Annotated in this window: 105 protein-coding genes, 1 tRNA gene, 4 pseudogenes and 1 riboswitch (2 of these 111 cut by a window edge); of the genes and pseudogenes, 55 read left to right on the forward strand and 55 right to left on the reverse strand. The window is 38.4% G+C overall.

The genetic code is table 11. The features are described from left to right. Positions 1-205: the 3' portion of a helix-turn-helix transcriptional regulator gene (locus VB715_RS11790; protein ID WP_323301410.1), read on the forward strand. 209 nt of this gene lie to the left of the window's left edge; 205 of the gene's 414 nt are visible here — the last part of the coding sequence; its start codon lies beyond the left edge, outside the window; the stop codon is at positions 203-205. Further along, positions 192-827 carry an ImmA/IrrE family metallo-endopeptidase gene (locus VB715_RS11795; protein ID WP_323301411.1) on the forward strand — a complete coding sequence of 212 codons (636 nt, stop codon included), beginning with the start codon at positions 192-194 and terminating at the stop codon, positions 825-827. Before VB715_RS11790 ends, VB715_RS11795 begins: the two co-directional genes overlap by 14 nt. Positions 828-837: 10 nt before the next feature. On the opposite strand, the gene VB715_RS11800 is transcribed toward VB715_RS11795, so the two are convergent. The 3 genes from VB715_RS11800 to VB715_RS11810 form a co-directional block, all read right to left on the reverse strand. Beyond that, complete coding sequence (locus tag VB715_RS11800; protein WP_323301412.1) at positions 838-1,764, reverse strand: type II restriction endonuclease; 927 nt, start codon at positions 1,762-1,764, stop codon at positions 838-840. A 6-nt stretch (positions 1,765-1,770) separates the two neighbouring features. Then, positions 1,771-2,745 carry a Dam family site-specific DNA-(adenine-N6)-methyltransferase gene (locus tag VB715_RS11805; RefSeq protein WP_323301413.1) on the reverse strand — a complete coding sequence of 325 codons (975 nt, stop codon included), beginning with the start codon at positions 2,743-2,745 and terminating at the stop codon, positions 1,771-1,773. A 62-nt stretch (positions 2,746-2,807) separates the two neighbouring features. Next, positions 2,808-3,437, reverse strand: a complete 630-nt coding sequence (locus VB715_RS11810; protein WP_323301414.1) for an ABC transporter ATP-binding protein — start codon at positions 3,435-3,437, stop codon at positions 2,808-2,810. A 193-nt stretch (positions 3,438-3,630) separates the two neighbouring features. On the opposite strand from VB715_RS11810, the gene VB715_RS11815 reads away from it, so the two are divergent. Next, positions 3,631-4,557 (forward strand): Sll0314/Alr1548 family TPR repeat-containing protein, encoded by a 927-nt coding sequence (locus VB715_RS11815; protein WP_323301415.1) that lies wholly within the window; start codon positions 3,631-3,633, stop codon positions 4,555-4,557. A 41-nt stretch (positions 4,558-4,598) separates the two neighbouring features. Here VB715_RS11815 and VB715_RS11820 read toward each other — a convergent pair whose 3' ends face one another. Continuing rightward, the gene (locus tag VB715_RS11820) at positions 4,599-5,414 is read right to left on the reverse strand and encodes a glycosyltransferase family 2 protein (RefSeq protein ID WP_323301416.1); all 816 of its coding nucleotides are present in this window, start codon (positions 5,412-5,414) and stop codon (positions 4,599-4,601) included. 391 nt (positions 5,415-5,805) lie between these two features. Between VB715_RS11820 and VB715_RS11825 the strand changes: the two genes are divergently transcribed. The 4 genes and pseudogenes from VB715_RS11825 (at position 5,806) to VB715_RS11840 (ending at position 9,743) form a co-directional block, all read left to right on the forward strand. Continuing rightward, entirely contained in the window at positions 5,806-6,627 is an 822-nt protein-coding gene (locus VB715_RS11825) for a hypothetical protein (protein WP_323301417.1), read from the forward strand. Between the two features lie 46 nt (positions 6,628-6,673). Then, positions 6,674-7,717: pseudogene (locus tag VB715_RS11830) on the forward strand (DNA cytosine methyltransferase); the annotation flags it as partial. Positions 7,718-7,744: 27 nt separating this feature from the next. Next, a pseudogene (locus VB715_RS11835) lies at positions 7,745-8,779 on the forward strand (HaeII family restriction endonuclease); the annotation flags it as partial. A gap of 67 nt (positions 8,780-8,846) precedes the next feature. Next, a complete protein-coding gene (locus VB715_RS11840; RefSeq protein WP_323301418.1) occupies positions 8,847-9,743 on the forward strand; it encodes a DMT family transporter in 897 nt (298 codons plus the stop codon). On the opposite strand, the gene VB715_RS11845 is transcribed toward VB715_RS11840, so the two are convergent. Beyond that, positions 9,736-11,193 carry a hypothetical protein gene (locus tag VB715_RS11845; RefSeq protein WP_323301419.1) on the reverse strand — a complete coding sequence of 486 codons (1,458 nt, stop codon included), beginning with the start codon at positions 11,191-11,193 and terminating at the stop codon, positions 9,736-9,738. The genes VB715_RS11840 and VB715_RS11845 overlap by 8 nt on opposite strands. A gap of 135 nt (positions 11,194-11,328) precedes the next feature. Between VB715_RS11845 and VB715_RS11850 the strand changes: the two genes are divergently transcribed. The 12 genes from VB715_RS11850 to VB715_RS11905 all read left to right on the forward strand — a co-directional run bounded on the left by VB715_RS11850 (position 11,329) and on the right by VB715_RS11905 (position 20,298). Continuing rightward, positions 11,329-12,408 carry an esterase-like activity of phytase family protein gene (locus tag VB715_RS11850; protein ID WP_323301420.1) on the forward strand — a complete coding sequence of 360 codons (1,080 nt, stop codon included), beginning with the start codon at positions 11,329-11,331 and terminating at the stop codon, positions 12,406-12,408. A 162-nt stretch (positions 12,409-12,570) separates the two neighbouring features. Further along, complete coding sequence (locus tag VB715_RS11855; protein ID WP_323301421.1) at positions 12,571-13,323, forward strand: metallophosphoesterase family protein; 753 nt, start codon at positions 12,571-12,573, stop codon at positions 13,321-13,323. A 185-nt stretch (positions 13,324-13,508) separates the two neighbouring features. Further along, positions 13,509-14,282, forward strand: a complete 774-nt coding sequence (locus VB715_RS11860; RefSeq protein ID WP_323301422.1) for a DUF1350 family protein — start codon at positions 13,509-13,511, stop codon at positions 14,280-14,282. 22 nt (positions 14,283-14,304) lie between these two features. Next, positions 14,305-14,562 carry a glutaredoxin family protein gene (locus VB715_RS11865; protein WP_323301423.1) on the forward strand — a complete coding sequence of 86 codons (258 nt, stop codon included), beginning with the start codon at positions 14,305-14,307 and terminating at the stop codon, positions 14,560-14,562. 92 nt (positions 14,563-14,654) lie between these two features. Further along, entirely contained in the window at positions 14,655-15,836 is a 1,182-nt protein-coding gene (locus VB715_RS11870; protein ID WP_323301424.1) for a PP2C family protein-serine/threonine phosphatase, read from the forward strand. A 19-nt stretch (positions 15,837-15,855) separates the two neighbouring features. Further along, complete coding sequence (locus VB715_RS11875; protein ID WP_323301425.1) at positions 15,856-16,905, forward strand: chemotaxis response regulator protein-glutamate methylesterase; 1,050 nt, start codon at positions 15,856-15,858, stop codon at positions 16,903-16,905. Positions 16,906-16,922: 17 nt separating this feature from the next. Continuing rightward, positions 16,923-17,510 carry a DUF6272 family protein gene (locus VB715_RS11880; RefSeq protein ID WP_323301426.1) on the forward strand — a complete coding sequence of 196 codons (588 nt, stop codon included), beginning with the start codon at positions 16,923-16,925 and terminating at the stop codon, positions 17,508-17,510. Positions 17,511-17,557: 47 nt separating this feature from the next. Continuing rightward, positions 17,558-17,902 carry a SiaC family regulatory phosphoprotein gene (locus tag VB715_RS11885; protein WP_323301427.1) on the forward strand — a complete coding sequence of 115 codons (345 nt, stop codon included), beginning with the start codon at positions 17,558-17,560 and terminating at the stop codon, positions 17,900-17,902. Between the two features lie 6 nt (positions 17,903-17,908). After that, on the forward strand, positions 17,909-18,394 hold the full coding sequence (locus tag VB715_RS11890; protein ID WP_323301428.1) for a histidine kinase: 486 nt from the start codon (positions 17,909-17,911) through the stop codon (positions 18,392-18,394). Positions 18,395-18,528: 134 nt separating this feature from the next. After that, a complete protein-coding gene (locus tag VB715_RS11895; RefSeq protein ID WP_323301429.1) occupies positions 18,529-19,254 on the forward strand; it encodes a hypothetical protein in 726 nt (241 codons plus the stop codon). A gap of 389 nt (positions 19,255-19,643) precedes the next feature. After that, entirely contained in the window at positions 19,644-19,994 is a 351-nt protein-coding gene (locus tag VB715_RS11900) for a hypothetical protein (RefSeq protein WP_323301430.1), read from the forward strand. Continuing rightward, positions 19,963-20,298: a hypothetical protein gene (locus VB715_RS11905; RefSeq protein WP_323301431.1), complete on the forward strand. Its 336-nt coding sequence runs from the start codon at positions 19,963-19,965 to the stop codon at positions 20,296-20,298. The genes VB715_RS11900 and VB715_RS11905 overlap by 32 nt, the downstream gene beginning before the upstream one ends. 78 nt (positions 20,299-20,376) lie before the next feature. On the opposite strand, the gene VB715_RS11910 is transcribed toward VB715_RS11905, so the two are convergent. After that, the gene (locus VB715_RS11910; RefSeq protein WP_323301432.1) at positions 20,377-20,655 is read right to left on the reverse strand and encodes a hypothetical protein; all 279 of its coding nucleotides are present in this window, start codon (positions 20,653-20,655) and stop codon (positions 20,377-20,379) included. An 81-nt stretch (positions 20,656-20,736) separates the two neighbouring features. Between VB715_RS11910 and VB715_RS11915 the strand changes: the two genes are divergently transcribed. Further along, a complete protein-coding gene (locus tag VB715_RS11915; RefSeq protein WP_323301433.1) occupies positions 20,737-20,982 on the forward strand; it encodes a hypothetical protein in 246 nt (81 codons plus the stop codon). Here the strand turns inward: VB715_RS11915 and VB715_RS11920 are convergent. Both VB715_RS11920 and VB715_RS11925 read right to left on the reverse strand, forming a co-directional pair. After that, the gene (locus tag VB715_RS11920) at positions 20,947-21,312 is read right to left on the reverse strand and encodes a hypothetical protein (RefSeq protein WP_323301434.1); all 366 of its coding nucleotides are present in this window, start codon (positions 21,310-21,312) and stop codon (positions 20,947-20,949) included. The two genes, VB715_RS11915 and VB715_RS11920, sit on opposite strands and share 36 nt — an antisense overlap. 133 nt (positions 21,313-21,445) lie before the next feature. Beyond that, positions 21,446-21,518: transfer RNA gene (locus tag VB715_RS11925), tRNA-Phe, on the reverse strand. A gap of 124 nt (positions 21,519-21,642) precedes the next feature. Beyond that, positions 21,643-21,738, forward strand: a riboswitch (TPP riboswitch). 7 nt (positions 21,739-21,745) lie between these two features. Between VB715_RS11925 and thiC the strand changes: the two genes are divergently transcribed. Genes thiC through VB715_RS11945 form a run of 4 tightly spaced genes read left to right on the forward strand, consistent with a single transcriptional unit; the run spans position 21,746 to position 24,288 of the window. After that, entirely contained in the window at positions 21,746-23,125 is a 1,380-nt protein-coding gene (thiC, locus tag VB715_RS11930) for a phosphomethylpyrimidine synthase (RefSeq protein ID WP_323301435.1), read from the forward strand. A gap of 55 nt (positions 23,126-23,180) precedes the next feature. Beyond that, a complete protein-coding gene (locus VB715_RS11935; RefSeq protein ID WP_323301436.1) occupies positions 23,181-23,768 on the forward strand; it encodes a Uma2 family endonuclease in 588 nt (195 codons plus the stop codon). Positions 23,769-23,800: 32 nt separating this feature from the next. Beyond that, the gene (locus VB715_RS11940) at positions 23,801-24,016 is read left to right on the forward strand and encodes a hypothetical protein (RefSeq protein WP_323301437.1); all 216 of its coding nucleotides are present in this window, start codon (positions 23,801-23,803) and stop codon (positions 24,014-24,016) included. Further along, on the forward strand, positions 24,013-24,288 hold the full coding sequence (locus tag VB715_RS11945; protein WP_323301438.1) for a type II toxin-antitoxin system mRNA interferase toxin, RelE/StbE family: 276 nt from the start codon (positions 24,013-24,015) through the stop codon (positions 24,286-24,288). Before VB715_RS11940 ends, VB715_RS11945 begins: the two co-directional genes overlap by 4 nt. A 13-nt stretch (positions 24,289-24,301) precedes the next feature. On the opposite strand, the gene VB715_RS11950 is transcribed toward VB715_RS11945, so the two are convergent. The 5 genes from VB715_RS11950 to VB715_RS11970 all read right to left on the reverse strand — a co-directional run bounded on the left by VB715_RS11950 (position 24,302) and on the right by VB715_RS11970 (position 29,995). Beyond that, complete coding sequence (locus VB715_RS11950; RefSeq protein ID WP_323301439.1) at positions 24,302-26,362, reverse strand: prolyl oligopeptidase family serine peptidase; 2,061 nt, start codon at positions 26,360-26,362, stop codon at positions 24,302-24,304. 134 nt (positions 26,363-26,496) lie between these two features. After that, positions 26,497-27,417 carry a copper resistance protein B gene (locus tag VB715_RS11955; RefSeq protein WP_323301440.1) on the reverse strand — a complete coding sequence of 307 codons (921 nt, stop codon included), beginning with the start codon at positions 27,415-27,417 and terminating at the stop codon, positions 26,497-26,499. Then, the gene (locus VB715_RS11960; protein WP_323301441.1) at positions 27,418-29,184 is read right to left on the reverse strand and encodes a copper resistance system multicopper oxidase; all 1,767 of its coding nucleotides are present in this window, start codon (positions 29,182-29,184) and stop codon (positions 27,418-27,420) included. It lies immediately after the preceding gene. Positions 29,185-29,337: 153 nt separating this feature from the next. Further along, the gene (locus VB715_RS11965) at positions 29,338-29,541 is read right to left on the reverse strand and encodes a hypothetical protein (protein ID WP_323301442.1); all 204 of its coding nucleotides are present in this window, start codon (positions 29,539-29,541) and stop codon (positions 29,338-29,340) included. Positions 29,542-29,629: 88 nt separating this feature from the next. Then, positions 29,630-29,995, reverse strand: coding sequence for a hypothetical protein (locus VB715_RS11970; RefSeq protein ID WP_323301443.1), 366 nt, complete (start codon positions 29,993-29,995; stop codon positions 29,630-29,632). Positions 29,996-30,150: 155 nt separating this feature from the next. On the opposite strand from VB715_RS11970, the gene rppA reads away from it, so the two are divergent. After that, complete coding sequence (gene rppA / locus VB715_RS11975; RefSeq protein WP_323301444.1) at positions 30,151-30,852, forward strand: two-component system response regulator RppA; 702 nt, start codon at positions 30,151-30,153, stop codon at positions 30,850-30,852. 10 nt (positions 30,853-30,862) lie between these two features. Beyond that, positions 30,863-32,224, forward strand: coding sequence for a two-component system sensor histidine kinase RppB (gene rppB / locus VB715_RS11980; protein ID WP_323301445.1), 1,362 nt, complete (start codon positions 30,863-30,865; stop codon positions 32,222-32,224). 43 nt (positions 32,225-32,267) lie between these two features. Here rppB and VB715_RS11985 read toward each other — a convergent pair whose 3' ends face one another. Further along, complete coding sequence (locus VB715_RS11985) at positions 32,268-33,725, reverse strand: carotenoid oxygenase family protein (protein ID WP_323301446.1); 1,458 nt, start codon at positions 33,723-33,725, stop codon at positions 32,268-32,270. Positions 33,726-33,736: 11 nt separating this feature from the next. Further along, the gene (locus VB715_RS11990; RefSeq protein ID WP_323301447.1) at positions 33,737-34,237 is read right to left on the reverse strand and encodes an alpha/beta hydrolase; all 501 of its coding nucleotides are present in this window, start codon (positions 34,235-34,237) and stop codon (positions 33,737-33,739) included. 212 nt (positions 34,238-34,449) lie between these two features. Here VB715_RS11990 and VB715_RS11995 point away from each other — a divergent pair, with 212 nt between their 5' ends. Genes VB715_RS11995 through VB715_RS12005 form a run of 3 tightly spaced genes read left to right on the forward strand, consistent with a single transcriptional unit; the run spans position 34,450 to position 35,394 of the window. Next, positions 34,450-34,740, forward strand: a complete 291-nt coding sequence (locus VB715_RS11995; RefSeq protein ID WP_323301448.1) for a cupin domain-containing protein — start codon at positions 34,450-34,452, stop codon at positions 34,738-34,740. Between the two features lie 48 nt (positions 34,741-34,788). Further along, positions 34,789-35,160: a DUF2237 domain-containing protein gene (locus VB715_RS12000; RefSeq protein WP_323301449.1), complete on the forward strand. Its 372-nt coding sequence runs from the start codon at positions 34,789-34,791 to the stop codon at positions 35,158-35,160. A gap of 15 nt (positions 35,161-35,175) precedes the next feature. Further along, on the forward strand, positions 35,176-35,394 hold the full coding sequence (locus VB715_RS12005) for a hypothetical protein (RefSeq protein ID WP_323301450.1): 219 nt from the start codon (positions 35,176-35,178) through the stop codon (positions 35,392-35,394). Positions 35,395-35,621: 227 nt separating this feature from the next. Here VB715_RS12005 and ilvN read toward each other — a convergent pair whose 3' ends face one another. Then, positions 35,622-36,143 (reverse strand): acetolactate synthase small subunit, encoded by a 522-nt coding sequence (gene ilvN, locus VB715_RS12010; RefSeq protein ID WP_323301451.1) that lies wholly within the window; start codon positions 36,141-36,143, stop codon positions 35,622-35,624. Positions 36,144-36,283: 140 nt separating this feature from the next. Continuing rightward, positions 36,284-37,042 (reverse strand): response regulator transcription factor, encoded by a 759-nt coding sequence (locus VB715_RS12015; protein ID WP_323301452.1) that lies wholly within the window; start codon positions 37,040-37,042, stop codon positions 36,284-36,286. A gap of 96 nt (positions 37,043-37,138) precedes the next feature. On the opposite strand from VB715_RS12015, the gene VB715_RS12020 reads away from it, so the two are divergent. Next, a complete protein-coding gene (locus VB715_RS12020; RefSeq protein ID WP_323301453.1) occupies positions 37,139-37,885 on the forward strand; it encodes a creatininase family protein in 747 nt (248 codons plus the stop codon). Positions 37,886-38,070: 185 nt separating this feature from the next. Here VB715_RS12020 and VB715_RS12025 read toward each other — a convergent pair whose 3' ends face one another. Beyond that, on the reverse strand, positions 38,071-39,840 hold the full coding sequence (locus VB715_RS12025) for an ABC transporter substrate-binding protein (protein ID WP_323301454.1): 1,770 nt from the start codon (positions 39,838-39,840) through the stop codon (positions 38,071-38,073). Between the two features lie 149 nt (positions 39,841-39,989). Between VB715_RS12025 and VB715_RS12030 the strand changes: the two genes are divergently transcribed. Next, positions 39,990-40,217, forward strand: coding sequence for a hypothetical protein (locus VB715_RS12030; RefSeq protein ID WP_323301455.1), 228 nt, complete (start codon positions 39,990-39,992; stop codon positions 40,215-40,217). Positions 40,218-40,230: 13 nt separating this feature from the next. On the opposite strand, the gene VB715_RS12035 is transcribed toward VB715_RS12030, so the two are convergent. Beyond that, complete coding sequence (locus tag VB715_RS12035; protein ID WP_323301456.1) at positions 40,231-41,256, reverse strand: ABC transporter permease; 1,026 nt, start codon at positions 41,254-41,256, stop codon at positions 40,231-40,233. Positions 41,257-41,292: 36 nt separating this feature from the next. Continuing rightward, positions 41,293-41,571 carry a citramalate synthase gene (locus VB715_RS12040; RefSeq protein WP_323301457.1) on the reverse strand — a complete coding sequence of 93 codons (279 nt, stop codon included), beginning with the start codon at positions 41,569-41,571 and terminating at the stop codon, positions 41,293-41,295. 215 nt (positions 41,572-41,786) lie between these two features. On the opposite strand from VB715_RS12040, the gene VB715_RS12045 reads away from it, so the two are divergent. Continuing rightward, positions 41,787-42,239: a hypothetical protein gene (locus VB715_RS12045; RefSeq protein WP_323301458.1), complete on the forward strand. Its 453-nt coding sequence runs from the start codon at positions 41,787-41,789 to the stop codon at positions 42,237-42,239. Between the two features lie 78 nt (positions 42,240-42,317). Here the strand turns inward: VB715_RS12045 and VB715_RS12050 are convergent, their stop codons facing one another. The 11 genes from VB715_RS12050 to ribD all read right to left on the reverse strand — a co-directional run bounded on the left by VB715_RS12050 (position 42,318) and on the right by ribD (position 56,115). Next, on the reverse strand, positions 42,318-42,932 hold the full coding sequence (locus VB715_RS12050; protein WP_323301459.1) for a DUF938 domain-containing protein: 615 nt from the start codon (positions 42,930-42,932) through the stop codon (positions 42,318-42,320). A gap of 3 nt (positions 42,933-42,935) precedes the next feature. Next, complete coding sequence (locus tag VB715_RS12055; protein ID WP_323301460.1) at positions 42,936-43,472, reverse strand: hypothetical protein; 537 nt, start codon at positions 43,470-43,472, stop codon at positions 42,936-42,938. Then, positions 43,469-44,161, reverse strand: coding sequence for an orotidine-5'-phosphate decarboxylase (pyrF, locus tag VB715_RS12060; RefSeq protein ID WP_323301461.1), 693 nt, complete (start codon positions 44,159-44,161; stop codon positions 43,469-43,471). The genes VB715_RS12055 and pyrF overlap by 4 nt, the downstream gene beginning before the upstream one ends. 116 nt (positions 44,162-44,277) lie before the next feature. Next, complete coding sequence (locus tag VB715_RS12065; RefSeq protein WP_323301462.1) at positions 44,278-44,397, reverse strand: photosystem II protein Y; 120 nt, start codon at positions 44,395-44,397, stop codon at positions 44,278-44,280. 99 nt (positions 44,398-44,496) lie between these two features. Then, positions 44,497-45,747 (reverse strand): competence/damage-inducible protein A, encoded by a 1,251-nt coding sequence (locus VB715_RS12070; RefSeq protein WP_323301463.1) that lies wholly within the window; start codon positions 45,745-45,747, stop codon positions 44,497-44,499. A gap of 14 nt (positions 45,748-45,761) precedes the next feature. After that, complete coding sequence (pyrR, locus tag VB715_RS12075) at positions 45,762-46,289, reverse strand: bifunctional pyr operon transcriptional regulator/uracil phosphoribosyltransferase PyrR (protein ID WP_323301464.1); 528 nt, start codon at positions 46,287-46,289, stop codon at positions 45,762-45,764. Positions 46,290-46,318: 29 nt separating this feature from the next. After that, on the reverse strand, positions 46,319-48,310 hold the full coding sequence (locus VB715_RS12080; RefSeq protein ID WP_323301465.1) for a potassium channel family protein: 1,992 nt from the start codon (positions 48,308-48,310) through the stop codon (positions 46,319-46,321). A gap of 242 nt (positions 48,311-48,552) precedes the next feature. Then, complete coding sequence (gene mfd, locus VB715_RS12085) at positions 48,553-52,032, reverse strand: transcription-repair coupling factor (protein ID WP_323301466.1); 3,480 nt, start codon at positions 52,030-52,032, stop codon at positions 48,553-48,555. Between the two features lie 215 nt (positions 52,033-52,247). Continuing rightward, positions 52,248-53,615, reverse strand: a complete 1,368-nt coding sequence (locus tag VB715_RS12090; RefSeq protein ID WP_323301467.1) for a (Fe-S)-binding protein — start codon at positions 53,613-53,615, stop codon at positions 52,248-52,250. A gap of 34 nt (positions 53,616-53,649) precedes the next feature. Continuing rightward, positions 53,650-54,957: an FAD-binding oxidoreductase gene (locus VB715_RS12095; RefSeq protein ID WP_323301468.1), complete on the reverse strand. Its 1,308-nt coding sequence runs from the start codon at positions 54,955-54,957 to the stop codon at positions 53,650-53,652. Positions 54,958-55,023: 66 nt separating this feature from the next. After that, entirely contained in the window at positions 55,024-56,115 is a 1,092-nt protein-coding gene (ribD, locus tag VB715_RS12100; RefSeq protein WP_323301469.1) for a bifunctional diaminohydroxyphosphoribosylaminopyrimidine deaminase/5-amino-6-(5-phosphoribosylamino)uracil reductase RibD, read from the reverse strand. A 235-nt stretch (positions 56,116-56,350) separates the two neighbouring features. Here ribD and VB715_RS12105 point away from each other — a divergent pair, with 235 nt between their 5' ends. From VB715_RS12105 to VB715_RS12130, 6 genes are all read left to right on the forward strand, one after another. Beyond that, positions 56,351-57,871, forward strand: coding sequence for an ammonium transporter (locus VB715_RS12105; protein ID WP_323301470.1), 1,521 nt, complete (start codon positions 56,351-56,353; stop codon positions 57,869-57,871). Between the two features lie 118 nt (positions 57,872-57,989). After that, positions 57,990-59,198 carry a 4-hydroxy-3-methylbut-2-enyl diphosphate reductase gene (locus VB715_RS12110; protein WP_323301471.1) on the forward strand — a complete coding sequence of 403 codons (1,209 nt, stop codon included), beginning with the start codon at positions 57,990-57,992 and terminating at the stop codon, positions 59,196-59,198. Positions 59,199-59,820: 622 nt separating this feature from the next. Continuing rightward, positions 59,821-60,033: a DUF2555 domain-containing protein gene (locus VB715_RS12115; protein WP_323301472.1), complete on the forward strand. Its 213-nt coding sequence runs from the start codon at positions 59,821-59,823 to the stop codon at positions 60,031-60,033. A 5-nt stretch (positions 60,034-60,038) separates the two neighbouring features. Then, positions 60,039-61,247, forward strand: coding sequence for a bifunctional phosphopantothenoylcysteine decarboxylase/phosphopantothenate--cysteine ligase CoaBC (gene coaBC, locus VB715_RS12120; protein ID WP_323301473.1), 1,209 nt, complete (start codon positions 60,039-60,041; stop codon positions 61,245-61,247). A 148-nt stretch (positions 61,248-61,395) separates the two neighbouring features. After that, positions 61,396-62,208 (forward strand): Uma2 family endonuclease, encoded by an 813-nt coding sequence (locus VB715_RS12125; RefSeq protein ID WP_323301474.1) that lies wholly within the window; start codon positions 61,396-61,398, stop codon positions 62,206-62,208. 228 nt (positions 62,209-62,436) lie between these two features. Next, the gene (locus tag VB715_RS12130; RefSeq protein WP_323301475.1) at positions 62,437-63,675 is read left to right on the forward strand and encodes a PEP-CTERM sorting domain-containing protein; all 1,239 of its coding nucleotides are present in this window, start codon (positions 62,437-62,439) and stop codon (positions 63,673-63,675) included. Positions 63,676-63,950: 275 nt separating this feature from the next. Here VB715_RS12130 and VB715_RS12135 read toward each other — a convergent pair whose 3' ends face one another. After that, positions 63,951-65,423, reverse strand: coding sequence for an FAD-dependent oxidoreductase (locus tag VB715_RS12135; protein ID WP_323301476.1), 1,473 nt, complete (start codon positions 65,421-65,423; stop codon positions 63,951-63,953). Between the two features lie 218 nt (positions 65,424-65,641). Between VB715_RS12135 and VB715_RS12140 the strand changes: the two genes are divergently transcribed. Further along, a complete protein-coding gene (locus VB715_RS12140; protein WP_323301477.1) occupies positions 65,642-67,375 on the forward strand; it encodes an Rqc2 family fibronectin-binding protein in 1,734 nt (577 codons plus the stop codon). 232 nt (positions 67,376-67,607) lie between these two features. Here the strand turns inward: VB715_RS12140 and VB715_RS12145 are convergent, their stop codons facing one another. Together VB715_RS12145 and VB715_RS12150 are read right to left on the reverse strand one after the other, a co-directional pair. Then, positions 67,608-68,582: a 3'(2'),5'-bisphosphate nucleotidase gene (locus VB715_RS12145; RefSeq protein WP_323301478.1), complete on the reverse strand. Its 975-nt coding sequence runs from the start codon at positions 68,580-68,582 to the stop codon at positions 67,608-67,610. A 35-nt stretch (positions 68,583-68,617) separates the two neighbouring features. After that, on the reverse strand, positions 68,618-69,967 hold the full coding sequence (locus tag VB715_RS12150; protein WP_323301479.1) for a UDP-N-acetylmuramoyl-tripeptide--D-alanyl-D-alanine ligase: 1,350 nt from the start codon (positions 69,965-69,967) through the stop codon (positions 68,618-68,620). 413 nt (positions 69,968-70,380) lie between these two features. On the opposite strand from VB715_RS12150, the gene VB715_RS12155 reads away from it, so the two are divergent. The 3 genes from VB715_RS12155 to VB715_RS12165 are packed head-to-tail and all read left to right on the forward strand — an operon-like array spanning position 70,381 to position 74,310. Beyond that, positions 70,381-71,667 (forward strand): hypothetical protein, encoded by a 1,287-nt coding sequence (locus tag VB715_RS12155; protein WP_323301480.1) that lies wholly within the window; start codon positions 70,381-70,383, stop codon positions 71,665-71,667. A 20-nt stretch (positions 71,668-71,687) separates the two neighbouring features. Then, positions 71,688-73,007, forward strand: a complete 1,320-nt coding sequence (locus VB715_RS12160) for a HAMP domain-containing sensor histidine kinase (RefSeq protein WP_323301481.1) — start codon at positions 71,688-71,690, stop codon at positions 73,005-73,007. A gap of 7 nt (positions 73,008-73,014) precedes the next feature. After that, on the forward strand, positions 73,015-74,310 hold the full coding sequence (locus VB715_RS12165) for a glutamate ligase domain-containing protein (protein ID WP_323301482.1): 1,296 nt from the start codon (positions 73,015-73,017) through the stop codon (positions 74,308-74,310). A 55-nt stretch (positions 74,311-74,365) separates the two neighbouring features. Here the strand turns inward: VB715_RS12165 and VB715_RS12170 are convergent, their stop codons facing one another. The 6 genes from VB715_RS12170 to VB715_RS12195 all read right to left on the reverse strand — a co-directional run bounded on the left by VB715_RS12170 (position 74,366) and on the right by VB715_RS12195 (position 79,011). After that, positions 74,366-75,598 (reverse strand): NAD(P)/FAD-dependent oxidoreductase, encoded by a 1,233-nt coding sequence (locus tag VB715_RS12170; protein ID WP_323301546.1) that lies wholly within the window; start codon positions 75,596-75,598, stop codon positions 74,366-74,368. A 293-nt stretch (positions 75,599-75,891) separates the two neighbouring features. Next, positions 75,892-76,200 carry a HigA family addiction module antitoxin gene (locus VB715_RS12175; protein WP_323301483.1) on the reverse strand — a complete coding sequence of 103 codons (309 nt, stop codon included), beginning with the start codon at positions 76,198-76,200 and terminating at the stop codon, positions 75,892-75,894. Between the two features lie 9 nt (positions 76,201-76,209). After that, on the reverse strand, positions 76,210-76,491 hold the full coding sequence (locus tag VB715_RS12180; protein ID WP_323301547.1) for a type II toxin-antitoxin system RelE/ParE family toxin: 282 nt from the start codon (positions 76,489-76,491) through the stop codon (positions 76,210-76,212). 259 nt (positions 76,492-76,750) lie between these two features. After that, positions 76,751-78,280: a YifB family Mg chelatase-like AAA ATPase gene (locus VB715_RS12185; protein WP_323301484.1), complete on the reverse strand. Its 1,530-nt coding sequence runs from the start codon at positions 78,278-78,280 to the stop codon at positions 76,751-76,753. 90 nt (positions 78,281-78,370) lie between these two features. After that, positions 78,371-78,736, reverse strand: coding sequence for a type II toxin-antitoxin system PemK/MazF family toxin (locus VB715_RS12190; protein WP_323301485.1), 366 nt, complete (start codon positions 78,734-78,736; stop codon positions 78,371-78,373). Continuing rightward, the gene (locus VB715_RS12195) at positions 78,733-79,011 is read right to left on the reverse strand and encodes a ribbon-helix-helix domain-containing protein (RefSeq protein ID WP_323301486.1); all 279 of its coding nucleotides are present in this window, start codon (positions 79,009-79,011) and stop codon (positions 78,733-78,735) included. The genes VB715_RS12190 and VB715_RS12195 overlap by 4 nt, the downstream gene beginning before the upstream one ends. Before the next feature lie 148 nt (positions 79,012-79,159). Here VB715_RS12195 and VB715_RS12200 point away from each other — a divergent pair. Beyond that, a pseudogene (locus VB715_RS12200) lies at positions 79,160-79,399 on the forward strand (hypothetical protein); the annotation flags it as partial. A gap of 62 nt (positions 79,400-79,461) precedes the next feature. On the opposite strand, the pseudogene VB715_RS12205 reads toward VB715_RS12200, so the two are convergent. Beyond that, positions 79,462-80,121 (reverse strand): annotated as a pseudogene (locus VB715_RS12205) (magnesium chelatase domain-containing protein); the annotation flags it as partial. A 260-nt stretch (positions 80,122-80,381) separates the two neighbouring features. Between VB715_RS12205 and VB715_RS12210 the strand changes: the two are divergent. Beyond that, on the forward strand, positions 80,382-82,490 hold the full coding sequence (locus VB715_RS12210) for a protein kinase domain-containing protein (RefSeq protein ID WP_323301487.1): 2,109 nt from the start codon (positions 80,382-80,384) through the stop codon (positions 82,488-82,490). 113 nt (positions 82,491-82,603) lie between these two features. On the opposite strand, the gene VB715_RS12215 is transcribed toward VB715_RS12210, so the two are convergent. After that, complete coding sequence (locus VB715_RS12215; RefSeq protein ID WP_323301488.1) at positions 82,604-83,650, reverse strand: fatty acid desaturase; 1,047 nt, start codon at positions 83,648-83,650, stop codon at positions 82,604-82,606. Positions 83,651-84,033: 383 nt separating this feature from the next. On the opposite strand from VB715_RS12215, the gene yidC reads away from it, so the two are divergent. Both yidC and VB715_RS12225 read left to right on the forward strand, forming a co-directional pair. Further along, the gene (gene yidC, locus VB715_RS12220) at positions 84,034-85,170 is read left to right on the forward strand and encodes a membrane protein insertase YidC (RefSeq protein WP_323301489.1); all 1,137 of its coding nucleotides are present in this window, start codon (positions 84,034-84,036) and stop codon (positions 85,168-85,170) included. A 33-nt stretch (positions 85,171-85,203) separates the two neighbouring features. After that, complete coding sequence (locus VB715_RS12225) at positions 85,204-85,692, forward strand: protein jag (RefSeq protein WP_323301490.1); 489 nt, start codon at positions 85,204-85,206, stop codon at positions 85,690-85,692. Positions 85,693-85,768: 76 nt separating this feature from the next. On the opposite strand, the gene VB715_RS12230 is transcribed toward VB715_RS12225, so the two are convergent. Next, a complete protein-coding gene (locus tag VB715_RS12230) occupies positions 85,769-86,359 on the reverse strand; it encodes a tetratricopeptide repeat protein (RefSeq protein WP_323301491.1) in 591 nt (196 codons plus the stop codon). A gap of 227 nt (positions 86,360-86,586) precedes the next feature. Here VB715_RS12230 and VB715_RS12235 point away from each other — a divergent pair, with 227 nt between their 5' ends. Next, a complete protein-coding gene (locus VB715_RS12235) occupies positions 86,587-87,111 on the forward strand; it encodes a cytochrome (protein ID WP_323301492.1) in 525 nt (174 codons plus the stop codon). A gap of 88 nt (positions 87,112-87,199) precedes the next feature. On the opposite strand, the gene VB715_RS12240 is transcribed toward VB715_RS12235, so the two are convergent. Continuing rightward, the gene (locus tag VB715_RS12240) at positions 87,200-87,619 is read right to left on the reverse strand and encodes a hypothetical protein (protein ID WP_323301493.1); all 420 of its coding nucleotides are present in this window, start codon (positions 87,617-87,619) and stop codon (positions 87,200-87,202) included. Between the two features lie 821 nt (positions 87,620-88,440). Between VB715_RS12240 and VB715_RS12245 the strand changes: the two genes are divergently transcribed. From VB715_RS12245 to VB715_RS12270, 6 genes are all read left to right on the forward strand, one after another. Then, entirely contained in the window at positions 88,441-88,725 is a 285-nt protein-coding gene (locus VB715_RS12245; protein WP_323301494.1) for a hypothetical protein, read from the forward strand. Between the two features lie 95 nt (positions 88,726-88,820). Further along, positions 88,821-89,816 (forward strand): phosphatidylinositol-specific phospholipase C/glycerophosphodiester phosphodiesterase family protein, encoded by a 996-nt coding sequence (locus VB715_RS12250; RefSeq protein WP_323301495.1) that lies wholly within the window; start codon positions 88,821-88,823, stop codon positions 89,814-89,816. A gap of 136 nt (positions 89,817-89,952) precedes the next feature. Beyond that, positions 89,953-91,293, forward strand: a complete 1,341-nt coding sequence (locus tag VB715_RS12255) for a PEP-CTERM sorting domain-containing protein (RefSeq protein ID WP_323301496.1) — start codon at positions 89,953-89,955, stop codon at positions 91,291-91,293. Positions 91,294-91,336: 43 nt separating this feature from the next. Next, positions 91,337-93,301, forward strand: a complete 1,965-nt coding sequence (locus tag VB715_RS12260; RefSeq protein ID WP_323301497.1) for an alkaline phosphatase — start codon at positions 91,337-91,339, stop codon at positions 93,299-93,301. A 411-nt stretch (positions 93,302-93,712) separates the two neighbouring features. Then, positions 93,713-95,209, forward strand: a complete 1,497-nt coding sequence (locus tag VB715_RS12265) for an esterase-like activity of phytase family protein (RefSeq protein WP_323301498.1) — start codon at positions 93,713-93,715, stop codon at positions 95,207-95,209. 137 nt (positions 95,210-95,346) lie between these two features. Continuing rightward, positions 95,347-96,594, forward strand: a complete 1,248-nt coding sequence (locus VB715_RS12270) for an esterase-like activity of phytase family protein (protein WP_323301499.1) — start codon at positions 95,347-95,349, stop codon at positions 96,592-96,594. 93 nt (positions 96,595-96,687) lie between these two features. Here VB715_RS12270 and VB715_RS12275 read toward each other — a convergent pair whose 3' ends face one another. From VB715_RS12275 to VB715_RS12290, 4 genes are all read right to left on the reverse strand, one after another. Next, positions 96,688-99,099 (reverse strand): phosphoketolase family protein, encoded by a 2,412-nt coding sequence (locus VB715_RS12275; protein WP_323301500.1) that lies wholly within the window; start codon positions 99,097-99,099, stop codon positions 96,688-96,690. Between the two features lie 231 nt (positions 99,100-99,330). After that, the gene (locus tag VB715_RS12280; protein ID WP_323301501.1) at positions 99,331-100,272 is read right to left on the reverse strand and encodes a sulfotransferase; all 942 of its coding nucleotides are present in this window, start codon (positions 100,270-100,272) and stop codon (positions 99,331-99,333) included. Positions 100,273-100,315: 43 nt separating this feature from the next. After that, the gene (locus tag VB715_RS12285; RefSeq protein ID WP_323301502.1) at positions 100,316-101,818 is read right to left on the reverse strand and encodes a hypothetical protein; all 1,503 of its coding nucleotides are present in this window, start codon (positions 101,816-101,818) and stop codon (positions 100,316-100,318) included. Positions 101,819-101,941: 123 nt separating this feature from the next. Next, positions 101,942-103,444: a hypothetical protein gene (locus VB715_RS12290; RefSeq protein ID WP_323301503.1), complete on the reverse strand. Its 1,503-nt coding sequence runs from the start codon at positions 103,442-103,444 to the stop codon at positions 101,942-101,944. 134 nt (positions 103,445-103,578) lie between these two features. Between VB715_RS12290 and VB715_RS12295 the strand changes: the two genes are divergently transcribed. Then, the gene (locus VB715_RS12295) at positions 103,579-104,694 is read left to right on the forward strand and encodes a glycosyltransferase (RefSeq protein ID WP_323301504.1); all 1,116 of its coding nucleotides are present in this window, start codon (positions 103,579-103,581) and stop codon (positions 104,692-104,694) included. Between the two features lie 10 nt (positions 104,695-104,704). Here the strand turns inward: VB715_RS12295 and VB715_RS12300 are convergent, their stop codons facing one another. The 7 genes from VB715_RS12300 to VB715_RS12330 all read right to left on the reverse strand — a co-directional run bounded on the left by VB715_RS12300 (position 104,705) and on the right by VB715_RS12330 (position 114,858). Then, positions 104,705-106,477, reverse strand: a complete 1,773-nt coding sequence (locus VB715_RS12300; protein ID WP_323301505.1) for an ABC transporter ATP-binding protein — start codon at positions 106,475-106,477, stop codon at positions 104,705-104,707. Further along, a complete protein-coding gene (locus VB715_RS12305) occupies positions 106,453-108,954 on the reverse strand; it encodes a condensation domain-containing protein (RefSeq protein ID WP_323301506.1) in 2,502 nt (833 codons plus the stop codon). Before VB715_RS12305 ends, VB715_RS12300 begins: the two co-directional genes overlap by 25 nt. Before the next feature lie 49 nt (positions 108,955-109,003). Next, positions 109,004-110,026 carry a hypothetical protein gene (locus tag VB715_RS12310; protein WP_323301507.1) on the reverse strand — a complete coding sequence of 341 codons (1,023 nt, stop codon included), beginning with the start codon at positions 110,024-110,026 and terminating at the stop codon, positions 109,004-109,006. Between the two features lie 147 nt (positions 110,027-110,173). After that, positions 110,174-111,181: a sulfite exporter TauE/SafE family protein gene (locus VB715_RS12315; protein WP_323301508.1), complete on the reverse strand. Its 1,008-nt coding sequence runs from the start codon at positions 111,179-111,181 to the stop codon at positions 110,174-110,176. 186 nt (positions 111,182-111,367) lie between these two features. Beyond that, positions 111,368-112,690 carry an NAD(P)/FAD-dependent oxidoreductase gene (locus VB715_RS12320; RefSeq protein ID WP_323301509.1) on the reverse strand — a complete coding sequence of 441 codons (1,323 nt, stop codon included), beginning with the start codon at positions 112,688-112,690 and terminating at the stop codon, positions 111,368-111,370. Positions 112,691-112,759: 69 nt separating this feature from the next. Further along, the gene (locus VB715_RS12325) at positions 112,760-113,035 is read right to left on the reverse strand and encodes an acyl carrier protein (RefSeq protein ID WP_323301510.1); all 276 of its coding nucleotides are present in this window, start codon (positions 113,033-113,035) and stop codon (positions 112,760-112,762) included. A 218-nt stretch (positions 113,036-113,253) separates the two neighbouring features. Beyond that, a complete protein-coding gene (locus VB715_RS12330; protein WP_323301511.1) occupies positions 113,254-114,858 on the reverse strand; it encodes an amino acid adenylation domain-containing protein in 1,605 nt (534 codons plus the stop codon). Positions 114,859-114,956: 98 nt separating this feature from the next. Between VB715_RS12330 and VB715_RS12335 the strand changes: the two genes are divergently transcribed. Next, positions 114,957-115,343 carry the 5' end (the start) of a DUF1972 domain-containing protein gene (locus tag VB715_RS12335; RefSeq protein ID WP_323301512.1) on the forward strand. 711 nt of this gene lie beyond the right edge of the window, so 387 of the gene's 1,098 nt are visible here — the first part of the coding sequence; it begins with the start codon at positions 114,957-114,959; the stop codon falls past the right edge of the window.

Raw genomic sequence — 115,343 nt, forward strand, 5'->3', positions numbered from 1 at the left:
GTTAGCCTCCCATCTAGAATTAGAAGCAGAGGAGTTAATTTTTCTCTCAGGGAGACTACCAGAGGGAGAGGAAGACTTTGTCAAACAACACTATAAAACCATGCCTACGTTGTTTCGGAGAATGAGAGAAAACCCTAAATTTGCTCAAAAAATCTTTCAAGAAGCCATCAAAGAAGAAAAGAGAGGTAAAAGTGCAGATTTTTAAGCCTTTTTGCTTTATTCCCAAAAAAAGAATTGAAAAAGAAGCAACAGAAATTTTGCAACGAATGGCAAAGACTCCCAACTATCAATTAAAATTTCCCTTAGATACGAGTCGGGTGGCAGAATTTTTAGGCTTAGATGTGGTTTGGGATAGTATTCCTGATGACGAAAAAGGGATGATAGCAGCACGAATTTTGCCTTTAGAAAAGTTAATTGAAATCAATGAAATGATTCCCGAATTAAGGGGAGGTTTTGGAGAATCAACTATTGCCCATGAAGTGGGACATTGGGTATTACATATTAATCAAAGTATGGTAGAAAAATATTCAAAGTTGCCTGGAAAAAAGAAAAAAACACTTAACGTTGAACCATTGTTATGTCGAAATGAACTTAATTTAAGTGGAATTGAATGGCAAGCTCAATATTTTGCCAGTTGTTTATTAATGCCCCAATTTAAGTTAAAAGAAGTGTGTCAAGGACGGAATTTAAAACAATGGCGAGAACTTTATCATATTGCCTCAGAATTAGGGGTGACAATTTCTAACTTAGTTCATCGCTTAAAAGATGTAGGATGGATTGAATTAACGGAAAATTCCCGTGAAATTGAAATTAAGAGTTTAAGTTGAATGCTTATTTCTAATATCCATCTAAAATTAATGCTTCTAAAACTCCTACTTGAACCATGCTAAGATTCAGAATATAATCAATTTTATTGAACGCATCCTGCAATGGTTTTTTAGCTGTTAACCAACCGACTCCATCTGTTACCCAAATAAATTGATGACCATCATTTTGCCATTGAGTAAAGATATCACTATATTCCCCTGCTGTTGCTTTTAGCTTTGACCCCCCTCCTCTATAAAAATTAGTTTCAATTAAAAATAACCGATGAGGTGTATTGATAACAAAATCAATCTTTTTGGATGAGTTTTTAACGGTTAGATGCTTATTGAATTTTTTCTTTATTTTATCAGTATTTGCTTGAGAAATATATTGGAAATTATGACGCTGACAAAGTGAATTAATAAAATATTCTATAATTTCCTCCATTGCTGTTCCACTGCGATTTTTTCTACCATTAGTATCAAGACCTACTTCTACTCCTAAAAAATAGTCAGTTAGTGACTTTATTTTTTGAGAAGATATTTGTTGTAAAAATCCTGTTTCTTTCAGAAAAAATACTACTTTTTCAATGACTTCATCAGTTATTTTCTCTTTTTTATCAAAGTAAAACTCTTGATACTGAAATTGTTCAAATTTATACTCCGTTAAAATTTTTACAGATTTATCTCGATAAGCAATTAAAGAAGGAACAATATAAACTAAATCATGATGTTTTTTGAATAAATATTTAGCTTCTTGTTCTACATTTTCTTTGCCAATTAAATAGTTCAAAAGATTGAGACTAATTTCTATATCACGAAAATTACAATTGACTTTTTCCCAATTGACAAAATAATCCCACTTTAAGATAGATTCCTTTAGGTTATTGACCAGATAATCAAATACTTGCTCAGAACTACCACACTTGATTATCTCAGAAAAGATAGAATTATATTTCATATATTTTTAATAGTTTGTGACAAGAATTTCTCTAATTTTACCTCGATTATTGCCTTTAGAATTAATCATCCGTGAAGCAGTGATGCGAGTAAGATTAAACCCTTGATATAATTCATCAAAAAAAGGATCATCAACATAATTTGTCGGATCTGAATTACTAAGCATTTGTAACGCCCCTTTATTTGAAGCTGCAACAAATACATCTCTTAAGCGTCGTTGCTCATCATCATTAAAATCTGAAGAACTATAAGCGTTAAAACTCGCAGTTTGACTAATAGGACGATAGGGAGGATCATAATAAATAAACGTATATTGATTGGCATATTCAACAACTTCAGAGAAATCTTTGTGATAAATTTCAGCAATTTTAAAGGCTTGATTGACTGTTCTGAGATTATTTTCATGAAGTATTCTCGGATTTTTATAACGACCCATTGGCACATTAAAATGACCCTTACTATTAACTCTATATAAACCATTAAAACAAGTTTTATTAAGAAAAATTGTATGGGCAGCCCTTTCTACCCAATCTTGACCATAATTATTGGCATCAGTCTGTTTATCAAAAGTATTATAAAATTCTCTAATCTTATAATAAAAATCGCTTCTTTTTTCAGGCGTTAAACCTAGATAATCTTGTTCTAAAATCGATAACTTATTGATTAAATTATCAAGATCATTTTGAATTACCTTATAAAGAATGATTAATTCTGGATTTTTATCAAATAGGTAAGCTTTGTCAAACTTAAACTTAGAATAAACATCAAAAAACACAGCACCACCTCCGAAAAATGGTTCTAGATAAGTCGTAATTTTTCCCTGTTTAAGTTGCTGAGGATATTGTTGCTGAATTTCTGCTAATAATTGGGTTTTACCCCCTGCCCATTTTAAAACAGGAGATGCTGGGATAACTTTTGGATTATACAAACCAGGAAAGAGAGATAATTGCTTGCTCTTGAGAGAATTGTCGGGATTGGACATCGATAAAAATAGTCAAGAAGAAGAAGAATAAGAATAGATAAAACCGCAATCAAACCATTGAATTACGAAACTAATTCTAACTTTCCGTGATCAATTTTCCAACAGCGATCAGCGATCGCCAATAATTCATCAGGATCATGAGAAACAATTAACAAAGTCCAATGTTGTTTCAATTTAGATAACAATTTAGCCAACTGAAGACGCATTGACCAATCTAAACCCGCCGTAGGTTCATCTAATAATAATAAATTCGGTTGACGAATTAATTGAACGGCTAAAGCTAAGCGTCTTTGTTGTCCTCCACTTAAGCGGTGAGGAGAAGTATTAAGGGGAATATCTTGTAACCCCACTTCTTCTAAAGCTATTTTAATCCGTTCTGTAGTAATTTCAGGATGACCTAAGCGCAATTCCTCTAAAATATTGCCACCACAAAAATGTCGTTCCGGGAACTGAAACACCAAACCCCCTAATTGTTGTAACTCCAAAGATGTGAGTTCTTGATCTCGCCAAAAAATCTTACCTTTTGTTTGTTCGGCCAACCCCGCGAGAATTTCTAATAAGGTGGTTTTTCCTGAACCACTAGGGCCCACCACCAAACCCAACTCTTGGGAACCCAATTCTAAGGTTGTCCCGCTTAAAATAGGGGTTTCTGTTGCGGGGGGATGATACATGACATCTTTGAGATAAAGCATTAATCATTAATTAAGAAATGTTCTTTCATTTTAAGAGATTTTTGCTAACATCAAGATCAACATAGTCAGTTAGGAGAATGAGGGACTGTTTGGGGAAACCTAAAACCCTATTCCTAGCGTCTAAAATCTAACATTTATCTTCGTTATTTTCTGAAGAATCAATGTTTTATCTAAATATTGCTTGGAGAAAGCCATGATTGACCGGTTGATTAAATCTCAACGAGTTTCTCTCTCTTTGTCTGTGGTGTGTACGGTGGCCTTGAGTATGTGGGGAAATCCCTCATGGGCCGGCGATCCTTTCCGCAGCAGTAACCCTCGTCCCATTGGAGATAAAACAGAAGCTGCTTTTGAGACAATTTTTCATCAAGGCAACTATGTAAAAGCAGAAAGCTATTTACAAGAAGCGATCGCAACGGAAGGGGATGAACCCTTAGCCCATGCGATGAAAGCGTCTTTGGCCTATGCTGACAGTGATTTTGAAACTATGAGAGTCTATGCAGAAAAAACCCTATCTGCGGCGGAAAAACTGACCCCAAAAGATCCCTTGCGCGGTAATCTTTATCAAGCGGTGGGTCATTTTTTAGAGGGGGCTTATACTTTTAAGACAAAAGGGCCTTTGGGGGCCGTTGATAAATTACAAAAAGTCTTTGATTATCTGGAATTAGCCGAAAAAGTTTCACCGAGTGATCCCGAACTCAATTTATTAAAAGGTTATTTAGACTTAATTTTATCGGTCAATTTACCGTTTTCAAGTCCAGAAGATGCGATTTCTCGGTTTGAGAAATATGCAGGCCCAGATTATATGGTCAACCGCGCTTTAGCTGCTGCTTATCGAGATTTAAAACAGTATGATACTGCTATAAAATACATTGACCAGGCCTTGAAAGATACTCCTGACAATCCTGAAATACAGTATCTTAAAGGGCAAATCCTCCGTAAAAAAGGCAGAACCAAAGACGGCAAACCCCAAGATCTGGTCTTACTTAAAGAGGCTTATACTTACTTTGAGAAAGCCATGATTAAGGTTGATCAATTGCCTGAAGGCCTTCAAATACCGTTACGTCATGATCATCGGGTTGTTCAAGATGAAATTGCCCAATTAGCAGCCAATCCTCGTTAATTGTCGGGGTCAACGGCCCTTGACCCCGACGGCCAAACAGTTTAACCTCTCAACCAAAACCAAACAATGTATCCGAGGGCCTTTACCCCGTCTTTCCAGTTGATTTTTTTGCCTTCTGCATAGGTTCTTCCGTAATAGGAAACCCCAGTTTCATAAACTCGCCAACGACGACGAGATTTGGTTACTTTAACCGTAAATTCTACTTCAAACCCAAAGTCATTACAGGTTAGGGTTATGCCGTCTAAGACTTCCCGGCGAAACATTTTATAACAAACTTCAATATCTGTCAGGGTGGTATTACAGAGGAGATTAATTAAGTTAGAAATCACCTGATTTCCTAAGAGGTGATGGAAATATAAAACCCGATGAGGTTCCCCATAGAAACGGGAACCATAAACCACATCAGCGTGACCTTCATGAATCAGTCGCCACATACGTTTCCAGTCTTGGGGATCATATTCTAAATCGGCATCTTGGATGACAAACACATCTCCTGTCGCTGCTTTAAACCCTGTTCTTAAGGCGGCCCCTTTTCCCTGGTTTCGCTGATGAAAAACGACGTTAACGGCCATGGGTAGGGTTTCTGATACTGCTACGTCTAAACGTTCTCGCTGTCGTTGATATTTTAGGCCTTCGTCTACGGTTACGCGGCGATCGCTATTTAGTTTTACCCCAACGGGGTGGCCGTTTACTTCTCCAAAGGTCTGCAATAACCATTCCCTGGTTCCATCCGTTGACCCATCATCCACCAGGATAATCTCTTTGCTAACTTCTGGCAATGTTTGGGCCACTTTCGTCAAAACACTGTCTATGGTGTGGATTTCATTGTAGACGGGAATAATAATCGACAGCTTCATGGGATGTCTCGAAAATAGGTAAGTTTATAAGATAGCGTAACTCCCTAATTTTTGTCATCAGGGAACCTTTTCGTCTTTAGCACAAGTCTTGTCCTTGAATCTTGTTGACTCTCCCTCAAGTTTTTGGTTCCATCATCACAGTTTCTGATCTCAAGGAATCAAAATTTGCCATGAACCAGTCAAAGCTGAACAGCCTGTTCTCAATTCTTCTGTTTTCTGGCGATTATCTATCGATCGCTATTATGATAGACTAAACGTCTAAAATGCTCAAACTCTGTCCGATGGTCTGTGATTAATTTAAAGGTTTAATAAATAATTAATAGAAACAGGACTTGCAGACCAGGGACAATTGAGCATAGTAGCAACAATTAGTGAGTAATCATTAGGTACTGTGAAAAATTTTCTTTTATTAGCATCTTTAGCAATCACTCAGGTATTAGGCGATATCCTGCTGAGTCGTGGAATGAAGGACTTTGTAGGGTTTGATTTTTCGAGTCCAACGATTATTTTGTATTTAATTACTTACATTCTAACGAATTATTGGATCTTGATGGGACTCTGTGTCCTGGTGATTTCTTTAAGTCTTTATCTAACGGCAATTTCTAAGTTGGATTTAAGTTATGTTTTGCCTATTCATGCCTCAAGTTATGTTCTCAATGGGTTATTCGCTTGGGTGTTTTTAGGAGAACAAATCTCAGGAATGCGATGGGTTAGCACGTTTATTATTGCCTTTGGAGTGTTATGTGTTGGCCTAAGTGATAGCCAAACTTCCCAGATTTCGGGGACATATCGAGGGAATATTAAGTCTCGGAATGTGCCTTTGTTTCTCCTGCCCTTAAGTATAGCTGTTTCTAAGACTTGGTTGGCGATCTTTATCAGTTCTATTTCTGATGGCGGTGGAGATTTATTGTTAGCTTTGGGGATGAAAAAAATTGGCCAAGTTGACAAAATGAACGGGCGCAACCTGTTTAAGATGGTGGTTAAAATTGTGACAAATCCGATGATTATTAGTGGCATTGTTTGTCAGGGAATTGCCTTTTTTAGTTTTATTTCCGTGTTAAGTTGGGCTGATATTAGTTTTGTTCGCCCCGCAACAGCGTTAACTTATATTATCAGTATGTCAGGAGCTAAATTTATCCTTAAAGAAAATATTAGAGAACAAAAATTATTGGGAATTGTTTTAATTGGGGTTGGGGTATTTATGCACCGTTAATTGCTCATCAGTTAACTAAGAGTCTCAATGTTAGATTTTTTTTAATATGTTTTTAGAAAATGATTTGCACGGTAATAATCATGAGATTACTTTAAACTATGTTGACTTATTTTGTGGAATTGGGGGGTTTCGGATCGGGTTGGAGAAGGTTTGTAATCAATACAAAATCAATCGAAAACAATTAAATCCTATTTGTGTTTTTTCATCAGATGTTGATGTTGATGCTCAAAAAAATTATGAGGCTAATTTTGGAGAAAAACCTCAAGGTGATATTACCAAAATACCAGCAGATTTAATTCCTAAACATGATCTTTTATTGGCTGGTTTTCCTTGTCAACCCTTTAGTATTTGTGGCAAACTCCAGGGATTTGAAGATACTAGAGGAACGTTATTTTTTGATATTGCTCGGATTGTTGATTATCATAAACCCTATGCTTTGATTTTAGAAAATGTCAAACAATTATTAGGACATAATCAAGGGAAAACATTAAATACTATCTTAGGAATTTTATCTGATTTAGGGTATTATTCAGAGTATAAAATTTTAAATGCTTTAGAGTTTGGTTTACCTCAAAAACGAGAAAGAATATTTATTGTTGGCTTTCGTGAAGCACTTCAATTTACATGGGAAAAGCCCAATATAATGATGAAATCCTTAGCAGAAATTATTGAAAAATCTGTTCCTAAATCTTATTATGCTTCTGAACAAATACAAATAAATCGTTTAACCAAATATCAAGGAAATCATCATCATGAACTGACAATTTGGCATGAAAATAAAGGGGGACATATTAGTGCTTATCCTTATTCTTGTGCGATGAGAGCAGGTGCATCATATAATTATTTATTAGTCAATGGAAAGCGACGTTTAACCGAACGTGAGATGTTGCGTCTACAAGGATTTCCTGATTCTTTTAACTTAATAGGTTCTTATGCTACGGCTAGAAAATTAGTCGGAAATTCGGTGGCAGTTCCTTGTGTTGTCTCTATTCTTAATTCTTTGTTTGATGCAGTTATAAAAAATCAATTTAAGGCTAATATAATTAAGGAAATATTTACACAAACAACACTTTTTGATAATAGGATGAATATGGATATTCAGCAAGCGAAAGAAAAGTTAGATAAAATCATCCAAAAGTCTCGAACCCGTTTTTATAAACCTATTCAAATTGCTGAAGTTCTTTATCATTCTCGTATTGATAAGAATATTGATACTGGTAATAAAGAAGATTATAGAATTAAGTCTAAGTTGTGGCGAGATCAAATTACAGATAAGCTATTAAAACAATCATCTACATCATCCAGTAGATTCCAAGATGATGTCTGGAATGATAATGCTATGCCTCCAGAAATATTAAAAGTTCTTGATGATTTTAATCAAAAAAATGCTGGCGTAGTTGAACGATATATTTATTATAAATTTAAAGAGAGACTAGGAGTAGTTTCTTCTATCATGGAAGTAGTTATCTCAGGAACGTTATCTCCAGCTAATTTCCAACTTAAAACCTTATTATCTTTCTTTAGAAAAGAGGCAGGTATTAAACGAAGTATTGATAAATGTTATGAAATTATTACTTATAGTTTGTTTGAAACAGTCGTAAGTCAATTAGAAGCAGAAATCACTGTAAAAATACCAAGAAAAAATCAGGAATTACTTCAGGAGTTTTCTGATTTATCAGAAGTGCTTTTAAATATTAACCCTGATCAATTAGAATGGACTGAACTTGCTCATATTTATAGAGTTGGTGTAACAAATGCAGCAGATAGGGGACTAGATATGTGGGCAAATTTTGGTCCGGTAATTCAAGTTAAGCATCTTACTTTAAATTCAGCACAAGTAGAAACTATTGTTGAACAAGTAGAAAGCGATCATATTGTGATTGTTTGTCGTGATACTGATGCTTCAGTAATTTCTATTTTAATGAAACAAATTGGATGGGGAAAAAGAGTAAGAGCAATTGTTAAAGAAAGTCAATTAATTGAATGGTATGATCGCTGTTTACATGGCAATTTTTCTAATAAATTAGCTCATCCCTTAATGAATTTACTACATCGAGGATTTGAGGAAGAATTTCCTGAATTAACAGGGATTTTAGAATTTTGTAAAGAACGAAAATACATAGATATTGATCCATCTGAAATGTGGCAATAAAATCATAAATTATCTGCTAAAATATATAACAAACAAGAAAATTAAAATTTGATGATTCTTTATTATTGTGACAACCAACAATCAATTTATTGGAGAATTTGCGGCATTAGGGGCAGCCTTCTTATGGGCAGCTTCATCCATTGTTTATGCTGTCCTTGGTCAAAAAATTCCCCCCTTACAACTTAACTTACTTAAAGGAATTGTTGCCACATTCTTAATTATTCTAACTTTACTATTAACTCAGAATTCTCTCCCGATATTAACCCCTTTACCCGTTACCATATTATTAATTAGTGGAGCCATTGGTATTGGTTTAGGGGATACAGCTTATTTTGCCACATTAAACCATTTAGGGGCAAGACGTACCCTATTAATGGAAACTTTAGCCACTCCTATGTCTGCTATTTTTGCCCTGATTTTTTTATCAGAAACTCTTACTTTACAGTCCTGTTTTGGTATTATTTTAACCTTATTGGGGGTCGCTTGGGTTATTACAGAACGAACGTTCGGTTCAGTGGTGAGTCATCCCCACCCCATGAGAGGGATATGGTGGGGAATTCTAGCGGCATTTTCTCAAGCGACGGGGGTTGTTTTAGCCCGTTTTGCCCTAGTTAATTCTAATTTATCCTCTTTAGAAAGTACCCTATTACGGTTAATTGGTGGGATGATAATTATTGGCATTTTATTATTAATTCCCCGAAACCAAGAAACAAACATTTCGTTTAAATTATCTTTACGAGTGATAGGAATTATTAGTCTTGCTGCCTTTGGTAGTACCTATTTAGGGATTTGGTTACAACAAACTTCCCTAAAATTTTCCCCCGCAGGAATTGCCCAAACTCTATTAGCAACCAGTCCTTTATTTGTGTTACCCTTTGCCTTAGCCATGGGCCAGAAAATTAGTTGGAGAGCGTTTTTAGGGGTTTTAGTCGCTTTAGGGGGAATTGCCCTATTATTTAGTTAGTCTCCTTATTTTGATTAAGCTCATTGGGAATATTGTTCAAATTATTGTCTAATAACCGATTATCCCGATTAAATTGTTCCTCAATATTATTCCAATCATCTGCAGGCAAAATATTGTCTCGATTGAATTGCTCCTCAATATTATTATTATTAATAATATCTGGTATTTTAGTATTTGTAGGAGGAGTTAAAGGGTTTTCGACAGGAGTTTCATTTTGATCACGAACCAGTTTTCCTTGCATTCCTTCATCTACTTTTTGCAGTTGAGCCAAAAAATGTTCCTGTTTATAATTAATAGAACGAGCTAAAATCAAGCCTTGTTGAAATGCTTGTAATGCTTTTTGATATTGCTGTTTTCCCAAGTAAATTTCCCCAATTTTATCATAGGTTTTCATTAACCCATAATAATTATAAGATAATTGTTCAACCTGAATTAATCTTTGATAAATTTGTAGAGCATAATCTTTTTGTTCATAGGTTTCATAAAGATCTCCCAGTCTAGTTAAAGCATCAGATGCTGCTCCTAATAATTGTAATGACCAAGCTAAAGAATAAGCCTCTTGATAACTTTGACTGGCTAATTCTGGCTTATCCATTGATTGATAATCTTGACCCATATCAATTTTTAAAGGAGGAATAAATTCAATTTTTTTAGTTCTTAAGTAATTATCAACTAATCTTTGTTTAATGTTTGCTGCATTTTCTGGTTGTAAAGATGCTGTATAAATCTCTGCTAATACTTGTAAATAAAGCCCTTCTTCATAGACATTTCTTTGTGCTTGTGCTTGATCTAATAATTCCTCATAAACTAAGGCAGAATTAGGATAATCAAATTTAGCTAAATAGAGTTTTCCTAATCCTTGTAAGGATTGTTTTTCTGTCAATGGCGTTTGGCTGTTACGAGCATTAGCTAACACCTTTTTATAGATAATTATTGAATTATCTAGACTATGTAATTTAGCATAAGCATCAGCCAAAGCCATTAATAATTCTGGACTCAAAGGATCTTCTTGTTCCGATAATTGTTGTAACGTAAAAATTCGCTTACCAATAATTTGAACATCTTCTTTACGGGTTCGGTTCCAAGCAATTTCTCCAACCCTTCCTAATGCGGCTAATTCCTCAATTCTTCCTAATACTCTTCTTAGTCTTAATTCTCGATACCAAATTTGAAAAGCAACATCAATATTACCACCATCTAATTGCTCTTGTGCTTGGTTATTTAAGTTATCAAGTTCTTTCCTTAATTTCTTTTGTTCCAGGGGGGTAAGAGGGCGAGGAATCGGGGGAATTAAAGGATCAACTAAAGGAATTTCTAACGGATTTAATTCAGGTGCTGGTATGGGGGCAGCCCAGGTTTTATTATTCACTAAGCAAGAGGTACTTCCTAAAATAATCGTCAAAATAAGCAAGAAATAAGTTCTCTGATTAATTCTCAAAACATTTAGCATGATAATATAAAGTTAATTAGTCCAAATTAAGATAACATTGATTATAAGATAACGATTGAGGAGTTGGCAGTGAGGAGAAGGATTAAAGTTGTCCTAAGTGTGATATTAAGCATCCTGTTGACAGCTTGTAATAATATGCCACAAGTGCGGGCAGAGCAACGATTATTTCCCAGTCTTTCCCTAGAATTTTTGGGAGAATATCAATTACCTAAGCAAATCTTCCAAGAAACTGCTGTGGGTGGCCTATCTGCCATCACATATAATCGCCAAATAGATCGCTTTTATGCCCTCTCTGACGATCGCTCTCAAAAGGCCCCCGCAAGATTTTATACCCTCAAGATAGATATTGCTCCCACCGATGACAAGCCAGGGAAAATTCAAGCTGTTACGGTGGAAGACGTGACTTTCCTCAAGTCCCCATCAGAAAAAACTTACGCCCCCCAAACCATCGACCCCGAAGGCATTGCCTTGTCTCCGAGAGGGACAGTCTTTATTTCCAGCGAAGGAGCTATCAACAAAGATATTGCTCCCTTGATTGGGGAATTTGATCTAAAGACGGGACAAATTCAACAACAAGTTCCCCTTCCTCAGAAATATTTACCCGCTAAACAACCCGATGAAAGTCCTCGCGGTGTGGAAAATAACCTAGGGTTTGAACCCCTAACCATTAGTGCTACCAGTACCCTTAAAGATGACCCCTTTCGCCTCTTTACTGCCACTGAAGCCTCTTTAAAACAAGATACCGCAGACACGCCTCCTGTTAACATTCCGGTGCGTCTCCTCCATTATGTCATTAGTCCTATTGGGCCACCTGTGTTAATTGCCGAACACTTATACTTACTCGATGAAACCCCCAAAGGTGCATTAGCCAATGGGTTAACGGAATTATTAGCCCTACCCCAAGAAGGAACTTTGTTAAGTCTGGAACGAACGTTCGGTTTATTTGGTCATGGGGCGAAATTGTTTCAGGTGGTGAATAGTAGTGCTTCTGAGACATCCAATATTGAGAGTTTTAAGGAAGGAATAGCAGGAATTAAACCCTTAAAGAAAAAATTATTACTCGATTTGCAAGAGTTAGGGATTGAGTTAGATAATTTAGAAGGAATGACCCTAGGGCCGAGATTAAAGGATGGCAGTCAAACATTAATCCTCATCAGTGATGACAATTTCAGTCCTGAGCAAGTCACGCAATTGCTGTTATTTCAACTAAGATGAGAATAAAGGGCAACAGGAAAGATCCCCCGTCAAACTTTTTGTTATGATTTCAGTATTTTAGGCAAAATATGGGAATACTAATAATACATATACTTGAAACCCCACGGAATTTTTTCCCAGGAGTCACGGTGTTAAACTTCCACCCACAATTATAAAATAGCCATGCCCCATCGCCAAATCGTTATAGGTGACGTTCATGGTCACTACGATACCCTAATCAGTTTACTCGATGCGATCGCTCCCGACAGCGACGACCAAGTTTATTTTCTTGGAGATTTAATTGATCGCGGCCCCCAAAGCGCACAAGTCGTTGATTATGTGATGAAACATGGCTATAAATGTCTGTTAGGCAACCATGAACATATGTTACTGGGAACGGTTGGTAAAGGGGGCATTGATAGTCATCAACTCCAAGGATGGTTATATGGAGGTGGTTATCCTACCTTAGTCAGTTACGATCATCATATCCCTCAAGAACATATTGAATGGATGAAAAAACTGCCCACCTATATAGATTTAGGGGATGTATGGTTAGTGCATGGGGGTGTTAACCCAACAATGCCTTTAGAGGAGCAAACCGCCGAACAATTTTGTTGGGTACGGGATGAATTTCATGCTATGACTGAGCCTTATTTTAAAGATAAAGTGATTATTACGGGTCATACTATTACTTTTACATTTCCAGGGGTAGCACCGGGTAAATTAGCAGCAGGTGCGGGATGGTTAGATATTGATACGGGAGCCTATCATCCTAATAGTGGTTGGTTAACAGGGTTAGATTTAACCAATGAAATAGTTTATCAAGTACATCGCAAACATAAAACAAAACGGACTTTACCTTTAGCAGAAGCAGTAGTTTCTATTGACCCCTCGACAGTAATTTCTAAACGGGCCAAACGCCCTTCTGTTGTGTAAAAAGATAAGTTTCTTATACATTTTGGGTGCAGATTCCATAGGGCCCCACATTGGGAAAATGGCAACCTTTGTAGGGGCGCAATGCTTGCGCCCTCATGCTTAATCTATAAAGAGGCAGTGCATCGGCTTATAAAGTTAGTTAGAGAATTAGTTTATAATCAAGTGTGATTGTTTTAGGATAAGTTATGGAATGGCAAGAAATCTCAGGTAGTTCGGTATTAATTCCCAGACATCCTATGGCTGTGATTCATTTTTTGGGGGGTGCATTTGTGGGAACTGCCCCTAACTTTACCTATCGTTGGTTACTCGAACAACTAGGTAAAGAAGGATATGCAGTAATTGCTACACCCTTTATTAATACCTTAGATCATTTAGCGATCGCCCGCAATGTCCTCAACCGCTTTGAGAGTATATTAGACCGTTTACAAGTCAATAATTCCTTAGGACAAAGATATCTTCCTACTTATGGAATTGGTCATAGTATGGGGTGCAAACTGCATTTATTAATTGGCAGTCTTTTTTCCGTAGAAAGGGCAGGTAATATCTTGATTTCTTTCAATAATTATCCAGTAAAAAAGGCTATTCCTTTCTTAGAACAAATTGATATTGATAATTCCTTAAACTTAGAATTTACCCCTTCTCCTGAAGAAACAAGGTTAATTATTGCCAAAAGCTATGAAATTCGTCGTAACTTACTGATTAAATTTAGTAAAGACAACATCGATGAAACCCTGATTTTAAATCCGGTGTTACAAGAAAGATTCCCAAATTTGATCGCCTTACAGACATTATCAGGTAATCATTTAACCCCATTAGGACAAGAAATAAACTGGCAAGCTGGGGAAGTTTTTACCCCATTAGATGCCGTAGGACAATGGGTTAAACAAAGTTTTGCCCGTGATTTATATAATCTCAGAAGTGAGATTTTAAGGTGGTTAAATCCTGCTAAAATTATTTAATCATTAGCCATCATCCCTATTTATGCAACTCATTCTTTATAGCAAACCAGGCTGTCATTTATGCGAAGGACTACAAACCAAACTGCAACAGATGGAAACCCTGAAATTTGACCTAGAAATAAGGGATATTACCACCCGTGAAGATTGGTTTGAAGCTTATCAATATGAAGTCCCCATCTTGCGTCAACAATTACCCGAAGGAGAAAAAACCATTCCTCGGCCGTCCCCTCGCGTCTCCGTCGCCAAATTAGAGCAAATCTTACAAAAATATCTCAGCTAAAACCCTGGGATTTTCAAGATGCTCAGCGATAGTCTGTACAATAGTTAAGAAAGGATTTGATCGCGGTCTGAATTGTTCTTACTAACCCTTTAATGCTTGACTCCTTCATTAGTGTCCTCCTTATTGACGATCAGCCTACTATCGGTGAAGCCATTCGCCGTATGTTAGCGACGGAAACAGATATTATCTTTCATTATTGCCGCGATCCAACTCAAGTATTTCAACGGGTTCAAGAAGTCAAACCAATGGTTATTTTACAAGACTTAGTGATGCCTGATATAGAGGGTTTAATGTTAGTGCGGTTTTTGCGGGCCAAAGACGCTCCTACCCATGATGTTCCCTTAATTGTCCTTTCTAGCAAAGAAGAACCCCTGATCAAAGCAGAAGCCTTTAAATTAGGAGCCAATGATTATTTAGTCAAATTACCGGATAAAGTCGAATTAATTGCCCGCATTCGCTACCATTCCACTGCTTATATTAACCTGCTCAAACGTAAAGAAGCCGAAGAAAAACTTAAAGAAGAAAATCTCCGTCTCAGTGCAGAAATTGAAATCACTCGCCGACTACAACAGATGATTTTACCTAAAGCCGAAGAATTAGAAAAAATTGAGGGCTTAGATATTGCGGGATTTATGGAACCGGCCACAGATGTCGGTGGGGACTATTATGATGTTTTGAACTACAATGGACGGGTTAAAATAGGCATTGGGGATGTAACGGGTCATGGCCTAGAAAGTGGTGTGGTGATGATTATGGTGCAAACCGCCATTCGTACCTTAATGACCCATAATGAAACTGATCCCTTTGTATTTTTATCCGTGATTAATCGCACCATTTTTGATAATGTAGAGCGCATTAATTCTGACAAAAACTTAACCCTTTCTTTACTCGATTACGAAAATAATTGTCTACGCTTAAGTGGTCAACATGAATCTTTAATTCTGGTCAGGAAAGGGGGAGAAGTGGAAATCGTTGATACCATTGATTTAGGATTTCCTGTGGGGTTAGAAGAAGATATTAGTGATTTTCTCGGAGAAACGGAAATTTGGCTCAATGCTGGGGATGTAGTCGTCCTCTATACCGATGGTATCACCGAAGCAGAAAATCCCTCTGGAGAATTATATGGGTTGGATCGCTTATGTGAAATTATCAGTCAAAATTGGGAATACTCAGCCCAGGGGATTAAAGAGGCCGTGATTAAAGATGTTCGGCAACACATCGATTATCAAACCGTCTATGATGACATCACGTTATTGGTAATTAAACAAAAATAGTGCTGATTAAATAGCCCTGATGAGGATCGCAATTGTTAATGATACGGTGATGGCAGTAGAAATGCTGCGGCGAGTGGTAACTTCTGTCCCTGGCTATGAAGTCGCTTGGGTAGCCCGCAATGGCAGTCAAGCGATCGCTAAATGCGCTATTGATACTCCTGATCTCATTTTAATGGATATGATAATGCCAGATCTGGATGGGGCAGAAGTAACGAAAGTGATCATGAAACAATCTCCTTGTGCGATTCTCATTGTGACAGCCGACGTTCAAAAAAACTCCTCAAAAATCTTTGAAGCCATGGGTTATGGGGCCTTGGATGTAGTGAGTACCCCCACCTTGGGGCGATCGGGAGAACCGACTTTGGCCCAAACCTTACTCAATAAAATGGCGACCTTGGGTATTTTAATTGGTAAACTCAATCACAAACACCCAACTGCCCATGAGTCCTTTTTAGCCCCAAGCAAGGCTTCAGCTAAATTATCTTATCCTCCCCTCAGTTTACCACCGTTGATTGTGATTGGGGCTTCAACGGGAGGCCCTAACGCATTAGGGACTGTATTATCTGAGTTTCCCTCCAATTTTGCCGCCGCCATTGTGATTATTCAACACGTGGATGCTCAATTTTCTTCGGGGTTAGCTAAATGGCTGAATGAACAAACCCCCTTATCGGTTATTTTAGCCCCTGATGGTGGTTGTCTCGAAGGGGGAAGGGTTTTTTTGGCGGGAACTAACGATCATTTAGTTTTACGCCCCAATTTAACGCTAACATACACTAAGAAGCCTCAAGATTATCCTTATCGTCCCTCCGTGGATGTGTTTTGTGAGAGTGTGGCTCAATATTGGAGTCGGAAGGGTATTGCTGTGTTATTAACAGGCATGGGACGAGACGGGGCGATCGGGCTACAAGTGTTGCGTTTAAGGGGATGGCATACGATTGCCCAAGATCGACAAAGTTCTGTGGTTTATGGAATGCCCAAAGCGGCGGTAGAAATGGGGGCCGCGGTTGAAGTGCTTCCCTTGTCTGCGATCGCAGCAACCTTGATTAAACGAGTTATGCTTATTTCTTAGATTATGGCAAATTACCCATGAAAAGTTACGAGATATATGGAGACTTTTTGGAAGAATTACCAGCTAGTGATCAATTTTTGGTGATTAGCTTTTCTCCGTCATCAATTCCCTTAAAACAACGTTGGCGCAATAATGGATTATCAGCGGATTTTGTGGCGGATTATTTAACGACATTTTTTCCGGCGGATGAAGATGATTTAAGTACAGTTGAACGCCAAAAAGAACTTAAAGGTGCAGTTAGTTATATTGCCAATGAACTATTAGAAAATGCCATGAAGTTTCATGATGAAAGTGTTCATAACACGATTCAATTTGGGATTCATTTGTTTGATGAAACTGTGGTTCTCTTTTCAAAAAACTGTATTCCTTCCGCTAACTGGCCTCGGTTTAAACCGATCATTGAAGACCTGATTACTTCTGATCCTCAAGAATTATATATCAATCAGATGGAAAAATTAGCTGAAGAGGATGATAATCATGGCTCTGGCTTAGGATTAATTACAATTTGTTGTGATTATGGGGCGAGTTTGGGTTGGAAAATTGATAGTCAGGAAGAGAACCTGGGGATCTTGACCATCAATACTATGGTACAATTACAGGTATAATGAGGGCGAATTATGACTGATTTATGGGACAAAAGGAGTTATTAACAATGGAAGTTAAAGCTGATAGCTATCGAGTTGATTATAATGCAGAAACCATAACCATTAGTTTTCAAGGTTCATTACGATTAAGTGGCGTTGAAGAATATGAACCTATTGTTAACTTATTAAATCAGGTTGCTGAGCAGAATCATGAAACGATTACCCTCGATTTAAAAGCACTAGAATTTCTCAATAGTTCTGGGATTAGTATGCTTTCTAAATTTGTTATTAATATTCGTAAACAAAAGACCAGTAATATTTTTGTGAAAGGATCTCAAGCCATTCCTTGGCAGGGAAAATCTTTAAAAAATCTTCAGCGATTAATGCCAACTTTGACCCTAGAATTTGAATAGATATTAATGATGCTTGACGATCAACTATCTCAAGAACAACTGGTAAATCAGATTAAAACACTTCACAAACAAATTGAAGAGTTTAAAAATGATAAAGAAGATCTGGAAATTCTCTTAGAAACGATTACGGAACATTCAACAGATTTAGAGAACGAAATTTACGAAAAAAATCAGATCATGCTGAAGTATTTGCAGCAAGTTAAATTAGTAACAGAAGCAGCAGCAGCAGTTGAAAGTGAGTCTTTTACCATTGATAGTCTGAATGACGTAGCAGCAAGGGAAGACGAATTAGGACAACTCGCTCGCGTCTTTCAAAATATGGCGAAACAAGTGGAAATCAGAGAAACTAAATTACGTCAGCAAGTGCAAGAATTACGGATTGAAATTGATAAAGGTAAGCAAGCAAAACAAGTTGCTGATATTGTTCAAACCGATTCTTTTAAAAACTTAAAGCAAAAATTAAAACGAATAAAAGATTCACGTAAATCTTAAAATTTTAGGATAATAATAATCAGAGTTTGGATAAAATAGTAATTATATTTATTTTAGCGATTGAGAATAACTCTCAATGAAGCGTCGTTAATTCTAATTATCTTTGAATTAATTCTGTTTCTATTAAAGATAATTTGCTTTTAGCTGGATGGACAATTCCCGTTAATAATATCAATAATACTACGACCAATAATTATTTTATTGGCAAAGGTGACAACGGGTTAACTCAATGTTGGGCTAAGGTTTCAGCTAACGCCACTGATATTATTGTTCAAGGAGATTGGGGCGGAAATAATACGATTTTATCTTCTGAATGGTCGATAGGAAAATATACAGAAGGACAAGAAAACAGGCTTTATTTATGTTGGTATTCAGGCCAAATTAATAGTATGGGGTGTGTTTATGCAGAAGTGGCCCGTAATTGGGCAAATACTGATTACTGGGTTTCTTGGGAAGATGTCGGTTTTAATAATGTAACTGATTGGAATACAACATCATCAAATAGTTATCCAAGTCAAGGAACTTTTGATCGTTTTACCACAGCTTTAAAACCTTACTCAACTTATTCGTCTAACGTTGGCAGTAGAAACGCAAGCAGTTATGCACAAAATGGCTCTTTAAATGCTGTTGATCAATTGGCAGTTTTAGTCCCTATGTATTTTGTTGAAGGCTTAACTTCAAGTTTATCTTATCCCACCTTAACTTATCAAGGTGATAGTATTCCGTCTTCTTTACCTATTAGGGGCTTATATACTAGGCTGATGCAAATGTGGAAATTTGCCCCAAAATCGTTCGCTCTACTTTTGTCTTTTGTAAAACGGCTTTTAAAGCCGTTTTACAAAAGACAAGGACTTTTTTAGCGATCGCAAAAAGTGTAAGAATTCTTCCCAAAGATTTAACCCCTAGAAATGTTAACACTTGTTTTGTAGTCAATGACTCAGAAGTCAATAGAAACCTGATAAACCCCTATCATAGCGGTGATTCAAACCATAATCTATTGATTAAACAAGTTAGAGATAATTTTAACTTTGTTACTTTTGGGATTCAAGGGGAAACCTGGAACTCTAATATTGAAGGCATTCTAACATGAGTTTTAAAGTTATTTTTGATGGTCAATTAACCCCTAATCAAGAAAACTTAACCGTTCTAGGGTTTTAACTTTATCTTCGGACTTTCCAATTGAAAGCTTATTTTTGATTAGTAAAGATTGTTGTTTAACCACTAAAACCTTATCCTATGGGTCTTAATTATGTTTTTTCCAACAAACAATAAGGGTGTTTTTTCTGACAAAGAAAATAGAAAAGTTAGTTTTTTCCCTTTTATTAAACGATTAAAACTAGAAGGTCACTATGTTATCTTACATTGGAATAAAATAGCCCAGAAATGGGGGTTCTTTGAAGGAAATGTTAATAGATACTATCTAGCAGATGCTAAAGTTATAGCTCCTATTACCTGTAAACATGAGTTAATTGATGTTTTCGCGGGTTCTCTGCCATCCTGTGTAATTCTCTATCGAAACTGTTCAATTGTTGTAAAAAATCAAATTCTTACTATTCGAGAGGTGAATCATGAGACGATTTCAAGCCAAGCAAGACACTAAAATAAAACTTAAAGAAGTTGATAGCAGTCAACTGAAAAAGGGTGAATTATTCGATGTCGAGAAAGACACAATTATTGAAACAGACGATTACATCAAACAAGCTATTGATGGCAAACATTTATTAATTACTCAAGTTTCACGAATATTCGGCGATCACTGGGAAGAAATTAAACCAGAATTAAGAGTTTTCATTCTGGCATCTTCGATCTCACCATATCAATCAAATCGTCAAGGGTTTTTAAAACTTTTTCAGGGGTTCTACTTAAGTCTTCAAAACTCTTTTCTGTTGGCTTATCTTCCTTGAATCCATAGATTTCCTCAATTAAGTCTCTTTGAGTGATTAACTGGTTTACTTCTTTAAATTCTAGGTTTTCATTAATTATTAGGGATTACCAGTAAAAAAGAATCTAGCCCCTGCTGTAGCAATCGCTCCGAACAATAAAACGATTAACGCCCAAACTTGACTATTTTGGGTTGTTTCTACTTTTTCTAGTCGCTTGTCCATACCCTCGACTTTCTCGGTTAGGGTTGCTACGCCTACCTTTAAATCCGTTACATCTTTCTGGATAGTGTCCAGTTTCTCCTCTATCTTCTTGAATTTGTCCTCTATGCCCTTAAGGACTTCTGCAATGGAATAAGTGACAGTAGTGGGTTCAGTCATAGGTTAAACTCCTAATAATTCTATTTTTCTAATGTCTCCTAGTTTCTCTCTGGGGGACTTCTCTTTATTTTATTGCCAATTTTGCGAAATCCTTTACGGGACTTCCAAGTAATTAAAAGTTACTCACTACATATAGTGTTATTGAAGCGGCGATCGCTCGGTTGGTTGCAAGCGGCTTTCTTTGTCGGGTATCAGGTTGAGATTGAAGAATGGCTGATTCTAGAATCTCAACCGTTAACGGTTTGTCAGAAGGGAGTCGCTGAAACGGTTTCAGGTAATCTTCACGCCACGTTAAAAGGGTTTTCTCGTTTCGTTCTCGTTGGTTGAAATAATACTTTCAAAGGATTCTATCGCATCACCTATGGTTATATAGGTTTCATTATTTATATTTATATGATCATCCCATCTGAACTTATCAAGGGTCAACTGACCACTAATTTCCTTGGCCTTACCCTTGGCAACTTGTAAACCCTCATCCGTTGCGGGTAAATTAAGCGTTAACCGTTGTTGATGGGAATTAGTAAACTTGGAGTTAGGACGGGGCGGGAATGTTCCCCTAAGCAACAATTTAGATCCCCGTTGTTCAATTGTTAAATTAATTGAAACTGCTTTTAAAATCTCGTTAGCTTTTTTCAGCTTTTGGATAAAATTACTCATTTTTGCCTTGGACTAAATTTGGACTAAATTTAGAAAGGCTAATTAGTCCCAATTAGTCCTAATTAGTCCTTATTTAGATAGAGCAAAAAAACCGAAAACCTGAGTCAATCAGGGGTTTCGTCATTACAAAAAATGCCAGGAACCAGACTTGAACTGGTGACACGAGGATTTTCAGTCCTCTGCTCTACCAACTGAGCTATCCCGGCAACTGAATTTTTTCCAGTGCTTAACAAGCATAACAAATCTTTTTAACCATTGCAAGAGGATCAGCAAAAATTCTTTACCTACAGCATCATCTTAAAACGCCCAAGCATCAATGGTACAATTAACACTTATAGCTAGGGGTGTCTGGGAATCCAGGCTGAGAAAGACCCTTAGAACCTGAGACTGGGTAATACCAGCGTAGGGAAGCTGTTTCTAGAGGTATACAAGTATGAGATCACAATGGGTTGCGAAGCGACGGGGACAAGAAAATGTATCCCAGATGCACTATGCGCGTCAAGGGGTCATGACGGAAGAAATGGACTATGTGGCGAAACGGGAAAACCTTCCCCCTGAGTTAATTCGAGCAGAAGTTGCGCGGGGACGGATGATTATTCCGGCTAATATTAATCATACCAATTTAGAACCAATGGCTATTGGCATCGCCTCTAAATGTAAGGTTAATGCTAATATCGGTGCTTCTCCTAATTCTTCCAATCTTGATGAAGAAGTCGCTAAACTGACATTAGCGGTTAAATATGGGGCCGATACGGTGATGGACTTATCCACCGGAGGAGGGGACTTAGACACCATTCGCACCGCCATTATTAATGCGTCTCCCGTTCCCATTGGGACTGTTCCCATTTACCAAGCGTTAGAAAGCGTTCACGGTAACATTGAAACCCTGACCCCTGATGATTTTCTCCACATCATCGAAAAACACGCTCAACAAGGGGTAGACTATATGACCATTCATGCAGGTATTCTGATAGAACATTTGCCCTTGGTTAGAAGTCGTTTAACGGGTATTGTCTCTCGCGGGGGTGGTATTATTGCCCGTTGGATGTTGCATCATCATAAGCAAAACCCTCTCTATACCCATTTTGATGAAATTATCGAAATCTTCAAGAAATACGATGTTTCTTTCAGTTTAGGGGACTCTTTACGGCCTGGTTGTACCCATGATGCGTCAGATGAAGCGCAACTTGCAGAACTGAAAACCTTGGGCCAGTTGACTCGTCGCGCTTGGGAACATGATGTGCAGGTGATGGTTGAAGGGCCAGGCCATGTACCGATGGACCAAATTGAGTTTAATGTTAAAAAGCAGATGGAGGAGTGTTCAGAAGCACCTTTCTATGTTTTAGGTCCCTTGGTGACAGATATTGCCCCAGGTTATGACCATATTACCTCAGCGATCGGTGCAGCTATGGCCGGTTGGTATGGTACAGCGATGTTGTGTTATGTTACCCCCAAAGAACATTTAGGGTTGCCTGATGCAGAGGATGTCAGAAATGGCTTAATTGCCTATAAAATAGCGGCTCATGCTGCTGATATTGCCCGTCATCGTCCGGGGGCCCGCGATCGGGATGATGAACTGTCTCAGGCTCGTTATAATTTCGATTGGAATCGTCAATTTGAGTTATCTTTAGATCCTGAAAGGGCGCGAGAATATCATGATGAAACCTTGCCCGCAGACATCTACAAAACGGCGGAATTTTGTTCAATGTGTGGGCCAAAGTTCTGTCCCATGCAAACAAAAGTTGATGCAGATGCGTTAACAGAGTTAGAGCAATTCTTAGCCCAAAAAGACAAAGAAAAAGTCGCTCAATAGTTTAGTAGGGTGGGCAATGCCCACCTTATTTTTAAATAGGAGAATAGAGGTTAATATGCAAGTCCAAATTGAAAAACAGTATTACACATCAGAAGAATATTGTCAGTTAGAAGAAACAGCAGAATATAAAAATGAATATCGAGACGGAGAAATTATTCCGATGACAGGAGCAACCATTAATCATAATCTTATTGCTGGTAATTTTTATAAAATTTTTCCGACCAATATCAACAATGAGGATTATTGGGTTTTCATGAGTGATGTGCGGTTATGGATGCCAGAATATCGCTTATATACCTATCCTGATGTGATGGTGGTTAAAGGTAAACCTGTTTATGAGGGAAAAGGGACAAATAATATAATCAATGCGTTAATTATTGTAGAGGTATTATCGAAATCTACGAGAGATTATGATCGGACTGATAAGTTTAAATTTTATCGCTCAATTCCCGAATTTAAAGAATATATATTAATCGATCAATATAGTTATTATATTGAACAATTTTATAAACAAAATAATGGGGAATGGCTTTTTAAAACTTATGAATCAGAAAATGATATTTTAAAATTATATTCGGTGTATTTTCAACTTTCTATTTTAGATATTTATAATCGAGTAGATTTTGCTCTAGAAGAAGAATGATAAAATAGAAAAAATCAATCAATTCTAATCCTATGGAAAATACCTCAACCTTTCAAAAAGCAATAGAAACTGTCGAAGCTCTTTCGCCAGAGGAACAAACTATACTTATAGATATTATTCAAAATCGTCTAGGAGAACATAAACGTCAAGAACTCTTACAAGACATTACTGAAGCTGAACAGAATTATCTTTCAGGTAATTTTAAACAAGGTTCAGTGGCAGATTTAATGGCAGAATTAGACGAATGAAAAATTTACTTTGGACTGAGACATTTACCCGAAAATTTAAGCGTCTAGTTCATCAAAATCCTCAACAGAGGCTAGAGCAGTTAAGCAAGAATCCTTTTCATCCCAGTCTACGAACCCATAAACTAAAAGGGGAATTTTCAGGAATTTGGTCATGTTCCATTGATTATAGTTATCGTATTTTGTTTAAATTTAATCGTATTTTGTTTAAATTTACTAGAGAGGAAAATGATATTTTGTTGCTAACGCTAGGCTCTCATGATGAAGTTTATTAGAAAGCTTTCTGATTTAACAATTCATGTGTAAATTATCGACTAAAAATGACCACTTATCAGCAATTTCTTCTATCATTTTAGTGGTAGGTTTTCCCGCCCCATGACCCGCTTTTGTTTCAATGCGAATTAATACAGCTTTATCTCCAATATGAGCATTTTGTAAAGCCGCAGCAAACTTAAAACTATGGGCAGGAACCACACGATCATCATGATCTGCTGTTGTAATCATTGTAGCAGGATAAGCAGTTTTTGACTTTAAATTATGCAAGGGAGAATAGGCATAAAGTGTCTTAAAATCTGCTTCATTTTCTGCACTTCCATATTCGGAACACCAAGCCCAACCTATGGTAAATTTATGAAATCTCAGCATATCTAATACCCCCACAGCAGGTAAAGCAGCCGCAAATAAATCGGGTTTTTGGGTCATACAAGCTCCCACTAATAACCCCCCATTACTACCCCCACCAATGGCTAATTTTTGAGGAGATGTATAGTTATTCGTTATTAACCATTCGGCAGCAGTAATCAAGTCATCAAAGACATTTTGTTTCTTATTTTTCATCCCTGCTTGATGCCATTCTTCCCCATATTCTCCCCCTCCTCTTAAGTTGGGAACAGCGTAAACTCCTCCCATTTCCATCCAAACAAGATTACTTATGGAGAAATTAGGGGTTAAGGAGACATTGAAGCCACCATATCCGTAGAGATAAGTCGGGTTATTGCTATCAAATTTTAACCCTTTTTTGTGAGTAATAAACATAGGGATTTGTGTCCCGTCTTTACTCTGATAAAATATTTGTTTTGTTTCAAAAATATCAGGATTAAAGTCTACACTGGGTTGGCGAAAAAGGGTACTTTCTCCTGTAATCATATCGTAACGATAAATGGTTGAAGGTGTCGTAAAACTGGTAAAATTATAGAAGGTTTCTGTATCATGTTTTTTACCACCAAATCCCCCAACGGTTCCGATTCCAGGTAAGGTTACTTCTCGGATAAAATTCCCTTGTAAATCAAAGATTTTAATACAGGAATAGGCATCTTTTAGATAGTCACAAATAAATTGATTATTTAAAATACCAACATCTTCTAGGGTTTCGTCTGTTTCAGGGATAATTTCTAGCCAATTTTCTTTATTCGGTTGATTAATATCAATCTTAATTACTTTACCTTTAGGAGAGTTTAAATCAGTGCGAAAATAAAAATTTGAGCCATCATTATCGATAAAGCTATAATCAGCTTCAAATTCGTTGATCAGTTCAATTACTTGAGCATTGGGGTTAGTTAAATCTTTATAAAAAATGAGATTTTTGGGATCTGTTCCTTTCCAAACACTAATAATTAAATATTGTCCATCTTCGGTAACATTGCCACTAAACCCCCATTCTTTTTCGTCAGGACGATCATAAATTAAAATGTCTTCAGTTTGGGGGGTTCCTAACTGATGATAATAGAGTTTTTGATAATAATTGATGTCTTCAAGTTTTGTTTTTTCCTTGGGTTCATTATAACGACTATAGAAAAATCCTTGATTATCTTTTGTCCAAGATGCACCGGAAAATTTAATCCATTTGAGATGATCGGATAAGTCGTTGACCGTTTCAATTTCTTTAACTTTCCATTCTACCCAATCTGATCCGGATGTGGATAACCCATAGGCTAAATATTGACCATTTTTAGAAATGGATAAGCCTGATAAAGCCACTGTCCCATCTTCTGTAATGGTGTTAGGATCTAATAAAATTGTGGGTTCATCATCAAGATTTTTTAAGGTGTATAAAACGCTTTGATTTTGTAAGCCATTGTTTTTAAAATAAAAATAGCGATCGCCTTCTTTAAAGGGAATACTATACTTTTCATAATCCCATAGTTGGGTTAACCGTTGTTTAATGGTTTCTCTGGCTGAAATTTGGGATAAATAATCAAAAGTAATCTTATTTTGTGCTGCTATCCAAGCTTGACTTTCTTTTGAGTCTGGGTTTTCTAACCAACGATAAGGATCTTTAACTTCGATCCCATGATAAACATCAATCACATCTTGTTGCGGGGTGTTTGGATAGGAAAACTTAGGTGACATTTTTAGAAACTTATGAGGTAATGACCATCCCTTACAATCTTATCATAAATTTTTATCGGAAGTTTAAGATTAACAGGATTTTAAAATTAAATTATATCTATGTTGCCATAATTACCTTGATAATTAGGCTATTTTTAAAATAACAGCCTAATTCCTCCTACTACAGAAAAATTATCAACACTTTCCCCTTCTTCTCTGGAGAAATCAGATGTTCTTCCGACTAAACGTATCCAATTAATCCCCAAATAAGGAGCATGATTACGATTGATTTCATAACGTAACCGTAACCCGAATTCAATATCATTAACCCCTGAACCAATCCCAAAATTTTCTACTTCTTGAGCAGCAAGATTAATCTCAAATCTGGGTTGCAAAATTAATTTTTGAGTCACTAATAATTCTTGTTCTACTTCAAGTCTTGCTGATATATCTCCATTTTCACTAATAAATAAAGCGGTATCAACTTCAAATAAATTAGGAGCTAATCCCTCTACTCCAATGACAGCAAAGACACGACCTTTATCATCATCAGGGCCATATTCTCTATCATATCGTAAACCCACTTGTAAATCCCAAAAAGGGGCAATTAAATAACCATAAAGCAGTTGTATTTCAGCGTCTCCACTTTCTTTTTCAGCAAAAGCAACTTCTCCCTCGGTTTTTAACCAAATTCTTTCATAGTCACCTCCAACCCAACCTTGAACATCCCAATAAAATAAATCTTTTCCATCACTTGCACGATATTCTAATCTATCAACTAATAAAAGCCAAAAAATTTCGTCATCTTCTATGGGTGACGGCCAGTTTTCTTCGTTTTCTTCATTAGTATCAGGAACCTCATATTCTTGTTGTGCGAATTCTTGATTAAAGTTTTCATTGGCTACAAAATCATCATCAAAATCTTGTGTAAATATGTCCTGATTATTGTTAGTAATTGTTTCCTTGAGCTTGAAAATTTCTAAATGCTGTGTGGTTTCAGATTGAACAATAGGAATATTAATTAAAGACAAGAATCCAGTTAAAAAACTAGAATAAATAATTATTTTTGAGTTCATTTAACTGGCCTCAACCGGACGATCAGCAATCGCAACAGTCCGAAACATTCCCACTTTCATGTGATAAAGTAAATGACAATGCAAGGGCCATTTACCCGTCACATCAACGTTAACTTCGACAGACATTTTCTCAGCAGGTTTAACAATCACGGTATGTTTGCGAGGTTTATATTGACCTGCACCATTATCTAATTCCATCCACATTCCATGTAAATGGATGGGATGTTCCATCATAGTTTGATTGATAAAAGTTAGACGTAATCTTTCCCCTTTATAAAAGGTAATTTCTTTTTCTTCTGAATATTTTTTGCCATTAAATGACCACATATAACGTTCCATATTTCCTGTTAAATGTAGTTCTATTTCTCTGTCTGGTTTTCGTTGGTCATAACCAGGAATAATATTACGAAGATCACTATAAACTAAAATACGAGTTCCTGTATTTTCTAACCCAATTCCTGGTTCATTTAAACGACTTTGTACCATCATGGGAACACCAGCATTTCCTACACCGAAATCGTTAGAATCATTCATAACTGCTTCATCATTGAACATATCATGTTCCATTGTTGTATGATCCATATTTTCTGAAGCATCATGATTCATAGAACCGTGATCATTATGTCCTGAACTATCATGATTCATGGTTGAATTATTATTCATTCCTGACATATCATGATTCATTCCCATATCTTTCATTGAACGGACGGGACGTTCTCGAAGTTTAGGAATAGGTGCGCTCATTCCTTTACTAATAGCTAAAGTTCCACGTGCATAACCACTACGATCCATTGTTTCTGCAAAAATAGTATAAGCTTCCTCTTTTCTTGGTTGTACAATGACATCATAAGTTTCTGAGACTCCAATACGAAATTCATCAACAGTAACAGGTTGAATATTCTGACCATCTGCTTGCACAACGGTCATTCTTAAACCAGGAATACGCACATCAAAAAAAGTCATGGCCGCAGCATTAATAAATCTCAATCTGACTTTTTCCCCTGGTTTAAAAATTCCTGTCCAATTTGTTTCTGGAACTAAACCATTCATTAAATAACTATAAGTAGCACCTGTTACATCAGCAATATCTGTGGGGTCCATTCGCATTTCCCTCCACATAGAATCATCAGATAAGTGTTCAATAGTTCGTCTTTGGTTGTTGTAATAAGCACTCATTTTTTTGAGATTACTTAATACATCATGGGGGTCTTCATAAGTCCAGTCAGAAAGAATTACAACATAATCTTTGTCATATTCAAAGGGTTCTGGTTCTATGGGATCAATAATCATTGCACCAAAATGACCCCGTTGTTCTTGTAGTCCACTATGACTGTGATACCAATAGGTTCCATTCTGAATAACTGGAAATTCATAAGTAAAGGTTTGACCTGGTTTTATTCCCGCAAAACTAACCCCAGGAACTCCATCCATTTTAGATGGTAATATGATACCATGCCAATGAATAGAAGTATCTTGATTAAGATTATTAGTAACGTTAATTTTGGCGGTTTGTCCTTCTTTTAAACGAATTAAAGGCGCAGGAATGGTATTATTGACGGTGATTCCTGTGGCTTTTCGACCACCAATTTTAACGCTAGTTTCTTGAATTGTTAAGTCAATAACATCAGAATATTTTGAGTTATCTTGAACTGCTTTTTGACCCTTCATCGGTTGACTATGAGCAGGAGTTAAATAATCTAATCCAACAGCTAAACCTAGTCCTGTTGTCAAACGCAAAAAGTTACGTCTATTTAATGGATTTTTCATAATTATAATAATCTTGATTGACAATACAAGTTTTTTCGTACAGGAGTTACTTGAGATCTTAAAAATTACAATACAAAATAGCCTGTAGGGGCAATTTTATTTAATGTATTTGTTGTATTAATTGATTCTTTCAAGAACCCACTCCCAGATTATTTATGATTTTCCTTTCTTGGGAGGATGAGAATTTTGCTCATGTCCTTCATGGTCATGATTACCACAATTATTATACCAATCTTGTGTTAATTGAGATTGATTTTTGTCTAGGGTTTTTGCATTGACTGGGTTGGAAATTAAGGCGATCGCAAAAGTTCCACTAATGACTATTCCCAATATTAAAGCAGATTTTAACCTTTTCATTATTGTTGAAGAATCCTAAAATTGACTACATTTTGAGTATGACAAAAGAAAATGAAATCACCATGAAATTGCTTTAAAAATTTTCAGTTTATTGTTGAGTCTGATGATGGTTCATAGTTCCAGTTCCAATTCCCACCATTTCCCCCATTTGGTGTATTTGTCCTGCTAATTGCTCCATTTCTGACATCATCTGTTGATGTTGCTTGTGCATTTGGGTGATTTCTTCTGGAGTCATTTGGTTCATTTCTTCTTGCATTTCTTTAAGCATTTGCTGCATTTGTCCGATGGATTTTTGATAACTTTGACGTATTTGCTCAGGAGTCATTGATGAGCTTGCTTGAGCGACTATAATAGGGGTAATAGGAGAAGTTTCTGCGACAACAGGAAGACTGGTTAATGATGTGCTTATTCCCAATGCGATCGCTGTAATAACGTGATTACTTATAAGTTTCATGATGTTATCTTTTTAAGTCGTAGTTGATCTCACCTTTATTATTGCGCCTAAAAATGAAATCAGGATGAAATGACGCTATGATTTTTTTGAGTCATAATCATTGATTATTATGTTAATGATAGAAATATCAACATCAAGAGAAAACTTTTAAATTTATGCGTATTCTTTTAGTGGAAGATGAACCCGACTTAGGAAAGGCAATTAAACGCACGTTAACTGAACATAATTATATTGTAGATTGGGCGCAAGATGGGGAAGAAGGATTAAGCTTTTTAGAAATGGGTTCTCAACAGTATACTTTGGGGATTTTTGACTGGTTGCTGCCTAAGTTATTAGGAATTGATTTACTCAAAAAAATACGACAAAAAAATAATCCTTTACCCGTCTTAATTTTAACAGCTAAAGATCAAGAAGAAGACAAGGTTATTGGTTTAGATGCAGGTGCTGATGATTATTTAGTTAAACCCTTTGGTATGGCAGAGTTATTAGCCAGATTACGCGCTTTACAACGTCGTTCACCTTATATTAATCCTCAACAATTGACTTTAGGAAATATAACTCTAGACTATGGTAAATATGCCATTTTTTATAAAGAAGAAAAGGGCAATAATCAGTTAATTGAATTAACAAGAAAAGAATTTCAACTCTTAGAATACTTCATGAAACATCCTAATCAAATTGTTACCCGCGATCAATTACTCTCTCAAGTTTGGGAATGGGGAAATGAACCAATGAGTAATGTTGTTGCTGCTCAAATTCGTTTATTAAGACAAAAGTTAGCACCCTATGGGGGTGAAAATTGGATTAAAACAATTTATGGATTAGGTTATCAATTTACCCTTGATAATTCAAATTAACAGGATACTCATGGAACAAGAAAAAACATATTTCCCTTTATTTCAACAAACACAGAGACGTTTAGCAAGTTGGTATGTTGGAATTATTAGTATTGTTTTGATAATTCTGGGTTTTGGGGTTTATGAAGCAATTATTCATGCTCATCAGATTACCATTGAAAAAGAATTAAAAACTATTGCAGGAACCCTACATGATAGTTTTGAACCGATGCTTGATCAACCGGGAATATTAGAGGATGAAGTTATTCAATTAATGCCTAATTTGTGTCGGGTTAATAATCCTTGTATTTCTAAAAATAATCTTTCTAATTATCGTTTGGGGGCAATTGAGAAGGGTCAATATTATTTACACCTGTTTGATCTTTCTGGTAACTTAGTCGCCTTTAACGGACAACAACCAAAAGGATTACCAATTGAAAAACATCAAAAACAACAGGAAATTTTAAAAGATAGTCAACAAAAACGTTATTTACAAATCTCCTATATGTTACATAATAGAAAGGGGGAAAATTGGGGATATCTTCAAGTTGTTAGAAGTCTTGAAGATTTTGATAATTATCTAAAAAATGTTGCTATAATATTACTGTTGGGATTGCCTTTAGCGATTCTTTTAATTGGGGCTTCTGCTTGGATATTAACAGGCTTAACCATGAAACCTGTCTCCCAATCCTATCGTCAAATTCAACAATTTACGGGGGATGCGGCCCATGAATTAAGAACACCTTTAGCGGCAATTCGTGCTACAGTAGAATCTCATTTAATGAGTTCAACCTTAACAGAAAAAGAAGCAAAAGAGACCTTATCTATCTTAGGACGACAAACCCAAAGATTATCTATTTTAGTCGCTGATTTATTGATGTTATCTCGTTTAGATTGGCAGTTAACATCCAACTCTATTAATATTAAATATGAGAAAATTTGTCTTAATAATCTCATTAGTGATGTCCTAGAAGAATTAGCATCTCTGGCAATATCATTAGATGTTTTACTACAAGCAGACATCAGGGTTAATTATCCCTTAGAAATCCTAGGAAATACCGAACAAATTTATCGTTTACTTTTTAATTTAGTGGTTAATGGGATTCAATATACTTCCAAGGGAGGGAAAGTAATAATAATTTTAGAAAGAAATAATAAATTAGCGATAATTAAAGTAAAAGATACGGGAATTGGTATTAATTCACAAGCATTAAAACATATTTTTGAAAGGTTTTATCGAGTTGATCAAGGTCGTTCGAGAAAAGAAGGAGGTTCGGGTTTAGGGTTATCTATTGCTCAAGCGATCGCGGAAGCTCATCACGGTAAAATTGAAGTGAGAAGTGAAGTTAACAAAGGTAGCTTATTCATCCTTCAACTGCCTATAAATGTCTGAGAAACAAATAGTAGGGATAATTCATGAATTGCCCCTACAAATTCTAACTTATCCAGTTACCATGAAACCCACTAGGAACCCGTACAGGTAAATGGACAGTTGCGATGGGTTCTTGTTCAAAATTAGCAGGATCAATAATTAATAAATCACTGGTATTTGTATTTTCATTGTAAACAAAAGTGACCACATAGCCATCTAATTCACCAGTTTTATTGGGGTGGGGAATAAAGGAAGCTTCTCCGCAATAACAACCTGGTTTCAGTTGATGAGTTTTATGATTTTGGTTAACCATATCATATTGAATTAAAGCAGGAAAATAGCCAATAGTTTGTTTTTTAGCGAGTAAGTTATTGTCAATATAAGGGGTATAACCAAAGCGATAGGGTTGTCCCATTCTACGACTATCAATAACAGGAAATTCAATGGAATGATCATCAATAGATCTTTGATTAATTTGATGACTTTTTAAATCAATAGTCATTCTTTGTAGATTAGACTTATTAGATGAAATTGCTTCTAGATTGGTTTCTAGGTTCATTTTAGAATAGTGAACAAAATCAATTGTTAATTGATTATCCTTTTCAAAGGAATTCATAAAATGCCATAGCCAAAATGCTCCTATTTTCAGATAAATAGGTTTTTTTTCAGGATGATGACGATCAACTAAAATAATGGTTGTTCCCCCTTCAGGTTCCCAAGTAAAAGGGGTATTATTTGCCTTTGCTTTTTCCAGATTAAAAACCAAAGGACAGTCAAAGAAAATGGCATAATTTTCAGTGAGTGCCATATCATGTATCAGGACAGGTTTTGCAATTTCAATCGGATAATTTCTAATAATTTTTCCTTGTTTATCAGCAATATAATAATGTAAATAAGGTGAATTAAAAAATGAATAACGATAGAAATGTAATTCTCCTGTGGTATGATCGATTTTGGGATGGGCTGTCATGGACTGTTCTAAATTTCCCTGGAAATTCCATTCTCCAACTGTTTCTAATTCTTGAGTTATTTCATAGGGTAAACCAATCTCATATAAAGCCAAAAGTTTGCCCCCATGGGACATGATATTTGTATTTGCATAATTCTTAAATTTTAATTCATCAAGTTCTTTTCCTTCAAACCTTTCATAAGCAAGTCCGCGAGTTTGAATCCAACGATTTTTATAACTAGCTTTTCCATTTTCAAAGGAAATTCCATGTAACATTCCATCCCCTTCTAAGGGATAATTATAAGACTCTGGTTTAAACATGGGATTAGGGCCATTACGAACATACATTCCCCTAATTTCTGGTGGAATTGTTCCCGATACTTTTAAATTAGTAATATCAAGTTCTTGGAAAACTGGGGCATTAATTCCCTTCAAAAAACTATTGTCACTTTTCCAACTTTTGTAAGAACTATATTGTTTATACATGGGTTGAGATTGTACCGGTAAATTATGCAATGCCATCGTTCCCAAAGCGGTTAAGGTAGATTGAATTAAAAAGTCTCTTCTTTTCATAATTTTAACCCTTAAAATTTAGTGTTTTTGAGCATTTTTGTAGCAAGTTGTGTATCAATAGCAATACTATCAGTCGGAAAATTACGCATTACATCGATTGCTGTCCATCCCTCTTTATCCTGATGAATAGCAGCAGAAACTAAGGCCCCACGAATGGCGTAAAATCCATTAGAATTAGGATGGGTACTAAAAATTTGCCCCATACTTTTTAATAAATCTTCCATTAAAGGGGTTCGCAATAAACGGGAAAATCTGACCCCATCAATAGTATGACGTTCCTGTAAAGTTTGACGCAGTTCAATTAAAGTCTGTTCATCAAATTGACTAGCATAAAGAGAAAATTCTTTCGTAATTTTCCCCTCTTTAGCATATACTTCTAAAGAATCAACGGAAAGCGGAAAATTGAAGGGCCCATAAATAAAGTAAATTTTGTCTGCACTTAAAGCAGCTTGTGGAATTAAAGGAATAAGTAATCCCCATAATCCCCAGCAAAAACCAGAAAATTTGCTCATATTTATAACAGTAAATTTTTCTTAACTAATACAATACGGTGAATTTCTAATAACGTTACTGTAAGTCCACAACTAAGGGGCTTGTAATTAATCAAATATTAACAAACCAGCCGGAAAACCCAAATTTCACTGAACCCCTTTACAGATTTTAAGATTAACTTTATAGTTAAAATGTTGGTTAGTTAATTTTGTAACAGAAAAAGCCTTTAAAGATGAGTAATCAAGCAACCACTGCCATTAAGATTGAACATCAACCTAGTGAAGCACGTTTAGAAGAATTAGGGGTTAAAGGTTGGCCTACCTGGAGTAAAGAAGTCTCTATCTTCCCCTGGACTTATGATGAGTCAGAAACCTGTTATTTTCTCGAAGGAGATGTCATTGTCACTCCTGATGGGGAGCAACCCGTTTCGATGGGAAAAGGGGATTTAGTGACCTTTCCTGCTGGAATGTCTTGTACTTGGCATATTCGTGGTGATGTGAGAAAACATTACAAATTTGGCTGATTTATTTAACCTATTTTTGATTACCTAACCATTAAAGGAATTCAAACAATGATAGATGGCAAAAATGTTTTAGGAACGGATTTAAAAGTGTGTTGTACTGATCCCATCACCGGATATTATCGAGATGGATATTGTCGCACAGGGGGTCAAGATTTTGGGGTTCACGTAATTTGCGCTCAAATGACGGCTGAATTTTTAGCCTTTACAAAATTGCAGGGAAATGACTTAAGTACCCCCATGTTAGCCTATAATTTTCCTGGGTTAAAACCAGGCGATCGCTGGTGTTTATGTGCTGAGCGTTGGCAAGAAGCTAAAGATGCAGGGGTTGCTCCTCCTGTGATTTTAGAAGCGACTCATGCGAGAGCTTTAGAAGTTGTGTCCCTCAATGAATTGAAGCAATATGCTTTAAAATATAACTAAATTATTGTAAGTAATATGTCAATTTCTAAACCCGAAATCAAACAACTCTTAGAAAGAGTCATTTTTGAAGAAACTTATCCCCAAGACTGGGTAGAAGATGTTTGGGCTTTAAGTGCCATGCACGGAGACAGTGGGGCAAAATTACTCGATGTTTTTTATGCTTTAATTGAATGTTGTTCAGAGGAACAATTAGAAAATTTATTGCATAATTTATATGAAAAACAACTAAAATAGGACTGACGAAACACCAACATGATTTATGTTTTTTGTAGGGGCAATTCATGAATTGCCCCTAGGGGTAACTTCTATTGGTCAGTCCTGTAAAAATCTAATAAGCAAAATCAACAACTATATACAGTCTAAAGCCTGATACTAAAACAACAAAGGCTGTCTGCACAGCCTAATGATAAGCCCGCGAAGGCGGGCTTTGTCTGTATAGCTGAACCCTTTAGGGTGTAAGCTTAAAATACCTTAGCTTCAAGAGATTTCAGGTATTCAGTATTAACCCGTGATTCGCGGGTTAGGGCAATTTTACCCGTGCGGGCCACTTCCCGAATGCCAAACTTATTTAACATCTGAAAAATTGCCACCATTTTACCAGGGTCGCCAACGACTTCTACGGTGACTGTTTCTTCAGACATATCGACAATTTTCGCTCGAAAAACTTGCACTAATTCCAGCACTTCTGCTCGGTTAGAGGCATTGGCATTGACTTTAATTAACATTAATTCCCGTTCAACACAAGGGGTTTGAGTAATATCATTTACCTTAAGAACATTAATCAATTTGTATAGTTGCTTAGTTAATTGTTCAATGCTATTATCATCTCCAGGAACCACCATGGTGATCCGGGAAACCCCAACTTGTTCAGCCGGCCCTACAGCTAAACTTTCAATATTGAACCCACGACGGGCAAATAAACCAGCGATACGGGTTAAAACTCCCGCTTCATCTTCAACTAAAACAGAAAGAGTGTGTTTCATGGTTATCAAGGGGAAAATCTTCCAGATAGGCAGAAAACTAAGGACAATCACCAAGGCCTTTATCATCCTTTTTCCTTGGACTTTCAGCCTATCATAACAAGGAGAGGAAAGCCCAAAATCTTTAGTTAAAGTATCATTTTTTAGCCAAAACGATAGCCAAACCCCCGTACAGTGATTAAATATTCTGGTTGACCGGGATCTTTTTCTAGTTTCTCCCGTAACCAACGAATATGAACATCAACGGTTTTGGTATCCCCTAAAAAATCTGGCCCCCAAATTTGTTCAATTAATTGATCCCGCGACCAAACACGGCGAGGATAGCTCATAAATAGCTCTAATAAACGATATTCTTTGGGAGAAAGGTTAATTTCTTCCTCTCGAACCACTACCCGACATTCTTCGCTAAATAGGGTAATATCGCGGAACTTTCGCACAGGCGCAGAGGACACATTACTAAAGCCTTGACGACGAATCAAAGCCCGACAACGAGCCACTAATTCCCGCATACTAAAGGGTTTAGTTAAATAATCATCTGCCCCTACTTCTAACCCCAAAACCCGATCAGTTTCACTGGCCTTGGCACTCAGAATTAAAATCGGCACAATATTGCCTTGATAACGCAGTAAACGACAAATATCTAAGCCGTTGACCTGTGGTAACATCAGATCCAAGATCAGCAGATCAAACTCCATATCTGCTGCCTTAGCGTTGTCTTCATCTTGCTGCAATAAATTTAAGGCAGTCCGTCCATCGCTGGCTGTTACGACGGCGTAACCTTCTTCTTCTAGGGCCAGAACAATCATATCTCGAATGACATCTTCATCCTCCACCACGAGAATGCGGTGAGTCCGAACAACAGAGGGGTTAGGGGAATTTTGAGACAAGTCAAAAGACAGCATAATTACTCAACTTTTTCATTCTATGCCAACATATACAACAAAACCGGACGCTGTGGCTGAAAAAGTTTCTTTATTGTTTCTTTATTTTCATTGATTATGTTATTACATCTCAGTACCTGGCAAGAAGTTGAACATTATCTACAAACCAATCAGGGTATCATTATTCCTATTGGTTCAACGGAACAACATGGCCCCACTGGCCTTATTGGGACAGATGCCATCTGTGCAGAGGCGATCGCTAAAGGAGTGGGAGAGGCAACTAATAGCTTGGTGGGGCCGACAATTAATGTCGGGATGGCTTTACATCATACAGCCTTTCCTGGCACCATGAGTTTACGTCCTAGTACCTTAATTCAGGTGATTATTGATTATCTTACCTGTTTAACGGAAGCGGGGTTTACTCGCTATTTTTTTATCAATGGTCATGGGGGCAATATTGCTACGTTAAAAGCGGCTTTTTCAGAGACTTATTATCAGTTATCTCAGCTAAAAATTGCCCAAGCTGCTCAAGTTCATTGTCAGGTGGGTAACTGGTTTATGTGTCGTTCTGTTTATCAAAAAGCGAAGGAATTATATGGCGATCAAGAGGGTTCCCATGCGACTCCATCTGAGGTTGCGTTGACTCAATATGTGTATCCTGATTCTATTAAAAATGCGCCTTTGTCTGCTGATGTGGGGTCAGGATATCCCATTTATGGGGCGGCAGATTTTCGCGCTCATTATCCTGATGGTAGAATGGGATCAAATCCTGCTTTAGCGACTCCTGAACATGGCAAAGAATTCTATGAATTAGCGGTTAAAGAGTTGAGTGAAAGTTATCTTAAATTCTTAGAAGCTGATTAATTAAACCTCTTGCAAAAGTCCCACATAACGAAGATTACCATGGGCCAAAGCCTGGAATTTTCTAACTTTTGCCTTTTGCCTTACTTCTGCAAGAAGTCTAATGTAGGGTGGGCAATGCCCACCTTACTAAGTATAACTAACTGTTTAAATTTATGGTCAAAAGAGAAAGTAGGAGTTAACAATCATTAATTTTGTTCCTCAGTCATATCATTAACCGAAAGTTTCTCAATATTCCAGAATGCACCGCCCAATGGGGAATATTGAATTCCATCAAAACGGTTTCTAACCGCCGCCAAAGAATAAGGATTAACTAAATAAATAAACGGTAAATAGTCTGATACTAATTCTTGGCTTTTATTATAAATTTCTTTGCGCTTTTCTAGGACTAATTCTTGAGATCCTGCAACATATAAAGCTTCGATTTCTTTTTCCCAGTCAGCAAAAACTTGTCCGGTAATAGGTTGACTTCCTGCTTGGGGTTGTTGGTTGAACATATGTAAGTTACCATCCGTGTACCAAATATTAGGTGAATGGGGTTCATTTCCTCCCGTAAATCCGATAATATGTGCCTCCCAATCTAAGGAATTACTAAGTTTATCAACTAAAACATTAAACGCTAAAGGACTAAAATCTACCTGCATTCCTAACTTTCTCAAATCTTCTTTAATTTGGGCCCCCATTGCTTCTCGAATTTTATTGCCAGCATTGGTAATTAAAGTAAACTTGACTTGATTTCCTTTACTATCGAATAATTCTCCCCCTTGATTATATTTAAAACCTTCTTGTAAAAGCAGTTTTTTCGCTTTTGCAGGATCATAATCATACCCCTTTACTGATTTATTATAAAAAGGAGATTGCACAGATTCTTGGGTATTTTGTGGGCCACCCAAACCTCGATAAATATTATTAATAATCCGAGGGCGATCAATCCCGTAAGCGACTGCTTTTCTGAAATTTATATTATTAAACCAAGCGGATTTAATGGGATCAACTAAGGGTTTACCATCCCGTTTACCTTGGTTTAGATTTAAAGACATAAAGGTTGTTCCGTAAGCAGGGCCACCATTATAAACGGTAAAGTTTCCGCGATTTTCTTCCTGTTTTAAGAGAGAAAAATATTCAGGGGTAACACTAATCGAGTCTAAACTTCCTGAGCGAAATTGTAATAAAGCTGTATCGGTAGATTCTACAATTGCCCAAACCACTCTTTCAATATTTGGTAATTGTTGTCCTTCTTGATCTTTTTTCCAATAATAAGGATTTTGCTCAAAAACAATGCGCTGACTGGTCGCATATTCTCTGAGTTTATAAGGGCCATTAACAATAATTTGCTCAGGAGGTGTATCTGTGCCCCAAGTGCTTATAAAGACTGGATTTCCTGCTTTATCTGTTTCTTGAATGGTCTTGCGTAATATATGGGCCGGTAAAATTGGAATACTAGCATTGTCTAAAAAAGGCGCAAAGGGTTCAGTAATTTTAAACTCAATGCGTCGATCATCCAGTTTTTTAATTGTCGGAAAATCTCCCTTTTTACCTACCCTAAAACTATCCCGATAATTATTAGGTATTTTCTCATTCAAATATAAATCATTGTAACTAAAAACGACATCATCAGCCGTTAAAGGTTTTCCATCAGACCATTTTAAACCTTCTCTTAAGGTAAAAATAATGGTCAATTTATCATCGGAAAATTCCCAAGATTCTGCTAAAGCTGGTTCTTTTTCTGCGGTTAAAGGATTTTCGGTAATGAGTCCTTCATAGGTCAAACCAAAAATATTAGGAGATTCTTGAGATAAGACAGCATTAAAGGTTTTAGGATCACTTAAAACTGACAAAACAACTTGATTTTGACTCTCAGATGAAGCACAAGCTGTTAATGATAATAGACATAAACTAATCAAAATAAAGCTTAATGCCCGTCGATAAATTATTTTTATTGTCTCAAAATATTTCATGATTAATAACTAGCAAAGGGTTGATTTATTCCTACTATAACACGATGTTAACAAGCAAATAAGCTTTTGAAAATTAGGATATAATACAAATAGCCTCCTCATTCCCTCGAAGGAATATCTCAAAACAATAGATTTAAGGAGTTTAACCAATGTCAGACCTTGAATTTCACCGAAGATTATCAGCCCTAGAAAGACGACTCAGCAAGCTTGAAGATGGGTATAAAGAATTAGATAACGTAGTAGATCCCAAAGGATGGATCGGAGAAGCTTTTGAGTTACTTGAAAGAGATATCGATGAGGTTAAGCAAAAACTCAATGAAGTGGACGGAAAAATTGATGTCATTCTTCAACATCTGACGGGAATGAATAAAAGTTAATTAAAATCAACTATCAATAACGAATTCGGGGGTCAACATAGGCATTGGCCAAGTCAATTAAAATACTCGCAAAGACAACAATAGCACCAAAAAAGACCATAATTCCTTGCACAGTAGGATAGTCTCTCACTGCGATCGCTTCATATAAACGGTTGCCTAACCCTGGCCAAGAAAAGGTCACTTCTGTTAAGACTGCGCCCCCTAATAAGGCAGCAAAGGTTAATCCTAATACAGTAATCACAGGAATTAAAGCATTTTTCAAAGCATGAGCCAATAAAATTCGTCTTTCGGGGATACCTCTCGCCCTTGCTGCCTCTACATAATCAGCCTGTAAAGTTTGTTTGAGGTTTACCCTAACCATTCGTTCAAAAATTCCACTTAATAATAATCCCAAGGTAAAACAAGGTAGAATTAAATAATAAATGGCCGTAAAAAATTGCCCCAAATTACCACCGAATAAGCTATCAATAGTATAAATTCCGGTTAGTCCATTGGGGGGAACTTGGTCAAGGGGAAAACGAGTTCCCAAAGGAAACCAACGTAATTGGACGGCAAAAATTAATTGTAATAACATTCCCACCCAAAAAATAGGTAAAGAATAGGTAATAATGCCAAATAATCGCCCACCCACATCAATCGCAGTATTCGGACGAGAAGCGGAGAGAATACCTAGACTCACCCCAATAGCAATGGCAATAACCATACTATAAAAAGTCAGTTCAGCAGTCGCAGGGAAATGTTGGGTAATAATTTCCCAAACCGACTGTCCTTGACTGGTAATGGACGTTCCTAAATTCAAACTCAGTAATTGTCCGAGATAGGTGAAATATTGCAGCCATAAGGATTTATTTAAGCCTAAACTTTCCCGTAAAGCTTCTTTTGTGGCTTCAGGGGCGCGATTTCCGAGAATTGCATCGGCTGGATCACCAGGAGTCGCCCGCAGCAGCAAAAACACCAAAGTAACAATTGTCCACACCATTAAGGGGGCCAACAAAAGACGGGCTAAGAGATAATATTGTATGGCTTTAGAACGGGACATTAGCAGTTATGTAAAATACCAAATTTGGTTCTTATTTTACGGGGTTGGTGGCTCATCGTCACTATCTTGCTGAAATATATTTTCGCCAATGCCTAATTCTTGTTTAGAGGATTTCAGTTGTTTCCAAAGGGCTTTAATCTGTTTATAGGCTTGTTCGGATTTAATTTTCCCAGCAGTTTCTAAATTACAAACATAGCTGACTCGTTGGGCAAATTCCTGTAAGTTGGCGTTAAAAACTAAATTTTCGGGTTTCACTTCCCCATGGTAACGACCATGAGGGTAGAAAAATTCATCTTTATCTAAGTTTGAGGACATAAAAGCAGTTTCCTCTGGGGAAAGTTGACAGCGTTAATGATTTCAATGATTACTTATTTTCAGAAAATAGGAGATTAAAAAAATTTAAACTTGACTAGATGAATTAGCTCACTCTATAGTTTTACCATAAATTTTTCTATTTGACACAAATGTTAAGTTAGCATTTATGTTAAGCTATTGGCTATTGATGTGAAGTTCATGAGCCAAAGATATCAATGAAAGCAGCTTATTTAGGTTTAGTAACCCTTCTGAGTACCGTGACCTTAACTGTGCCAATTTCAATGATGGCACAAAATCCCCCAGCAGAAACTTATCAACCTGGTTTTTGGCAACCTGTGGCGCGATTTGATCCCAAGAAACCCGTTGAAGTTAAACTGATTAATAAAACTGAATTATCCTTAGAATATGATTTAACTGACGTAGAATTTGTTAATCCTGATACCCTATCTCCAGGGGAAACGGGAATCCTCAAAAATTTTGGGGACTCTGCTTATATTGTGGTTTACAGCCTTGCTCCACCTAATCCAGAAACTCCCTTTACTCTCAAGTTTAATATTGATGTCACTGACGATAATATTGTCACCGTAACGATTGAAAAAGCCGAACCAAATTTCTTTGGTCATCGTACCTTTAATTTACAAAAAACTGGTGCAATATTTGTTTATTAACTAACCCATTAACAATCATTAAATAGCTTAGAGGATATTTTGTTATCATGTAATTGTGTGTACATATTAGAGATTAAGCTATAGCTTCTCAAAAATAACTGATAAATTATTAGCGGGCATTGTTATCATCTCTTTAAAGATTAACCCTTGATTTTGAGCAACCTTAATGACATCTTCTAAATTGCGAACTCCCCATTCTGGATTTTGACTTTGTAAAGATTCATCAAAAGATTGGTTACTGGGTGCGGTATGTTTTCCCCCTTGTTTATAGGGGCCATATAAATATAAAATTCCCCCTAACGGTAACAAACGGCCTGCCCCTTGCATCAGTCCCAAACAAGATGACCAAGGAGAAATATGAATCATATTAATATTAACAATTGCTGCAATTTTAATCTTTTGTTCTTCAACTTCCCAAACAGAATATTGAGCATTAATATTAAGAGGAGCCTGAAGATTATCCGAGGGAAACTCCTTACTCCAAGCTTCAATACTATCTCTTAACATAGGATTAGGGTCAGAAGGTATCCAATGACGGGGACGTAAAGCCGGGGCAAAAAAGATAGAATGTTCTCCCGTTCCACTGGCAATTTCTAGGATATTTCCTGATGGGGGAAGAACCCTTAATAAGACTTCTAAAATTGCTTCACGGTTACGTTGAGTGGCCGGCGCAAACTGTTTCAAATCATTCATAATTTATTGTGTTAAAACTCCTGCACGACAATCTTTTAACCAAAGACTAATTGCTTGACCGATCGCGCCATTACTGGCATCTTGGGGAGGTAAAGGGGGATCACCTTGTTGTAAATCGGCCAACTGAGAAAAGAGTAACACCGATCGCCAACCATCAGAACTTGGGGTCAAAAATAACCAATAATAATTTTGTAACTCAATGGCTACCTCTGGACTATATTGCCGTTCTAATGTGGTAAAAAACACCTGCTGAGTCTGATCAGGTACAACAGGCTGATATTGTAAATTGGTTAAGGGTAAAGGCTCAAATTCCGGTCTACCTGCAATAATGACATAATTATAAATATCCACCGTGCGATCGCCTCGTCTGGCCCGTTGAGTCACACGATTTGCATAACTAGGTAAATCTTTCAACATCAATGTCATGAGGGTTTCAATATCCGAAGGACAGGCCACCCTGATGATTTTATTTTCAGCATCAACCCTTTCCCCAATGATCAGATTAAGCAGTAATAACAGTCCTAACAGCCAAGGTTTCATAATTCACTGACAATACGTTCCCACGCCATAACAGGATCATCTGCCATTGTAATCGGACGACCAATAACTAGGTAATCTGCCCCTGCTTCTAGGGCGTTTTTGGGAGTCATGATCCGTCGCTGATCTCCTGCTTGGGCCCAAGTGGGACGAACCCCAGGACAGACTAAAATAAAATCTTTGCCACAGACTTGTCTAAGTTGACTGACTTCCTGGGGAGAACACACAGCCCCATGAATGCCGCATTTTTGGGCTAATAAAGCCATCTGTAGGGCGTATTCAGGGAGTTCTAGGGGAATTTTGAGGTCAAAAGCTAAATCCCGCCCATTCAAACTGGTGAGGAGGGTAATGGCTAATAATTGGGGGGGAGAAGGACTGTCTGCAATGGCTTCTATTGCCGCTTTTAAAGCATTTTGACCGGCCGTGGCGTGAAGGGTGAGCAAATCTACTCCATAGTGACTGGCCGAACGACAGGCCCCGGCCACAGTGTTGGGGATATCATGAAATTTCAGGTCTAAAAAAATGCGTTTTTGACGATTTTTGAGGTATTTAAGAATGTCCGGCCCAGCAGCGACAAATAATTCTAAGCCAACTTTCCAAAACGTCACTTGAGGAAGTTGCTCAACCAGGGCGATCGCAGATTCTTGACTAGGGACATCTAAAGGAACAATCAGGCGATCGGCAGGGGACATGGGGATAAATAACGAAGATTTTCTGCAAAATAACTTAAAAAGGGAAGTTTCCGCTATTCAGTCCAGGGACTTGCAACAGTTTAACCTCCCTTGTAACGGTTCTTAATAATCGAAAATTAGCTTTCTTTGCTGAGAAACTTTTGAACTTGTCCAATAGCAGCAGCAGCAATATTAAAAGCTGCCCAACTAGCAGCAATGAGAAGGGGAGTAACAACGACTAAAACACGCCAATCCATCTTTCTAGTTTCCTCTTGTTTAATTGTTATGGAACTTTAATGAAAATTTTATCTCATCCATATTACCACCAAGGGGCAATTTTCTGCCTTTTCTGTCCACTACCTAACTAATATTTTTCGTCGTAATTGATCTAAAGCAGTACACTCACTCAAATAGCGAATAGAGGAGCGATCGCGGGTATCTCCAAACCGACATTCAATACTCTCCACTTTGCCATCAGGATCAGCAATACCAAGGTAAACTAATCCTACAGGTTTGGTTTCTGTCCCCCCTTCTGGCCCAGCAATTCCGGTTGTACTTAGTCCCCAGGATGTGCCTAATTTTTCTTTAACCCCTAAAGCCATCTGTTGCGCTACGGTATCACTAACGGCCCCATACTCGGCTAAATCTTCTGATTTCACCCCTAATAGGGACATTTTCACGCGATTATCATAGGCAATGACCCCACCCCAAAAATAGTCAGAACTTCCTGCTATCGTGGTAAACATTGCCCCCAAACCGCCTCCTGTGCAAGATTCAGCAACGGATACCGTTTCTTGATTTTCCCGCAATAATTTCCCCACTACCTCAGCAATGGTGTCATCATCTTGCCCAAAATAGTCTAATCCGGCGATTTTTTTGATTTCTTCGGCAACGGGATCAAAGAGGGCGATCGCTTCTGCTTCTGAGGCGGTTTTTGCACATATCCGCAAACGAACTTCTCCGACAGAGGCGTAGGGGGCAACGGTAGGATTAGTTAAATTAAATAAATGGTTAACTTTGGCCGCTAAGGCTGACTCGCCAATGCCCCGAAAACGCAACATTCGGCTAAAAATGATTTCTTTGCCCCAACCTTGGCTTTTGAGGTAGGGAACCGCCGTTTCTGCCCACATCCGCTTCATTTCTGAGGGGACTCCAGGGAAAGTCATGATGGTTAAATGGGGGATTGGTTGCCAAATCATCCCTGGGGCCGTTCCTCCAGGGTTCGGTAAAATAGTGGCCCCTTGGGGAAGTAAAGCCTGTTTACGGTTATTATCGGTCATTTCTCTCCCCCTTGCCGCAAATTTGCCTTGAATATCCTCAATAATTTCTGGTTTTTCTTCTAAGGGGGTGTTAAAAAGCTGAGCAATCGTTTCCGTTGTCAGATCATCTGGGGTTGGCCCTAAACCTCCAGTAAACAGTAAAATAGAAGCCCGTTTACTAGCAATATTAATCACTTCTTGTAAGCGAATGGGATTATCACCAACCACTGTTTGATAATAATGGGGAATGCCTAAACTGGCTAATTCTTTGGCTAAAAATTGCACATTGGTATTAACAATGTCCCCTAACAAAAGTTCCGTTCCCACGCAAATAATTTCTGCACTCATAAGATGTAATATAATTATTCCTTTATTAACTCTACGGCATCTCGGCCATCTGTTGCTTGGAGATAAACTTTTACCTGTTCTTTTGACGCTGTTGGCAGTTTTTTTCCGGTAAAATCAGGGTGAATGGGTAATTCTCGATGGCCCCTATCGACTAAAACTAATAAACGAATACATTGGGGTCTTCCATACTCACTGACAGCATTTAACGCGGCCCGCATGGTACGACCTTTATAGATAACATCATCCACTAATATGACAGTTTTTCCCGTTAAATTAAAGGGAATTTTTGTCTTAGCAGGGGTACGGGTTTTAATGCGATCTAAATCATCTCGATAAAAGGTGACATCAATGGCCCCGACGGGAACTTTTATTCCTTCTAACATCTCAATTTGTTGGGCCAACATTTCGGCTAAGGGAACCCCTCTCGTATAAATTCCCAGTAATACAATATCAGAAAGATCTCCTGATTTTTCGAGAACTTGAGAAGCTAAACGGGTAAGAATACGGCGAATTTGTTCAGTAGAAAGGATCTTTTTGATCATCCTATCTCCTTAGATTAATAATAAGAATTTTATTCTATCAATTTTGCTTCGACTCGTAATTTATTTAATTCCCTAACCAGTCTTTCCCCTTGATGATTGTACAGGGGAACTGATAAAGTGGCGGGTAATTCTTTCATCAGGTTTCGCGCCATAATTAAAGAACAACCAGAAATCCTGGCGATCGCATTGGCCCCTTCAAAGGCCGCATCTTCATTTGCTGCTTTTTCGACGTAAATGCGCCATTGTTTTGATTTAATGGCTAGTCGCCCTTGTTCAATACATCTTAACCCATCAATGGTGGCTAAAACAATTAAGCGATCGCCGACAGACAAGCGTATATCATAGTATGGCATCAAATTAGAGGAATTGGGGGGCTTTTGATGCAAGATAGGAATGACTCCATAACCATAGGCTACCTCAGCTAATAACAGCCCGTTTAAGGTGTCTCCGGCTTCAATTTGATATTCTGTCACCAAAATGGTTTGGTTATCCAGACGAAATATAGTTAAAATATTCTCGCCAAATGCTGCCCCGGCAAACACTTCTGCGGCGACTCCATAGGCCCCAATAATTTGCGCTTGGGGTAAAATTTGCATAAGATGCTGCCCTAATTGTTGCCCGGCAGTACGGATGATTATATGAGTATGAGGGTTTAGCTTTTTGGCCATCAAAGCGACTTCTAGGTTGAGAATTTCATCATCAGTGACAACCACAATACTTTTTGCTGTGGCAAGATTAGCTTGGGGTAAAATATCTTGAAGATTACCTGAAATGAGGGGCATTTGGGATAATATTCCCGAATCATTATTATCTAGTTTAAAAGTAATTCCCAAAAAAGTTTGTTTAAATTCTTTTAATAATGTAGCGACTTGTTTTCCCACTCTTCCCATTCCCACAATGACGATATGATTTTGTTGGGGAATGGGGAGACGATGCTGTGTAAATTGGAATTTTGCTGATAATAATGCTTCTGTTAAGAGGGCATATAAAACCCCGACAAAAGCTGTTCCTGCTAAAGTCAACCCCAAGCTAAATAATTGTAACCAAGCCGGAATATCATCGATTTCTCTCAATTCTCCAAATAAGTCAGAATAGCCCCCTAATAATAAGATCATTGTCGCTAAAAATGCAGAAAGAAAAGTAGATTCTCCATAATAATTGTGAATTAAAATAGTTCCTATGAACAATAAAAGTAAAACAATTCCCCCACTTATGAGGGCAACTAATCTAATATATTGTCGTCCTTTTTTCCAGAGACGAGACAGCGATCGCTTAATTTTGTTTCTCCAATTTTGGGTTATTGGAGAAGTTTGAGCAGACATAAAAGCTGTAATTTCTGACTGCATTGTCAGGGTGTCCGCACTTTCAATATAAGTAACAATATCTCCTGGTTGTAATATGGTTTCTGGGTTCCACTGATGAAATAAGCCACTAAATTTTGGGGTTCCTTCTTGATAAGATAGTAAGCGACGAGTACGACTATTTAATTCATGAAGATGACGAACATAACACCAGTTATCTTTAGGTTTAAGATGACGTTCAATCACTCTTAAACGTTTTCCATCTAGGGTAAAAAAGCCCCTAATTTCTGTTCCTAATGCGGCGATAGCAAAAGCAGATGCGGGAAGTTGAGTGGGTTCATAAGCAATAAAATTCCCTAATTGTTCTTGTAATAAACTATTGAGATTGTCTTTGCCAGAACGAACAATTAAGCGAGTTTTAGGATTTAATTGACGAATTGCCAAAGCGGTTTCAATATTAACTTGTTCATTGGTTGTTACTAATAAAGCAGCGCGACATTGTTCAATTTTTGCTTGTTTTAAAACTCGATTTTGTCGGCAGTCTGCAATAATTAAATCATCTAATAATTCAGGTATTTGAGGAATTTCCCAGCTTGGGGGTTCTATTAATTCAATGGCAATTACTTTCACCCCAAACTCTTTTAGAGACAAGACACAATGTTGTCCTAAACTACCTAATCCACAGACTAAAAAGTGATCTTCTATAATTGGCTGTATCATTTTAGTTGCAGGAGAAATCTATTATTTAAGTATTATGAGGGACTAAGAGTAACGAATAGATTGAAAAAATACACCTATGCCAAAAGTTACATTGTGGGCGCAGGTTCCTTGCGCCCCTACAGTGGGATAAATTCCGTTTTTGTAGGGGCGTATGGCATACGCCCTTTTAGGGTAGAGGAAAGATTAACCATCTACAAAATCTCCACCGGTAAATTTTCAATTGGGGAAAATTCAATGGTTACTTATTCTTCAACATCAGGAACAATTGCTTTCATCTTACCTAACCATTCAATTAAATTTTCTAATTGTTTATTCGGTTTAATCAATGCTAATCCTCTTATTGTAACTTTTTTGGGGCTATAAATAAAGCGTGACTGCAAATGATTTGGTAAATTTTCTTGTAATAGTTTCCAAGCGGGTTCTTCCATAGGTGTTTCTAAAACAATGTGCTGTTTACTTTCAATTTTAATGCGAGAAAATCCCAAGGATTTTGCTAATTGTTTTAATTCAATTACTTGTAATAATTGTTCTACTGGAGAGGGAAGTTTACCATAACGATCTGTCCAGTCTGCTGCAATTTGTACTAAATCTGCTTTGGAATTAGCCGTAGAAATTGCACGATAAGCAGACATTTTTTGTTCAAGATCAGGAATATAATCAGCCGGAATAAAGGCAGTCAATTGTAAGTCTATTTGGGTTTCTTCAACTTTGGGTATTTCTTGTCCCTGAATTTCTTTGATAGCTTCTTGTAACATTTCCATGTAAAACTCAAAGCCAATGGCTTCTAATTGTCCTGATTGTTCTGCCCCTAATAAGTTCCCAACTCCCCTAATTTCCATATCACGAGTCGCTAATTGATACCCAGATCCCAGTTGACTAAATTCTTGTAATGCTCTTAATCTTTGCCGGGCAGTTTCTGTTATTTCTGCCTTACTCGGATATAATAACCAAGCATGAGCTTGAATGCCTGATCTTCCTACCCTTCCCCTTAATTGATAGAGTTGAGATAAGCCAAATTTTTGAGAATCTTCAACAATAATTGTATTCACCCTAGGAATATCTAATCCTGATTCAATAATCGTCGTACAAACTAAAATATCCCCCTCTCCATTATTAAATTCTAACATGGTTATTTCTAATTCATTGACATCCATTTGACCATGGGCAATTAATACTCTAGCATTGGGAACCATTTGTTTTAATTGTTCCCCAAGTTCGTCAATTCCTTCTACTCTAGGAACTACATAAAATATCTGTCCACCCCGATCTAATTCATTGCGAATAGCGGTTCTAACTACATCAGGATTATAACGAGATAAATGGGTTTTGATGGGGCGACGAGATGGCGGTGGGGTGGTAATTAAGCTCATTTCTCGTATTCCTGAAAGGGACATATATAAGGTTCGAGGAATAGGCGTTGCTGTCAATGTTAAGACATCAACTTGAGCTTTCATTGCTTTTATTTTTTCTTTTTGATTCACCCCAAATCGTTGTTCTTCATCAATCACTAATAACCCTAAATCTTTAAACTTTACCCCTTTTCCTAATAATTGATGAGTACCAACAACAATATCTAATTCTCCCGTTGCTAACCGTTCAACAATGTCTTTTTTTTCCGAATTTGTCCGAAATCTATTTAATAGACCAATATTAATGGGATAGGGGGCAAATCTTTCTTTTAAGGTGTGATAATGTTGTTGGGTTAAAATAGTTGTGGGGGCTAAAAAAACAACCTGTTTATGACCACTGGTAACGGCTTTAAAAATAGCACGAACAGCCACTTCTGTCTTACCAAATCCCACATCTCCACAAACTAATCGATCCATGGGACGATCACTTTCTAAATCAATTTTAACGTCTTGAATTGCCTTTAATTGATCAGGAGTTGGTTGATAGGGAAAAGAGTCTTCTAATTCCTGTTGCCAAGGGGTATCAACCGGATAAGTATACCCCGTATTTTTAGAACGTTTGGCATATAAATTCAACAAATCAACGGCTAATTTCTTGATATTTTTACGGACTCTTTGTTTGGTTTTTTGCCAAGTTTTGCCCGTCATTGTATGAAGTTCTGGCGGTTGGGAACCTGTATGACGATAGCGAGATAAACTATCAAAAGAATCCACCGGAACTCTCAAAAGTCCATCACCATATTCAATCACTAAATATTCACGGGTGGCTAAACTTTCTAGTTTTAAAAATTTACCGATTCCATGACTTTTATGGACAACATAATCCCCTGGACAAAGTTTTTGTAAATCAACTTGTTTAGAGGCAGCGCGGCGACGTTTTCTGATATAAGCTGCAGTAGCTAAAACGTGCTGTCCAAAAAATTCCCTATCGGTGACAACTACAATCCGAAATGTGGGTAAAATAAAGCCTTCTAATTCTGCTAATCCTGAATATTTTAGGGCAATAGCTGTTCCTTGAATATGGGATTTGTCGATACCATGATAATCACGAGGGTTAGGAATAAATTGTGCTGGACAATCATGTTCTTGTAATAAAGAAACGGTACGAGAAGGTTGAGCAGAAATAAGCCAAGTGGTATATTTTTTTAGGCTAATTCCACTATAAATCTCTCGTTTCCCCCTTAATATTTCTGCTAATCTTGCAAACTGATGAGGGGTGGTTGGTAGGGGACGACTGGATAAATCTAACGCCTCTGTATCATTGACTTCTGCTATTTCTGATAAATATAATTTAGGAAAGCTTTCTGCTAATTTTAAGGAGTCTTGAAAAGCTCGATGAATTTTCGGTAATGGTTGTTCTAATTCTTGCCAATTTTCTTCTAGATATTCTAACCAGCGATCACTATGGGATTGACATTGATCCACTTCATCAAAAACACAAAGGGTATTCGGGTTTAAATAATCTAAAATTGACGCAGCTTCCGAAAAAGCAATCCCTAAAAATCTTTGCATTCCTGCCGGGTAATTATAATTTTCTAAAGCTTCTTTTTCTTCATTAGATAGATAATTATCTAATGATTGCTTGCTTTCTTGAATAGTATTTGCTACAATAGAATTAAAGCTAGTAGGTGTTAATAATAATTGCTCAACTTTATCTAAGGAACGTTGGGTAGCCGGATCAAATTCGCGGATTTTTTCGAGTTCATCCCCAAACCATTCTAACCTTACTGGAACTTCTGAAGAAACGGGAAAAATATCAACAATATCTCCCCGACGACTCCATTGCCCCTCAACTTCAACTAGGGCAACTCTTTCATACCCTAATTTAACTAAAATTTCGTCAAGTTCTTGGGATTTATAAGTGATTCCTAGCTGTAAGTTTAAACAATAATTATTAAAAACATCTGGGGGAGGTAAATGGGGTTGTAAGGCTTTTTCTGTCGTGACAATTGCACAATTATTCTGATTAGATTCTTGAAGATTAAGAGCAGATAAAATTTGCATTTGTCCCCAAATCATTTCAGATTCAGGGTTAAAAGGTTCGTAGGGCGATGCTTCTGATGTGGGATAAAAATTAACGGTTTTCCAGCCCATAATCTCTAATTGGGCTGCCCATCTTCCTGCTTCTTCTAGGGTCGCACAAATAACTAATAAATTTTGCTGGTTAACTTGTGCCAAAGCTGAGGAAATTAACCCTTTTGGTAGTCGGTTAATCCCTTTTAATCCCAAATAGTTATTTTTCTTAAGTTTACCTAACAGTTCTTTGGTTAGGGGAGATTTCTGTAGGGTACGAATTAGGGAAGAAAAAACCATAATCAGCTAGGAAGTCGTAATATTTTTAAGGGTAGCACAAGTTTTGTTTATTTCGTGCAAAAACATCAATGATAAACATTAGAGAGCTAAAACGAATTTTAAATGGGTTTTAGCAAGTCAGTAGTTAGTAGGAGCGAATTTTTGACGAAAATTGATGTATTCTAATTAAGAACTTAAACAAAAAGCTTGATTTTTTAGATACAAGATGACAGTCATTAATCTTCTAATTTAATGCCTCTAATAGAATAATCTAATAATTCTATGGGGTGCATTAAACTTATTTTTTTACTTTGCAAGCTTAAATGCTTTTTGATTTGCAATGAACATCCAGGGTTAGGAGAAGCAATTAATTTGGCTCCTGTATTGATTAAATTATTAACTTTTTGTTTGCCTAATTCATCGGCAACCTCTGGTTGTAACATATTATAAACTCCGGCACTGCCACAACATAAAGCAGCATCTATGGGTTCTTTTAAGGTAATTCCTGGTATTTCTTTTAACAGTTGGCGGGGTTGTAAACTGATTTTTTGTCCATGTAAAAGATGACAAGCATCTTGATATACTATGATTAATTCTTCATCAGTTAAAGGAGATAATTGAGTCGTCAACCCAATTTCAGCCAAAAATTCTTGAACGTCTTTAACTTGATTAGAAAATTGCTCACCCTTCTCTTTGTATTCTAAATCATCGGCTAAAATATGACCATATTCTTTTAAGGTATGACCACATCCTGCGGCATTAATAATAATATAATCAACCTCTGTATTAGCAAAGCTATCAATCATCTGTTTGGCTAAGGTTTGAGCTTGTTTTTCTTGTCCTTGGTGTGCCGGTAAAGCAGCACAACATCCTTGGGTTTTCGGAATAACAACTTCACACCCATTTGCCGTTAAAACTCTGACAGTTGCTTCATTAACGGGGGAGAAAAATAACCTTTGAACACATCCTAAAACCATACCTACACGATAACGTTTTTCTCCTTGGGCGGGAATGACATCAGGATAGGTTTGGTTAAAAGATTTTAGGGTAATTTCTGGTAAAATGGAATCCATTGCTGCTAAACGGGGAAAGAAGCGTTTTAACAGTCCAGTAGCGCGAATAATTTTTTGAATTCCTAATTTTTGATACACCCAAAATAAGGGAAGAAAAATTTGTAATCTTTGGGGATAAGGAAAGAGATTAAAAATAATACTTCTAAGGATTTTATCTGTAAAACTTCTGGGTTGGTTTCGTTCAACTTGGGGCCGAGTTGCCGCAATTAAACTATCATATTTTACCCCAGCAGGACAGGTAGAAACACAAGCTAAACAGCCTAAACAACTATCAAAATGTTGGGTTGTGGTTTCATCTAATGCTGCTTCTCCTTTGTTGATAGCATCCATTAAATAAATTCTACCCCTCGGAGAATCCATTTCTTTGCCAATAATGCGATAACTAGGACAGGTTGATAAACAAAATCCACAGTGAACACAAGTATCAATTAATTCTTGTTTGGGGGGATTTTTTGTGTCAAATCCTTTTATTTCTTGTTCTAAAGCTTCTTGAAAATTAAAAGAATTACTCGAATTTTCTGAGAGTTGCATAATGGTGATTAGAGATAATTGTTAATAGAATTGATTAGAGAAAACGCCTTGGACTTAATAAATTATGGGGATCAAATTGTGTTTTAATTTTTTGCATCATGGCTAAAGCATTGCCTTGATAGCCCCAAGGTTCAAATTGTTTTTTGATAGTTTTCTTTGCTTCTAAAATGGTGAGAAATCCTCCGTATTGTTGAGTCAATGATCGCAGTTGTTTTAAAATCCCTAAATTGGGTTCTAAGTCCAGTTTAATATGTCCCACCCCACTACTCAGATTAATCATTCCCCATCCTTTATTTTGGGTTAATTCATCAAGTTTAGCTAACAAGTTTACGACTTGATTTGATTTTACCCCTATTTTGCAGTTTATGGTGATATTTGTGTTAAAAACTCTGATTAAAGATTGTAATTTGTGCCATAGATTTACTTCGATTTCATCTTGATAAAAAGCTGTTTTGAGTCCTAATTTTTCAGCGATCACTTTTACCTGTGTACTTTGTTCTTTGATACTTTCAGGAATGCTTTGAAATCTTACTATTAACCCCATTCCTTCCCCTAAGTCCAAGGTTTTGACCACAGAAGCAGATAAAATGTCCGCAGCAGTTGGTTGGAACCCTGATTTAATAAGGGTTTGAGCCGCTATTTTCAGAGCATTTTCCGTCCCTGTCATGACTAAAGTTCCCGAAGCTTCGGGAATTGGGTACAATCTCAAGGTAATCTCAGTAATGATGCCTAATGTGCCATAAGACCCAGTAAATAACTTCATTAGGTCATATCCTGCCACATTTTTGACAACTTTTCCCCCTGCTTTCGCTATTTTGCCATCCCATCGCACCAAGGACATTCCTAACACTAAATCTCTTATACCCCCGTAACGTTGTCGCCAACTTCCGGTGTCTCCTGTGGCCATAATACCGCCAATGGTAGCATTTTCAGGGTAGGCAGGATCGATGGGCAAAAATTGCTGATGGGGTTGTAAAATAGCCTGTAAATCTGTTAATTTTGTCCCGGCTTCTACGGTAACAGTTAAATCACTCACCGCATGATCAATAATTCGGTTAAGTTTTTGGGTGCTAATAACAAGATTAGCCTGAGAAATTAAACCACCCCAATTTAGTTTACTGCCGTTACCACAGGGAAGCATTGACCATTGATTTTGACTGGCTAATTGAACAATTTTACAGAGAGTTTCAAGATCAGGAGGGGTGATTAAGTATTTTGGATAATGATCATCATAAATCGTAGCTTTTACCCGCTCTTTCCAAAATACGTCTACCATTTCCCAAGGAACAATATAAGAGGAGTCTAACAAGGATTCCAGTTGTGAGGCGATCGCTGTGATCATTAATAATCAATCAAAGAGGTTTAAGGTATTTTATATTGTAGTTAACCTTGGAGTATTTTCCAAAGTTTAACGGTTTGCTAAATATCCTTCAATCAAAATATCTTCATCAACTTGACGAAAACTGACCTCTTTTAACTGTAAAGCATCAGTCATTTTTTCCAAACCCAAATTACCCACAGGAGAAGCAGCAGAAACCCCACCAATAATTTTAGGGGCAATAAAGGCCATAATTTTTTGAATCACCCCATCCGCGATCGCTTCTGCGGCCAAAATGCCCCCACATTCCCACAAAACACTGGATAATTCTCGCTCATAAAGGACATCCATCACCTGAGACGGGGACAAAGGAGATAATTCGATCACTTCCACGCCTTTTTGCCGTAATGTTTCTTGTAAGGTCGGATTTTTACCCCATTCTGTAAACACCAAGGTGGGTGCAACATCAATATTCCAGAGGTTGGCCTCAGTCGGTAAATGAAGGTTACGACTCATCACCACCCGCAACGGGTTAACCCCTGTTACCTGATGAGTAGTTAATTGAGGATTATCCCGTCTTACTGTATTTCCCCCCACAATTACCGCATCACAAGCGGCCCGAATTTGATGTACTATCTGACGAGAGGCCGCCCCAGTTACCCAAGCACTATGGCCTGTAGTAGTGGCAATTTTCCCATCAAGAGTCATGGCATATTTTAAGATCCCAAAAGGCTGCTGATGAATAATACGGTGGATAAACGCCTCATTTAAACGACGACAAGCCCCTTCTTCCACCCCAACAATTACCTCAATACCGGCCTCTCTCAATTTTTCAATACCTTTCCCTGATACCAAGGGATTAGGATCAACCATACCCACCACCACTTTAGCCACCTTAGCGGCGATTAAAGCCTCTGTACAGGGTGGTGTTCGTCCATGATGGTTACAGGGTTCTAAATTGACGTAAACGGTTGCTCCTGCGGCATTTTCCCCCGCATCTCTGAGGGCAAAAATTTCGGCGTGGGGTTCTCCTGCTTTCGGGTGACATCCTTCTCCCACAATTTCCCCATCTTTAACAATTAGTGATCCTACCAGGGGATTAGGAGAGGTGCAGCCCAAAGCTTGACGCGCTAACTCTAAGCAACGCTGCATCATCTTTTGATCAAAGGATTCTGAGTTCATAGATGTATTCAAGGATACAGAAGAAAATCTTAAAATTTGTCAACTTTTGCACAGAAACTTCTAGAATCCCAATTATAAGTGAAAATCCTTAGGTGAGCTTGACGAAATTTCGTTATTATCTGTAGAGTTCATAGATTAAGACTGAGGGAAATGGCTCCTTAAATCATGTTTAAGGTCAAAAGTCAGTCAATCCCAAAGTTCATGATGTTTCAATTAATGACTTAACCTCTTAAAAATGATATCAACAAGAACAAAAAAAGACGTTCCTCACGGTTTGTGGGACGCACCCTATTGGCAACCGTTTCGCGTGATTGCCCGCTCTTTTTCAGGCTTTTGGCTCGCTTGCATTCCTTTAGCGGCCATTATTACCATTGTTTGGAATAAGGCAGTGGTGGCTCAGAATGCAGAAATTAAGATCCTAGAAATTACAGAAGCTACACCCGAAGCAATTATACAACTCCAGGGAACCTTAAATGCTATCTGGGTGTTGATTGCTGCCATTCTCGTTATTTTCATGAATGCGGGCTTCGGAATGCTCGAAACAGGCTTCTGTCGCCAGAAAAATGCTGTTAATATCCTTACTAAAAACCTGATTGTTTTTGCTTTGGCCACCATTGCTTATTGGGCCATTGGTTTTTCTTTGATGTTTGGGGGAACTAATGCCATTATTGGCAGTGGCGGTTGGTTTTTGGGTAGTCAAGATCCTGCTACTTACAACCTCACGCCCTTTCCCGTCGGACTGCCCATTTCAGTCTTTTTCCTCTTCCAAGTCGCTTTTGCGGGAACTGCGGCCACCATTGTTTCCGGTGCAGTGGCTGAACGGATTAAGTTTGTTGACTTTTTAGTCTTTAGTCTGATCTTAGTGGGCATTGCCTACCCCATCACTGGCCACTGGGTTTGGGGTGGCGGTTGGTTAGGAAGCCTAGGGTTTAAGGACTTTGCCGGATCTAGCGTGGTTCACTCCGTTGGCGGTTGGGCCGCTTTAGTGGGGGCCGCCGTTCTTGGCCCGAGAATGGGTAAATATGTAGATGGTCGTCCCCAAGCCATTCCTGGCCATAATATGAGTATTGCTACCTTGGGCTGTCTCATTCTTTGGATCGGTTGGTTTGGTTTTAACCCTGGTTCTCAATTGGCGGCGGATAGTCATGTTCCTTACATTGCCGTTACCACCAACTTAGCGGGGGCCATGGGGGGCATTGTCGCCCTGTTTGTCTCTTGGGCTAAAGATAAAAAACCTGACCTTTCTATGGTCATCAATGGTATCTTAGCGGGGTTAGTGGGCATTACGGCTGGTTGTGAGGGCGTATCTTACTGGGGTGCGGTAATCATTGGTGCTGTTGCAGGTGTCTTGGTTGTCTATGCTGTCGGTTTCATTGATGGGGTTCTCAAAATTGATGACCCGGTGGGGGCGATCTCCGTTCATTTAGTTAATGGTATTTGGGGAACCTTTGCCGTTGGCTTATTTAATACAGAGGTTGGACTTTTCTACGGTGGTGGCATTGGTCAACTGATTAATCAAATTATTGGTATCGTTGCCATTGGACTGTTTACTCTTGTCTTTAGTGTGGCTGTGTGGACTGTCCTCAAATCAACCCTAGGTATTCGTGTCAGCCGTGAAGAAGAGATTCTTGGCTTGGATATCGGTGAACATGGCATGGAAGCTTATCATGGGTTTGTCAAAGAACCTGATGGCTTTGCTGGTATGGGTTCTAGCAGTGTCAATGAGTCTGATCTGTCTACGGGCGCAAAGATGTAAGTTTTTACCCATCAAGACTTGAAGCCTGCGATCGCAGGCTTTTTTTGTTGTGATGATTTGCTGATTGATAAGGTATAACTGATAATTAATTATTAATAATTGATCTCGTCAAATCATAATGGATACCAAAGCTTTTAAACGCTCTCTACAACAGTCTGAACACTATCACCGTAAAGGGTTTGGCCACACCACTGAAGTGATGGAGGTCATGAATACAGAGTATCAAAGTTCTCTAATTCAACAAATCCGTCAAAATAACTATCAATGGCAACAGGGAGATGTGACCATTCGTTTAGCAGAAGCCTTTGGTTTTTGTTGGGGGGTAGAAAGGGCTGTCGCTATGGCCTATGAAACCCGTCAACATTTCCCCAAAGAACGTATTTGGATCACCAATGAAATTATTCATAATCCTTCGGTTAATCAACGGTTACAGGAGATGAATGTGGGGTTTATTCAGGTGATTGAAGGTGACAAAGATTTCTCAGTCGTAGAAGCGGGAGATGTGGTTATTTTACCGGCCTTTGGCGCAAGCGTCACGGAAATGCAATTATTAAATGATAAGGGTTGCACCATTGTTGATACCACTTGTCCTTGGGTTTCTAAAGTATGGAATTCCGTAGAAAAGCATAAGAAAAAAGATTACACTTCGATTATTCATGGCAAATATCGTCATGAAGAAACCGTTGCCACTAGCTCGTTTGCCGGGACTTATTTAGTGGTTTTAAATCTCAAAGAAGCTCAATATGTCGCTGATTATATCCTTAATGGGGGTGATAAAACCGAATTTTTAGAGAAGTTTAAAAATGCTTATTCAGAAGGATTTGATCCAGATCGAGATCTGCAACGTTTAGGTATTGCCAATCAAACAACTATGCTGAAAAGTGAAACCGAACAAATCGGTAAACTGTTTGAAAGTACCATGCTGAAAAAGTACGGGCCAATCACCTTAAATGAGCATTTTATGAGTTTTAATACGATCTGTGATGCGACTCAAGAACGTCAAGATGCCATGTTAACTTTGGTGGAAGAAAAGTTAGATTTAATGGTGGTAATTGGGGGCTTTAATTCTTCTAATACTACCCATTTACAAGAAATTTCTGTGGAAAAAGAAATTCCGTCTTATCATATTGATAGCGAAAATCGTATTTTACCCGGCAATAAACTTGAACATAAACCCTTGGATAAAGACCTAGAAATTCAAGAAAATTGGCTTCCTGATGGCCCCATTATTGTCGGGGTGACTTCTGGTGCGTCTACTCCTGATAAAGTCGTAGACGCAGTCATCGAACGCATTTTTGCGGCCAAACAAGTCGCTGCTACTGTTTAATCATCCATAGAATTTAGGGGTCAACGGCTGTTGACCTCTAGGGAAAATTATCTGGGCAGAAAATTAGGCTTCCTCATCTTGATTAAACTCCCACTTTTCATCGCTAAACTCTTTAGAGTTCATGATTTAACTATCTCAACAAAATTAATACGCTGTCTTAATACATATCTTGATGATTTTGTCAAATTACTTCGAAAAACTACACATTGACTTTGGTACAATTGCTCAAAATAAATGCCATTGCACCGAGTTAACCCAACAATTACCCCAAACTGAAACCTTTTCACTACGCAAAATCTGGGTTTAAGCCTGTTAAATTAATTAAAGATAGACGTACTGTAGATTTTTACTGTTACCATAATAGCATCAAAAGGCTTAAACTCGTTAGCTATTGAGAAAGATTCTTATACATTTCTTTATGTAACGAAATTAGAATGATTGGAATAAATCAATTATTCTCTGTAAATCATAAATATAAATTATGATTAAAGGCGATCGCAGGAAAATGGAGAAAAACTGGTGGGGTAAAGAATAAGATTAATGGAAATTACCCTCGGAATCTCAATTAATCACGGTAGAATAAGAATGGCTGTAAAATTTGCAGCTTCAGAGGAGGTGCGGGATGACAACTTTAAGTTTAACTCGGCAAGACATTTCGGTGTTGACGGATAAAGATGTCGCTGATCTAGCGGGACGCTTAGAACAGGATGATTATACCAATCCTTTTGAAGCCCTTCAAGATTGGCACACTTTACGAGCGATCGCCTTTCAACGTCAAGATTTGGCTGAACCCTATCTTTACTTACTCGATATCGAAGCTTACGACGAAGCATAATGACCATGCTTCATAAGAAAAACGTCCTCATAGGCATTGGTGGCGGTATTGCTGCCTATAAAGTCTGTGAGGTTATTTCTTCTCTCTTCAAATCAGGGGCAACAGTTCGGGTGATCCTCACCGACACCGCACAACAGTTTATTACACCCCTTACTGTCTCTACCCTCAGTCGTCATCAAGCTTACACCGATCAAGATTTCTGGCAAGCCACCCATTCGAGTCCTCTACATATAGAATTAGGAGAATGGGCTGATATGTTCTTAATTGCCCCTTTAACCGCCAATACCTTGGCTAAATTAACCTATGGCTTAGCAGATAATCTACTGACGAATACGGTTTTAGCCTCTCGTTGTCCCATTTTGCTTGCTCCTGCCATGAATACGGAAATGTGGGAACAATCATCCGTACAGCGCAATTGGCAACAGTTACAACAAGAGCCAAGATATCATACTATTGGGCCGGGTTCGGGGTTATTAGCTTGCGATCGCGTGGGTTCAGGACGCATGGCCGAACCGTCGGCAATCGTGACCAAACTTCAATCTTTATTCTATACCAAAGGTCAAAAAGATTACCAGGGAAAGCACATTTTAATCAGTGCTGGAGGAACCAGAGAACATCTAGATCCAGTACGGTTTATTGGTAATCCTTCTACGGGAAAAATGGGATTAGCCTTAGCACAAGCAGTCAGCGATCGCGGGGGAATTGTCACCTTAATACATGGCCCCATTGCTTCAGAATTACTGCCTATTTCACCCCAGTATAAACTAATTCCGGTTATCAGTGCGGCTGAAATGGAAACAGCGATGCTCAGTCATTTTTCTGAGGCAGAGATTATTATTATGTCAGCTGCGGTAGCTGATGTTAAACCTGCTCATTATGCAAAGGAAAAATTACCCAAAAGTGCTTTATCAAGATCATTGGATTTAGAGCCTGTTCCCGATATTATTGCTCAATTAGGACAGAAGAAACAACCTCATCAATGTTTAATTGGGTTTGCGGCACAAACGGGAGATATTGTTACTCCTGCTCTTGATAAATTAAAGCGTAAACAGTTAGATATTATTGTTGCTAACCCAGTCGATGTGAATAATGCAGGGTTTGGCAGTGATACAAATCAAGCCATATTAATTAATGGGAAGGGGAAACAAAAAAAGATAGAATCTTGTAGTAAATTAGAATTAGCTCATCAATTATTAGACTTTATCAATGAATAATTAATAATTAATCATTGGTGAATTCCATTATTTTTTCCAGAATTAACCTTAACAGCAGCCCAGATTTTTCAAGGCAATTAATCAACGGTTGAAAAAGAAGATTTTTTTTTGTAGTATTAAAGAACTAAGCGCATTCCCTTGGCAACCCATGACATCGACTATCCCTACTTATCAAATTGAATGGGAAAAACTGCCCGACGATTTTATCTTACCCGATGATCCAGTGGATAATATTCATCAACCTGCCCTTGCTGCTGCCTTAACCGACAGTTTAGAAAATGCGGGCAAAATCCCTGACAATGCCATCACAACCACTAATTATGGCATCTGTGCCACAGTCAATGGCAAAATCGTCGTAAAAGCCCCTGACTGGGCTTATATACCCCTTCTGCGTGTCCCTAAAGAGGAAATTGCCCGTAGCTATACCCCTCAATTACAAGGAGAAACCCCGATCATTGTGATGGAATTTCTCTCAGATACAGATGGGAGTGAATATTCCAGTAAACCGACTCATCCTCCTGGAAAATGGTTCTTTTACGAGAAAATTCTCCAAGTTCCTCATTACATCATTTTTGAACCCTATCGAGGTTTAATTGAACATTATCAATTAGGTAAATTAGGGGAATATGAAATACAATCTGCTGATGATGCTGGACGTTATTGGATTCCTCAGTTAAAGCTTTATCTGGGACTGTGGGACGGCAGAAAAGAACAACGTAAAGGCTATTGGTTAAGATGGTGGACAGAAACTGGAGATTTGTTACTCTGGGGGTCAGAATTAGTGATTCAGGAACGACAAAAAGCTGAAGTTGAAAGGCAAAAAGCTGAAGTTGAAAAGCAGAAAGCTGAAGTTGAAAAGCAACAAGCTGAAGTTGAAAGGCAAAAAGCTGAAGTTGAAAGGCAGAAAGCTGAACGTTTAGCTGCTCAATTAAGGGCGGCCGGTATTGAACCTGAATTATAAATTATTAACTTGTAGGGGTCAACGGCCGTTGACCCCTACATGAAGTTATACATGAAAGCTAACATCTCTCGTAAATATTTTTGATACAAGGGTAGTGTTACTTAATTTTCCTGTGAGGATCAATCTCATGTTTAGTTTAGCAAAACTTATCAATTTTCGGGGGGGGTAAAGCATAGCTTATATTTTCAGCCCTTCGCTGTTTCTGTACTGGGTTTATCTGTTGGTTTCTTGGGTACTCATTCTGCTTTTGCCTTCGAGTTTGATAAGAAGTTACTCGCCCCTGATGGTGCTTCTAGTGATCAGTTTGGGAGTTCTGTATCATTATCTGGCAATACCGCTTTAGTGGGTAGTCCCTACGATGATGATAATGGAAGTGGTAGTGGTTCGGCTTATCTGTTTGATGCCACTACAGGGACTTTACTACAAAAGTTAACCGCCCCTGATGGTGCTGCTCAGGATTACTTTGGGCTTTCTGTATCATTATCTGGCAATACCGCTTTAGTGGGTAGTCCCTACGATGATGATAATGGAAGTGGTAGTGGTTCGGCTTATCTGTTTGATGCCACGACAGGGACTTTACTACAAAAGTTAACCGCCCCCGATGGTGCTTCTGGTGATTACTTTGGGATTTCTGTATCACTATCTGGCAATACCGCTTTAGTGGGTAGTCGTTTTGATGATGATAATGGGACTCTTAGTGGTTCAGCTTATCTGTTTGATGTCACTACAGGGACTTTACTACAAAAGTTAACCGCCCCTGATGGTGCTGCGAATGATCGATTTGGGTCTTCTGTATCGCTATCTGGCAATACCGCTTTAGTGGGTAGTCCCTACGATGATGATAATGGGAGTCTTAGTGGTTCAGCTTATCTGTTTGATGTCACGACAGGGACTTTACTACAAAAGTTAACCGCCCCCGATGGTGCTGGTAGTGATTTCTTTGGGTCTTCTGTATCACTATCTGGCAATACCGCTTTAGTGGGTAGTCCCGGCGATGATGATAATGGGACTCTTAGTGGTTCAGCTTATCTGTTTGATGTCACTACAGGGACTTTACTACAAAAGTTAACCGCCCCTGATGGTGCTGCTTCTGATTTCTTTGGGAGTTCTGTATCGCTATCTGGCAATACCGCTTTAGTGGGTAGTCCCGACGATGATGATAATGGGAGTCTTAGTGGTTCAGCTTATCTGTTTGATGTCACGACAGGGACTTTCCTACAAAAGTTAACCGCCCCCGATGGTGCTGGTAGTGATTTCTTTGGGAGTTCTGTATCACTATCTGGCAATACCGCTTTAGTGGGTAGTTCCTACGATGATGATAATGGAAGTAGTAGTGGTTCGGCTTATCTGTTTACAACTAGCCAACCCGTACCAGAACCTTTAACCATTTTAGGTGCCGGAACCGCCATCGGTTTTGGTGCATCCTTTAAACGCAAGTTAGCTAAGAAGAATAAAAAACAAAGCTAATAACGTTAATCTGTAGGGAAAATTCATGAATTTTCCCTACAGTCAATTATGATTTCCCATAATGTGTTCACTTATCCCACATTCCGCTTTAAAAAGTAGAGTTATTAAAACCAACAAAACCCAGTAGAGACGTTGCTTGCAACGTCTCTACGTTAATCTATTTTGATAACCGGATTTGGTATTAGTCCAGTTGAAGCGATTTTGATAGAGTCTTTTTGTGCTTGTTTAGAATACTTTAATTGCCAAGCCATAAATTTGCTACCAAGGAACTTAAATTAATTAGCTAGAAAAATTTGCATAGGATAAGATTCAGCCACTAATTTATTAGCTTGATTATCAATATTTACATCAGATTTAAAAGATGATTTAGGCTGAGTTTCTTCAAAATCTAACAAGGTTTTAATTCGTTGATACGCTTGATAGGCTACCGTCGGAAAGAAAGAAAATTTACCCGGTAAAACACATAAATAATTACTGTCAGAATTTGACTCAATCCAATAACTATAACGTCTTTTTTGTTCCTCTTCACTAATAAATTCAGTTTTCACGCATTCATAACTATAAAGTTGACGACTATATAACTTATCTTTACCAAAATAACGCTCTGCTGACTCTAAAATGGGTTCAATATCAACCCCATCATTACTATCATCATTAGCATAACCAGAATCCGCTAATAAAGAGTAAATATATGTTTCGTCTCCTAACTCCCGTTGTTGCATAAAGTGATTAAAATGAAAGCGATTTTTAGTTGACATTCTGACAAAATTAGTATTAACTAAAGCCGGATAAGCAACCACCATCGCGCTGCGACTCCGCTTTAATTTTGCCCTTACTTGTAAATCCTTTAAAAAAGGTTCAAACCCTTCCCCAACAGCAAAGATAAACAACTTGGCTTTTAATCGTTTTGCTTTTCCATTTTTGGTCTGACATAATAAACTTTTAAGTCGAATAGGACCATAATTATCCATCAATAATTTATTAATGGTTATTCCGGTTTCAAATGTTACCCCATGACTCAAGGCACTTGATACTAAATCTCGTAAAATACGGCTTGTATTCATGGAACAATCTAAGGTTTTAATGAGATCATAATTAGCAGGTTTTACTCCATAAGATGAATCAAATTGATAACATAATTTTTGAAGAGTTTCTGTGGCCGATGCCAAGGAAAAATTTAAGCTTTCATGGTTTTCAACTTGGGCATAAGTTGGGGCTAAACATTTACCATTGACTAACCAATTATGTTGATCTCCATAGGCAACTTCTAATCTTCCTAACACTCTATTTCGTTGAATATTGATTTGTACAGCATCACTTTTTAAGCGAGAAGACCGAATTTCTGGGGCATCTGCTTGAGGATGAATTAAATATACTGGATTATCATTAAACCATCCATCAGGATTAGGAATCGTTTTAGGGGTAAAAAAATCAGTTGTTTTTTCGGTTAAGTTTATATTACATTGCTCAGAAAAATAAGGACTATAGAGGTTAATTAAATCCTCAACGCCATTCACACAATTAATAAAAGTTTGAGCATCATCCTGTCCTGAATATAACGCACCTGTATGATACCAACCCTCTAATTTACCTGATGCTAACGTGCCTAATTGACAATTTTTTTCTAATACTTTAATCGATAAATTACTATGACGAGCAAGGAATTCAGCAATGGCAACCCCAGCAATACCACCACCAACAATGATAACATCAACATATTCAATTTCAGAGACTTGGATAGGCTTCATGAATCAAAGATTATCTTATTTTTGACTAATTTAATGGTTGTGGCTAGATTATAACGCAAAAGCTCAAAAGAGGTAAGAATATTTTCTTGACTTGATTGACAAAACATAAATTTATCTAAAGTTTTTAATTGAGCCGTGTAAAGTAATATACTTATTTAGTATACTATCTAATAGTTTAATGCTAATTACTTAGATAAATATTTTTTCCCCAAATCATTATGCAGCCTGTTGATGTTACGACCCTAACTGCCCTTTGTTATGACATCCAAACCCATTGGATACCTGCCCGTATTGAACAAGTTTATCAACGCGATCGCCATACAATTTTTCTAGCACTTCGTACCCTAAAAAAACGGGCTTGGTTAACTATTTCTTGGCATCCTCAAGGGGCAAGATTATGTATGGGTAATCCCCCACCAAAAACCCCTGATACCTTTACGTTTAGCGATCAATTACGTCATCAACTGAATGGATATGCTCTCATTGCTTTAGAGATGATTTCCCCTTGGGAAAGAGTGGTAGATCTGCAATTTTCTAAACGACCAGGTGATCCCATTATTTGGCATCTTTTTATTGAAATTATGGGCAAATATAGTAATGTAATTCTCACCGATGCTAACCAACAAATTGTGACCGTTGCTCATCAAGTAAATCAAAATCAATCAAGTGTTAGAACCGTACAAACAGGGCAAAGATATGAACTACCTCCCGCCTTAACAGGAACCTTACCTAAGTTAGAAGAATCTCAACAAAGATGGCAAGAAAGGGTTAGTTTAGTCCCTGGAGAATTACAAAAACAATTATTAAATAGCTATCGAGGATTAAGCCCTTCTGTCGCCCGTCTAATGATCCAAGAAGCTAATTTAGAGCTACAACAATCAACAGTAATATTAACTCAAGAAAATTGGGATAAATTATTTGTATTATGGCAAACTTGGTTAAAAATATTAGATAGAAAAGAATTTAAACCTGGTTATACAGAAACAGGTTATACAGTGTTGGGATGGGGAATTATTAAACCAGAAACAGACTTACAAACCCTTATTAATCATTATTATACTGGACAACTTAATCAAGAAAACTTTAAACAACTTCGCCATCAACTCTTACAAAAACTAATTGCTTTACTTAAAAAACTTTACTTAAAAGCCAACACATTTAAACAACGTCTTAACCAGTCTGCTGAAGCCGATAAATACCGTAAAGAAGCTGATTTAGTAATGGCCCATCTGCATCAATGGGAACCGGGAATGAAATCAATTATTCTCAATGATTTTGAAACGGGAGAACCCGTAAAAATTTTCCTAAATCCTGAAAAAAATGGGGTACAAAATGCCCAATACTTATACAAACAACATCAAAAATTAAAGCGAGCAAAAACAGCAGTAGAACCCTTATTAGAAGAAGTGAAATCAGAAATTAATTACTTAGAACAAGTCGAAGCTAGTTTGCATCAATTAGACAAATATCAATCATCTGAAGACTTACAAACCCTGGAAGAAATACGAGATGAATTAATTCAACAAAACTATTTGACTTCTGCACAACGAAGTCCTAATATAACTGATGAATCCCAACCCTATCAGCATAAAACACCATCAGGTTTTGAAGTGTGGATCGGTCGGAATAATCGACAAAATGATCGCTTGACTTTTCGGACAGCAGGGGACTATGATCTGTGGTTTCATACCCAAGAAAGTGCCGGAAGTCATGTATTGTTGCGCTTAGAACCTGGGGCAAAACCTGATGAAGCTGATTTACATTGTGCCGCAGATTGGGCTGCTTATTACAGTCGGGCCCGTCAAAGCGAACAAGTCCCCGTCGTCTATACCGAACCCAAATACGTCTATAAACCCAAAGGAGCAAAACCAGGGATGGTGATCTATAAGCGAGAACGAGTCCTCTGGGGAAAGCCACATAAGATACAATTATACCTAAAAAATCAAGGTTAAAACAAAATTTTTAAATTTTATTTACAAAAGTTCGTGTCTGATGTTACAATTCAGTTATAGGAGTCAAAATGGTTAGCGATTGGGAACGCGCCACAAGATTTCCCCAAAGAACAACAACAATATTTTAATTTGGGTATCCAGCGATTGCGATCGCTGGTTTTTGTTCTAAGCCTATGGGTGTTTAGAACAAATCTAGATACCATACATTGTAGATAAATTTGTAAATCTCTGATTACTTATAATCCTGTTTTTTAATCGCTTCTAATACCTGTTGATGAATTGTCCCATTGGTAGTTAAAATTCCCCGATTATTACTGAGTTTTGCTCCCACGGAAAAATCCAAACATTTCCCATCTAAATCGGTGACAATACCCCCAGCTTCTTCGACAATAATTACCCCTGGGCCATGATCCCAAATATTCTCTTTTTTGTCTTTAAATTGAGGTAAAGGAATTCTTGTATAAAGATGAGCATCACCCCTAGCGATCGCCCCATATTTGGCCAAAGAATCCATCTGTTTCGCGGGGGATTTTAACCCTAAACTTTGATCTAACGCCGTTTGGAAAGCGCGATCGCTATGCACAGACTCTACACTTTCAATCCGACATAATTCGGCAAAATTGGCAGAATTATCAACTTTGATGGCTTTGGGAGTTCCTCCCTTGAGAGGAATTTCTACAGATCCTTGGCCCCGAATTGCCAAAAATATCAGTCCTGTTGTGCCATTTTCTAGGGGAAAAGCGGGACAAGCCAAAATCCCTAATTTAAGCTGCCCTTCCTCAACTAAAGCTAAGGCGATCGCATATTGATCCCCCCGAATAAACCCTTTTGTGCCATCAATCGGATCTAGTGTCCAATAACGCGGGGCCACTCTCCCATTGCCGTGATTAATCCAGTCAATCACATTTTGGAGGGAGGCAGTGGGCAAAATCTCTTGAACTTGCTGAATAATCTGAGTCCTTACCCCGACTAATTCTGGTTGTCCTAACATTGCCGCATCTTCTTCCCCAATCACAGGATCATCGGGAAAAAACTCTGCTAAAGCTTGACAGATCACCGCTTGCGCCCCAAAATCTGCCACCGTCACCGGACTGGTATCCGCTTTATTCAAGGTTTGGGGGCCCTTCTCCCCTTGCACTCGTTGACAAAGTTGGGCCGCTGCGGTGACAGCAGCGATGGCGATTTGTTTCTCTTTACTATAGTTCATTTGTTTTTATTAGAAATCATAATTCAACTATTAAATTAACCCAGTTGTTGACGTAGTTTTTCCACCACCCGGTTTAACCCGACGGAATTTGAGGCTTTAAATAAAAGGCGATCGCCTGGTTTAATCACTTCAATTAACCGTTGTACCAAATCTTCCTGAGTCGGGATACATTCTACGATTCTATCTGTGACTCCCTCAGCTATGGCTTTAGCTTCTGGATCATCCACCAAAATATAAAGACGATCAATTCCTAAATTTTGAGCCGTTTCCCCCACTTGGCGGTGCAATTGAGGGGACTTGTCTCCTAATTCCTTCATCGTTCCCAAAACGGCAATATATCGCTGCCCTGGGGTATCTTTTAAAAGGTGTAGGGCGGCTTTCATGGACTCAAACCCCGCATTATAGGTTTCATCTAAGAGCAAGATATCATGGGGTAATTGATATTGTTGCGATCGCCCTTTGGGGAGTTCGACAGAAACCCCTTGAGTCAGGGGAGTCCAATCTAAGTTTAATTGCCTCGCCACCGCTAAAGCAGCTAAATAATTTAAGGCATTGTGACGGCCTGGTAAGGGTAAAGGAAAATCTTGGCCTTGCACCCGTAATCTTTGATTATCTAGCAATTCTCCTGTAATCTCACCCCCTTCCAACCCATAGGTGATAGTTTTACCTTGCCACCTTGTTGCTGCCGTTTTGATTAAACGCTCGTTATCATGGTTAAGGATAACGACCTCATCTTCAGCCATTTCAGCTAATAATTCACATTTTGCCTCAGCGATCGCCTGTTCTGATCCCAGTCTCCCAATATGGGCCGTTCCCACATTGGTAATGACTCCGAGGGTGGGACGGGCAATTTGAGTGAGTAAGGCAATTTCTCCAGAGGCCCGCATCGCCATTTCAATGACGGCATAATCATGGTTAGCTGTCAATTCTAAGAGGGTTTTGGGAACCCCAATTTCGTTATTATAATTTGCCTGTGTTTTATGAACTCTTCCATAAACGCCCAAAACAGCCGAAATCAACTCTTTAGTAGTCGTTTTGCCCACTGATCCCGTGATGCCAATGATAGGAATTGTAAATTTATTTCGCCAAGCGTTAGCAATTTTTTGATAAGCAATTAATGTATCTTTAACAATGATTTGGGGGATTTTCTTAACAGAATTTACGGTCACAACCCGATCAACAATGACAGCAACTGCGCCTTTCTCAATGGCTGTTTCTACAAATAAATGTCCATCAAATTTCTCCCCTCTCAAAGCCAAAAAGACTTCTCCTGGTTTAATTTCACGACTATCGGTATTGATTCCATTAATGTTTTGATTTGGTAACTCCAGAGATGATTCTTGTAAGCATTGATCAATAGCATTGCAGATTTCACTGAGATTCATTTGCTTTAACATGGCAGGATCACGGATGAAAAGGTCAAGAATTTACTGAGGAAAAAAAGATAGAAAACAGTGATTAAGATCACATACAATTTGTGTTCTTTTCCGTTACTTTAAGGAATGTCATTATCGATCAATAAGTATTAACAGACCATGTCTGATTTTGAACTCGCATTCAGAGGAGTTAGCTGAGAGGTGATCAACAATTTTTCCTGGAGAAATGTCCTTAATAAAGACTCCCCAGATTGTGATAATCTTGAGTGATAGAAAATCCAATGTTAATCTGGACCAATCGGCTAAAAATGTTTGAGACACTTCTAGCATCATCAAAAAACTGGGCAATAAATTCACTCCTAATATAAACGGAATTTTACAGCCCCAGGTTGAATTTAATCAATTGAGAAGGGCTGACGGCCATGAACAATCTATCCCAAAGTTACACTCGACAACAAGTCTCATTAGAAGAACAAGTTCTCTACGACTACTTATTACAGCACGTACGAACCGATTCTCCTCCTCAGTTGATTGAAGACTTCCGCCACTTATTTGTTGAGGCTAGAGGTTTTCGAGAAGCACAATTGTATGCTGCTTTAGAAGCCATTGCCAAGCGCAAGAACATTGAACATCAATTCAACTACTTTTTTAACCGTTGTTGCCACATTTTGATTAACTGTTGGCAGATGCAGCCCCAGTCTCAAGTTGCGATTCCTGAGTTAATTGCTCTATTTGAGAATTTAGCCCCGCCTCGTAGTGGCTATAATAACACGGCTAATCGGGTTCGCTATCTGGTCAAAAACTTTACTCAGTCCGATCAATATGTCAAATTACAACGACTAGCACGGGTAATTGATAGCAAGCAAAACCCCCAAAATGCTAACTCCATTGGCAATTTGATTCATCGCTATCCCTACCTCTATAATCATTGTTTACTGGGAGACGACAGCAGTCAAGAACACCAACAAACCGTTAGACAAATCAAATCTCAAACGGAACGGCGTTTTGAGGTCAATTTATCTCGCTATGTCACCTATAAAGTTCGACTAGCGCAAATGGCCCATACTCCTCAATTATCTCAAGAGGAAGGGCGGATTATTCGTCCTGTCAAAAATCCTACCCTCTTAAAAGATAAAGAGTTAAACCAAGCTCTAAAGCACTTTGTTGGCACAGTGGATGGCAGTTATACCTATAAAAGTATGTCACAAAACTTTTTAAGTAATACTGTTCATACTCAAAGTTTTGGACGCTATAAAGACGACTTATATGAATATATTCTCAGTTCTTTGGACTCGAACTATACGAAAGGTCAATTTAACAAAAAACTCTATCAAATTTTACAAAACACTTTACCGGAATGTAATCAACAGAAACCCAGCGAGTTTCTCATGTTACGCACCTCAAGTCAGTTGTTGAATTTCTTTGTGGTAGAAAGTTCTAAACAACCGGAACACTACGTTTTTGTGGATATGATTTCTAATTTAGGGGTTACTCAAACTATGGGAGTATTGCTCAAAGTTATTCTAATCTGTAATAAGGTAAAGCCCTATTTAGAAAAACGCTTTTCGATCCTATTTAATCACTATGAATCTTTTGCGAAAGAAGGGGTTCCTTGGTTAGTTAAATCCTTAGAAAATCTTCAGTTAGCGTTTAGTGTCCATTTTGGCAAAGTCGATTTATCTTGTTTAAAACAAGTTAAGATGAGATAATCCCCTTTGATAATTCCCCTATGTTTCAAGCCACGCGCCGTCGTTTAGCCCTATGGTACACTGCGGTAACGGCTATTTTGCTCCTTCTCTTTGCTACAGGGGTGTTTTTTTATGTTCGCAGTACCCTAGTAGAACGGGTTGATGATACCCTTAAGCACGTGGTAGAAGTAGTCAACCGTTCTTTGGTCATTGAATCGGTTTCCTTGACTGAGGGACGCTATAAAGTGAATGTAGAAGCGAGTTTTCGGGACAATACCGAGGGGGTAGAAGACGATCACATTGATCTTGAATGGTTTAACCCTCAAGGGGAATTACTTTGGTCTACCTTTGTGGAGCCACCGTTGATCCCTATTCATCTTAACCGACGGGCAGAAACAGTGCATCTGGGTGGCGATCGCATTTTAAGACAGGTAACTCAAAGGATTAATTTTGATCGCTATGTTTTAGGATATTTACGGGTTAGTCATCCTTGGTTTGAAGTTACAAAACCGATTCGTCAATTGAGTATTGATCTAGCTATTGGTACAATTATTACCATTATTATTGTAGGATTTATTGGCTGGTTATTATCAGGAATAGCCATTAAACCGATTCGAGATTCTTATCAAAGTTTAAAACAATTTACAGCAGATGCTTCCCATGAATTAAGAAATCCTATTGCGACAATTCAAACCAATGTACAAATGGCTTTAGCCTATCCTGAAGCCGATCCTCAACTCCAACAACGACAGTTAAAAGTAGTTGAAAGATTGACCCAACGGTTAGGAAATTTGGTCAATGATTTATTATTTTTAGCCCGTTCTGATAGTGGGATTTTACAGATTCGTGAACAAGATGTTCCCTTAGATGCTTTATTAATTGAAGTGATAGAAGAGCAAAGAACTTTTGCCGAACAAAAAGGAATTTTTTTATCCTTACATATTGTGGAACCTGAGAATAATTCTGAAGATAATTTTACATTACAAGGAGATTGGGATCAATTAGCGCGGTTGTTTACCAATTTAATTAGTAATGCCTTAGAACATAGTTTTTCTGAGGAAAATGGGCCAGAAATAGCCTTAAAAGAAGCCTCGGTCGAGATAGAATTACAAAGAATTAGACGTGATCGCTTATTGCAGTTACAAGTTAAGGTCAAAGATACAGGACAAGGAGTTCTCGAAGCAGCATTACCTCATTTATTTGATCGCTTTTATCGAGTTGATCCTTCCCGTAAAAGTTCTGGGGGGTCAGGGTTAGGGTTAGCGATCGCTAAGGCAATTGTAGAAAATCATCAGGGGCAAATTAAAGTAGAAAGTGTGTTAAAAGAAGGGACAATATTTACAGTGACTTTACCCTTATAGATGCTTAATGGCTCAAGACATAGATAAATTTGACCCCCGTTACCTCGTTACCCTTGATGAAATTTACCATAGCCATTGGACGACCCAAAAAAAGCAACGGATTGCCTTTTTTCGAGAGATAATTAAGTATTTTTGGCCCAAAGGACATCCTACCCAACTAATTGAAATTACCGGAACCAATGGCAAAGGGTCAGTTGCCTATTATTTAGAACAAGGTTTCAAGTCTGTTAGTCGTAGCGGGTCTTGGACTGGCCCCCATGTTTTTGACTATGCAGAACGATTTCACATTAATGGTCAACAGGTTACTCATGATGATATTGTGGCAGCTTATAGGAAGATTCAAGAGCTTTATGGACAATTTTTAAAGGAAGGGTATGAACAGACTTCCCTAAGCTTTGCCGAAACAGGTATTTTGATGACTCTGCACCTATTTGAACAGTATGACGTTAAATGGGGCATGATGGAAGTGGGATGTGGGGGACGCTATACTCCTTTGATGGCCTTGGATATGGTCGCTTGTGTGTTGACAAATGTGGGGAACGATCATCCTCAGTCCTTGGGAACGGAATTATGGCAGAGGGCCATGGATAAAGCGGGTATTGCTCGTCCTGGGGTTCCTTTTTTTACGGCGGAAATGGATGCTGCTTTGCCCTATGTGGTGAAAACCGCAGAAGCAGAAGGCGCAAATGTGATACAAATAGACCAAAAGGCAGTGGAAAAAATGCGAGAACTTCAACCAAATGCCCCTGAATTTAAGTTACGGAATTTAGCCCTGGCGAGTCAAGTAATTCGTTATTTTCATCCAGAGCTTACTCTTCCTCATTTACTGGAATTTATGGTGTCTAAATTACCGGGCCGATTTGCTAATGTAGCTCCGAATGTGATTGTTGATGTGGCACATAATCCCGATAAAATTACTCGTTTAGCGGAGGAATTAAGTTATACTTATCCTAATCAAAAGTTTTGTTTTTTGCTTGGTTTAACACGCAGTAGAGATGTGCGTCAAGTCTTTGAATCTATTCTTAAACTAGCTAAAAGAATTGTGATCACGGGGGCTTCTTATGCTGGTCAAGATCCAGAAAGTTTGGCAGAGCAATTAAGGCTGGATTTTCCTGATGTTTTGGTAGAAAATAATCCAGAAAAAGCCTATCAACAAGAATTAAAAAGGTTAGAACAAGATGATATTTTAGTATTAACAGGCTCAGCTTATATGATTGATCAAGCGATTAATTCTAATCCTTATATTCGTCATCTTAATGCAACTTATGGCTGGCGTGTTAAGAATAATAGTAATGATTATTAATATTGTTAACTAAGCCCTCATGGTAGGGGTCAACGGCCATTGACCCCTACTTAATTTAATGTTTTCCTATTGCTTTTCCTGCTAACCAAGAAGTTGTCCAGGCACTTTGAAAATTAAAGCCTCCGGTGACTCCATCAATGTCTAAAATTTCGCCAGCAAAGTATAAATTAGGACAGGGTTTGCTTTCCATTGTTTTAAAATCAATTTCTTTTAAATTAATACCGCCACAGGTAACAAATTCTTCTTTAAATACTCCTTTTCCTTTGATTTTATATTGTCCTTGGGTTAGTTCCTGGGTTAATTGATTAATTTCTTTTTGAGATAATTCAGTCCATTTTTTAGATTCATTTATGTTTGAATAGTTAATGAGTTTTTGCCAGAGTCTTTTAGGGAGTTCCAAAGGACATAAATTAGTAATTAATTTACGGGTAAATTGAGATTTGCTTCTTAATAAAATTTGTTTAATTTCTTCAGAGTTTCGGGGATAAACCCAATTAATAGATAGGGACATTTGATAGGCATTATCGTGTAATATTCTAGCTCCAAATGCCGATAATTTCAAAATAGCTGGGCCACTTAAACCCCAATGGGTTATTAAAACTGGCCCAATTTGTTGTAAAGGTTTTTTACCTGAATTTAAGAGACAAACCGCAGCATTTTCTACACTAACTCCGGCTAAACCTTGTAAGCGTGGATCATTAATATTAAAGGTAAATAGAGAAGGAATAGGCGGTTCAATGGTATGACCTAAATCTGTGGCCCAACGATAGCCTAATGGGTTACTTCCGGTAGCAATTAAAAGGCGATCGCCTGATAAAATCTCTCCAGTTTTTAATTCTATTTCAAACCCATTATCAATTTTTTTAACAGATTTAACAGGGGTTTGAGTGCGTAATTTAACCCCGGCATTTAAGGCAGCATTAATTAAACAATTAACAATGGTTTCTGAATTATCTGTGATGGGAAACATTCGCCCATCAGATTCAGTTTTTAACTTAACCCCTTGAGACTCAAACCAAGCAACTGTATCCCTAGGTTGAAAGCGGGTAAATGCCCCTCTTAATGCCTTACTTCCTCTGGGATAATAGTTAATTAATTGTACCGGATCAAAACAGTGGTGAGTAACATTACATCTACCCCCTCCAGAGATACGAACTTTGGCTAAAGGTTGACGGCCTGCTTCTAATAAAATAACCTGTGTATTAGGATAGGTATTAGCGCAAGTTATCGCTCCAAAAAAACCAGCAGCACCCCCACCGATAACTATAATTGTTAATGATTGATTCATATTCATGAAAAATAATTTTTCCCGTTGTATTATAGCAATATTTCTAGCATATTGCTATTTACAAGATAGATAAAATTAACAACTCAGATCCTACATGGGAGAAAGATGCAATCACTTTAATTTACGAAGCTATAAATATGACTAAAGAACTTGTGAGCAAAAAATTACAGGAGCTTTATAAAGAATAAAATGAGAAGATTGAGATCGATTTAACCCTGGGAAGTTAACCATTTGATTTCATCTTACAAAAAAAGTTTAATCGCTTTTTTTGTTTATATTTTATGTTTTATATCTCAGATTTTAGAAATTACTAAAGTTAGAACTTCTTGAGCAATTTGTTCACCAATTTCGTCTTCTGTAATGTCTAGATCATAATCCATTTGTAGACCTAACCAAAACTGGGGTGACATATTAAAATAACGGGCGAGTCTTAGGGCTGTATCTGCTGTAATTCTACGTTTTCCTTGAATAATTTCATTAATACGACTGGTCGGAATTTTCATGGCTAAAGCGATTTGATTTTCGCTGAGATTCATCGGTTTTAGAAATTCTTCTAAAAGCACTTCTCCTGGATGGATGGGAGTTAGTTTATCGGCATTCATTTTGTTACCTCAATGATAATCAACAATTTCTACATTTAGGGCATCATTTTCTTGCCATTCAAAGCAAATTCGCCATTGATTATTAATTCTGATGCTATATTGTCCTTTCCTATCACCACTTGGTTTTTCTAGCCGATTAGCGGGCGGAATTCTGAGATCCTGAATTGTTTGCGCCCTATTTAGCATCCTTAATTTGCGTAATGCTATTTGTTGAATCTCTGATGGCAATTTTTTGGCTCGCTGACGTTCAAAGATTTTTTGAGTTTCTTCGTCTTTAAAGTTTCGGATCACTTTCCTTTTTAAGCTTAACCATAACGACTTTTCTTGTTCTCCTTTCTTGAGATTAATCACTGCATTCGATCAAATGTTCTCTAAAGCAACTTTTAATAGTTGGAGTTATGGTTTTCTTCTTGTAAAATTGCCCAAAGATAGGCTGCTGCTTCTGCTGGATTTTTTAAAGATTCAATTAAATATTGATGATAGTTTTTAGCAGTTTCCATCCTCTTTTCCATTGCATGATTTATTCCGTATCCTAATGTTTTAACATTAATCACTGCATTCGATCAATAGTTCTATATTGAATTGCCTCGGCGACATGATAACTTTTTAATATCTCATCCTCAGCTAAATCAGCAATAGTACGAGATACTTTTAAAATTCGATCCATCGCCCTTGCTGATAATCCTAACTTACGAATTGCCCCTTCTAATAAGTTACGACTCCCCTCATCTAATTGACAAAAATTGCGTAAATGGATGGTTTGCATTTGAGCATTACAAGACACAGATTTGTCTTCTTTAAAGCGATTTTGAGCGCGATCGCGGGCCAGTTTTACCCGTTCCCTGATGGTTTTAGAATCTTCTCCCGTTCCTTGTCTGGTCATTTCTTCGGGTTTGAGGCGATTTACCGCCACTTGCAGGTCAATTCTATCCATTAATGGCCCTGATAATTTGGCCCAATATTGTTCTCGTTGACGGGGGGAACAGGTGCAAGCTTGAATTGGATCGCCAAAATAACCACAGGGACAGGGATTCGTACTTGCGATCAGGGTAAATTGAGCCGGAAAGGTAACAGACTGGCGGGTGCGAGAAATGGAGACATAGCCATCTTCTAAGGGTTGGCGCAAGAATTCTAAAACATTGCGCTTAAATTCGGTTAATTCATCTAAAAATAAGATGCCATGATGAGATAAAGAGATTTCACCAGGGCGAGGAAAACTGCCACCCCCAACCAAACTAGGCCCAGATGCGGAATGGTGGGGACTGCGAAAGGGGCGATCTTGGATCAGAGAACCCCTATTTTTGAGTAATCCGGCGACTGAGTGAATTTGGGAGACTTCTAAAGCTTCTGAGAAGGATAAGGGCGGTAAAATGCCAGGTAAACGCTTGGCTAACATGGTTTTACCGCTACCTGGGGGGCCAACAAAAATTAAATTGTGTCCTCCTGCGGCTGCTATTTCTAAAGCGCGACGGGCGTGGGTTTGGCCTTTGACATCTTTTAAGTCGAGACAGGAAACAGGCGATCGCTCAATATTTGGGGCGGGTTGAAAGGTTACAGGTTGATGGTTTTGGGGTTGACAGAGGAAGTCAGCGACATCTGAGAGGTGTTTGAAGCCGTAAACCGCTAAATTTTTAACCACTGCTGCTTCTTGGGCGTTATCGGCGGGAACCACTAACCCTGTGATTCCCAGGCTTTGGGCGGCAGCAGCGATGGGTAAAACGCCAGCAACGGGGCGCAAACTGCCATCAAGGGATAATTCCCCTAAAAATAGATAATCCCCCAATAAATGGGCATCAATTTGTTCTGAGGCGGCTAATATTCCCACACTGATAGGTAAGTCAAAATAGGGGCCTTCTTTACGCAAATCGGCGGGGGCTAAATTAATAATAATTTTACGCACGGGAAAGGCAAAACCTGAATTTTTTAAGGCTGCTTTCACTCTTTCCCTAGATTCTTGTACCGCAGTATCAGGAAGTCCCACAATTGTAATTGCAGGAAGTCCCCCTGAAACATCAACTTCTACCCCAACTTTAAGCGCGTCAATGCCCACTAATGAAGCACTCCAAACCCTAGCTAACATTTTTTGAGTTCCTTAAATAGTTCGGTTAGGTTTAGTATGCCCGTAAACTGTAAATAATTTACTGTCTCATTAAATTAATTTCATAAATAGTTAGGTTGAAAAATTTTCAAATTGCCCAGGCAAGTCTAAAGCCATTAATAATGCTCGATTTAACTCTTGTATTTGTGGCTCAGAAAGTTGACCTCGTAAGCGTAATAAGCGAGTTTTAGATAATACTCTCATTTGATCAGCCATAGCGATAGAATCTTTAGTTAGTCCCCCGCTTGGGCTTTGAATTAATACTTGAGTTGAATAAATTCGCTTTTGGGATTGATAAGTTGTGCAAGGAACAACTAAAACGACTGGACTATAAGCATTAATTGCATCTCGACTAACAATAATAACTGGACGGTTTCCGCCTTGCTCAGAACCTTCAACGGGATCAAGACGAGCATCATAAACTTCTCCCCGTTTCATTCTTGAGATTCCCCTAACTCCAAAGCCTCCCAACTCGCAGACGAAAATTCAGCATCCATTCTTAATACTTCTGTCTGATAGTCGGGATCTTGTGCCATTTCCGCTAATTCTGCGTCAATTTCTGCCCTTTGTAGGGCTTCAAGTTCATGCTGTATTGCTTGTGTAATTAGTTCATTGCGACTTTTGGCTTTTCCTTGCTTTACTGCTCGATCAGTAGCCGCTAAAAGAATGGTAGGTAAGCTCAAAGTAGTACGAGTTATCGGTTTTGTCATCATTGGATGCCTACTTGATGATGATTATGACATCAAATATAGCATCAATTTTCTAGTAATAGTCAAAACTCAGCTTAATCTTAAAAACAGCCGGAATTGAGTAAAATTGAAATGAAGCAGATAACCATTAACAATTCTCTAGGAAATTTAGATGGATACCATTACAACAGCAATCTTGGCGGGTCTAGCTGGTTTGAGTAAAGATGCTATCAAAGATAGTTATAATGCTCTAAAATCGGCTTTAAAGAAGAAATTTGGTTCAGGAAGCGATTTGATTGATGCTGTTGATAAATTGGAAAAAAAGCCTGAGTCTGAGGGTCGCAAAACTACGCTGCAAGAAGAAGTGGAAATAGCTAAGGTGAATGATGATCCTGATATTATTCAATTAGCGCAAGATTTACTTGAGAAAATCAAAGAAGAACCAGAGGGACAACAAATTATAACCCAACATATCAGTAAAATTAAATTGTGTCCTCCTGCGGCCGCTATTTCTAAGGCGCGACGGGCGTGGGTTTGGCCTTTGACATCTTTTAAGTCGAGACAGGAAACAGGCGATCGCTCAACATTTTGGGTAGGTTGAAAGGTTACAGGTTGATGGTTTTGGGGTTGACAGAGGAAGTCAGCGACATCTGAGAGGTGTTTGAAGCCGTAAACCGCTAAATTTTTGACCACAGAGGCTTCTTGGGCATTATCGGCGGGAACCACTAACCCTGTGATTCCCAGGCTTTGGGCGGCAGCAGCGATGGGTAAAACGCCAGCAACGGGGCGCAAACTGCCATCAAGGGATAATTCCCCTAAAAATAGATAATCCCCCAATAAATGGGCATCAATTTGTTCTGAGGCGGCTAATATTCCCACACTAATTGGTAAGTCAAAATAGGGGCCTTCTTTACGCAAATCGGCAGGGGCTAAATTAATAATTATTTTACGCACGGGAAAGGCAAAACCTGAATTTTTTAGGGCTGCTTTCACTCTTTCCCTAGATTCTTGTACAGCAGTATCAGGAAGACCAACAATTGTGATGGCAGGAAGTCCCCCGGAAACATCAACTTCTACCCCAACCTTTACCGCATCAATGCCTACTAATGAAGCACTCCAAACCCTCGCTAACATAGTTATTTCCTATTACTTGATTTCTTGCGCTAGGTTTAGTATTCCCATTTATGGGGGAAGGTTTAGCGATCGCCTATCAACTTCATGAAAATTTTATCAATCTTAGTCACGGAATGCAGGTTGTTAGTTTTTGCAGAGTTTTGGGAATACTCATTATTAGATAGCTGTGCCGTTAACAAGGTTATTGAGGAGTGTCAGACTATCGCCTTTTTTTTCATCCCTTAACTTATCCATAAAAATGACTCAAGAGGAACCCAAAAATGTTGAATAAAATTTTCAATTTGTTTTCAGAAGATAGCCAAGATGATCAGGCAGCGATTGATGCTAATAAACTTAGAAAAAACATTAAAGATATTCAGCCAGGTTATCGCTTAGCGAATAAGTATGAAGTCACCAAGATCTTAGGAGAAGGAGGATTTGGTGCAACATTTTTAGTCAGGAGTTTAATGACAGCAGTGCCTGTTATTTATGTTGCTAAACTTCAAAAATTGGGAGAAGATGAATCCAGAAATTTAGACTTGTTAGAAAGATTTAAAAAAGAAGCACAGGTCCTACAACTATTAGGGGTTTCTCATGGACAAATACCCTCTTTAATTGATTTCTTTGATTTTGAAGGCAATTTTTATTTAATTCAAGAATTTATCCAAGGTAATACTTTAATGGATGAACTTCTTAAATATCTTAAACAAGGGTATGTTATGGCAGATAAACGGGCTATTGAGCTTATGCTATCTTTACTAGAAGTTTTAGAAACAGTTCATCGGCAAAAAATTATCCATCGGGATATTAAACCTGACAATATTATTTTACGTCAAGGAGACGGTAAACCTGTTTTGATTGACTTTGGTATTATTAAAGATGTAGCGACCTCTGATTTAGGAAAAACAGGTACAATTATCGGGACTCCTGGCTATTGTCCTATTGAACAACAAGTTGGTAAAACCTTCTTTCAAAGTGATTTATATGCCGTAGGAATGACGATGTTATTTTTAACAACAGGTGTTCCTCCCCATAAATTTGAAATAACTGAAAATTATGAATTAGATTTAACGCAAGTAGAGGATATGATTTCTACTCCTCTGTTATCTTGGTTAAAAGAAGCAACATCTGTTTTACCTCAAAATCGTTTTGCTTCAGCAGAAGAAATGAGAGAAGCACTTTTACATATTTATAATCTCGATTATGTAGTTCAAGGAATGGCTTTAGCGCGGGAAGAAAATCAAGAAGAACTGAGGGCATTACATGATGAAATTGATAGCTTAAAACAGGAACTAAGTCAATCAAAACAACAGGAAATGAAATCAATTAAGCACAAAACTATTCAGATAGAAGAGTTTAATCAGACACCTTCTGAAATGCCACAAATTCCTTCTAATCTTGAAGAAATTATCACCACTCAGATAGAAATTAATGGATTTAATGCCATTAAACGACTATTTAAGCGTAATGACTTAGATAGAGATCGCCTACAAATGAAAGATACCATTGATTATTGTGGGATTAATATTGATGGAGATGAAGCTAAAACCCTAATCAAATTGTATTTTAATGATGAAAATAATTTGATTTTTTCTCTCGTGTTATCCAACGGAGAAGAATCACAATTTCCCATTAATAGTATTCGGGGAATTTCGAGCAAAAAAGAGCTAATTATTGCTCGTGCTAAAGAATTAATGGAACAACCAGATAATCCTAATTCTCAGCCTTCACATAATCCGATTTCATCTGCTGATTATGATTACTCAATTAATCATCCTTTTCCTTCGGATAAAACCATTGAAGAACTCCTAGAAAAAGGATACATTGGGGTTGACTATGAATTAGTTATTGATAATGCTTTTGTGGTAGCTGCTAATCATAAATTTAAAGAACAAATAAAATGGGTAAGAACTCAACCTGATCAAGATGGGGATGTTGCTTTGATGACAAATGATACACAAGCTTTTGATCAACTTTTGGACTTTATGTTAGACAAATTTGGTTGGTGTCCTCAAGTTTATTCTAATCAAACTCCTCAAGAAATTTATATTTTCACTCCCAAAAATGAACAAGAAGAACAGGCAATTTATTTGGCAACAGTGGGAGACTTTGGATGGAAAGGATCACTCTATAGCTTAGAGTATAATGAGGCATATCGTGATAAATCTTGCCTCATTTTTGCCACTCAACCGAAAGATTCCCAAAAACAAGAATGGTTATTAGTTCAAGTGAATACCAAAAAGAAACAAATTTCTTGGAGTGTTCATGATGAATCTTTGGAAAAAGTTTATTATCTTTGGGCAGAAAGTATCAAGATTCCTGAACCAAAATTTAAGCCTACTGCTGACGAACTTATTGATGCTATAAAAAGTAAATTCCATACAGTTTAATTAGTTAGTTTCCAACCTGAAATTTTAGAAACTCGACAAAAAAGCGATCGCCTCTGAATAAAACAAGCGATCGCTTCAAACTTTAAAGTTCTATTTCCGATGAAAAAGAAAGGTTATTTACTCTGATAATATTGTTTGAAACTCTGATATTTTGTTTCAGGATGATAGAGATGACATTGAGTCGTAATCTCATCCATTAACTGCCAAGAAAAGCGCAGTTCACACAAATACTGTCCCCAGTTTTCTTTTAAACTTTGATGAGCCATGCGTAAATTATAGCTCGGAATTCCTGTCGAAATATGATGAGGAATATGTACATTAATATCGTGACAGAGAATTTCCACCCAACGGGGATAATCACAATGGACTGTACCACATAACTGTGCTTGCGCCTCATTCCATTCCGCTTCTTTGATAAAGGGAATACTAGGAATAGTATGGTGAACCAAAGTAAAGGTACTCATCCAAAAATGAAACACTAACCAAGGCAATAACCAAAACTTAACAACTCCCCAGACTCCTAGGGTAGCAAAAGCAATGGGAAAAGCAATAACAGCAGGGATAATTACCACTAAAGCAGAAAAACGAATCTGTTCCCGTTCTTTGCCTTCAAATTTAGTCCAGTCAAAGTGAATTTTTACCCAATGAACTACAGAAGCAAACCACCAAAACCGTCCTCGTAACCTCTGATATCCCCACTTTTCAAAAGAAGAAAAGCTTTCATAAAATTCTGGAGTAAACGGGTCCCAGGCGTTATCAACATCAAGTTTATTGGTATGTTTATGATGATAATTGTGGAGAATGCGCCAACCATGAAAAGGATAAATTAGGGGCAAAAAAACCGCATGACCAACTAAATCATTCACCCAGGTTTTATTAGAAAAGGAACGATGACCACAGTCATGACCAATCACAAAAAAACCCGTCATGGCAGTTCCTGTAAACCCCCAGGCAATGGGTAATAAATACCAAGGAGAAACGGCGATGGCAGCCCATCCTAATGCTACCATTGACACAGTAAGAACCACTTTAAACCAAGCTTTACGAGGATTTTTAACAAATACCTCAGCAGGTAACGTATTAAGAATATCTCGCAACCGAATATTTTCATCCAGTTGGGGTGAGACTGACGGTTGAGATTGAGTAAGCAATGTTGTCATGAAAAACTGATGATAGTAAAAGTGTGAATTCAGAGTAACTAAGGGAAAACCGGCCCATAAGAACTCTTGAAGCCATGCAGGAGCAGAAATTATAGCTCAATCAAGGCTAAAATTACCCGTTACTGGGTCTTAATAGTTATATCACAATCTAAGGACAACCTTCTTCAGTTCACCTAAAAATAGATTTTTTAAAATACTGTTCAAATTACTACTGGTAACGTGGAGAGGAGAAGAAATTGAACCAGAGAAGTTATTCAAACCAGAAAAATAGAAACCCCTTTAATGAGAACATAAATACTATAAAAAAACGCCAAAAATGAATAATTGGGGTTTTATCATACAATAAATAATAACCTAAAAGGAAATAACTTGGATTAAGACGAATGGACTTTGGTGTCGGATTTATTTCCACAAATATTATGCTGCCAATCCTGGATTTTTTCTACGGGATTGTGCCGAGCTACGGTTTTGCAATTATTGCCTTAACCCTAGTCATTCGCTTGGGTTTGTACCCACTCAGTGCGGGGCAAATTCGCAATATGCGAAAAATGCGAATTACTCAACCTTTAATGAAAGAGCGACAGGCAGAAATTCAAACTCGCTATAAGGATGATCCGGCCAAACAACAAGAAGAAATGGGGAAACTGATGCAAGAGTTTGGCAACCCCTTGGCCGGTTGCTTACCCCTAGTGCTGCAAATGCCGATTCTCTTTGCCTTATTTGCGACATTACGGGGGTCGCCCTTTTCTGATATCAACTACACCGTTGATGTCCAAATTCTTCCCCAAGAACAAATTGAACGGGTTATCCCTCAACCCTTTGCCACCAAACCGAGTAATATTTACATCACTGACGGCCTTCACTATCCGATTTCAGCCCTATTACCCGCAGGTAATACCTTAGGAGTAGGGGATAAGACAAACGTTGAATTTCAAACGGCTGAAGGTCAATCTCTTTCCCAATTAGTGGCCCAGACTCCTGAAAACGCCATTAATCCCAACTATCAGGTCACAAAAGGTTCAGAAAGACTGAAAATTAATGAAAATGGCACGGTTGAAGCTTTGGCCCCAGGCGATGCCACTATTCAAGCCACCATTCCAGGCCTTGCAGCTAATACCGGATTCCTCTTTATCAAAGCCTTGGGACAGGTTGGAGTCGTGGGTGAAGATGGCAGCATTAACTGGGATATCCTGGGCATGGTGTTATTCTTTGGTTTGAGCATTTATATCAACCAAGAATTGTCAGGATCATCCGGTGGAGGGGCCCAACAACAACAGGCAGTTAATAAGATTACCCCTGTGATTTTTAGTGGGATGTTTTTGTTCTTCCCCTTACCGGCCGGGGTCTTGATGTATATTGTAGTAGCAAATATTTTTCAGACCCTACAAACCGTTATTTTGATGCGGGAACCTTTGCCAGAAAACTTGCAAAAATTAGTAGAACAGCAAGAAAAAGCCGAAAAAGTCAAGGAAGCCCTGCCCTTTGAGAAGCGTTCCAAGAAAAAAGAGAAAACCTCTTAAATTGCCAGTTAAGTGTAGGTTAAAGTTGTCAATATGGAGCAACAAGAACATCATGGAAAACAATGGTTGGAAACCCTCTTGGATTTAATGGGGTTGCCAGCCGAAGTGACCATTGAATATCGGAAAAGTGAAGTTGGGGAATCGGATGAGTGTTGGTTAATTATTGATGACACTCAATTTACCCCTGAACAAATTGCAATTTTGATTGGGGAAAGAGGAGAAGGAATTGATGCTATCCAGTATCTGGCCAATACCTTAATTAATCTAAGTGTTGATGATTCTCAACAACAGGGATTTACCATTGAACTAAATGGTTATCGTTGGAAGCGTTATGAAGAACTGAAAGCTTGGACAGAACAGGTGGCTCAACAAGTTCGTCAAACTGGGCAAGAGGTCGAAATGACTTCTCTTTCGTCGGCAGAGCGTCGTCAAATTCATACATTTTTACAAGATGTAGAAGATTTGGAGACGGAAAGTCGCGGACAAGAACCTGATCGCCGTTTAGTGGTTAAACCCCGATAATTGTCTAACAATTCTGCTTAAAAAGTCCGCAGTTGCGGGCTTTTTTGTTTACAGCCAATAACGATAGTATCTATCCTTAAAGATTTGGATTAGACTGAGGCTGAGAATTCAAATTAAGGGGATCGGGATTCGTTACCGGATCACGATTAAGAGGATCGGGACTCGGCGCGGGATTGGGATTAAGAGAATCAAAATTCGGGATTAGATTCAGGTTGAGAGGCTCGGGGCTTGATGTAGGATTGGGATTGGCAGGAGCTTGATTGGTGTTAGGAGAAGGGGCAGATGCCTGATTCTGTGCCTGTTTCATCTGTTTGAGAACGCTTTGATATTCTTGATTGTCTGGGGCTAATTTGACCAATTTTTCCATGGGTGGGATGGCTTTATCTAAGTCTTTCCCTTGTATTTGCGTCGCCACTAAAGTTTTTAAAGCTTGTTCTAACCCTTGTTTGGCCGTGGGGTTATCGGGTTCTCTTTTTAAAACCGTTTCATATCCTTGCACCATAGACTGTAATTGTTCATCTAGGGTAGGATTATTACTGTCGATAGGTTGTTCAGAAGAAGGTTGTCGAAAGGAAAAGCCAGCAACAGTCATTGTAGCGAGTAAGGCTAAGCCAGACACAATCGTCACCACTCGTTGAAAGATTTTTGGAGAAGAATTATCAGACATAATTTAGAATTTAGGGTTAAGTATTTTATTTTATGATTATTGTCGCCACTTTGATTGTACAATGCCCCTCGCCAAGCCCTATCAATCAATAATTTTGAATTCTGCATCACCATTTGCATCAATTCCACACCATAACAAACAAAATCAAAAAATCCCTTAATCTGATTGCTACAATAATCAACAAGAAAATTAAGACAAATCGAAGGGTTTGATAGAGTTTAGTGTTCATGTCTCTTTTGAAACGTGGGAATTTCTTGTCTTTCGTCATTTCATTGGCGATCGCTCTGTGGTGTGTCAGTATTGGTTGGAGTTTTACCCAAGCCTTAGAAACATCTCCCATCCTACTAGCTCAATCCCAGACTTCGTCTCGTCCTCGTACTGAAGTGGGTAAAGAGCTTTATGTTTCTACTTGTTCAGGATGTCATATTCCCATTCCTCCAGAAGTGTTACCCACAGAAACCTGGCAAGAACTTTTAGAAAAGCCGAATAAACATTATGGAACTTCCATTCCCAACTTTATCCGCTTGAGTCAAGTCCTGATCTGGGATTATCTAAAAACTTCTTCCCGTTCTATCCTTATTAAAGATGCTCCGATACCTTTCTATATTGAACAATCCCAATATTTTAAGATCCTTCATCCTCGCGTTGAATTTACAGAACCCATCACCCATAAAAGTTGTCTAATCTGTCATCCAGGGGTCAAAGAGTTTGATTATCGAACCTTAACCCCTGAATGGCAAGATGCGCCTTAAGGCTCTTGAAATGTACTTCCGTTAAGCTGATTCTGTAACGGGAGTGGATTTCAAATAGACTTTAACAAGATCAACCCTAGCCCATAAGTTATTCATAAACCCGATTGATAAGATTAGGATGACTACGGCGACTCATCCGGTAAGTAAACTCACTCACAGAACAGTTTGGTGTATCTGGATCGGGAGTAGAAGTTGTGCGTTCCCAGTCTTCCCGTCTAGCGAGTCTTGTGGTGATTTTTCCTTCTTCAGAACGAGATAAACGCATCCAGATTTTGCCATGCTCTTCGCAAAAAAATTCTTCTAACCAAACATCCCGATCAACCCAAATAGAATTTTGTGTGGCTAAAAAACTGGCTTTTTTAGGGGTCAGACCAAATCCATGTTGAATTTCTGATTTTCCTTGGTAAAAGATAAAATATTTATGTCCACCTACTCGCCATAATCGACGATTACATTGAGGACAGTGAAACTTTGGCCCATTCTTTTTTCGGCTTCTTTTGTTAGGCATCTGAATTCTATTTTTTGCTTTAAAGTGTTTAAAAGTATTAGGTTTTTACCAAACCCAAAAGACTAAGCTAATGCTTAAAAAAGTCCACAAAGTAAACTCCACTAAAATTAGATCGTTAGAATTTAAGAAATAAGTAATTTCTTAAGCTTTTCCAAACGACAAGTCATAAAAAAGGGTTTGACAGATTAGGAACAATACCGTTCTGATTCAGTCTAAAACGTTAATCAGAAGGCCAGCAAAATAGATGTAAATAAGTCAAGACTCAATGGAGAATATATCAAATAATAAAAAATAAATCAAGAGCAAAATAGTAAAAAAGAAATATATCTTATCGAATTATTAACAATTGACTTTTTCCAGTATATTTTAGGTAATTAAGTTCAATTTAATGATTAAAAATGTCCCGATTTTTTGAGTAAAATTAATTTATAAATGATTATTTCTCACGGTCAATAGTGGCAAATATAAATGTATAAAATTGATGTTTTTAGACTGCCAAGACCATTTCCTTTAATGATTTGGCTCATTTTGGGAGGAGTTTCCTTGTTTATAAAATTCACCCTGAAACCCAAAGATAAAATTACACTAAATTCCCCTGTAAGAAACTGAAAATCAATCAGTGATAAGTTTACCAATGATAATTTGTCACGTTCTGATGATGATCAATGAGATATGATATGGATATAATACAAAACAGGTAACGGGCAAGATCATAACTTTTATGGTTATGGTTATGGCTTTATTTTGTTGATATTTATTAGGCAAATAGTTATAAAATGGATATAAAAAAAACACAAATTAATAAAATCTCTATAAAACAAATGATAAAAGAGATTCAATATTGGCAGGAAAATAGCCAAATTCCTTATACTATTTATTATCGTAAATCTGGAATCATTATTGGCATTTATTCTAGAGATGAATTAGAAGAATCAGGGATTTTATTTGTGAACAAAGATTACTCTGATCCCGCTTTGGTTCTTGAATTAATCCATCATCACTGTCATATTCTTAATGAAGAAATCCTGATCTATACTTGGGATGCAAAAGCGATGGAAGCTTATGAATCCGTCGTTCCTCGCTTCTACCGTTTAGTAGATTTATAAACACATTTAAACCAATCTTCTTGATTTCATAGACAGAATTTAACGTAACTTCCCTAAACTTCTCTTAGTTAGCTGTTGAGGAGTGTTAATTAACCATGTTGCGTTATTCTGGAATGAGTCTTCTCAGCCGTTCTTTTGCGATCGCCACTTTTGCGGTCGGTTGTTGCGCTTCTCAAGGAAACGCCCAATCCTATCCTTATCCTAACCCTCCTGCGCCTTCTAGCTACTCCGTACCTAATACCCATTCCCACAATGACTACGAGCATACCTATCCACTCTTTGATGCTCTTAGTGACGGTTTTATTAGCGTTGAGGCGGATATTTGGCTTTATGCTGATGATAATGAGAATTTGCGAGTAGCACACGATCCCGTGGCCGATCCTAGCACTTTACCAACTTTGCAAGAGCTTTACCTAACGCCCTTACAAAATTTAGTTATTCAGAATAATAATGGCGGGGTTTATGCTGATGGTACACCAATAAATCTCTTGATTGATATTAAGAGTGAAGGGGTTTCTACCTATACGAGACTCGCTCAAATTCTGGCTGAGTATACAGCAGTTACCCCCGGATTATTCACTACTTATACCAAAAATGGGGATAATGACTATACTGTGTCTCCAGGGGCAGTCACTGTCCTGATTTCAGGCAACCGTCCCCTAGATCTGATGCTTTCCCAGACTTTGCGCTATGCGGGATACGATGGACGTAGTAGCGATATTGGCACAGGAATTTCCCCTGGTTTTATGCCTCTGATTAGTGATAATTGGAACAATGTTTTCTTTGGGGATGCAGCTTGGAATGGTATAGGTACAATTCCAGCAGCGACACAAGGGAAATTAGACAGCATTGTTGCTCAAGTGCATGGTGAGGGAAAAATCCTGCGTTTTTGGAATTTACCCCAAGATGCGCCCAGTGTTTGGGGGCCTCTTTTTGATGCGGATGTTGATTTAATCAATACTGATAATTTAGCAGGATTATCCGAATTTGTCCAGGCGCAGCAAGCAGTGCCTGAACCTGGGACAGTAGTAGGTTTAGCCCTATTTGGACTGTCTGCTTTAGGAATAAAACGCAAGTATTCTAAACAATAATTTGGTGAAAGAGAGTAGGAGTAATTCATGAATTACTCCTACAGCTTATTGCCTAAACTTGCCAATGGCTGTATTTTTTCTGACCTCTTACTCCCCATTTATTTCTCTTTCTTGTTAACTAACCCAGTAATTAAAAATGAAACCAATTTCAACCCATTCTTTGATTGCTTGGGGATTAGGATTGTTAGCCTCATTTTCTCCTTTTTCTCAGGCACAAGCGTCTAATTTTCGCATTGCAACTTACAATACTTCTTTGAGTCCAAATAGTCAAAATGCTTTGATTCAAGCTCTTTCACTTGCTCCTGATGATGCGGCATATAATACCGATCCTCTAGCAATTCAAGCTCGTCAAATTGCAGAAGTAATTCAACGCATTAATCCTGATATTATTCTGCTCAACGAGTTTAATTATGATCCCACTGCTCCCACTCAAGCAGCTACTCTTTTTCAGCAAAATTATCTCTCTGTCGGGCAAAATATTTCAGGAAATCCAGCCGCAAATCCGATTAATTTTAGTGAGTTTTTTGTGCGTCCTGGTTCAACAACAGATCCCTTTAATACAGGTATTGCTTCGGGATTTGATTTGGATAACAATGGAGTGATTGTTACGACCCCAGAAACCCCAGGTTATGCGGGAGATGCTTGGGGATTTGGCAATTACCCTGGACAATATGGCATGGTGGTTTATTCAAAATATAATATTTTGGAGGATCAAGCCCGTACTTTTCAAAATTTCTTATGGCTAGATATGCCTGGAAATTTGTTAACTGATATTACTGGAAATGCCACTGATGATTGGTATACTCCAGAGGAAGCGGCTCTATTTCCCCTTTCTTCTAAGAGTCATTGGGATCTTCCTATTGATGTTAACGGTGAAACTATTCACGTTTTAGCTAGTCATCCAACTCCCCCAGTTTTTGATGGAGAAGAAGATCGTAATGGACGAAGAAACTTTGATGAAATTCGTCTTTGGAATGACTATATTACCCCAGGTCAAAATAGTTATATTTATGATGATAATGGGATTTTTGGAGGGATTGCTTCTGGGTCAAAATTTATCATTATGGGAGATCAAAATGCTGATCCTAATGATGGGGATAGTGTACCAGGGGCGATTAATCAACTACTCAATAATCCTCTGACTAACACCAGTAAAACGCCTTCTAGTTTAGGGGGCGTAGAATATCCTGATCGTGATTTTTCCCATACGGGGAATCCTGCCTATGATACCGCAGCTTTTACGGGAGGATTAAGGGTCGATTATGTGCTACCTTCAGCGAATTTATCAATTATTGATGCCCAGGTATTTTGGCCAACTCCTAATAGTCCTTTTGATTCATTAAATAGTGCTTCGGATCATCATTCTGCATTTGTAGATCTGAGTACCACTTCTGTGCCTGAGCCTTCAACCATTTTAGGAATTTTAGCTTTAGGTATCGGCGGTTTGTTCTCCTCAAAAAACCGCAAGTCTAACTAAAGCCCAACTTTGTCCATCACATTAACTTACGGAGCAAAACAAAATGAACTCTTTGTTCAACATTAACCTCAATTCCACCTTCTCAAAAGCGATCGCCTTCAGTCTAGTAGGATTAGTAGGAACTATTTCCCTAACTCCTAACATTGCTCAAGCAGCTACTGTAACCAATACCAAGAATGTCATCATCATGATTGGAGATGGCATGGGTTGGGAAATGGCCCGCGCTGCTGCTATTCAGGAACAAATTAATGCAGGGAATCTGGGCAATAGCCTGAGTGATTTTTACACATCAGGTAAAGGGTCAGGATTGGCTTTCCAAGAGCTTTCTAACTATGTCCTATCAACCACCTACGGAACAACCATTGCTCCCGCTAATGGAACCTTTAACACGAGTAACTCTGCCATAGAAGGCAATAACATAACAGGTGAAGGTAATGTTTTACCTGGTTTTGTCTTCGATCCCACCTTCAACCCAGGTACAACCCCCACTGGAGGTGCTTCTAATCCTAACCCCTATGCAGTAGGTAATCTCGTTGGTTATGATCCTATTCGGGGTGGACTTGTTCCTTGGGATGCAGCTTATTATGGGGGGGCAATTCCTCCAGGATTTGACAAAGAATACATCAAATATAGCTATCCTGACTCAGCGAATACGGCAACTACCCTCTACACAGGGGTTAAAAGTTACAACAGTGCCATCGGTGTTGATATTTACGAGCAACCCTTAGATTCTGCCTTAAAGATTGCCTCAGAAGCAGGGAAATCTACAGGTTTGGTCACTTCCGTTCCTATCGATCATGCTACTCCAGGAGCGGCTGCAGCTAACGTCAACCGTCGTAATAAACTCGATCAGCCCTATCCTTTACTCGATAACATTCTGCAACAGGAACTCCGCATCTTTCAGCCCACTGTGCTATTAGGAGGAGGTAATCCTGCGAGTAATCCCCTTCCCCTTCAACCTGATGTAGAACCGCCCCAAGACTTCACCTATATCACCCAAGACACCTACGACTACCTTGTCGCTAATCCCAATAGTAACCGCTACGGCTACCAATTTTTGGAAAGTGGCCCCAATGCGACGGCAACCCTGTTAGCGGCGGCGGCTTTAATCGATCCCAATAACCTCGGTAATCGTCTTTTAGGACTCTATGGGGCAGAAGGACAAAACGGGAACTTACCCATCAATTCGGCGGATGGAACTTACCAAAATACAGGGTTAGATATGTTCTCTTTGTATAGTTCTGCTCAAGCAGGAAATCCTAACAATATTACCCCTGGTATTCCTAATCCTGACACAGTGCGCCCTCTCCAACCTGGAGAAACCGACGAGGAATTTATCGCCCGTCAGTTAGATGAAAATCCTCGCCTCAAAGACTTAACCCAAGCAGCTTTAACGGTGTTGGAGAAAGATCCTGATGGTTTCTGGTTGATGGTTGAAGCTGGCGATATTGATTGGGCCGCCCATGATAACAACCTCGATAACTTAATTGGTGCAGTATCCGATTTTAATGATTCTGTTGACTATGTAATGGATTGGATTGCTAATAATGGCGGTTGGGAGGAGAACTTATTAATTGTTACAGCCGACCATGACCATTATTTCACCCTCAATGATAATTTTCCTGAACTGTTACGAACCGTCGGGGCCCATGATTTGACCTATTCAAATAATACTCCCGCGAGTGCTGGTCATTTCTGGGGTTCTGCTGGCTCTGATCCCGCTAATGCTGACTCTTTGGTCAAGTATGACTGGGGTACTCATAGCAATCGTCCTGTTCCCGTCTATTTTCAAGGGAATGGGTCAGAAGTGCTGCTTAATTCCGTCGGTCAAGGTTATGACGCTTATGGTAATGCTATTCCAGGGATTCCTGGATTGGTGGATCAAGTCCATACTGCCAAGACTCAGATTCAAGCACTACAAACAGTTCCTGAACCTGGTTCAGTGCTTGGCTTCTTAACCCTTGGACTTTTAGGACTTGGTTCAAAGCTCAAACAAAAAATTAAATAAGGGACAAGCTGAGACAATTTGATCTAAAGTCTAGCGACACATTCTCGTAGGGGTCAACGGCCGTTGACCCCTACAACATCCACATCCATCGTCCAAGTTGATGAAAATGGTATAACTGAACTGTCTCCGTACATTTCAACGATAAATTGCTGAAGGCCTTATTTGATAAATCTGGGAAAAGTAGAGGATTAATCATTTCTTAGAAGGAATTTAATCGAATCATAAAAAACGTCCTCTAATATGGGCTTTTGAAACTCTTTTTAGAAAACTCATAATCTTTTAGAAATTTTAGGTTTTCTTAGTAGAAGAAAACAAAAGTTCACCTAAAATAACGGAGCAAGCTGGTAATTTTTTTCCCAGCAACCCCTAAAATTCTCAAAATCAAGTTGCCAAATTTAGCATTTTTGAAGCATGATGAAATCCACAAAAACTTTCCTTTCCGCATTCATCAGTACCTTAAGTTTGTCTGTTTTGACCATTCCAGCAGCCTTTGCTAACTCTTTAGTAAATACCATAGTGATTCCAGGGAATGCAACGGATTTAAGTGGTCAACCTAATAGTCCTAATGGTAATCGCCTTGGCGGTTTTTTCTCCGATCTTTATTATGATAAAGCTAACAATGTCTACTATGGCTTAAGCGATCGCGGGCCTGGTGGCGGAACCATTGCTTATGATACAAGGGTGCAAAAATTTACCTTGGATGTTGATCTCAATACTGGGGCAATTAGTAATTTTAACTTGCTTGATACGATTCTATTTACCCAGAATGGTCAAAACTTCGATGGCTTAAATCCTAGAGTTCTCAATGGTGATAGTGCAGTTCTTGGTTTAAGCTTTGACCCTGAAGGCTTTGTAGTGGCTCCTAATGGGAATTTTTACGTCTCTGATGAATATGGCCCCTCTGTCTATGAATTTGATTCTAGCGGGTCATTTTTACGCGCATTCATGACCCCTGATAATCTTATTCCCAAAGAAGGTGCTACTTCTAATTATGTAGATGGTCGCGGTACAATCACGACAGGTCGTCAGGATAATCGCGGTTTTGAAGGATTAGCTATTAGTCCCGATGGCACAAAATTATTAGCCATGTTACAAGATCCTTTAGTCAATGAAGGAACCTCTGGAACCTCTGATGATGGTCGCTACAGTGGTAATTTAAGAATTGTTGAATTTGATACTATTACTGGTAATAGTACGGCTCAATATATTTATCAATTGGAAAGTCTTGTTGATATCAATGATCGTATTCCTGGAACAGCTAATGATTTTCCTGCAACCAGTCAGGGACGAAATATTGGAATTAGTGCCATTATTGCTATTAATAACCATGAATTTTTAGTTCTAGAACGAGATAATCGAGGTCTTGGAGTTGATGCGCCTACTGTTGCTGATGTTGCTAATACTCCTGTTGGTAGTAAACGGATTTATAGCATTGATATTACAGGAGCAACGGATGTTAGTGGGATTAGTTTGGCTGGAACAAATACCTTACCTGGTGGGATAATTCCTGTTAGTAAATCTCTCTTTTTGGATATTCAAACCGCATTAGACAATGCTGGACAAATCATTCCCGAAAAAATTGAAGGTTTAGCCATTGGGCCTCAATTAAATGATGGCAGTTATGCCCTGTTGATTGGAACAGATAGTGATTATAGTGTTACTCAAAATGGTAGTAATGTTCAATTTAATGTCTGTACTGATTTCGTGAGTCAATCAGTTAATGACGTTGCCATTCAAGATTCCTGTCCTCAAGGACTGGATTTAATTCCCACCTATCTCTATTCTTTCAAGGAATCCGTTCCTGATTTTGTCCCCCGTGAAACCGTTCCAGAACCGAGTGCAATTCTTGGATTAATTAGCTTAGGTTTAGGAGGAGTAATCCTCAGAAAAGGTCGTAAATTCCTTTAATTTATTGCTCTTGCATGAAACTTGTAGGGTGGGCAATGCCCACCGCGCCATTAATTTTGATTAGGTACTTGACTTCAATCACTCAACTATCTTGAGAACTTTTTCCGCAACTACACTCATTAATCAGGCAACTAATTATGCTAAAAGTCAACCAACATTCAATCGTAACTGCTGGCCTATTAAGTAGTGTAATTCTTGGACTGGTTAATCCCCAACCGATTCAAGCTTCTTCTTTGCAATTAAACTTTTTAGGTCAATCAATTGTTCAAACTGGAGCAAGTTTTGGCGGAACACAGGTTGGTGGTTTATCAGGAATTGACTATGATCCCACTTCGGGAAATTATTATGCTAATTCTGATGATCGCAGTTCTATTAATCCCGCAAGATTCTACACTCTTACGTTAGATTTAAGTCAATTTAACAACGATGGAAATAATAGTGGTGTAACTTTTACTGATGTTACTACCCTTTTACAAGCCAATGGTCAACCTTTCGCTGCCAATAGTCTTGATCCTGAAGATATTACATTAGTGAATGGAAATGTCTATATCCCCTCAGAAGGAGAGGTTTCTACTAATCGCATTGTTAATCCTTTTCTGAATCGCTTTAATATTAGCACAGGGCAACAAAATCAAGCTTTATCGATTCCTTCTCAATTTATTCCTCAACCTAATTCTATTCCAACAACCAGTGGGGTTCGCAATAATTTAGCTTTAGAAAGTTTAACCGTCACTCCTGATTTACGCTACCTATTTACTGCCACTGAAAATGCTTTAGTCCAAGACGGTTCTATAGCAACCCTAAGTAACAGTAGTCCATCGCGGATTTTGCAGTACGATCTAACCACAGGACAACCCATTGCTCAATTTATCTATAATACTGACCCCGTTGCCCTTGCCCCTAATCCTACTGGTCAATTTAACACCAATGGGTTAGTGGATTTATTAGCCTTGGATAATAGTGGTGAGCGATTTTTAGCCTTAGAACGGTCTTTTTCTGTTGGTGCGGAGGGAACCCCAGGAAATACGGGCAATACCGTCAAAATTTTTGAAGTTTCCTTAGCAGGGGCGACGGATATTAGTGGATTATCCTCCATTAATGGACAACCTAACCTGATTGCTGCTCAAAAGACCCTTCTTTTGGATTTAACCACCTTGGGTATCCCCATTGATAACCTTGAAGGGTTGGCTTTTGGGGAAACTCTGACTAATGGTAATCGTTCTTTAATTTTAGTTAGCGATAATAACTTTAGTCCGACCCAATTTACTCAATTTTTGGCGTTTGAAGTTGAATCTCAATCTGTTCCTGAACCCTCATCTATTTTAGGATTTGGCTTATTAGGAATCTTCGGACTGCGGAGACTTCTTGCTAAACCGTTGCACTAACAGGTGAACTTTTTTCTAATTGGAGATTGAAGGTAATTTTGAGATCCTTTCCAAAAGTAGGGACAATTCATAAATTGTCCCTACAATTAATAATTAAAACGGCCATTTCCAGTTAGTAATCTCTGGCTTGTCAATGCCATTTTCGTAAGCATAAGCCCGATGTTCAATAATCGCATTCTTCATGCGTTGTTGAACATAAGCAGCAGCAGAACCTAATTTTGGCACCCGATCAATCACATCCAAAACTAAGTTAAAGCGATCAATTTGGTTATTCATCGCCAACTCTAAGGGTGTATTAATATTGCCCTTTTCTTTATAACCCCGCACATGAAGATTATGATGGTTTGTATGACGATAGGTTAACTTATGAATTAACCAAGGATAACCATGAAAATTGAAAATGATTGGCTTATCTGTGGTAAACAAAGTATCAAAATCCCGTGCAGATAATCCGTGAGGATGTTCTGATTCTGGTTGCAGTTTAAACAAGTCCACCACATTAATAAACCGGACTTTTAATTCAGGGAATTCTTCCCTTAAAATAGCAGTTGCTGCTAAAGATTCTTGAGTAGATACATCTCCACAGCAAGCCATAATTACATCAGGATGATCCGGTTCTTTCCCACAGTCATCATTACTGGCCCATTCCCAAATGCCAATGCCTTTGGTGCAGTGTTTAACGGCATCTTCCATGTTTAAGAATTGGAGATGTTTCTGTTTGTCTGCAACAATTACATTGACATAATCTTTGCTTTTTAAACAGTGATTGGCTACGGATAATAAACAGTTAACATCAGGGGGAAAATAAACCCTGACTACTTCTGCACTCTTATTAGTTACTAAGTCAACATAACCAGGATCTTGATGGGAAAACCCGTTATGATCTTGTCGCCAAACTGTCGAAGAAAGCAGAATATTTAAAGAAGAAACAGGCGCACGCCAAGGCACTTCATGTTTACAAATATCTAACCATTTTGCGTGTTGATTAAACATGGAATCCACCACATGAGCAAAGGCTTCATAAGTGTTGAAAAAGCCATGACGACCTGTTAATAAATACCCTTCTAACCAGCCTTGTAAGGTATGTTCACTTAACATTTCCATCACCCGACCATCCCTGGTGATTTCGGTGCCGTCTGCATCCTCTTCTAAGATATCAGCCATCCAAACTTTTTTACTAACTTCATAGATAGCATCTAAACGGTTAGATGCGGTTTCATCTGGGCCAAAAACACGGAAACTGGTCATGTTATTAGCCATGACATCCCGCAAAAAATTGCCCAAAGGTCTGGTATTTTCCGCTTCTACTGCACCGGGTTTGTCCACTTCTACGCCGTATTCCCGAAAATCAGGCATTTTCAGGTCTTTTCGTAAGATTCCCCCATTAGCGTGAGGGTTGGCACTCATGCGACGGTTTCCGGTAGGGGCCAAGTCTTTTAACTCAGGTAAGAGTTTACCCGTTGCGTCAAAAAGTTCTTCCGCTTTGTAGCTTTTTAACCAGTCTTCTAATATCTTGATGTGTGCAGGGTTGCCGTGCATTCCTGATAAGGGGACTTGGTGCGATCGCCAAAAATCTTCAGTCTTTTTGCCATCTACGAAGGCGGGGCCAGTCCATCCTTTAGGAGAGCGTAACACAATCATCGGCCACATGGGACGTTTCGCAACCCCACTACTACGAGCCTCTTGTTGAATTTGCTTAATCTCTAAAATGACCGTTTCTAGGGTTGCAGCCATTTTTTGGTGCATAATTTCGGGGTCGGAACCTTCCACAAAATAGGGTTTATAACCATACCCTTTAAAGAGATATTCTAATTCTTCGTGACTAATACGGGCTAAGATGGTGGGATTGGCAATTTTATAACCATTTAGGTGTAAAATTGGCAAAACTGCCCCATCTCGAATTGGGTTAAGGAACTTGTTAGAATGCCAAGCAGTGGCTAAGGGGCCGGTTTCTGCTTCTCCGTCTCCCACTACCGCAACGGTAATGAGATCAGGGTTATCTAAGACTGAACCGTAAGCATGGGATAAACTATAGCCTAATTCTCCTCCTTCATGGATAGAACCAGGGGTTTCTGGGGTGCAATGACTACCGATACCACCGGGGAAGGAAAACTGTTTAAAAAAGGCTTTCATTCCTTCTTCATCTTCACTTTTTTCGGGGTAAACTTCTGAATAGGTTCCTTCTAGATAAACAGGCCCTAAAACGCCAGGGGCCCCATGGCCAGGGCCGGCCATATAAACAGTATCTAAATCGTATTTTTTAATGAGTCGGTTGAGGTGAATATAGATAAAACTTAGGCCAGGACTTGAACCCCAATGACCTAATAAACGATTTTTGACTTGTTCTTCTTTTAAGGGTTCTTTAAGTAAGGGATTATCCCGTAAATAAATCATCCCAACGGCGAGATAGTTACAAGCACGCCAATAAGCATGAATTTTACGCAATTCTTCGGGAGATAGAGGATTATCTAATATTATTGTTGTTGGGGAGGGTGCCTGAACCATAATCTTCTCCTTATAATTACCAAGTTAATTAAGCATCTTGCTTAACAACTTTTTATTTTGCCTTAGTTTGTGTCAGTTGTTATGTTAACTTTTGCCTAAGAAAAAATAAATAATCAAACGATTAACAGATAATAACTTCTCCTTAACTGAATCGGATCTTCTAATAATTTATCATACTTAGTCTAGAAGAGTCACCGAATCTGGATTTGACTGAGGTAAACGCCGAAAATTTCAGCTTCCGTGTTGAAGCCATTGAGGAAAAACACTATAATCTCTGGCGATTAGTTGTTCAGCCAATTTTTGATTGTAAGGTTTATAAAGAGATATTAGATACTCTAGAGTTTCTGGCTTCAACTCATCAGTATGGGCCATTCCATTAATCAGATAGTAAATCTCTCTGAGTTGAATTTTTAGTTTAGGATTTGCTCGCCAAAACTTTTCCGCAGAGTCATTAACCAGCAAAGCTAAACGTTGTAAGAATTGACTTTTATAGTTGACACTTTTATTTTCTGCTTTTAAATCAGGCAAATCCCAACCTTCCCAGTCAATTTCTAACCAATGACAAATTTCTTTTAATAACTGTTTAGAATCATTTTTTAAATCATCAAAAAAAATAACTTTTAGAGATTTTCCAAAACTTGTAAACCATTCGTCTAAATAATTTGCATAAAATCCGCCATCAAGACCCCAATAAGTATCATTTTCTTGTTGGACTCTTTCTTGCTCAGGGATTGCTTCACATTGTTTTATATATTCCTCTATTGTTAAATTTTTATCCAGGGATAATATACTTTTTTTGTACTTGAAGAAAGATAAAAATCTTGAAATCGGTTCTCTCAAGATAATCAAAATTTTTGCTTCATCCCCCAAGGTTGTTTTAATTTCTTTCGCTACTCTCATACCCCCTTCAAAATATCCTGGAGTAGCTTCCATTCTATATTTCTGATCTTGACAGTGAATAAAATAACTTTGATACTGTTCAAAAGGAGCAAGTGCTTGACGATATCGAGCATCTAATTGACCGTAGCGGAAAGATGAAAAATAACAAGTCTCTTTGACTGAGGATGGACAAATATCAGGATGTTGGGCTAGATAAGTATAAAGAGATGTTGTTCCCCCTTTTACAACCCCTGCTATTACTAAATTAGGTAGTTTTGACTTGGTGCTAGTCATTGATTTTTCTGGTTTACAGGATGAGATTAATCTTAATTTTAAGTTATTTTAAAGAAGACAGTTTCGTAACAGAATAAGCAGGTAACTGAATCTTTTTAGAAGTCGTCCCTTGCGATTCAGTCAAGATTCCCGATTTACTAACTAAATCTCTAGGATTTCCCGAAACTTGTTCATAATCAACAGATTTAGGAAAAATAGAATCAAAATTCACCTGCACTACTTCAGATGATAAGTTAAGAATTACTGCTCGATTTTCTTCACCATTGCTAAATAGCCATCCAGACAAAGAAGGATATTGAGCTTGATTTTTTCCTGTCACCATTGGATTAGACGAGAAATTGATTTGTTTAGCTTGAGTCATGTTTTCCGTTGCCTCACCTAGTAACTTTAAGGCAGAACCACTGGCAGATAAACTAAAAGGTTCAGCCTTGACTTTTTCAGAGGGATTAATAAAAGTACCGATTCCAATTTGTTTTTCATCAGCTAAAATTGCCCCAAATTGTGAAGTTCCCACTAATACATGATTGCAAATTCGATTAATTCGCTTATCTTCCAAGAATAGTAAACTCAAAGCTATATTTTGCAAACCATGAGCCCAGCTACCAATAATTTTAGGGCCAGAGCTTCCTTGTCCTTGTAGAGGTTCCATTACATTATATTCTGTAATCCAGATTTCTTTCTGATCAGGGACTGCTTTAAACTGCTGATTTTCTCTCATTTTTCTCCAGTTTAAAAATGGCAAATTTAAAATGATTGGCACATCTTCTTGAGTGAAAAAAGGATAACTTGTTGCTGAACTGCTGGGGGGGATAATATTTGTATCATAGTAGAGATGGAAAGCTATGGCATCCGATTTCGGCAAAGCTGTTTTTAAGACACTATCATTCCAAAAACGAATGCGCTCGTTACCTCGTTCAATATAAGTCTGACTAGCACCAATTACGGCTACTTTCGCCTTCGGAAACTCTTTCTTAATGGCATCACTCCACTGACTAGCAAACTTTGCATAATCGTCGGGAGTTGGAAAACGTTCCAGATTATCTGGCAAGTTAAAATAAGCTTCATTCCCAATTTGAACATATTCAACGGGAATCCCTAAATCTCTAGCTTTTCGTAACATCGCCAATTGAGAATTTAGATCAGAGGTTAAGATATTGAGAACAAATAAAGGTTTAGTTTGAGTTGCAGTCAATCCCGCTTTGAAATCTTCTAGCTTGCTGGCAGTATATTGGCGCACCCTTTGATTTCTCAAAATTCCCGGCAATTGGCGGGGATTGACTTCACTTAAATCTTCCATAATCCCTCCTCGCTGCCAGTCCCAAAAGTCCGATACTGTTCCTCCAGGAAATCGCAGGACTCTTGGCTTTAATTGCTTTACCGCTTTCACTAAAGCTGGCTCAGTCCAAGAATCAAAAAGTAGTACGTTTGCATTGTAGCACAGGAAGTCTGCCGACAGCGAGCGTCCAAATTCTGATAAAGAAGCGGTTGTGGTTAGAGCAGAAGATTGAGACAAATTTTGGGCTACTGTCTCTTGAGCATTATTCAACTGGCTATTTTGCGATACACAGGAGCTTACTCCGATGAGTAGAGTTAACGCCAATCCTTTTAGATTGAGGTTGGTTTTAAAATTTAGCCAAAGGTTAGTCATATTGATGGCCCCAACAATAGTTTAATACGATTGATTTTTTTCTAGGAGAACTTTAATAGTTTTGATTTTTTGCTTATGACGTACATTAACAACCAAGCCAGCTATCGTCCAAAAATAAAAAGAAGATACCCTAACTTCTGGGAGTTGTTCGGCAAGAGAATAAATTGCATATAATAGGATTATAATACTTGCAGACACTCCCAGTAATTTTTCAACTACTTCTGAAGCATTTTCGCTTACGGCTAGAGAGGAACGATATAGTTGATAAATAATTAGTAAATAAATTAAAGTGCCTGGAACTCCATAGAAGGATATCATAGCACACCAGTAAGCATCCTTAAAGTACAGGCTGGTTTCTTGAAATTGTCCTTTATCTCGCGTACCATGGGTTAATTTAATTAATTGCTCAACTGTTGTATTTTCATCGGGCCCTAGTCCGTACCAGTAATTACTCCCCAGAACATTCCCACAAGATATTTTCATAAAAAATAACCGGGAACCTTCACTCGATCTATTCCAGTATTCCGGAGTAAAGAGTTCTATTACATAGGCTCTAATATCTTTTTTTTCTCTACGAACCGATGCCCCTGAACTAGTTGGACTGGGATTAAAATTAAAGACAATAATTCCCCAGAATAGAACCAAGAATAATGTTCCATACAGAAAGGCTAGCCAGACCGAAATTTTAGTCCTGCCAAAATAAAATAATACTAATATGGGTAGCGCGAATGATATCAGGAGAACTGCTCGTTTATAGGTGGAAAAAATGCCAAAGTAAATCAAACATAAAAAAAGGATTTCTTTCCAGTTAGGCAGCAAAAAATAATGGCTTTTAGGATGTAGATAGGTTCGATAAATAGTCCAAGTCACTACTAGAATAACAGGAATTAAAAAAAATAAGGCAAAAACACTAGAATCGGTAAAAGTTCCCGATGATGAGCCTACTTTTCCAACGCCTAATAGGGCAGGTGAGAGATTACCCTCCTGAGCTTTTAACTCAAGTTTAAGACTTGTAACTTCAAATATCTTTTTAATCGGTGAGCCTCCAAAATATTGGGCCGTAGCGATCAAACCTTCTAACGCTCCCACCCCTATGATTGTTTGCAATATCAAGGAAATATTGGCCTCGGAAAGTTCAAGATTTACGACCAAATAATATACTGATACAAACCTAATTAGAGTCCTTAAACTTGAAACTCCACCAAACAAAGATGCATTAAAAAGTAAGATACTAATAATAATTAAAAAACCAGCCCACATTAAAAAACAAATAAATAGAACTTCTATAGAAGTTATTTTTAGTGGTCGTCTGCGAGTGCAAATTTGGTATAATAGTCTGAAAAATAATAGATAACAAACTAATTCAGGAAGAAGACGAAATCCCGAAAGAATACTATTCGGAAGTGGTAGCCATTTAAGAATAAAGTCTTCTAAAGGAAGGTAGACGATTAGGAAAACAATAATCCAAAAAGTCCATTGTAATCTTTGTCTATCCTGTCGCTCTAGTTGATTTCTAACAATCATGAACTTTATCGTTGCCCATAAATTTTAAGATTTTACATATACATAATAGTATAGAGTGAAAAGAGGCTCCTGCACCTCATATTAAAATCGTGACTATTTTCTGTTTAATCATCGCTAGCTATTGATTTTAATTTATGCCAATTGCGCTAATTGCCCACTATTTAGGACCGAGCTTAGGGATTGGAAAATACCTAGATCGATTGTTGCCGCCATTAATAGAAGAATTAATGGCGAGAGAAATAGATGTAAAAATCTTGGGTTCTCCTAATGCTATTACTAACACACGGGCGTTCCAATGCCGAAAAGATATTATCCAGCCTCTCCCTCCTTTAGATTATACTCCCAGCAAACGATTTGCTTGGTTTGCCTCTCGTTTTACCCGTTATTGCCAAAGCAGGGAAATAGAAGCGGTTGCTTGGTTGTCTAACCCCATTGTACTCCCTTGGCATCCTCCCTCACTGGCTACGATCCATGATGTTAATGAGTGGGCTAAACCGACTAAATATGGCAGTCGTCTTAAAACGGCCTTGCGAGCCGCCATTTATCTAGATTCCTCCCTGCTTTTTGCCAAGAAAATTATCCTAGTCAGTCAGGCGACTGAGCATACCCTGTACCAATACCGTTCCTCGTCAAAACTCAAAAGTAAGCTGAAAGTTATTCCCAATGGGAGTGATTCTTCCTTAATCAAGTTAGCACCGGTTGAAATTCCAGTTCCCAATGCTCCTTTTCTACTATCCGTTGGGCGAATCGACCCGATAGCCAAGCGGCTTCCTGAAGCGGTAGCCTTGGTTTGCGCCCTAAGAGAATTTAGTAGTCAACCTTGGGAATTACATTTAGTGGGGGGGATGAATAGATCGACTGAAGCCAAAGGCAAGGCTTTTCTTAAGGAAATTGCTCCTCGTTCTTGGGTTCACTATCATGGGTATGTGGACGATCCAAGTTTGGCTCAATGGTATCGGCAAGCAACGGCAGTGGTGTTTCTGTCCGATCAAGAAGGGTTTGGTTTTCCCGTTGCCGAGGCAGCTTCTTTTGGACGCTGGGTAATTGTTAGTGACAAGAATCAAGCCGCAGCAGAAGCAGGCACAATGGTTATGATCCCAGTCGACCCAGACCATCCTGAACAAGCAGCCGACTTAGTGTTAAATCGCTTGTCTCAAGAAATACCCAAAAGCCTATCTAGCTCGACTTGGCAAGAGGCAGCCCTTGCTTATGCTGAAGAAATTTGTACTCTTGTACCCACCCCTAACTAAAACTATCACTTTAATTAAGTTGGGATAAGCTGCCATTGCTGGATAATTCTACTATGGTATCAGCAAACTTTAAAATTCCCTGTCGATGGGAGACAATAATCACAGTGCAACGTCCCTTTAAAGCCAAAAGTTCCTTCGCAATTTCAGTTTCAGTTTCATCATCTAAATTGGCAGAGACTTCATCTAACACCAGAATTTGGGGCTTGCTTAATAGAGCGCGGGCTAGGGCTAACCGTTGTTTTTGCCCTGCTGATAACCCTTGGCTGTTCTCAGTAAGTTGATAGTTCAGTCCATCAGGAAGGCTATCGACCACTTCTAAAAGACTTGCTGCTGCTAAGGCTTCGCGGTATTCTTCGAGAGAGTAGGGTTTTCGGGTGCCATAGTCTAGGTTATCCTTAATGCTACCTTCTATCAAAAAAGGTTCTGCCCCCACGTAACCCACCCGAAGGTCAGGATTAGCAAAGAATACCGGAGCATCGATATTGGCAATTTTGATCGTCCCATTGCTCGGCTGAATAACGCCTAAAATTAAGCCGAGTAAAGTAGATTTTCCCGAACCACTTTTGCCAATAAGGCCAAACTGTTCTCCACTTTTAATCTGGAGAGAAATGTTATTAAAAATTCGAGGACTATCAGGAAAATAAGAAAAAGATACACCAGTCAATTCAATATTAGGAGGTGATTTTAATTGTTGAGAGTGATCTCTCGCAGCTTCAGCAGAATTATAAGTATCAGGCAATATGGTATCTGAACTTTTAAAAGATTTGAGAGCCTTCATGGGTTCCATTGCTTGTTGGATTTCTATTGGTTTAAAATCCGATAAATAAGCTAGGGAAAGCTTCAGATGAGGGGCGACTGAATTCATGATGCCAAAGCCCCTACCCAAGCGAGAAAAAGTCGATAAAAATCTACTGAAAAGATAGAGGCAAGAAACTAACTGAATGCCAGGAGTTTTCCAAATTTCAAGACTCATAAAAAGAATTAAAATCAACAAAACAACTCCTAAAACTAAGGGGAGAACAGCACCGATATTTCCCCAAAATTTGGCCTTAATAAATTTTTGATAATAACTTAAATTCTTACCGACCAGATGCTGATACTCTGACGTATTTAGGCGTAGTATTCTAACTAAAAGCCAGTTGCGAGCAATTCGCTCTATTCCACCAACCAAGGCTTTTTGTTCTTCAGGAACTTGTCGGGCCATTACCCGCACTCGTTGATTAACTTTTAAGACTAATAATCCAATGGTTACTAGTCCAAAGACAGCCAGGACAGACTCTCGCCAAGCTAAAGAGAGCATTGCGGCTAAAAGAACGAGGCATTCAACTCCAAAGGAAAGAGTCCAGGAACTGTACCAAAAAAACCATGCCGTTTGTGGAAATATTTCGCCAATTCTAGAGTTAGTCTCAGTGGCAGAAACATACTTTTGTGATGAACCGAGAAGAACTTCGTAGATAGCAAAAAGTCTCAGACGCGTATTGATTGTTTCATAAACATAATCACTACTTTGATAGGCCCAAAACTGGGAAATTGCTCGCAAGATTCCTAAGCCTAAAAATAGAAATAGTAGTAACTCCAAGGAAAATTGCAAATTCCTTTGTAATGGGATACTTTCTTGGGGTACGAGTCCAAGAGAATACAGCAAAATTTGTAACAGACGAGCGAATCCATAGTCAATTAGTCCTAGGGAAAAACTAGTCAATAAACAGATGCCTAGCCAAAAAAAGCCAGAACGACCCAGAAGATTAGACAGACCAGCTAAGGGTAGTTTCTTGATGAACATGGGAGGTTTTCAGTAGTAGAAATATTTTGATTAATACAATCTTTCAAGCTGTTAACAAATTGTTGGACGTGAGGTTCATCTAGCATAGTTTCATGGTCTCCTTCAATGATATGCTCGTTCACCACACCTCGGACTAATTTTTTCCATCCTTTTTGAGCTTCTAGACTCTCGCTGTCGTTTTTAAATAGCTCTATCGTTCCCGAAAAAAGCCTTTTTGGAATGTACTTTTTCCTAGCTTTGGCATGAGTCATGTGGACATAATGAATTTGCCGCCCTTGAGGATCATCAGAAAAAGTCGTTTTCGTTTTTGTTAAGAATTTTTGGAAGAAGCTAAGGATAAATTTTGGATGTCGCAGTCGCTTAAAGAATTCGCTGACATAATACCAAAAATCTCTGGGTTTTAAGCGAGGTGGGCTTTGGGTATCAATGATCGCTAACAAAGCCACTGTTTCCCCTTTTGCTTGCATTTGAAGTGCAATTTCAAATGCCACAATACCTCCCATGCAACGCCCAGCTAAAAAATAGGGGCCGTGAGGCTGAATAGCTTGAATTTTCTCAACATAGTAAGCAGCCATTTCCTCCACATTATCGTGAGGCTTATCCTTGCCATCCATTCCTAACTGTTCTAACCCGTAAACAGGTCGTTCAGGAGCAAAATAATGAGCTAAGTCAGTGTAGTGTAAAGCGGTACAAGCTGCTGGTGGCAGAAGAAATAGGGGCGGTTTATCCCCTTTAGCTTGCAGGGGAACAACGGGTATCCAAGGAATGGTAATTTCTTCTTGGCGAAGGATATTGGCTAGTTTCTCGATAGTCGGAAATTCAACGAGGGTATTTAATGGCAGCTTTTTGCCGAATTTTTCTTCAATTTGATTTAACAGGCGAATAGCGAGTAAAGATTTGCCTCCTAGGGCAAAAAAGTTGTCAGTCACGCTCAGAGAATGAGTGTTAAAAATCCCCTCCCAAATTTGCGTCAGTTGCAATTCTAATTGATCCTGAGGTTTGACAAAGTTGGCTGAAGCTTGACTTTGAGACTCGGTAGAATCCTGCTGGCGATCGCGTTTTTCTTGAAATTGCTGTTTTTGGGCATCCGTTAGGGGTAAAAGTTGGGAAATCGGCTGTTCTGGTTCAGCCACTATATTCTCTAGCACGGTTTGGTAATGCTGGAGCATTTGGGTGATCGTCGTTTCTTCAAAGAGATCGACGTTGTATTTCAAGACGGCACTCAATTCTCCCTTATCTTCTTCCATAGAAAGAAAGAGATCGAAATCAGTCCCCCTCTGTTCTTCTAAAGAAGTGATGGTCAAGTCCCTCAGTTTGGGATTCTGAAGGACGACATTTTGAAGGGCAAACATGATCTGAGACAGGGGAACATTGATTAGGTTGAGTCGGCTGACTAACAATTGAATCGGCAGATCTTGGTGAGCGTAGGCTTGCGCGCTCTGGTGGCGGACTTGACCAAGAAATTCTCGAAAACTGGGATTGCCAGACAGATTGCTACGGTAGATAATCAGGTTGACAAAATAACCAATTAGCTTCTGAATTTCACTGCGGTTGCGATTGGCAATGGGAGTACAAAGAAAAACCTCATCCTGACCTAGATAGGTATGCAGCAAGACTTTAAAGGCAGCCAAGAGGGTAATAAAGGGGGTGACTCCTTCTTCGCTGGTGAAAGTGTTCAGTTTTTCACTAAGCTCTTTAGGCAAGACTAAGACTTGCCGTTCCCGTTGCCCAGAAGAAATTGGGGGTTTTGTTCGATCAGCTGGCAGTTGCTGGGATGGCAGATCTGACAGTTGCCCCTGCCAGAAATTGAGCAAGGTATCGAGAAACTCTCCCTGAAGCCATTGTCTTTGCCAAACCGCAAAATCAGCATATTGTATGGGCAAATCGGGCAAGGAGGGGAGAGATTGACCACTAGAAAAGGTTTGGTAGAGTTCAGCTAACTCTCGAAACAGAACGCCATCAGACCAGGCATCATAGACGATGTGATGGAGAGTAATCAGGACAAAATAACTGTCTGATGTTAATTTAATTAGAGTGGTGCGGAACAGGGGACCCGTGCTGAGATTAAAGGGGCGTTCTGCTTCTTCGTCGGCGAGTTGGAGAGCTTTAGAAAAGCGATCGCCTTCAGGATAGGTAGTCAAGTCCATTGTGAGAAGGGGTTGGGGGTCGACAGGCGCGATCACCTGGACAGGATGACCGTCTGAACTATGAAAGGTCGTTCTCAAGATTTCATGGCGGAGCCGAAGGGCGTTGAAACTTTTTTCCAAAGCTTCAACGTTCAGTTCTCCTCGTACTCGAAAGCCATAGGGAACGTTATAGTCAGCACTCCCAGGGTTCAGTTGGTCAAGCAACCACAACCGCTCCTGAGGAAAGGAAAGGGGAAGATTATCCTTTCGTTCCACTGGCTGTAAAGGGGGAGCTTCGTTCCGAAATCTCATCAAAGTCCTAACAGACTCCCAAATCTCTGGATGTTTCATTGATTTTCTCTACCTGATTAACTAAAAAAAATTAACTCTGTTCCCATCGCTAGACACTTGGGACGGTAAGTTGACCTCCAATCTGGCGAGCGGCCGCAAAGCTTGCCCAGGATGTAGCCGCTAGCAATTCTCGATCAAATGGATGAACCTTGCGAAATTGACGGACAACAGGCTCGCTTACCTGATAGGAAGCGATTGCAGTCAGCATGGCCAGTCTTGCTTCTGGTTTCAAAGAATCATCCAGTGTCTCGATCGCTTCTTCAACCCAGTAAGTGCCTAAGGGGGGAGGATTACCATCCCAAGATTTTAGATAATCCTTCACCAACTCTTGGACAGATTCGGACAGCACAGCTTGACCCTCCTGTTCAACAGTGGCGGCAAATTGAGCTAAAGCGTTTGCTACAGTAGGGTTGCCTCTTGCCCATTTAAGGTCTTCAGGAAGTGCCGTCCGAGGCAGGAGGTTCAAGGAAGCTCCTGGCTTGTAAATTGTCCTGCTTCTTAGTTGATTTTTCAGCCAGCCGAACACCTGTCCTTTGAGTTGTTTGCATTTATTCAATTTCGAGAAGTTTTCTTCTTCTGATTCTTGGGGCAAGAAAATATTAAGCATTCGATTGAGATAATGGAAAAGTATCGCTGTAGTTATGATTTCAGGAGCTTCTTTCCTACTAAAAGGCGGCGATTGTACAATTTTTGCTTCTGGTGATAAAGTAGCCAAGCTCCACTTGACTAACAATCGTTTTTTCTTGTTGGGAATTAAATTCAGAGCTTTCGAGTCAAGGGCTTGTTTAACATCGTTTGCGGTGTGACTGCTAGCACAAAAGGGACATTGATTAACTTTGGAGACAGCACTGATTATGGCCTCTTTATTCTGAGGAGAAACTTGCTGAGTTACTAACTCGGTTTCATAATATAATATCCAAACTGCTTTTAATAATCTGATGATTAGAGCATGAAGGGCGAATGGCTTTCCCCAAGTGTGATGTCGCTTAATAATATTTTTTATCTCCTCAACACCTGGCTCTAATTGTGCAGTTGGATTATTGAAATACTTTACTTGTTCTAGTTTTTTCATTGTTTCTTAGCTATTGTGCATTTAAGCAACTTATCACATATAGCAGTCCTGTTTTAGTTTTGAGAACAATATCTCAGAATAAGGGTTAGGGGTTAGGGAATCTTACAAATCATTGAGGACTGCTATCGTTTATGCACCATAAATAGTTTATTGACTGTTTTTATCTCCTAATTCTTGGACAACAGAATTCATCTTGCCGAAGCCGAAGAAGAAGAATAAACCAATCAAAAACACGGTAAGAGTAAACAATAACAAAGATATGTTACTGTAAGGTTTAACAATCAACCAAGCTCCTAAAAACTGGGCTAACAAGACAAAATAGAGAAACTTAACTATAGATTCTCTAGTGAAACCAGTAATAAAATAGGCTCCCAACGGAGCTCCAAAAATAACGACAGGAATGCAAACTAGCAAGTAATTCCAGGCTTCAGGTTGAAAATCTTTCAAAGCAAAAACGTGGAGCAAAAAGCCAATGACTGTATTACCTGCCATTAAACAAACACTGGTTGGGGTCGCAATTTTTTCAGACAAACGATAGCGAGTTGTCATGATAGAAAAGCTAAAAATATCAATCCCACTTCCCACGAGACTAGAGATAATACCGCCTAAAAATCCGATCCCTACCAAAAACATTTTTCCTTTGGGAGAAAACGAAGGTAATTCCTCTCGAACGACTCGATTTTTGTTGGTATTCAAGAAAAAGAGAACACAGCCAAAACTTAACCATAGGGAGACAAAGAACATTTTGGTGTAAGCTGGCGAAGTCAAGGGAGCAATGACAAAAGCCCCAAAAACCATCCCGAAAACTCCGCCAATGCTACAGAGGACTAGATAATTTTTCTCAACGGGAATTCTCCGCACAAAAATCAGATAAGCGGCTGAGGTCATGCCAAAGCTTTGAATCGCCAAACTGAAGTTGCGGGCAACGGCAGGTTTGATATGAAAAATCAAGGTCATGACAGGAAAGGCGACTGCACCACCCCCTTCCGCAGTCGCCCCAGCGATAAATGAACCAAATGCCATGGTCACTGACATGAACCACTCAGTAAGGAACAAATGCCATTGATGAGTGGCTCCCATGTAGATCAACCAGCCTGTTAAAATTAAAGTGGTTGGAATGAATTGATATCCAGGTATTCGGCGAATGGAGTCCATTGTATAGATTCTCAACTGTTTTGAAAGGTTCTAAGCTAAAACGCATTTAAAATGCGTTTTAGCAAGTCAGAAGTTCTGGGAACACGAATGCACAGAAGTAATGAGGATTTTCCTTTTGAGGAGGTTCAATGTGTAACAACCCAAGAGCTTTAAACAACCTGAAATTAACTTTCAGTGTTTTAATTCCTAGAGTGCAATACTATCGAGAATGCGATAACGGTTGGATTCAATTTTTTGTCCCTTTTTATCCCTAGGAGCAAGGCTGACAAAATTCTCAGAACGAGTCGTCATTTTAGAAACCACATCCATAAGTTCTTGCTCCATTAAGCTTTCAAACTGTACGGCGTTTTTGGCCATTTCATTCACTTCGCCTGTGGAACAATATTGGGGCAGAGCCAGAGAGCGACTGACTTCATATCTTCCCCGCAATTGCTTGGTATATAACGCTTGGTTGCTGGCGACTGACTTCGGGTTTTTAAAGCTACGATCAATCGCCCAAGTGGCTAAGTAAGCGGAATACATCCCTAAAATCATCCCGACTGAAAAAATAGGATCAACAAAACCTGCGGCATCTCCTAGTAGGAAATATCCTGGCCCAGTGACTTGGGTTAGGCGGTAAGAATAATCCTGAATTTTGGCAAAACTTCCTTCACAAAATGTTGCTTCGGCTAAGAGATCTTTGAGAATAGGAATCTCATAGCATTTGCGAATAAAATAGGATTCCCATGATTCATCCGACCTTTTAGCAGTTTTCATAAAATCAAGGGGAAGAATTAATCCGACACTGGTACTTTCCCGCAGGGGAATGTGCCAAGACCATCCCGCATCTCCCGTTTCGGTAATAGAAGAAACAAAAGTAGTAGGGGGAATTTGCCTTAACTTTTCACAGGGATAAATTTGATTATCTGCTCCAACATATTTAGAGTTTTTAAAGTATCCCCAAATACTCATAAAACGGAAGTCTTCATCAACGGTGCGAATTCCAAGCTGTTTTCCTAAAACTGCACCCTGTCCGCTGGCATCCACCACAAAACGACAGAGGATTTCTCCCGTGGTTTTCTCTTTAACGTGACGATATTTGACTGTTTGTCTTTCTGCACTATCATCTAAATCGACTGCTAAAACAGCAATTTCTTCAAAGACTTCTGCTCCCTGTTCTCGCGTGTTTTCTAAGAGTATATGGTCAAAGCGATCGCGTTCTACATGATAGGCAGGACGAGTATAACCAAAGTCTTTAAAAGACATTTTGCGAATTGTTCCATTCCAAACCACTGTCCCTCCAGCTTTCTCGATAAAGCCATCAGAGACAATTTTTTCACTAACTTTCGCTAGATCAGCATATTTCCAAAAATGGGGGATTAAATTTTCTCCGACGTGGAGACGCGGATGTTTTGCTTTCTCTAAAAGCACTACTTCATAGCCCTTTTGCGCTAAAAATGTGGCTGCCATAGTCCCAGATGGCCCGCCACCAATAACAACTACATCACATTTATGGGGAATAAACATCATATCCTCTCACTAAACTATTAAATGTTTGCTCTACAGATTAACCAATTCTTTAAAGTTGGCCAAGGGGCCTTAATTTTGGGGAGACAATTTATCGATCACGAAAGAACTAATAGCACTTACCGTCTCAAAATTTTCTAGCAAGACTTCATCGGGATCAAGAATTACTTGAAACTTATCTTCTAGGAAACTAATCATTTGAAAAATTCCAACCGAGTCAATGATTCCTTGTTCAATTAAAGGTAAATCATTGTCTAAGTTCACTTCGGGTTTGTCATACATAAACTGCTCAGCTATATGCTTTTTGACAACCTGTTGTACTTCTTGTTCTTGTAAAGAAGATGACATACCATTTTTTCTCAGAATTTAATGACAATGTTTTGAATAGATTAAAAAGCCAACAGAAATTGAGTAAAATCTGTATACAATTCAGACTTATACTGCTAGAGTTATAAGAAATTAGAGTAGCTTAAATATTCTATTTGGCTAGTTAATTTTTGCTCCTAAATAATAACATAAATGACCATATTTGACAATTATTTGTGTGCAAATCTTCCAATATTGGTTTAAACATTCTCAGGCAATACTTCCTGACGTAGTAAAGTTTTATTAATTTTTCCGGTGGAAGTTTTCGGTAAGATTTGACGGAACTCAATTAGAGTAGGAAGCATATATTTGGGAAGTCGCTTAGCACAAAAAGACGCTAAATCACCCGACAGCAATTCCTCTCCCTCTCGTTTAACCACCAAGGCTTTAATCTTATTGCCAATTTCTTCATCGGGAATCGCAATGACCGCTGCCTCTTCTATGGCTGGATGGCTGTAGAGGGTGGTTTCAATTTCCCCTAGTTCAATGCGATAACCCCGACTCTTGATTTGGTTATCCCGCCTTCCGAGATAAAGATAGTTGCCTTCTGAATCTTGACGGACGAGATCCCCTGTGCGGTAGGCAGTTGTCGGAGCTAGATGGGGATAGAGGGGATAACTTACGAGGACTTGCTCGGTTTTTTCTGGACTTCCCCAATAGCCTGCCATCAGGGAAGGACTGCGGACATACAATTCCCCCACTTCCCCTGGTTGAGCCAGGGTGTTATCCTCCTTAACAGCGAAAACTTCTGTATTGGCACAAGCTCGCCCAATGGGGAGAGGTTCGACGCGATCGCCGGAGAGGGACTCCACTTCATAATAGGTACAGACGTTAGTTTCCGTAGGCCCGTAAAGGTTGTAATACTTAGCCTGGGGGAGTAATTCCATCAACTGGCCTAAGTATTTAATAGGAAAAACCTCTCCGGCAAATAGGATAGTTCTCAGATCAGGAAATTGGTGTTCAGTTAACTTTCCCCTTAGCACTAACTGAGTCAGGATAGAAGGAACTGAATACCAGATAGTGATTTCTTTTTCTTCGATAAATTTGGCCAAGTTAATCGGAAAAACTGATAATTCTGGAGGAACAAGAATGATTGTCCCTCCAGCTTTGATGGTGGCGAAAATATCGAAGATCGAAAGATCAAAGTGAAAAGGGGCGTGGCTAGATACCCGATCCGAAGGTTGTACCTGGAAACATTCACAAGCCCAATTAACAAACGTTAAAGAAGCTCTGTGGCTGATGGCAACGCCTTTAGGAGTGCCTGTTGAGCCAGATGTATAAAGAATATAGGCTAGATCGTTTTCAATGAGATCTGGGCTGGCAGAAACAGGCTTAGTTGCCAATACATCCTGCCAATTAAGCGTTGGGGCTGTTGAGATCTGCTTGAGAGAATCAATCGGTGTCTTATTGGTCAAAATCAAGCATTTTAAGCATGATAGATCCGACAAACTATTTTTTTGCCAAAGAATCAACTGTTTCTCATCAGTCACCAGGGCTTTTATGCCGCAATTTCTGATAATAAAATCTATTCTTTCCGTGGGTGCAGAGGGATCGAGAGGGACGTAAACCCCTCCCGCCTTTAAAATTCCAAAAATAGCGATAACTGACTCAATCGACTTTTTCAGATAGATTCCCACCGGATCACCTCGGCTGATGCCAGATTTCAGCAGAACATGGGCTAGTTGACTTGAGACAGCCTCTAAACCGCCATAAGTTATCTCACTGCCTTTAGAGATAACGGCCGTTTGCCCTGGAAAGCGATTGGCACTCACTTCCAAAAGCTGCTGTAAAACATAAGGAAGCATAGATAACTTTTTCCTTAAAAAAGCTTAATTTAATGAAATTGTAGGAGTTTCTTCTATAATCATAAGTGTACTCTTAGATAACGTCAATACAAAAAAAGATGTCCAAGAATGTCTCGATTTTAGGAACTCGTGGCATACCAGCAAAATATGGTGGATTTGAAACTTTTGCCCAACGACTTGCGCTCTATCTTGTGAGTAAAGGATGGAAGGTAACTGTCTATTGTCAATCTGAAAACAAAACAGGGGAGGAATTTTGGCATGGAGTCAAACTCGTTCATGTGTCAGTTCCTAAAGTTACCCCTTTAACTTCCATTGTCTTTGACTGGAAGTCTATGGTAAAAGCTGCGAGTGATGAAGGTATGATCCTTGTCCTTGGCTATAACACGGCTATTTTTAGTTTCTGGTGTCGCCTGAAAGGAAAAATCACTGTGATGAATATGGATGGATTAGAATGGAAACGCCAAAAGTGGAAACTCTGGCAAAAA

This window comes from Crocosphaera sp. UHCC 0190 (assembly GCF_034932065.1).
Lineage (GTDB): Bacteria > Cyanobacteriota > Cyanobacteriia > Cyanobacteriales > Microcystaceae > UHCC-0190.

Excerpts from the sequence above, each read along its gene's own strand:
- VB715_RS11800 (WP_323301412.1), bottom strand. The coding sequence starts at position 1,764 with ATGAAATATAATTCTATCTTTTCTGAGATAATCAAGTGTGGTAGTTCT.
- VB715_RS11805 (WP_323301413.1), bottom strand. The coding sequence starts at position 2,745 with ATGTCCAATCCCGACAATTCTCTCAAGAGCAAGCAATTATCTCTCTTT.
- VB715_RS11810 (WP_323301414.1), bottom strand. The coding sequence starts at position 3,437 with ATGCTTTATCTCAAAGATGTCATGTATCATCCCCCCGCAACAGAAACC.
- VB715_RS11815 (WP_323301415.1), top strand. The coding sequence starts at position 3,631 with ATGATTGACCGGTTGATTAAATCTCAACGAGTTTCTCTCTCTTTGTCT.
- VB715_RS11820 (WP_323301416.1), bottom strand. The coding sequence starts at position 5,414 with ATGAAGCTGTCGATTATTATTCCCGTCTACAATGAAATCCACACCATA.
- VB715_RS11845 (WP_323301419.1), bottom strand. The coding sequence starts at position 11,193 with ATGCTAAATGTTTTGAGAATTAATCAGAGAACTTATTTCTTGCTTATT.
- VB715_RS11850 (WP_323301420.1), top strand. The coding sequence starts at position 11,329 with ATGCCACAAGTGCGGGCAGAGCAACGATTATTTCCCAGTCTTTCCCTA.
- VB715_RS11855 (WP_323301421.1), top strand. The coding sequence starts at position 12,571 with ATGCCCCATCGCCAAATCGTTATAGGTGACGTTCATGGTCACTACGAT.
- VB715_RS11860 (WP_323301422.1), top strand. The coding sequence starts at position 13,509 with ATGGAATGGCAAGAAATCTCAGGTAGTTCGGTATTAATTCCCAGACAT.
- VB715_RS11865 (WP_323301423.1), top strand. The coding sequence starts at position 14,305 with ATGCAACTCATTCTTTATAGCAAACCAGGCTGTCATTTATGCGAAGGA.
- VB715_RS11870 (WP_323301424.1), top strand. The coding sequence starts at position 14,655 with ATGCTTGACTCCTTCATTAGTGTCCTCCTTATTGACGATCAGCCTACT.
- VB715_RS11875 (WP_323301425.1), top strand. The coding sequence starts at position 15,856 with ATGAGGATCGCAATTGTTAATGATACGGTGATGGCAGTAGAAATGCTG.
- VB715_RS11880 (WP_323301426.1), top strand. The coding sequence starts at position 16,923 with ATGAAAAGTTACGAGATATATGGAGACTTTTTGGAAGAATTACCAGCT.
- VB715_RS11885 (WP_323301427.1), top strand. The coding sequence starts at position 17,558 with ATGGAAGTTAAAGCTGATAGCTATCGAGTTGATTATAATGCAGAAACC.
- VB715_RS11890 (WP_323301428.1), top strand. The coding sequence starts at position 17,909 with ATGATGCTTGACGATCAACTATCTCAAGAACAACTGGTAAATCAGATT.
- VB715_RS11900 (WP_323301430.1), top strand. The coding sequence starts at position 19,644 with ATGTTTTTTCCAACAAACAATAAGGGTGTTTTTTCTGACAAAGAAAAT.
- VB715_RS11905 (WP_323301431.1), top strand. The coding sequence starts at position 19,963 with ATGAGACGATTTCAAGCCAAGCAAGACACTAAAATAAAACTTAAAGAA.
- VB715_RS11910 (WP_323301432.1), bottom strand. The coding sequence starts at position 20,655 with ATGACTGAACCCACTACTGTCACTTATTCCATTGCAGAAGTCCTTAAG.
- VB715_RS11920 (WP_323301434.1), bottom strand. The coding sequence starts at position 21,312 with ATGAGTAATTTTATCCAAAAGCTGAAAAAAGCTAACGAGATTTTAAAA.
- thiC (WP_323301435.1), top strand. The coding sequence starts at position 21,746 with ATGAGATCACAATGGGTTGCGAAGCGACGGGGACAAGAAAATGTATCC.
- VB715_RS11935 (WP_323301436.1), top strand. The coding sequence starts at position 23,181 with ATGCAAGTCCAAATTGAAAAACAGTATTACACATCAGAAGAATATTGT.
- VB715_RS11940 (WP_323301437.1), top strand. The coding sequence starts at position 23,801 with ATGGAAAATACCTCAACCTTTCAAAAAGCAATAGAAACTGTCGAAGCT.
- VB715_RS11945 (WP_323301438.1), top strand. The coding sequence starts at position 24,013 with ATGAAAAATTTACTTTGGACTGAGACATTTACCCGAAAATTTAAGCGT.
- VB715_RS11950 (WP_323301439.1), bottom strand. The coding sequence starts at position 26,362 with ATGTCACCTAAGTTTTCCTATCCAAACACCCCGCAACAAGATGTGATT.
- VB715_RS11955 (WP_323301440.1), bottom strand. The coding sequence starts at position 27,417 with ATGAACTCAAAAATAATTATTTATTCTAGTTTTTTAACTGGATTCTTG.
- VB715_RS11960 (WP_323301441.1), bottom strand. The coding sequence starts at position 29,184 with ATGAAAAATCCATTAAATAGACGTAACTTTTTGCGTTTGACAACAGGA.
- VB715_RS11965 (WP_323301442.1), bottom strand. The coding sequence starts at position 29,541 with ATGAAAAGGTTAAAATCTGCTTTAATATTGGGAATAGTCATTAGTGGA.
- VB715_RS11970 (WP_323301443.1), bottom strand. The coding sequence starts at position 29,995 with ATGAAACTTATAAGTAATCACGTTATTACAGCGATCGCATTGGGAATA.
- rppA (WP_323301444.1), top strand. The coding sequence starts at position 30,151 with ATGCGTATTCTTTTAGTGGAAGATGAACCCGACTTAGGAAAGGCAATT.
- rppB (WP_323301445.1), top strand. The coding sequence starts at position 30,863 with ATGGAACAAGAAAAAACATATTTCCCTTTATTTCAACAAACACAGAGA.
- VB715_RS11985 (WP_323301446.1), bottom strand. The coding sequence starts at position 33,725 with ATGAAAAGAAGAGACTTTTTAATTCAATCTACCTTAACCGCTTTGGGA.
- VB715_RS11990 (WP_323301447.1), bottom strand. The coding sequence starts at position 34,237 with ATGAGCAAATTTTCTGGTTTTTGCTGGGGATTATGGGGATTACTTATT.
- VB715_RS11995 (WP_323301448.1), top strand. The coding sequence starts at position 34,450 with ATGAGTAATCAAGCAACCACTGCCATTAAGATTGAACATCAACCTAGT.
- VB715_RS12000 (WP_323301449.1), top strand. The coding sequence starts at position 34,789 with ATGATAGATGGCAAAAATGTTTTAGGAACGGATTTAAAAGTGTGTTGT.
- VB715_RS12005 (WP_323301450.1), top strand. The coding sequence starts at position 35,176 with ATGTCAATTTCTAAACCCGAAATCAAACAACTCTTAGAAAGAGTCATT.
- ilvN (WP_323301451.1), bottom strand. The coding sequence starts at position 36,143 with ATGAAACACACTCTTTCTGTTTTAGTTGAAGATGAAGCGGGAGTTTTA.
- VB715_RS12015 (WP_323301452.1), bottom strand. The coding sequence starts at position 37,042 with ATGCTGTCTTTTGACTTGTCTCAAAATTCCCCTAACCCCTCTGTTGTT.
- VB715_RS12020 (WP_323301453.1), top strand. The coding sequence starts at position 37,139 with ATGTTATTACATCTCAGTACCTGGCAAGAAGTTGAACATTATCTACAA.
- VB715_RS12025 (WP_323301454.1), bottom strand. The coding sequence starts at position 39,840 with ATGAAATATTTTGAGACAATAAAAATAATTTATCGACGGGCATTAAGC.
- VB715_RS12030 (WP_323301455.1), top strand. The coding sequence starts at position 39,990 with ATGTCAGACCTTGAATTTCACCGAAGATTATCAGCCCTAGAAAGACGA.
- VB715_RS12035 (WP_323301456.1), bottom strand. The coding sequence starts at position 41,256 with ATGTCCCGTTCTAAAGCCATACAATATTATCTCTTAGCCCGTCTTTTG.
- VB715_RS12040 (WP_323301457.1), bottom strand. The coding sequence starts at position 41,571 with ATGTCCTCAAACTTAGATAAAGATGAATTTTTCTACCCTCATGGTCGT.
- VB715_RS12045 (WP_323301458.1), top strand. The coding sequence starts at position 41,787 with ATGAAAGCAGCTTATTTAGGTTTAGTAACCCTTCTGAGTACCGTGACC.
- VB715_RS12050 (WP_323301459.1), bottom strand. The coding sequence starts at position 42,932 with ATGAATGATTTGAAACAGTTTGCGCCGGCCACTCAACGTAACCGTGAA.
- VB715_RS12055 (WP_323301460.1), bottom strand. The coding sequence starts at position 43,472 with ATGAAACCTTGGCTGTTAGGACTGTTATTACTGCTTAATCTGATCATT.
- pyrF (WP_323301461.1), bottom strand. The coding sequence starts at position 44,161 with ATGTCCCCTGCCGATCGCCTGATTGTTCCTTTAGATGTCCCTAGTCAA.
- VB715_RS12065 (WP_323301462.1), bottom strand. The coding sequence starts at position 44,397 with ATGGATTGGCGTGTTTTAGTCGTTGTTACTCCCCTTCTCATTGCTGCT.
- VB715_RS12070 (WP_323301463.1), bottom strand. The coding sequence starts at position 45,747 with ATGAGTGCAGAAATTATTTGCGTGGGAACGGAACTTTTGTTAGGGGAC.
- pyrR (WP_323301464.1), bottom strand. The coding sequence starts at position 46,289 with ATGATCAAAAAGATCCTTTCTACTGAACAAATTCGCCGTATTCTTACC.
- VB715_RS12080 (WP_323301465.1), bottom strand. The coding sequence starts at position 48,310 with ATGATACAGCCAATTATAGAAGATCACTTTTTAGTCTGTGGATTAGGT.
- mfd (WP_323301466.1), bottom strand. The coding sequence starts at position 52,032 with ATGGTTTTTTCTTCCCTAATTCGTACCCTACAGAAATCTCCCCTAACC.
- VB715_RS12090 (WP_323301467.1), bottom strand. The coding sequence starts at position 53,615 with ATGCAACTCTCAGAAAATTCGAGTAATTCTTTTAATTTTCAAGAAGCT.
- VB715_RS12095 (WP_323301468.1), bottom strand. The coding sequence starts at position 54,957 with ATGATCACAGCGATCGCCTCACAACTGGAATCCTTGTTAGACTCCTCT.
- ribD (WP_323301469.1), bottom strand. The coding sequence starts at position 56,115 with ATGAACTCAGAATCCTTTGATCAAAAGATGATGCAGCGTTGCTTAGAG.
- VB715_RS12105 (WP_323301470.1), top strand. The coding sequence starts at position 56,351 with ATGATATCAACAAGAACAAAAAAAGACGTTCCTCACGGTTTGTGGGAC.
- VB715_RS12110 (WP_323301471.1), top strand. The coding sequence starts at position 57,990 with ATGGATACCAAAGCTTTTAAACGCTCTCTACAACAGTCTGAACACTAT.
- VB715_RS12115 (WP_323301472.1), top strand. The coding sequence starts at position 59,821 with ATGACAACTTTAAGTTTAACTCGGCAAGACATTTCGGTGTTGACGGAT.
- coaBC (WP_323301473.1), top strand. The coding sequence starts at position 60,039 with ATGCTTCATAAGAAAAACGTCCTCATAGGCATTGGTGGCGGTATTGCT.
- VB715_RS12125 (WP_323301474.1), top strand. The coding sequence starts at position 61,396 with ATGACATCGACTATCCCTACTTATCAAATTGAATGGGAAAAACTGCCC.
- VB715_RS12135 (WP_323301476.1), bottom strand. The coding sequence starts at position 65,423 with ATGAAGCCTATCCAAGTCTCTGAAATTGAATATGTTGATGTTATCATT.
- VB715_RS12140 (WP_323301477.1), top strand. The coding sequence starts at position 65,642 with ATGCAGCCTGTTGATGTTACGACCCTAACTGCCCTTTGTTATGACATC.
- VB715_RS12145 (WP_323301478.1), bottom strand. The coding sequence starts at position 68,582 with ATGAACTATAGTAAAGAGAAACAAATCGCCATCGCTGCTGTCACCGCA.
- VB715_RS12150 (WP_323301479.1), bottom strand. The coding sequence starts at position 69,967 with ATGAATCTCAGTGAAATCTGCAATGCTATTGATCAATGCTTACAAGAA.
- VB715_RS12155 (WP_323301480.1), top strand. The coding sequence starts at position 70,381 with ATGAACAATCTATCCCAAAGTTACACTCGACAACAAGTCTCATTAGAA.
- VB715_RS12160 (WP_323301481.1), top strand. The coding sequence starts at position 71,688 with ATGTTTCAAGCCACGCGCCGTCGTTTAGCCCTATGGTACACTGCGGTA.
- VB715_RS12165 (WP_323301482.1), top strand. The coding sequence starts at position 73,015 with ATGGCTCAAGACATAGATAAATTTGACCCCCGTTACCTCGTTACCCTT.
- VB715_RS12170 (WP_323301546.1), bottom strand. The coding sequence starts at position 75,598 with ATGAATCAATCATTAACAATTATAGTTATCGGTGGGGGTGCTGCTGGT.
- VB715_RS12175 (WP_323301483.1), bottom strand. The coding sequence starts at position 76,200 with ATGAATGCCGATAAACTAACTCCCATCCATCCAGGAGAAGTGCTTTTA.
- VB715_RS12185 (WP_323301484.1), bottom strand. The coding sequence starts at position 78,280 with ATGTTAGCTAGGGTTTGGAGTGCTTCATTAGTGGGCATTGACGCGCTT.
- VB715_RS12190 (WP_323301485.1), bottom strand. The coding sequence starts at position 78,736 with ATGAAACGGGGAGAAGTTTATGATGCTCGTCTTGATCCCGTTGAAGGT.
- VB715_RS12195 (WP_323301486.1), bottom strand. The coding sequence starts at position 79,011 with ATGATGACAAAACCGATAACTCGTACTACTTTGAGCTTACCTACCATT.
- VB715_RS12210 (WP_323301487.1), top strand. The coding sequence starts at position 80,382 with ATGTTGAATAAAATTTTCAATTTGTTTTCAGAAGATAGCCAAGATGAT.
- VB715_RS12215 (WP_323301488.1), bottom strand. The coding sequence starts at position 83,650 with ATGACAACATTGCTTACTCAATCTCAACCGTCAGTCTCACCCCAACTG.
- yidC (WP_323301489.1), top strand. The coding sequence starts at position 84,034 with ATGGACTTTGGTGTCGGATTTATTTCCACAAATATTATGCTGCCAATC.
- VB715_RS12225 (WP_323301490.1), top strand. The coding sequence starts at position 85,204 with ATGGAGCAACAAGAACATCATGGAAAACAATGGTTGGAAACCCTCTTG.
- VB715_RS12230 (WP_323301491.1), bottom strand. The coding sequence starts at position 86,359 with ATGTCTGATAATTCTTCTCCAAAAATCTTTCAACGAGTGGTGACGATT.
- VB715_RS12235 (WP_323301492.1), top strand. The coding sequence starts at position 86,587 with ATGTCTCTTTTGAAACGTGGGAATTTCTTGTCTTTCGTCATTTCATTG.
- VB715_RS12240 (WP_323301493.1), bottom strand. The coding sequence starts at position 87,619 with ATGCCTAACAAAAGAAGCCGAAAAAAGAATGGGCCAAAGTTTCACTGT.
- VB715_RS12245 (WP_323301494.1), top strand. The coding sequence starts at position 88,441 with ATGATAAAAGAGATTCAATATTGGCAGGAAAATAGCCAAATTCCTTAT.
- VB715_RS12250 (WP_323301495.1), top strand. The coding sequence starts at position 88,821 with ATGTTGCGTTATTCTGGAATGAGTCTTCTCAGCCGTTCTTTTGCGATC.
- VB715_RS12255 (WP_323301496.1), top strand. The coding sequence starts at position 89,953 with ATGAAACCAATTTCAACCCATTCTTTGATTGCTTGGGGATTAGGATTG.
- VB715_RS12260 (WP_323301497.1), top strand. The coding sequence starts at position 91,337 with ATGAACTCTTTGTTCAACATTAACCTCAATTCCACCTTCTCAAAAGCG.
- VB715_RS12265 (WP_323301498.1), top strand. The coding sequence starts at position 93,713 with ATGATGAAATCCACAAAAACTTTCCTTTCCGCATTCATCAGTACCTTA.
- VB715_RS12270 (WP_323301499.1), top strand. The coding sequence starts at position 95,347 with ATGCTAAAAGTCAACCAACATTCAATCGTAACTGCTGGCCTATTAAGT.
- VB715_RS12275 (WP_323301500.1), bottom strand. The coding sequence starts at position 99,099 with ATGGTTCAGGCACCCTCCCCAACAACAATAATATTAGATAATCCTCTA.
- VB715_RS12280 (WP_323301501.1), bottom strand. The coding sequence starts at position 100,272 with ATGACTAGCACCAAGTCAAAACTACCTAATTTAGTAATAGCAGGGGTT.
- VB715_RS12290 (WP_323301503.1), bottom strand. The coding sequence starts at position 103,444 with ATGATTGTTAGAAATCAACTAGAGCGACAGGATAGACAAAGATTACAA.
- VB715_RS12295 (WP_323301504.1), top strand. The coding sequence starts at position 103,579 with ATGCCAATTGCGCTAATTGCCCACTATTTAGGACCGAGCTTAGGGATT.
- VB715_RS12300 (WP_323301505.1), bottom strand. The coding sequence starts at position 106,477 with ATGTTCATCAAGAAACTACCCTTAGCTGGTCTGTCTAATCTTCTGGGT.
- VB715_RS12305 (WP_323301506.1), bottom strand. The coding sequence starts at position 108,954 with ATGAAACATCCAGAGATTTGGGAGTCTGTTAGGACTTTGATGAGATTT.
- VB715_RS12310 (WP_323301507.1), bottom strand. The coding sequence starts at position 110,026 with ATGAAAAAACTAGAACAAGTAAAGTATTTCAATAATCCAACTGCACAA.
- VB715_RS12315 (WP_323301508.1), bottom strand. The coding sequence starts at position 111,181 with ATGGACTCCATTCGCCGAATACCTGGATATCAATTCATTCCAACCACT.
- VB715_RS12320 (WP_323301509.1), bottom strand. The coding sequence starts at position 112,690 with ATGATGTTTATTCCCCATAAATGTGATGTAGTTGTTATTGGTGGCGGG.
- VB715_RS12325 (WP_323301510.1), bottom strand. The coding sequence starts at position 113,035 with ATGTCATCTTCTTTACAAGAACAAGAAGTACAACAGGTTGTCAAAAAG.
- VB715_RS12330 (WP_323301511.1), bottom strand. The coding sequence starts at position 114,858 with ATGCTTCCTTATGTTTTACAGCAGCTTTTGGAAGTGAGTGCCAATCGC.